At 70.5% G+C, this 114,813-nt stretch carries 91 protein-coding genes and 2 pseudogenes (2 of these 93 running past the window's edge); 52 read left to right on the forward strand and 41 right to left on the reverse strand.

The window, feature by feature from the left end:
• The 3 genes from BLU84_RS09600 to BLU84_RS09610 form a co-directional block, all read left to right on the forward strand.
• Positions 1–296 carry the 3' portion of a GFA family protein gene (locus tag BLU84_RS09600; RefSeq protein WP_074865746.1) on the forward strand. The gene continues 142 nt to the left of window position 1, outside the view, so 296 of the gene's 438 nt are visible here — the last part of the coding sequence; its start codon lies off the left edge, out of view; the stop codon is at positions 294–296.
• 208 nt (positions 297–504) lie between these two features.
• Positions 505–1,380: a class I SAM-dependent methyltransferase gene (locus tag BLU84_RS09605; RefSeq protein WP_074866565.1), complete on the forward strand. Its 876-nt coding sequence runs from the start codon at positions 505–507 to the stop codon at positions 1,378–1,380.
• Positions 1,381–1,387: 7 nt separating this feature from the next.
• Positions 1,388–1,891 carry a hypothetical protein gene (locus BLU84_RS09610; protein WP_139174872.1) on the forward strand — a complete coding sequence of 168 codons (504 nt, stop codon included), beginning with the start codon at positions 1,388–1,390 and terminating at the stop codon, positions 1,889–1,891.
• 89 nt (positions 1,892–1,980) lie between these two features.
• Here BLU84_RS09610 and BLU84_RS09615 read toward each other — a convergent pair whose 3' ends face one another.
• Positions 1,981–2,829 carry a hypothetical protein gene (locus BLU84_RS09615; RefSeq protein ID WP_074865753.1) on the reverse strand — a complete coding sequence of 283 codons (849 nt, stop codon included), beginning with the start codon at positions 2,827–2,829 and terminating at the stop codon, positions 1,981–1,983.
• A gap of 338 nt (positions 2,830–3,167) precedes the next feature.
• Positions 3,168–3,986 carry an inositol monophosphatase family protein gene (locus tag BLU84_RS09620; RefSeq protein ID WP_074865756.1) on the reverse strand — a complete coding sequence of 273 codons (819 nt, stop codon included), beginning with the start codon at positions 3,984–3,986 and terminating at the stop codon, positions 3,168–3,170.
• Between the two features lie 97 nt (positions 3,987–4,083).
• Between BLU84_RS09620 and BLU84_RS09625 the strand changes: the two genes are divergently transcribed.
• The 3 genes from BLU84_RS09625 (at position 4,084) to BLU84_RS09635 (ending at position 8,214) form a co-directional block, all read left to right on the forward strand.
• Positions 4,084–4,932 (forward strand): RNA methyltransferase, encoded by an 849-nt coding sequence (locus tag BLU84_RS09625; RefSeq protein ID WP_083382461.1) that lies wholly within the window; start codon positions 4,084–4,086, stop codon positions 4,930–4,932.
• Between the two features lie 146 nt (positions 4,933–5,078).
• On the forward strand, positions 5,079–6,062 hold the full coding sequence (locus tag BLU84_RS09630; protein WP_425479356.1) for a phosphate/phosphite/phosphonate ABC transporter substrate-binding protein: 984 nt from the start codon (positions 5,079–5,081) through the stop codon (positions 6,060–6,062).
• A 10-nt stretch (positions 6,063–6,072) separates the two neighbouring features.
• A complete protein-coding gene (locus tag BLU84_RS09635) occupies positions 6,073–8,214 on the forward strand; it encodes a putative bifunctional diguanylate cyclase/phosphodiesterase (RefSeq protein ID WP_074865759.1) in 2,142 nt (713 codons plus the stop codon).
• Positions 8,215–8,327: 113 nt separating this feature from the next.
• Here BLU84_RS09635 and BLU84_RS09640 read toward each other — a convergent pair whose 3' ends face one another.
• Positions 8,328–9,014, reverse strand: a complete 687-nt coding sequence (locus tag BLU84_RS09640; protein ID WP_074865762.1) for an exopolysaccharide biosynthesis protein — start codon at positions 9,012–9,014, stop codon at positions 8,328–8,330.
• Positions 8,995–10,329 carry a hemolysin family protein gene (locus tag BLU84_RS09645; RefSeq protein WP_074865765.1) on the reverse strand — a complete coding sequence of 445 codons (1,335 nt, stop codon included), beginning with the start codon at positions 10,327–10,329 and terminating at the stop codon, positions 8,995–8,997. Before BLU84_RS09645 ends, BLU84_RS09640 begins: the two co-directional genes overlap by 20 nt.
• Positions 10,330–10,770: 441 nt before the next feature.
• On the opposite strand from BLU84_RS09645, the gene BLU84_RS09650 reads away from it, so the two are divergent.
• The gene (locus tag BLU84_RS09650) at positions 10,771–11,397 is read left to right on the forward strand and encodes a DUF47 domain-containing protein (protein ID WP_074865768.1); all 627 of its coding nucleotides are present in this window, start codon (positions 10,771–10,773) and stop codon (positions 11,395–11,397) included.
• Between the two features lie 10 nt (positions 11,398–11,407).
• Positions 11,408–12,535 (forward strand): inorganic phosphate transporter, encoded by a 1,128-nt coding sequence (locus BLU84_RS09655; RefSeq protein WP_074865770.1) that lies wholly within the window; start codon positions 11,408–11,410, stop codon positions 12,533–12,535.
• A 205-nt stretch (positions 12,536–12,740) separates the two neighbouring features.
• Here BLU84_RS09655 and BLU84_RS09660 read toward each other — a convergent pair whose 3' ends face one another.
• Positions 12,741–13,145 (reverse strand): hypothetical protein, encoded by a 405-nt coding sequence (locus BLU84_RS09660; protein ID WP_074865773.1) that lies wholly within the window; start codon positions 13,143–13,145, stop codon positions 12,741–12,743.
• A 41-nt stretch (positions 13,146–13,186) separates the two neighbouring features.
• Here BLU84_RS09660 and BLU84_RS09665 point away from each other — a divergent pair, with 41 nt between their 5' ends.
• Positions 13,187–13,522 carry an MGMT family protein gene (locus BLU84_RS09665; RefSeq protein ID WP_074865776.1) on the forward strand — a complete coding sequence of 112 codons (336 nt, stop codon included), beginning with the start codon at positions 13,187–13,189 and terminating at the stop codon, positions 13,520–13,522.
• A 375-nt stretch (positions 13,523–13,897) separates the two neighbouring features.
• A complete protein-coding gene (locus BLU84_RS09670) occupies positions 13,898–14,626 on the forward strand; it encodes a rhomboid family intramembrane serine protease (protein ID WP_074865779.1) in 729 nt (242 codons plus the stop codon).
• A gap of 131 nt (positions 14,627–14,757) precedes the next feature.
• Here BLU84_RS09670 and BLU84_RS09675 read toward each other — a convergent pair whose 3' ends face one another.
• Genes BLU84_RS09675 through BLU84_RS09685 form a run of 3 tightly spaced genes read right to left on the reverse strand, consistent with a single transcriptional unit; the run spans position 14,758 to position 17,536 of the window.
• A complete protein-coding gene (locus tag BLU84_RS09675) occupies positions 14,758–15,690 on the reverse strand; it encodes a tetratricopeptide repeat protein (protein WP_074865781.1) in 933 nt (310 codons plus the stop codon).
• On the reverse strand, positions 15,687–16,166 hold the full coding sequence (locus BLU84_RS27140) for a hypothetical protein (protein ID WP_074865783.1): 480 nt from the start codon (positions 16,164–16,166) through the stop codon (positions 15,687–15,689). The genes BLU84_RS09675 and BLU84_RS27140 overlap by 4 nt, the downstream gene beginning before the upstream one ends.
• Positions 16,166–17,536 (reverse strand): ATP-binding protein, encoded by a 1,371-nt coding sequence (locus tag BLU84_RS09685; protein ID WP_074865786.1) that lies wholly within the window; start codon positions 17,534–17,536, stop codon positions 16,166–16,168. Before BLU84_RS09685 ends, BLU84_RS27140 begins: the two co-directional genes overlap by 1 nt.
• 297 nt (positions 17,537–17,833) lie before the next feature.
• On the opposite strand from BLU84_RS09685, the gene BLU84_RS09690 reads away from it, so the two are divergent.
• Genes BLU84_RS09690 through BLU84_RS09705 form a run of 4 tightly spaced genes read left to right on the forward strand, consistent with a single transcriptional unit; the run spans position 17,834 to position 23,984 of the window.
• Entirely contained in the window at positions 17,834–18,985 is a 1,152-nt protein-coding gene (locus BLU84_RS09690; RefSeq protein ID WP_074866570.1) for an AAA family ATPase, read from the forward strand.
• A complete protein-coding gene (locus BLU84_RS09695) occupies positions 18,982–19,401 on the forward strand; it encodes a bpX5 domain-containing protein (protein ID WP_074865790.1) in 420 nt (139 codons plus the stop codon). The genes BLU84_RS09690 and BLU84_RS09695 overlap by 4 nt, the downstream gene beginning before the upstream one ends.
• A gap of 4 nt (positions 19,402–19,405) precedes the next feature.
• Positions 19,406–21,223 carry a hypothetical protein gene (locus BLU84_RS09700; protein ID WP_074865794.1) on the forward strand — a complete coding sequence of 606 codons (1,818 nt, stop codon included), beginning with the start codon at positions 19,406–19,408 and terminating at the stop codon, positions 21,221–21,223.
• Positions 21,216–23,984 (forward strand): bpX6 domain-containing protein, encoded by a 2,769-nt coding sequence (locus tag BLU84_RS09705; RefSeq protein ID WP_074865798.1) that lies wholly within the window; start codon positions 21,216–21,218, stop codon positions 23,982–23,984. The genes BLU84_RS09700 and BLU84_RS09705 overlap by 8 nt, the downstream gene beginning before the upstream one ends.
• Positions 23,985–24,225: 241 nt before the next feature.
• Here the strand turns inward: BLU84_RS09705 and BLU84_RS09710 are convergent, their stop codons facing one another.
• From BLU84_RS09710 to BLU84_RS09750, 9 genes are all read right to left on the reverse strand, one after another.
• Positions 24,226–26,241: a M13 family metallopeptidase gene (locus BLU84_RS09710; protein ID WP_074866573.1), complete on the reverse strand. Its 2,016-nt coding sequence runs from the start codon at positions 26,239–26,241 to the stop codon at positions 24,226–24,228.
• 380 nt (positions 26,242–26,621) lie between these two features.
• Positions 26,622–28,739, reverse strand: a complete 2,118-nt coding sequence (locus tag BLU84_RS09715) for a M13 family metallopeptidase (RefSeq protein ID WP_139174921.1) — start codon at positions 28,737–28,739, stop codon at positions 26,622–26,624.
• 552 nt (positions 28,740–29,291) lie between these two features.
• Entirely contained in the window at positions 29,292–30,641 is a 1,350-nt protein-coding gene (locus tag BLU84_RS09720; RefSeq protein WP_074865803.1) for a S8 family peptidase, read from the reverse strand.
• Positions 30,642–30,649: 8 nt separating this feature from the next.
• Positions 30,650–31,288 (reverse strand): anti-sigma factor, encoded by a 639-nt coding sequence (locus BLU84_RS09725; protein ID WP_074865806.1) that lies wholly within the window; start codon positions 31,286–31,288, stop codon positions 30,650–30,652.
• Positions 31,285–31,869: an RNA polymerase sigma factor gene (locus tag BLU84_RS09730; protein WP_074865809.1), complete on the reverse strand. Its 585-nt coding sequence runs from the start codon at positions 31,867–31,869 to the stop codon at positions 31,285–31,287. The genes BLU84_RS09725 and BLU84_RS09730 overlap by 4 nt, the downstream gene beginning before the upstream one ends.
• A 64-nt stretch (positions 31,870–31,933) precedes the next feature.
• Positions 31,934–32,638, reverse strand: a complete 705-nt coding sequence (locus BLU84_RS09735) for a hypothetical protein (protein ID WP_074865812.1) — start codon at positions 32,636–32,638, stop codon at positions 31,934–31,936.
• 285 nt (positions 32,639–32,923) lie between these two features.
• Positions 32,924–33,313: a c-type cytochrome gene (locus tag BLU84_RS09740; RefSeq protein WP_074865815.1), complete on the reverse strand. Its 390-nt coding sequence runs from the start codon at positions 33,311–33,313 to the stop codon at positions 32,924–32,926.
• 20 nt (positions 33,314–33,333) lie between these two features.
• Positions 33,334–34,689, reverse strand: a complete 1,356-nt coding sequence (locus BLU84_RS09745) for a cytochrome C (RefSeq protein WP_074865818.1) — start codon at positions 34,687–34,689, stop codon at positions 33,334–33,336.
• A gap of 77 nt (positions 34,690–34,766) precedes the next feature.
• Positions 34,767–35,396 carry a cytochrome b/b6 domain-containing protein gene (locus BLU84_RS09750; RefSeq protein WP_425479344.1) on the reverse strand — a complete coding sequence of 210 codons (630 nt, stop codon included), beginning with the start codon at positions 35,394–35,396 and terminating at the stop codon, positions 34,767–34,769.
• Between the two features lie 156 nt (positions 35,397–35,552).
• Between BLU84_RS09750 and BLU84_RS09755 the strand changes: the two genes are divergently transcribed.
• The 15 genes from BLU84_RS09755 (at position 35,553) to BLU84_RS09825 (ending at position 50,528) form a co-directional block, all read left to right on the forward strand.
• Complete coding sequence (locus BLU84_RS09755) at positions 35,553–35,975, forward strand: sugar 3,4-ketoisomerase (protein WP_074865822.1); 423 nt, start codon at positions 35,553–35,555, stop codon at positions 35,973–35,975.
• Positions 35,976–35,978: 3 nt separating this feature from the next.
• Positions 35,979–36,644: an acetyltransferase gene (locus BLU84_RS09760; RefSeq protein ID WP_074865826.1), complete on the forward strand. Its 666-nt coding sequence runs from the start codon at positions 35,979–35,981 to the stop codon at positions 36,642–36,644.
• Between the two features lie 3 nt (positions 36,645–36,647).
• Positions 36,648–37,601 carry a glycoside hydrolase family protein gene (locus tag BLU84_RS09765; protein WP_074865830.1) on the forward strand — a complete coding sequence of 318 codons (954 nt, stop codon included), beginning with the start codon at positions 36,648–36,650 and terminating at the stop codon, positions 37,599–37,601.
• Positions 37,588–38,523, forward strand: coding sequence for a GNAT family N-acetyltransferase (locus tag BLU84_RS09770; protein ID WP_074865833.1), 936 nt, complete (start codon positions 37,588–37,590; stop codon positions 38,521–38,523). The genes BLU84_RS09765 and BLU84_RS09770 overlap by 14 nt, the downstream gene beginning before the upstream one ends.
• Positions 38,520–39,662 (forward strand): DegT/DnrJ/EryC1/StrS family aminotransferase, encoded by a 1,143-nt coding sequence (locus tag BLU84_RS09775; protein WP_074866581.1) that lies wholly within the window; start codon positions 38,520–38,522, stop codon positions 39,660–39,662. The genes BLU84_RS09770 and BLU84_RS09775 overlap by 4 nt, the downstream gene beginning before the upstream one ends.
• Positions 39,659–40,912, forward strand: a complete 1,254-nt coding sequence (locus tag BLU84_RS27740) for an O-antigen translocase (protein WP_074865836.1) — start codon at positions 39,659–39,661, stop codon at positions 40,910–40,912. Before BLU84_RS09775 ends, BLU84_RS27740 begins: the two co-directional genes overlap by 4 nt.
• Complete coding sequence (locus tag BLU84_RS09785; protein WP_074865839.1) at positions 40,909–41,838, forward strand: glycosyltransferase; 930 nt, start codon at positions 40,909–40,911, stop codon at positions 41,836–41,838. The genes BLU84_RS27740 and BLU84_RS09785 overlap by 4 nt, the downstream gene beginning before the upstream one ends.
• Positions 41,835–43,001 carry a hypothetical protein gene (locus BLU84_RS09790; RefSeq protein ID WP_139174878.1) on the forward strand — a complete coding sequence of 389 codons (1,167 nt, stop codon included), beginning with the start codon at positions 41,835–41,837 and terminating at the stop codon, positions 42,999–43,001. The genes BLU84_RS09785 and BLU84_RS09790 overlap by 4 nt, the downstream gene beginning before the upstream one ends.
• Positions 42,998–43,903, forward strand: a complete 906-nt coding sequence (locus tag BLU84_RS09795) for a Wzz/FepE/Etk N-terminal domain-containing protein (RefSeq protein WP_074865844.1) — start codon at positions 42,998–43,000, stop codon at positions 43,901–43,903. The genes BLU84_RS09790 and BLU84_RS09795 overlap by 4 nt, the downstream gene beginning before the upstream one ends.
• The gene (locus tag BLU84_RS09800) at positions 43,890–44,783 is read left to right on the forward strand and encodes a class I SAM-dependent methyltransferase (protein WP_083382466.1); all 894 of its coding nucleotides are present in this window, start codon (positions 43,890–43,892) and stop codon (positions 44,781–44,783) included. The genes BLU84_RS09795 and BLU84_RS09800 overlap by 14 nt, the downstream gene beginning before the upstream one ends.
• 4 nt (positions 44,784–44,787) lie before the next feature.
• Complete coding sequence (locus BLU84_RS09805; RefSeq protein ID WP_074865848.1) at positions 44,788–45,987, forward strand: amidohydrolase family protein; 1,200 nt, start codon at positions 44,788–44,790, stop codon at positions 45,985–45,987.
• Positions 45,984–46,682, forward strand: a complete 699-nt coding sequence (locus tag BLU84_RS09810) for a class I SAM-dependent methyltransferase (RefSeq protein WP_074866596.1) — start codon at positions 45,984–45,986, stop codon at positions 46,680–46,682. The genes BLU84_RS09805 and BLU84_RS09810 overlap by 4 nt, the downstream gene beginning before the upstream one ends.
• Complete coding sequence (locus BLU84_RS09815) at positions 46,679–48,217, forward strand: B12-binding domain-containing radical SAM protein (RefSeq protein WP_074865851.1); 1,539 nt, start codon at positions 46,679–46,681, stop codon at positions 48,215–48,217. Before BLU84_RS09810 ends, BLU84_RS09815 begins: the two co-directional genes overlap by 4 nt.
• A 98-nt stretch (positions 48,218–48,315) precedes the next feature.
• Positions 48,316–49,416 (forward strand): glycosyltransferase family 4 protein, encoded by a 1,101-nt coding sequence (locus BLU84_RS09820; protein WP_074865855.1) that lies wholly within the window; start codon positions 48,316–48,318, stop codon positions 49,414–49,416.
• Entirely contained in the window at positions 49,413–50,528 is a 1,116-nt protein-coding gene (locus tag BLU84_RS09825) for a glycosyltransferase family 4 protein (protein ID WP_074865858.1), read from the forward strand. The genes BLU84_RS09820 and BLU84_RS09825 overlap by 4 nt, the downstream gene beginning before the upstream one ends.
• Before the next feature lie 105 nt (positions 50,529–50,633).
• Here BLU84_RS09825 and ribA read toward each other — a convergent pair whose 3' ends face one another.
• Genes ribA through BLU84_RS09845 form a run of 4 tightly spaced genes read right to left on the reverse strand, consistent with a single transcriptional unit; the run spans position 50,634 to position 54,877 of the window.
• Positions 50,634–51,281 (reverse strand): GTP cyclohydrolase II RibA, encoded by a 648-nt coding sequence (gene ribA, locus BLU84_RS09830; protein ID WP_074865861.1) that lies wholly within the window; start codon positions 51,279–51,281, stop codon positions 50,634–50,636.
• Positions 51,278–52,168 (reverse strand): class I SAM-dependent methyltransferase, encoded by an 891-nt coding sequence (locus BLU84_RS09835; RefSeq protein ID WP_074865864.1) that lies wholly within the window; start codon positions 52,166–52,168, stop codon positions 51,278–51,280. The genes ribA and BLU84_RS09835 overlap by 4 nt, the downstream gene beginning before the upstream one ends.
• Positions 52,149–53,396, reverse strand: coding sequence for a nucleotidyltransferase family protein (locus BLU84_RS09840; protein ID WP_074865867.1), 1,248 nt, complete (start codon positions 53,394–53,396; stop codon positions 52,149–52,151). Before BLU84_RS09840 ends, BLU84_RS09835 begins: the two co-directional genes overlap by 20 nt.
• Before the next feature lie 8 nt (positions 53,397–53,404).
• Positions 53,405–54,877 carry a B12-binding domain-containing radical SAM protein gene (locus BLU84_RS09845; RefSeq protein ID WP_074865870.1) on the reverse strand — a complete coding sequence of 491 codons (1,473 nt, stop codon included), beginning with the start codon at positions 54,875–54,877 and terminating at the stop codon, positions 53,405–53,407.
• Between the two features lie 205 nt (positions 54,878–55,082).
• Here BLU84_RS09845 and BLU84_RS09850 point away from each other — a divergent pair, with 205 nt between their 5' ends.
• Positions 55,083–56,123 (forward strand): phosphoenolpyruvate carboxykinase (ATP), encoded by a 1,041-nt coding sequence (locus BLU84_RS09850; protein WP_074865873.1) that lies wholly within the window; start codon positions 55,083–55,085, stop codon positions 56,121–56,123.
• A gap of 97 nt (positions 56,124–56,220) precedes the next feature.
• The gene (locus BLU84_RS09855) at positions 56,221–57,960 is read left to right on the forward strand and encodes an ATP-binding cassette domain-containing protein (RefSeq protein WP_233431110.1); all 1,740 of its coding nucleotides are present in this window, start codon (positions 56,221–56,223) and stop codon (positions 57,958–57,960) included.
• A 66-nt stretch (positions 57,961–58,026) separates the two neighbouring features.
• On the opposite strand, the gene BLU84_RS09860 is transcribed toward BLU84_RS09855, so the two are convergent.
• Entirely contained in the window at positions 58,027–60,111 is a 2,085-nt protein-coding gene (locus BLU84_RS09860; protein WP_074865876.1) for a M13 family metallopeptidase, read from the reverse strand.
• 115 nt (positions 60,112–60,226) lie between these two features.
• Positions 60,227–60,394, reverse strand: a complete 168-nt coding sequence (locus BLU84_RS28440) for a DUF6053 domain-containing protein (protein WP_425479345.1) — start codon at positions 60,392–60,394, stop codon at positions 60,227–60,229.
• 111 nt (positions 60,395–60,505) lie between these two features.
• On the opposite strand from BLU84_RS28440, the gene BLU84_RS09865 reads away from it, so the two are divergent.
• The 4 genes from BLU84_RS09865 to BLU84_RS09880 all read left to right on the forward strand — a co-directional run bounded on the left by BLU84_RS09865 (position 60,506) and on the right by BLU84_RS09880 (position 63,775).
• Positions 60,506–61,879, forward strand: a complete 1,374-nt coding sequence (locus tag BLU84_RS09865) for an MBL fold metallo-hydrolase (RefSeq protein WP_074865880.1) — start codon at positions 60,506–60,508, stop codon at positions 61,877–61,879.
• Between the two features lies 1 nt (position 61,880).
• Positions 61,881–62,573: a M24 family metallopeptidase gene (locus BLU84_RS09870; RefSeq protein WP_233431111.1), complete on the forward strand. Its 693-nt coding sequence runs from the start codon at positions 61,881–61,883 to the stop codon at positions 62,571–62,573.
• 54 nt (positions 62,574–62,627) lie between these two features.
• Positions 62,628–63,212, forward strand: coding sequence for a type II secretion system protein GspG (locus BLU84_RS09875; protein WP_139174882.1), 585 nt, complete (start codon positions 62,628–62,630; stop codon positions 63,210–63,212).
• 143 nt (positions 63,213–63,355) lie between these two features.
• Complete coding sequence (locus BLU84_RS09880; protein ID WP_074865886.1) at positions 63,356–63,775, forward strand: hypothetical protein; 420 nt, start codon at positions 63,356–63,358, stop codon at positions 63,773–63,775.
• 4 nt (positions 63,776–63,779) lie between these two features.
• Here BLU84_RS09880 and BLU84_RS09885 read toward each other — a convergent pair whose 3' ends face one another.
• Positions 63,780–65,318 (reverse strand): BCCT family transporter, encoded by a 1,539-nt coding sequence (locus BLU84_RS09885; RefSeq protein ID WP_074865890.1) that lies wholly within the window; start codon positions 65,316–65,318, stop codon positions 63,780–63,782.
• A 213-nt stretch (positions 65,319–65,531) separates the two neighbouring features.
• Here BLU84_RS09885 and BLU84_RS26340 point away from each other — a divergent pair, with 213 nt between their 5' ends.
• Positions 65,532–66,242 (forward strand): hypothetical protein, encoded by a 711-nt coding sequence (locus tag BLU84_RS26340; protein WP_139174884.1) that lies wholly within the window; start codon positions 65,532–65,534, stop codon positions 66,240–66,242.
• A gap of 31 nt (positions 66,243–66,273) precedes the next feature.
• Here the strand turns inward: BLU84_RS26340 and BLU84_RS09895 are convergent, their stop codons facing one another.
• A complete protein-coding gene (locus BLU84_RS09895; RefSeq protein ID WP_083382467.1) occupies positions 66,274–67,659 on the reverse strand; it encodes a cytochrome-c peroxidase in 1,386 nt (461 codons plus the stop codon).
• Between the two features lie 57 nt (positions 67,660–67,716).
• Here BLU84_RS09895 and BLU84_RS09910 point away from each other — a divergent pair, with 57 nt between their 5' ends.
• From BLU84_RS09910 to BLU84_RS09925, 4 genes are all read left to right on the forward strand, one after another.
• Entirely contained in the window at positions 67,717–72,570 is a 4,854-nt protein-coding gene (locus BLU84_RS09910) for an IPT/TIG domain-containing protein (RefSeq protein ID WP_170849133.1), read from the forward strand.
• Between the two features lie 157 nt (positions 72,571–72,727).
• On the forward strand, positions 72,728–78,217 hold the full coding sequence (locus tag BLU84_RS09915; protein ID WP_170849134.1) for an RHS repeat-associated core domain-containing protein: 5,490 nt from the start codon (positions 72,728–72,730) through the stop codon (positions 78,215–78,217).
• Positions 78,218–78,224: 7 nt separating this feature from the next.
• Complete coding sequence (locus tag BLU84_RS26345) at positions 78,225–78,737, forward strand: hypothetical protein (RefSeq protein ID WP_139174886.1); 513 nt, start codon at positions 78,225–78,227, stop codon at positions 78,735–78,737.
• A gap of 166 nt (positions 78,738–78,903) precedes the next feature.
• A complete protein-coding gene (locus BLU84_RS09925) occupies positions 78,904–79,227 on the forward strand; it encodes a hypothetical protein (RefSeq protein ID WP_139174888.1) in 324 nt (107 codons plus the stop codon).
• A gap of 332 nt (positions 79,228–79,559) precedes the next feature.
• On the opposite strand, the gene BLU84_RS09930 is transcribed toward BLU84_RS09925, so the two are convergent.
• Entirely contained in the window at positions 79,560–80,753 is a 1,194-nt protein-coding gene (locus tag BLU84_RS09930; RefSeq protein ID WP_074865906.1) for a low temperature requirement protein A, read from the reverse strand.
• A 28-nt stretch (positions 80,754–80,781) separates the two neighbouring features.
• Positions 80,782–80,889, reverse strand: a pseudogene (locus BLU84_RS28445) (hypothetical protein); the annotation flags it as partial.
• On the opposite strand from BLU84_RS28445, the pseudogene BLU84_RS28450 reads away from it, so the two are divergent.
• A pseudogene (locus tag BLU84_RS28450) lies at positions 80,843–81,241 on the forward strand (DUF6053 domain-containing protein); the annotation flags it as partial. The pseudogenes BLU84_RS28445 and BLU84_RS28450 sit on opposite strands and share 47 nt — an antisense overlap.
• 455 nt (positions 81,242–81,696) lie before the next feature.
• On the opposite strand, the gene BLU84_RS09940 reads toward BLU84_RS28450, so the two are convergent.
• Both BLU84_RS09940 and BLU84_RS09945 read right to left on the reverse strand, forming a co-directional pair.
• Entirely contained in the window at positions 81,697–82,470 is a 774-nt protein-coding gene (locus tag BLU84_RS09940; protein WP_074865914.1) for an SDR family oxidoreductase, read from the reverse strand.
• 34 nt (positions 82,471–82,504) lie between these two features.
• Positions 82,505–82,834, reverse strand: a complete 330-nt coding sequence (locus tag BLU84_RS09945) for a nuclear transport factor 2 family protein (RefSeq protein WP_074865916.1) — start codon at positions 82,832–82,834, stop codon at positions 82,505–82,507.
• Between the two features lie 242 nt (positions 82,835–83,076).
• Between BLU84_RS09945 and BLU84_RS09955 the strand changes: the two genes are divergently transcribed.
• The 5 genes from BLU84_RS09955 (at position 83,077) to BLU84_RS09975 (ending at position 91,989) form a co-directional block, all read left to right on the forward strand.
• Positions 83,077–84,027, forward strand: a complete 951-nt coding sequence (locus BLU84_RS09955) for an AraC family transcriptional regulator (protein WP_074865921.1) — start codon at positions 83,077–83,079, stop codon at positions 84,025–84,027.
• 936 nt (positions 84,028–84,963) lie between these two features.
• Entirely contained in the window at positions 84,964–85,857 is an 894-nt protein-coding gene (locus tag BLU84_RS09960) for an ABC transporter ATP-binding protein (protein ID WP_074865924.1), read from the forward strand.
• Positions 85,858–85,867: 10 nt separating this feature from the next.
• Positions 85,868–89,443, forward strand: coding sequence for an ABC transporter permease/M1 family aminopeptidase (locus tag BLU84_RS09965; RefSeq protein ID WP_074865929.1), 3,576 nt, complete (start codon positions 85,868–85,870; stop codon positions 89,441–89,443).
• A gap of 538 nt (positions 89,444–89,981) precedes the next feature.
• The gene (locus tag BLU84_RS09970) at positions 89,982–91,316 is read left to right on the forward strand and encodes a DEAD/DEAH box helicase (protein ID WP_074865932.1); all 1,335 of its coding nucleotides are present in this window, start codon (positions 89,982–89,984) and stop codon (positions 91,314–91,316) included.
• A gap of 364 nt (positions 91,317–91,680) precedes the next feature.
• A complete protein-coding gene (locus tag BLU84_RS09975; RefSeq protein ID WP_074865934.1) occupies positions 91,681–91,989 on the forward strand; it encodes a hypothetical protein in 309 nt (102 codons plus the stop codon).
• Positions 91,990–92,043: 54 nt separating this feature from the next.
• Here the strand turns inward: BLU84_RS09975 and BLU84_RS09980 are convergent, their stop codons facing one another.
• From BLU84_RS09980 to BLU84_RS09990, 3 genes are all read right to left on the reverse strand, one after another.
• Positions 92,044–93,699: a CHASE2 domain-containing protein gene (locus BLU84_RS09980; protein ID WP_074865937.1), complete on the reverse strand. Its 1,656-nt coding sequence runs from the start codon at positions 93,697–93,699 to the stop codon at positions 92,044–92,046.
• Positions 93,700–93,738: 39 nt separating this feature from the next.
• A complete protein-coding gene (locus BLU84_RS09985) occupies positions 93,739–95,457 on the reverse strand; it encodes a FecR family protein (RefSeq protein WP_083382470.1) in 1,719 nt (572 codons plus the stop codon).
• A 961-nt stretch (positions 95,458–96,418) separates the two neighbouring features.
• Positions 96,419–98,257, reverse strand: coding sequence for a DUF885 domain-containing protein (locus BLU84_RS09990; RefSeq protein WP_074865940.1), 1,839 nt, complete (start codon positions 98,255–98,257; stop codon positions 96,419–96,421).
• Between the two features lie 264 nt (positions 98,258–98,521).
• Here BLU84_RS09990 and BLU84_RS09995 point away from each other — a divergent pair, with 264 nt between their 5' ends.
• A complete protein-coding gene (locus BLU84_RS09995; RefSeq protein ID WP_074866611.1) occupies positions 98,522–99,751 on the forward strand; it encodes a hypothetical protein in 1,230 nt (409 codons plus the stop codon).
• Between the two features lie 107 nt (positions 99,752–99,858).
• Here BLU84_RS09995 and BLU84_RS10000 read toward each other — a convergent pair whose 3' ends face one another.
• The 3 genes from BLU84_RS10000 to BLU84_RS10010 are packed head-to-tail and all read right to left on the reverse strand — an operon-like array spanning position 99,859 to position 102,706.
• A complete protein-coding gene (locus BLU84_RS10000) occupies positions 99,859–100,671 on the reverse strand; it encodes a queuosine precursor transporter (RefSeq protein WP_233431112.1) in 813 nt (270 codons plus the stop codon).
• Positions 100,668–101,843, reverse strand: a complete 1,176-nt coding sequence (locus BLU84_RS10005; RefSeq protein WP_074865944.1) for a PQQ-dependent sugar dehydrogenase — start codon at positions 101,841–101,843, stop codon at positions 100,668–100,670. The genes BLU84_RS10000 and BLU84_RS10005 overlap by 4 nt, the downstream gene beginning before the upstream one ends.
• Positions 101,840–102,706 (reverse strand): DUF502 domain-containing protein, encoded by an 867-nt coding sequence (locus BLU84_RS10010; RefSeq protein WP_425479346.1) that lies wholly within the window; start codon positions 102,704–102,706, stop codon positions 101,840–101,842. Before BLU84_RS10010 ends, BLU84_RS10005 begins: the two co-directional genes overlap by 4 nt.
• On the opposite strand from BLU84_RS10010, the gene BLU84_RS28455 reads away from it, so the two are divergent.
• Entirely contained in the window at positions 102,624–102,803 is a 180-nt protein-coding gene (locus BLU84_RS28455; protein WP_425479347.1) for a DUF6053 domain-containing protein, read from the forward strand. The two genes, BLU84_RS10010 and BLU84_RS28455, sit on opposite strands and share 83 nt — an antisense overlap.
• On the opposite strand, the gene BLU84_RS10015 is transcribed toward BLU84_RS28455, so the two are convergent.
• The 3 genes from BLU84_RS10015 to BLU84_RS10025 form a co-directional block, all read right to left on the reverse strand.
• Positions 102,764–104,788 (reverse strand): bifunctional serine/threonine-protein kinase/formylglycine-generating enzyme family protein, encoded by a 2,025-nt coding sequence (locus tag BLU84_RS10015; RefSeq protein ID WP_074865949.1) that lies wholly within the window; start codon positions 104,786–104,788, stop codon positions 102,764–102,766. The genes BLU84_RS28455 and BLU84_RS10015 overlap by 40 nt on opposite strands.
• Positions 104,789–104,985: 197 nt before the next feature.
• Positions 104,986–105,435, reverse strand: coding sequence for a DUF4442 domain-containing protein (locus BLU84_RS10020; RefSeq protein WP_074865952.1), 450 nt, complete (start codon positions 105,433–105,435; stop codon positions 104,986–104,988).
• Between the two features lie 384 nt (positions 105,436–105,819).
• Positions 105,820–106,689, reverse strand: a complete 870-nt coding sequence (locus BLU84_RS10025) for a tetratricopeptide repeat protein (protein WP_074866617.1) — start codon at positions 106,687–106,689, stop codon at positions 105,820–105,822.
• Positions 106,690–106,919: 230 nt separating this feature from the next.
• On the opposite strand from BLU84_RS10025, the gene BLU84_RS10030 reads away from it, so the two are divergent.
• Positions 106,920–107,459 carry a DUF998 domain-containing protein gene (locus BLU84_RS10030; RefSeq protein ID WP_139174892.1) on the forward strand — a complete coding sequence of 180 codons (540 nt, stop codon included), beginning with the start codon at positions 106,920–106,922 and terminating at the stop codon, positions 107,457–107,459.
• A gap of 10 nt (positions 107,460–107,469) precedes the next feature.
• Here BLU84_RS10030 and BLU84_RS10035 read toward each other — a convergent pair whose 3' ends face one another.
• Positions 107,470–107,706 (reverse strand): hypothetical protein, encoded by a 237-nt coding sequence (locus tag BLU84_RS10035; protein WP_074865955.1) that lies wholly within the window; start codon positions 107,704–107,706, stop codon positions 107,470–107,472.
• Between the two features lie 1,127 nt (positions 107,707–108,833).
• On the reverse strand, positions 108,834–110,168 hold the full coding sequence (locus tag BLU84_RS10040; RefSeq protein ID WP_074865960.1) for a metal-dependent hydrolase family protein: 1,335 nt from the start codon (positions 110,166–110,168) through the stop codon (positions 108,834–108,836).
• A gap of 300 nt (positions 110,169–110,468) precedes the next feature.
• Here BLU84_RS10040 and BLU84_RS10045 point away from each other — a divergent pair, with 300 nt between their 5' ends.
• Both BLU84_RS10045 and BLU84_RS27145 read left to right on the forward strand, forming a co-directional pair.
• Positions 110,469–110,732 carry a hypothetical protein gene (locus BLU84_RS10045; RefSeq protein ID WP_074865964.1) on the forward strand — a complete coding sequence of 88 codons (264 nt, stop codon included), beginning with the start codon at positions 110,469–110,471 and terminating at the stop codon, positions 110,730–110,732.
• Positions 110,733–111,047: 315 nt separating this feature from the next.
• A complete protein-coding gene (locus tag BLU84_RS27145) occupies positions 111,048–111,212 on the forward strand; it encodes a hypothetical protein (protein WP_170849135.1) in 165 nt (54 codons plus the stop codon).
• A gap of 118 nt (positions 111,213–111,330) precedes the next feature.
• Here the strand turns inward: BLU84_RS27145 and BLU84_RS10050 are convergent, their stop codons facing one another.
• The gene (locus BLU84_RS10050; protein ID WP_083382473.1) at positions 111,331–113,136 is read right to left on the reverse strand and encodes a sensor domain-containing diguanylate cyclase; all 1,806 of its coding nucleotides are present in this window, start codon (positions 113,134–113,136) and stop codon (positions 111,331–111,333) included.
• Between the two features lie 179 nt (positions 113,137–113,315).
• On the opposite strand from BLU84_RS10050, the gene leuS reads away from it, so the two are divergent.
• A protein-coding gene (leuS, locus tag BLU84_RS10055) for a leucine--tRNA ligase (RefSeq protein WP_074865967.1) crosses the window boundary here: on the forward strand, positions 113,316–114,813 show its 5' portion. It continues 1,283 nt past the right edge of the window; the window shows 1,498 of its 2,781 coding nt (coding positions 1–1,498); it begins with the start codon at positions 113,316–113,318; the stop codon falls past the right edge of the window.

Genomic DNA, 114,813 nt, shown 5'->3' on the forward strand with positions numbered 1-114,813 from the left:
GCAAGCACCACGGCGCCTTGTTCCACGCCTCGGCGATCTTCCCCGCCAATGCGGTCGCGATCGAAGGCGAAACCCGCGCCTACGCCGGGCGTTGTTTCTGCCCGAACTGCGGCTCGTCGGTGTTCGGCCGCTCCGGCGACGAAGTGGAAGTGAACCTGGGATCGCTCGACGAGCCCAACCGGCTGCGGCCGACCTACGAACTGTGGAGCGCGCGCCGCGAAGCCTGGCTGCCGCCGTTCGCGCTGGTCCACAGCTACCCGCACGACCGCGAAGGCCCCGGCCGCGCCGAAGACTGAAGCGCTGAATGCTACGGTGCCTACCTGTAGGAGCGGCGCAAGCCGCGACCGCGACAACGCGATAACGACGAAATTCGCGCCGCAGCAGCGTAGCCGCCACCCGCGCCGCCGTTGCAACGAGCGGACCCAACCTGCGACATCGCGGCGATTGACCGCCGCAGCGCAGCGCGAAAAACTGCGCAGACGGCCATCCCGCAAGGAGATCGACTTGAACGAGCAAGCCCCCGCCGCGCCGCCGAACGCCGAACAGATCGAATACTGGAACGGCCCGGTCGGCCTGCGCTGGCTGGCCTACAACGACTGGCTCGACGAACGCACCGCCGCTTACGGCCGCGCTGCGTTCGCGGCGGCCGCGCCGCAGCCCGGCGAGGCCGTGCTCGACATCGGCTGCGGCGCCGGCGCGACCTCGTTCGAGCTGGCGCGCGCGGTCGGCGCGGGCGGCTCGGTGACCGGCGTGGACATCTCCGCGCCCTTGCTCGGGCGCGCGCGCGAACGCGCTACCACGCACGGCCTGAACGTCGAGTTCCGCGAAGCCGACGCCAGCCGGCCGAGCTTCGCGCCGCACAGCTTCGACCTGCTGTTCTCGCGCTTCGGGGTGATGTTCTTCGACGACCCGGCCGCGGCCTTCGCCGAACTGCGCAAGACCCTCAAGCCCGGCGGCCGCCTCGCCTTCGCCTGCTGGCAGGAGCCGCAGCTCAACGACTGGTACGAACTGCCGCTGGCTGCCATCGCCGATCTAGTGGAGCGCACGCCGGTGGACACGCGCCAGCCGGGCCCGTTCGCCTTCAGCGATCCCGAGCACATCCGCGAAGTGCTGGCTCAGGCCGGTTTCGCCGATGTCGAACTCGCGCCGTTCGCGACGCCGTTTTACCTCGGTCGCGGCGCCACCCGCGAAGCGATGGCCGACGACGCGATGGATCAGGTGTTCCGGGTCGGGCCGATCGCGCGCTTGCTGGAATCGCAGAGCGAGCAGATCAACGCCAAGGCGCGCGAAGCGATCCGCGCGGCGTTGTCGAAGATCGCCGGCGACGACGGTTTGGAAGTCGGCGGGGCGATCTGGGTAGTCACGGCGCGAAAGGAGTGAGCGCGGCATGGGCCCCATCGTGCTCGACGGAAAAATGGAACTGATCGACGAAGAAGACTCGCAGGTCTACCTGGCCTGGTTGCGGCTTCAAACCGTCGAGATCGTGATCGATGAAGTCGTCAACGGCTGGAGTTACTTGTCGGCCTGCCACGCGCTCGGCGAACTCGTGCGCAGGTCGCCGCAGCAGGCGCTGCCGATCGTGCTCGGGCAACTGCGGCCGACCTCGATGATCCTCGACTGCGCCTTCAGATGCTACTACGCGCTCGACCGCACGGCCGCGCTCAAGTACGTCGAAGATCATGCCGAGCACGCCGATGCTTGGCTGTTCGGCAGCATGCTGAGCGAAGTGTCGGGCGACGTGGGCCTGCTGCCCGAAGCGGCCGAGATCCTTCCGGTGGCGCGCCTGCTGCTGCGGTTGCTGCGCGAACGGGGACTGCAGGCTCCGGCCGACGGCGGCATCGCCGACCTCGATGTCGAACTGTTCCTGGAAGCGTTCGGCGATCTGGAATGAGCGCGTGAACAAAAAAAAGCGCGTGGGCGCTGGGCGGCGCCCGCATCGCATCGGCGTTGCGGACGCGCGCCGGAGTTACCCGCAACGCATCAAGGACAAGCCGTCGGCCGGCCGTTGCCGGTCGGATCCGCGCCGCATATCGCCAGCGGCTGGCCGCCCACGTTTAGCTTGACCAAGTCCAGGTAGTTGGTGGAGCGCTGCGGATCCACGGACGGCTGGCGGAACTGGTCGTAGACCGTGGTCATGAATTCGGCGAGCGCCGCCGGGTCGTAGCCGTCGGCGCGGATCAGGCCCTGACACACCTGCGCATAGCTGCGGCCGCGCTGGCCGGGGTAGTCGCCGCGCCACTTGGCTTCGATGTTGTCCAGGATCTTCTCGTACAACGCATCGTCGCTCTGCCGCACGTGAATGTTGTACTGCGCGCCGACCAGCGAGGCTTGGCCGTTGCCGGTCAGCGCGCAGGCGACCACGCCGCCGTTCAAGCGGGAAATGCCGTCGCAATACGCTCCGTTGAGTTTCTTGAGCAGGCTGTCGGGGCCTTTGCCGGCGCTGCACACGGCGAAGAACACGCTCTGCGGCGTGGCCGGATGGGCCCGGCGCAAGGCGGCCGCAAACTGATCGTGGCTCATGTGCGAGATCAGGTTCGGGCCGCCGTGCGCAGCGACGTACAACTGCGGATAGGCCGGCAGCCCCTGCTGCGCGGCGCCTTCGATCGGCGCCACGGTGCCGTTGTCGCGCATCAGGAACGCGGCTGCGACGCCGTGGTTGGCACGCGCCCATTGGTAGTCGAAGACGGCGGCGGGGTCTTCGCACAGGTCGGACATCACGATCATCGCCTGGGCATCGGCGGTGCGCGGGGCGAGCGCGCCCAGGGCGAGGCCGACGCCGGCGAGCAGGGACAGCAGGGGGAGCGGACGCGGGGGCGATGCGGCGGTCATGGCGGAGGCCTCGGTGGAAGGGGAGGGCGCGGCGCCGATTCGCAGCGGCGCCGCGCTCATCCCGTTCAACGCGGCCGCGGCGCGGCGGTGAAGCGGCCGGCATCCGCAGGACGGCGCGGCGGCGGATCCGCGCGGGCCGCTGCGTTTCGAAGCCATCCGGCCGATGCATCGCGATCGCGCCGACGCGTTCGCGCATGCGCAACTGCGCCACGAATGCGCGTTCCCGGGTTCCTACCCGTGCCTACCGTAACGATCCGCCACAACGAAAAACGCCGCGACAAGCGCGGCGTTTTCGCAGGCGAGGGCGACGCTCGGATGAGCGCGCCCGGCGCGCCGGTTCAGTCGAACGCGGCCGCGTAGCCGGTGTTGACGATGCGCTGCTGCAGCGCTTCGGCCACACGCAGGTTGCCGGCGACGATCTGCCGCGGCGGCAGGCCGCGGTTGTCCATCGGGCCGGTGGCGCGGCCCTTGAAGTCGGTGACCTTGCCGCCGGCTTCGCGCACCATCAGCACGCCGGCCGCTACGTCCCACGGCTTCAGGCCGGCTTCGAAGTAGGCGTCGGCGCGGCCGCAGGCGACGTAGGCCAGGTCGAGCGCGGCCGAGCCGGTGCGGCGCACGTCTTCGGCGTCGAGCAGCAGGTTGTCCAGGCACTTGAGGTGGGCGCTGGCGCGGGCGCGTTCGCGCGGCGGGAAGCCGGTGATCAGCATCGCGCCGTGCAGGTCCTTGCGGTCGGCGATGCGCACGCGCTTTTCGTTGAGCTGCATGCCGCTGCCGCGGCTGGCGGTGAACAGGTCGTTGCGCAGCGGATCGAAGATCACGCCGTGGGTCGGCTCGCCGTTTTCGCACAGCGCGATCGACACGCAGAAATGCGGGATGCCGTGCAGGTAGTTGCTGGTGCCGTCGAGCGGGTCGATCACCCAGGTGTTGCGCGACTGGCCGAGCGGGCCGTGCTCTTCGCCGAGGATGGCGTAGTCGGGCGTGGCGCGGCGGAATTCCTTGATGATCTCGGCTTCGGCCAGGCGATCGACTTCGCTGGCGTAGTCCATGCGGTCCTTCTCCACCACGTTGAGCGCGTCCAGGCGGTGCATGTGGCGCAACAGGATGTTGCCGGCGGCGCGGGCGGCCTTGACCATGAGGGTGACGGCGGGTTTCTGCATGGCTTACGGCCTCGGACGGAATGAGGTGGGGACGGCTGACGGGGGGAAAGAACGAAACCGGCGCCTGTGGCCGGGGCGGGGAGTTTACCATTTGCGCATGAACCACGATCCCCGCGAATCCGACGAGGGCGCCCAGGCGCCCGAAAACGCCAACTCACTTGAGGCAGCGCCCGCTGCCGACCCCGCACCGGCCGACCCGGCCGCGGCGCGCATCCGCATCGTCCTGGTCGGCACCCAGCACCCCGGCAACATCGGCTCGGCCGCCCGGGCGATGAAGACCATGGGCCTGTCGCGGCTGGTCCTGGCTGCGCCGGAAAAGGCCCCGGACCGCGACAGCTACGCCCTGGCCGCCGGCGCCGACGACGTGCTCGCCGCCGCCGCCATCGTGCCCGACCTGGCCGCGGCGGTGGCCGACTGCCACTTCGTCCTGGGCTGCACCGCGCGCAGCCGGCGCATCGCCCTGGAGCAGTTCGACCCGCGTCAGGCCGCCGCGCTGTGCGACGCGCGCGCCCGCGGCGGCGCCGAGGTGGCGCTGGTGTTCGGGCGCGAGCGCACTGGGCTGGAGAACGAGGAATTGCAGCTGTGCCACGCCGCCGTGCACATCCCGGCCAATCCGGCGTACAGCTCGCTGAACCTGGCCTCGGCGGTGCAGGTGCTCAGCTACGAGCTGCGCATGGCCGCGCTGGCCGCCGGCGGCGTCGATGCCGACCCGGGCGAGCGCCGCGAGCCGCCGGCCAGCCACGCCCAGATGGAGGGCTTTTTCGGCCAGCTCGGCCAGGCCCTGGACGCGATCGACTTCCACAAGGGCCGGGTGCCCGAGGCGGCGATGCACAAGCTGCGCCGGCTGTTCCTGCGCGCCGAACTGGACGAGCGCGAAGTGCGCCTGCTGCGCGGCGTGCTGGCCGACGTGGAGCGCACCGCGATGCTGGCCGGCCAGCGGCGTTGAGCGCGCGCGCCGCGGCCGGCGCCGACGCCGGCCGGACGTGCCGGCGCGCACACGCGCTGCGCATACGCCGAGGTATCGGCGCGCGGGCGGTTTCGATTACGCTGCCGCTGCGATGGGCCGATCCGTTCGGCGGGGGTAGGCGATTGATCGCTAGGGCGCGGCGCTTGAGGTGGTGGTTCGGCCTGGCCCTGGCCGGGGCCGGGCTGGCCCTGGCCGGCGCCTGGGGCGCGGCCGCCGCTGCGCCGGCGCCGCACGAGCGGCCCGGCCACAGCCACGGCGAGGACCCCGACGTCCACGTGCTGGTGCTGGGCCGGATCAGCGACGATCCCAAGGCCCATTACGAACAGCTCAAGCCGCTGCTGGACTACGTGGTGCCGCGCATGGCCGGGGTCGGCATCCGCGAGGGCCGCATCCTGATGGCCAAGGACGTGCAGCAGATGGGCAGTTATCTGCGCCGCGGCCGGGTCGACTGGGTCAGCGAGACCGCCGGCACCGCGATGCTGCTGAATCAGCGCGCCGGCGCGAAGCCGCTGTTGCTGACCGAGCGCGACGGCGTCAGCCATTACCACAGCGTGTTCTTCGCCCGCCGCGACAGCGGCCTGCGCTCGCTCGACGATCTGAGCGGCCACAACGTCGCCTTCCAGCGGCCGTCTTCGACCAGCGCCTATTTCGTTCCCGCCGCGACCCTGCTCGAACGCGGCCTGCGCCTGGAAATCCTGCTGTCGCCGACCGACCGCATCAACCGCGGCGCGGTCGGTTATCTGTTCGCGCGCTCGGAGCTCAACATCGCCACCTGGGTGCACAAGCGCCTGGTCGACGCCGGCGTCACCAGCAACCTGGACTGGGACAACCCGCGCCGGGTGCCCGAAGCGTTCCGCCGCGACTTCGTCCAGATCGGCCGCAGCGCCGACTACCCGCGCGCGCTGGAACTGGTGCGCCACGACATGGACCCGAAGGTCGCCGCGCGCCTGCGCGAGGTGTTGCTGGACGCGGCCGAAGACCCCGACGCCGGCGAGGCGCTGCTGCGCTTCTTCAAGACCACCCGCTTCATGCCGGTGGATCCGGCCTCGCAGCGCGCGCTGGACCACATCGGCCAGGGCGTGGCGCGGGTGCGCGCGCAGGTCGAATGAAGGAGGCCCGATGAAGTCGCCGCGCGGCCTGCAGGCCAAGTTCCTGTCGATCATGGGCGTGGCCTTCGCCGTGGTCGCGGTGCTGATCTTGTTGCTGCTGCAGCGCCAGGAGCGGATCCAGAGCGCGGTGGTCGAGGTCAGCCGCGAGGCCATGCGCGACAGCTTCGTCGCCAGCCTGCGCCGCCACGGCGAGGGCGAGGTGGCCCAGCTCGCCGGTTCGCTGACCAACCCGCTGTACTACTTCGACCTCGACGCGATCGGCGAGCTCAGCCGCGCGGCGATGACCAACCCGGGCGTGCGCTACGTCGTGGTCTACGACGTCGAGGGCAATATCGTCCACGACGGCAGCGAAGAGATCCCCAGCTACGGCAAGCGCATGGACGACCCGCTGGCCGCGCGCATCGTCGCCGCGCCGGCGTTGCTGGGGCAGTGGAGCGAAAACACCTTCGACGTGTCCGCGCCGATCAAGATCGGCCAGCAGCGCCTGGGCGGGGTGCGCGTGGGCTACGACCTCAAGGCCATGCGCGCCTACCAGGACAGCGCGCTGGAGGAACTGCGCCGGCGCCTGGACGCGCTCGGCCGGCTGCAACTGCTGTGGGTGGGGCTGTTGAGCTTGGGCCTGCTGGCGCTCGGCGCGGCGATGCTGTGGCTGATCCAGCGCTGGCTGGTCAAGCCGATCCGCGAGCTGGCCGAGGCCGCGCACACCATCGAGGACGGCCGTTTCGGCCAGTTCGACGATTCCGACGCGGCCCGCCACAACGACGAGGTCGGCGACCTGATGCGCGCCTTCAGTCGCATGAGCCAGTCGCTGGCGCGCCACGACCGCGACATCCGCCGCATGGCCTACACCGATTCGCTGACCGGGCTGGCCAACCGGCTGGCGTTTCGCGAGTCGCTGGACGAGCGCTTGCAGCAGTTCGACGGCGGCCGCGGCCAGCTGGCGCTGCTGTTCGCCGACATCGACGATTTCAAGCGGGTCAACGACACCCTCGGCCACGACGCCGGCGACGAGGTGCTGCTGCAGTGCGCGCAGCGCATCGCCCGCACGGTCGAGCGGGTCGGCGGCGAACGCGCGCTGCTGGCGCGCTTCGGCGGCGACGAGTTCGTGATCCTGGTGGAAGGCAAGCCGCAGCGTCCGGGCGAGGCGCGCCAGCTCGCCACCCATCTGGCCGACGTGCTGGTGGCCGAACTCGGCCAGCCGATCGCGGTACACGAGCGGCAGGTGTTCCTCGGCACCTCGATCGGCGTGACCTTGTATCCGGAAGACGCGTCCGGGGCGACCTCGCTGATGAAGAACGGCGACATCGCCATGTACCAGGCCAAGGTCGCCGGCAAGAACTGCTATCGCTTCTACAGCCGCGCGATGGACCAGGCGGTGGAGCGGCGCGTGCACCTGGAACACGCGCTGCGCGGCGCCTGGGACCGCGGCGAGCTGAGCCTGGTGTACCAGCCGGTGTTCCGCCTCGGCGACGGCGCGATGGTCGGCGCCGAGGCGCTGCTGCGCTGGAAGCATCCCGAGCAGGGATTGATCGCGCCGTCGGTGTTCATCGACGTGGCCGAGCAGAGCGGGCAGATCGAAACGCTAGGCCCGCAGGTGCTGCGCGCGGCCTGCGAGGACGCGGTGGCGTGGCAGCGCGCGCGGCCCGGCGCCGATCCGCTGTTCGTCTCGGTCAACGTCTCGCCGCGGCAACTGCGCAACGGCGACCTGCCCAACGTGGTCGCCGCCTGCTTGCGCGAAACCGAGCTGCCGCCGTGGCTGCTGCACCTGGAGCTGACCGAGACCGCGGTGATCGGCGACGAAGTCCACGCCAGCGCGCTGCTGTCGCGGCTGCGCGCGAGCGGGGTCAAGGTGTGGCTGGACGATTTCGGCACCGGCTTCTCCGGCCTGAGCCATCTGCGCCGGGTGCCGGTGGACGGGGTCAAGATCGACCGCAGCTTCGTCGCCGACGTGCTGCGCGATCCCGACGACCTGGCCCTGACCACGGCGATCATCGCCATGGCCCATTCGCTGGGCGTGACCGTGGTGGCCGAAGGCGTGGAGAAGGAAGGCCAGTACGCGGTGCTGCGCGAGCGCGGTTGCGATCTGGCGCAAGGGTATTGGCTCGGCCATCCGGTGCCGGCGGCGGAGTTTTTGGCGCAGTTGCCGGCGTAGGCGGAATTCGCCGTCGGTGCGGATTCGCGGTCGCGGCTCGCGCCGCTCCTGCATGGGCTACCTGTAGGAGCGGCGCGAGCCGCGACCGCGACACCTCGACTACGGCGCCAGCCTCAGCCCAACTTCGACTGAGCCAACGCGATCCACTCCGCTACCGCCTGCACCAGGCTGCCGGACAGGATCCCGAACACCACCACCGCCGCCGCGCCCGCGGCCCAGGCGATCAGCATCAGCTTGCCGTCGCGTTCGAGCAGGGCGAAGGCGAACAACAGCAGCAGCGCGCCGAACAGGAAATTGGTGAACGGAATCGGCAGCGACAGCAGCACGCCGACCAGCACCACCAGCAGGCCGGTCAGCGCGCTGGCGGCGCGGCGGTCGAGCAGCGCGGTCAGGCGGGGGCTGACGAAGCGTTCCAGCCGAGTCAGCCACGGCGCCAGCAGGTTGCGGAACTTGGCCAGCGCGCTGCGGTGCGGGCCGCGCCGGGCGATGAAGCCCGGCAGCCACGGCCGGCGCAGGCCGATCAGCAGCTGCAGGCCGACCAGGATCACCAGCGGCCCGCTGATCGCACCGCCCACGCCCGGGATCGGGATGAAGGCGGGCAGGGTGGAGACGAACAGCAGCATGCCGAAGGAGCGGTTGCCCAGGCCGTTGAACACGTCGCCGAAGCGCACCGTCTGCTCCGGGTCGCCGGCGACGATGGCGTCGAGCAGGGCGCGGGTGCCGGCCTCGTGCGCGCCGCCGCCGCTGCCGTCGCTGCCGTCGCGCGGCGTGCGGCCGGGGTCAGCCGCTGGTGGCGTCATCGTCTCCGGACTCCGCGGGCTTGGCCAGCTGCGGCTGCAGCAGCAGCTTGTCGATGCGCGGGCCGTCCAGGTCGATCACCTCGATCCGCCAGCCCGGCCAGGCGAAATGCTCGCCCACGTGCGGGATCCGGCCGAAGTGGGCGATGACCATGCCCGCGGCGGTGTGGAAGTCGTGCTCGTCTTCGTTGGGCAGGCGGCCGCCGCCGATGGTTTCGCGCAGCTCTTCCAGCGGCAGCGCGCCGTCGACCAGATAGCTGCCGTCCTCGCGCTGCACCACCGGCCCGGGCTGGTCGTCGGATTCGGCGGTCTGCACGCGGCCGATCACCGCGCCCATCAGGTCGTTGACGGTGATCAGGCCGGTCACGTCGCCGTATTCGTCGACCACCAGCGCCAGCGACTGCTGCTCTTCGCGGAAGATCTCCAGCAGCTTCAGCGCGTGGGTGGACTCGGACACGAACAGCGCTTCCTTGAGCTGGCCGAACAGATCCGGCACCTGGCCCTGGACCAGTTCGGCCAGCAGCGACTTGGCCTCGAGCACGCCGAGCACGTCCTGGTCGCTGCCGCGATAGACCGGGAAGCGCGAGAACGGCGACTCGCGCATGATCGCCAGGTTGTCCTCCAGCGAGGCGGCCGCGTCGAGCCAGGCGATGCGGGTGCGCGGCGTCATCAGGCTGTCGGCGGTGCGGTCGCCCAGGCTCAGCACCCGGTTGACCATCTTGCGTTCGTCGGCGTCGATCACGCCCTGCTCGTGGCTTTCGCTGACCAGCAGGCGGATCTCCTCTTCGCTGATCTCGCTGCGCGCGTCGTCCTTGATCCCGAGCAGGCGCAGCACGAAGCGGTTGATGATGCCCAGCACCACCACCGCCGGCTTGGCCGCGCGGGCCAGGCCGTTGAGCACGATCGCCACGTTGCTGGCGATGCGTTCGGGGTTGGTCAGGGCCAGGCGCTTGGGCACCAGTTCGCCGAAGATCACCTGGGCCGAGGCGATCAGCACCACCGCGGTGCCGATGCCCAGGGTGTGGGCATAGCGGGTGGCGTCGCCGGGCAGCAGGAAATCGAACCAGCCGGCGATGATCAGGCCGATCGACTCGCCGCCGAACAGGCCTGTGAGGATGCCGATCAGGGTGATGCCGATCTGCACGGTCGACAGCAGGTTGTCGGGCTGCTCGGCCAGGGCCAGCGCGGTGCGCGCGCCCTTGCTGGTCTCGGCCATTTGCTTGAGCCGCAGCTTGCGCGAGGTCATCAGCGCCATCTCCGACATCGCGAAGAAAGCGTTGAGCACGATCAGGGCCACGACGATCAGAAGTTCCAGCATCGGCAGTGCCTCCTGTGGCCGGCGGACCGGGATACGGTCGATTCACGGAAAGGGGCAAAGCGGTGCGGGGGGGCCGGCATAGCGCGGCCGGGCGGCGGTTTTGGGTCGTCGTCCATTGTGCGGGGCGTGAAAGGAAGGGTCGCCGCGGTCGTCGCACAGGGCGGGATCGGGGCGGGGCCGATCTTAGCAGGCCCGCGCGACGCCCCTTCGTGAAAGGGCGGCCGGTGCGCGGAACCGCCAACTCGGTGCGGAACCATACCGACTTGGGGGCGGCCGGATGGCGGGTCAAGGTGGGCGGGCCGTCGTCAAACCGTCATAATCGCGCCCGCACGCCCCGCGCCGCTCCCCGGCCCGGCCGCGCGCGGCGCCGGCCCGGCCGGTCGCCGACCCCTTTCGAAACCCGCCGGAGCGCACCCCGCGACCGGCCCAGAGGCTCCCCGCATGTTCTCCCTGCAGACGATTTTCGGCCAAGGCAACCAGTTCTACACCCTGCTGGAGGAGGCGGCCGTGGCCGCCCACGACGCCACCCGGGCTCTGCACGAGATGCTCAAGGCCTCCGACCGCCAGCCGGCGCTGGACGCGTTCAAGCTGGCCCGCCAGCGCGAGCGCGAGACCTCCGACAAGATCAGCCAGGAGTTGGTCGACAGCTTCATCACCCCGATCGAGCGCGAGGACATCGAGGCGCTGTCCTCGGCGCTGTACAAGATCCCCAAGCAGGTGGAGAAGTTCGCCGACCGCTACTCGCTGGCCACCCGCCACCTGGAGCACATCGACTTCGCCCCGCGCGCGGCGATGCTGGAACAGGCCGCCAGCGTGGTGGTGAAGATGGTCCACCAGCTGCGCCATCTGAAGCTGGAGCCGATGAAGTCGCTCAACGACCAACTGCGCGCGCTGGAGAACGAGGCCGACCGCCTCATGCTGGAGCTGTACCGCGACATCTATTCCGGCCAGCTCGACAATCTGCAGATGTTCTTGCTGAAGGAGTTCTTCGAGATCCTGGAGAAGGCGATCGACCGCTGCCGCGAAGCCGGCGTGGTCGCCTACCAGATCGTGCTGAAAAACTCCTGAGGCGCGCGCGATGCTTACGCTCGTCCTGGTGGTCATCCTGGCCGCGTTGATCTTCGAATACGTCAACGGCTTCCACGACACCGCCAATTCCATCGCCACGGTGGTGGCGACCAAGGTGCTCTCGCCGATGCAGGCGGTGATGCTGGCGGCCTCCACCAACCTGATCGGCGCGCTGTGGGGCACCGCGGTGGCCAAGACCATCGCTTCGGGCCTGATCGACGCCGGCGTGGTCGAAGTCGGCTCGCAGTTGCTGCTGTGCGCGCTGCTCGGCGGCATCATCTGGAACCTCATCACCTGGTGGCTGGGCCTGCCGTCCTCGTCCTCGCACGCCTTGATCGGCGGCCTGTGCGGCGCGGCGATCGCCGCGGCCTCGAACAACTGGCACGCGGTGGTGTGGTCGCATCCGGCTGAGCCGGTGTGGAAGAGCGCCGGCGTGCTGTGGAAGGTGGTGGTGCCGATGTTCACCTCGCCGATGCTCGGCTTCGCCGCCGGCTTCCTGGTGATGGGCGTGCTGTTCGCGCTGATCTCGGCGATGGCCGCCAGCGGCGGCGTGCTGCGCAGGATCGCGCGGCCGCGCTGGGTCAACGGCTTCTTCGGCAAGGCCCAGTTGCTCAGCGCCGCCGGCATGGGCTTCGCCCACGGCATGAACGATGCGCAGAAGACCATGGGCATCATCGCCCTGGCGCTGATCAGCGCGCAGCAGGCCGGCACGCTCGACAACCTGCCGGGCTGGCTGGCGTTCCTGCATCCATCAAAGGGCGCGATCGCGCACAACGACATCGACACCTGGATCAAGCTGACTTGCGCTGTGGTGATGGCCGCCGGCACCGCCGCCGGCGGCTGGCGCATCATCAAGACGCTCGGCCACAAGCTGGTCAAGCTGCACCCGATCCACGGCTTCGCCGCCGAGACCAGCGCCGCTTCGGTGATCATGGCCGCGTCCTCGCTGGGCATCCCGGTCTCGACCACCCACAACATCTCCGCCGCGATCATGGGCGTGGGCACGGCCAAGCGCTTCAACTCGATCAAGTGGACCGTGGTCGAGAAGATGATCTGGGCGTGGATCCTGACCATTCCGGCCGCCGGCGGCATCGCCTATGGCTTGTTCGAGGCGATGCGGTTCTTCGGCTGGATCTGAAGTTCGGCGACCGATACGAAAAAGGCCCGCGGATGCGGGCCTTTTTCTTTGCGTCGGGCGGTGGCTGGCGTCGTGGTTGCGGTGCCGCGGTCGCGGCTCGCGCCGCTCCTACAGGTAGCCCATGCGGTAGCCGCAGCCCCTGTAGGAGCGGCGCGAGCCGCGACCGCGAAAACTCAACTGCGACGAAACCGCCTTCCGCGCGAGATCAGAGCAGATCGCCGTCCGCCGACAGCACCCGCTCCATGCGGTCGCCGACGCCGCCGATCTCCATCACCAGGCGCTGCAGTTCGGCCGCGTCCAGGGTTTCCAGCGGGCGGTTCTCACACAGTTGCAGGTACGGCACGCCGTCGAGGTTGCCGATGGCGAGGTAGCCGACGTGGCTTTCCCAGTTGAAGGCCAGCGCGCGGCGCGCGTCCAGGCCGGTGGTCGGGGCGATCGCGGTGCTCACGCGCAGGAAGCCGCGGCCGTCGTCGTCCTCTTGTTCGGACAGGAAGATCGACTGGTGGCGGGTGCCCTGTTCGAGCGACAGCTCGACGCAGATCACGCTGTCGTGGACGGACAGGCGGAACCCGGCCTGGCTGAGGTGCTTCTGGATGTGGGCGAACTGCATGGGGGGCGACTCCTGCGCGCAACAGCGCATATGCTACCGCGATGGACAGCGAAACTGCCGCCAAGCGCATCTTTGCCGCGATCCGCGCGATTCCCCGCGGCGAAGTCGCCGGTTACGGCGAGGTCGCGCGGCGCGCCGGCCTGCCGGGCCGCGCGCGCCTGGTCGCGCGCCTGCTCGGCGAGAACGAAGACCCCAAGCTGCCCTGGCACCGCGTGCTGCGCTCGGACGGGCGCATCGCCTTCCCGGAAGGCTCCAAGGGCTGGCGCGAACAATCCCAACGCCTGCGCGCGGAAGGCGTGAAGGTCGAGAACGGCCGGGTGCGCGGCCAGCGCGCGGCGCCGACGGTGGACGAGCAGATCTGGGGGCCGGCCGATTGAGTCGGGGCGATCGAGTCGAACCGATTGAACCCAATCGATTGAGCAGGACCCATCGAATCCCGACCGGACGCCCAGGCCGGTCGTAGCCGCTGCGCGAAACTGCAGGCCGAGCCGAGCAGCCGGGCGAGTGCATGATGCGAGGGAACGAACGTCCCGACCGGTCCGGTCGCCGGATCGATGCGACAACCGCCAGCACCGGATCGGTGTGGTCTTGGAAGCGGTCCAGCGGCCTGAACGCCCCGTCGCCGTTGCATTCCCGACACCGCCGCGACCGCCGCCTCATTCCGATCTGAACGGCCGGCGCGATCTGCACGCCGCGCTCACCTCGCCTCGCGGCGCGCGCGGCTACCATAGCGCCCGGTCCGAGGAGTCGCGATGTTTTCCAGGCTTTTTTCCAGCATCCCGTCGGTCACGCGCAAGCTGCTGATCGCCAACGTAGCCGTGTTCCTGTTGCAGTCCATCGCCGGCGCGAGCGAAGCCGCCCGCGCCTGGCCGTTGTGGTTCGAACTGTGGCCGTGGGTGCCGCCGCAGTTCGAGGTCGACGGGCCGGGGTTCATGCCGTGGCAGCTGATCACCTCCGGCTTCATGCACGGCGGCCTCGGCCACCTGGTGTTCAACATGCTCGCGCTGGTGATGTTCGGCTCGTCGATCGAGTACGAATGGGGCGCGCGGCGCTACGCGATCTATTACTTCGTCTGTCTGCTCGGCTCGGCGCTGTTGCAGCTGGCGGCGGCGACCTTCGCGATCTTTGAGGGCCAGCTGATCCTGACCCTGGGCGCGTCGGGCGCGATCTACGGCCTGTTGCTGGCCTACGGGGTGATGTTCCCGAACCGCAAGGTGACCTTGCTGCCGTTCCCGATCGTGCTCAAGGCGCGCACCCTGGTGATCGTGTACGTGGCCGCCTCGCTGTTCTACGGCGTGTTCACCACCGGCACCGGCGTGGCCCACTTCGCCCACCTCGGCGGCATGATCGTGGGCTGGCTGCTGATCCGCTGGTGGCGTTCGCGCCCGCCGCGCGGCGGCAGCGGCGGCCCGCGCCGCGACCTGCGCGCCGAAGCGCTGCGCGAACGGCGCAAGGCGTCGAAGCTGCGGGTGGTGAAGTAAGCCACGGCAGCTACCTGTAGGAGCGGCGCGAGCCGCGACCGCGACAACGCAACTACTGCGCGAGTCACGTCGTAGTTGCGTTGTCGCGGTCGCGGCTCGCGCCGCTCCTACAGGGGGATATGCGGCTTGCGCTAGAAATCCGGGCGCAGCCGCACTTGTGCCAGCTCTTTCTTGACCGAGCGCCAGAACAGGCTCGGCGCGATCCAGGTGTAGGCGCAGAACAGCAGCCAAGCGTAGGACAGCGGGCCGACCCATTGCGCCAGGCCTTGTTGCGGCAGCGCGATCAGGGCGACGCGGTAGAGCAGGAACATCGCCAGCAACAGCACCACCATGCGCGTGCGGGTGCCGCCGCTGAGGAAACTCTGGAACCGCCACCATAGGCCCAGCAGCCAGCTTTGCCGCGCCTTCACCGCGGCCAGCAGGGTCAGCGCGTCGGCGTCGCCGGGATCGATCTGCAACGCCCAGGCGGCGTGTTCGCGCGCGCGGTCGGCGCGGCCGCGGGCGAGTTCGCAATGGCCGAGCACGCACAGCGCGTCGATGTGCTCGGGATGCGCGCGCAACACCTCGCGCGCCAGTTCTTCGGCGCGCGCGCGGTCGCCGCGGCGCAGCTCCAGCCAGGCCAGCAGGGCCGGGTAATCGGGGTCGTCCGGATCGAGTTCGCAAGCGCGGCGCGCGTGTTCCAGCGCCTGCCCGTCGCGGCCCCAGGCGCGGTAGAGGCGGGCGAAGGCGTCGGCCACCGCGGCCGATTCGGGCGCGCGTTCGCGCGCCGCCTGCAGGTGCGCTTCGGCCGCGGCGAAGCGGCGCTGGGCGATGGCGGCGCTGGCGCTGGCCAAGTGCGCGAACGCCGATTCGGGCTCCAGCTCCAGCGCGCGCTGGGCTTCCAGCGCGGCCGCGTGCAGGCGCTTGCGCTTGATCAGGCACAGCGCCAGGAACGCGTGCGCGTCGGCGTGGTCGGCGTCTTCGCCGAGCAGGCGCAGCAGCGCGTCGATGGCCGCGTCGGTCTGGCCGTGCGCGTAATAGCGCTCGGCCATGCGGTACAGGGTGTCGGAGCCGTAGGCGCTCATTGCAGCACCGCGCGCAGCAGCGGCGGCAGCGCCACCATATCGAGCGCGCCGCGCCCGACCACGGCCAGCAATAGCATCAACGGCAGGCCGTTGCGCGGCTCGCCGCCGTAGTGCTCCCACACTTCGAAGGTGTGCTGCTGCATCAGGTACAGCGCATAGGCCACCGCGACCTTGAGCGCCAGCACCGACAGCAAGGCGTACGGCGCCATTGCCGGCGCCAGCGCGCCGAAGCCGACCGCGGCGGTGACCGCGAACACCAGCGCCGGCGAGCCCAGCGCGCTGAGCGCGATGCAGCCCCATTCGCGCCCGCGCGTCGGGCTGCCGAGGGCGGCGGAATTGAACGCGAACCAGGCCAGGCCGAAGCCGCCGCCGGCCAGCATCAGGGTCAGCAGCGGCCACAGCGGATCGGTGGCGTAGCGGCTCAGGCCCGAGGGCAGGGGCTCGTCGGGCAGGCGGTAATAGGCGCGCGCGGCCATCAGCCGGCTCCGTGGCGCTTGAGGAACTCCAGCACTTCGTCGTACTGGCCGCCCTGGTTGGCGTAGCGGGCGTGGTTGCGCGCGGTGGTCAGCCATTCCAGCGTGGTCGCGCGGGTGTCCTTGAGCGCGGTGCGCAGGTGGCGCATGGTCAGCGGCGCCTCGCGGCCTTGTTCGATCGATTCCTCGATGGCTTCGTCGATCGCGGTTTCCACCAGATGGCCGAGGTCGGCGCCGGAGTAGCCCGAGCTCAGCCGCGCCAGTTCGCCGACGTCGATGTCGTCGGCCTGCGGGCGCTCGCGCAGCAGCAATTGCAGGATCGCGCGCCGCGCCGGCTCGTCCGGCGGCGGCACGAACAGCACCCGGTCGAAGCGGCCGGGGCGGCGGAACGCGGCGTCGACCGCCCACGGCACGTTGGTCGCGCCGAGGATCAGCACGCCGCTGTTGTTCTGGGCGAAGCCGTCGAGTTCGGTGAGGAACTGGCTGACCAGCTTGGCCGAGGTCGCCTCGCGCGAGTACTGGCGCTTGCCGCCGATCGCCTCGACCTCGTCGAAGAACACCACCGCCGGCGCCTGCCGGCGCGCGGTTTCGAAGATCGCGTGCAGCTTGCGCTCGGACTCGCCGATGTACATGTCCAGCACGTCGGTGATGGCGACGTTGAAGAAGCGCGCGCCGCACTCGCCGGCGGTGGCGCGGGCGAGTAGGGTCTTGCCGCAGCCGGGCGGTCCGTACAGCAGGATGCCGCCGCCGGAGCGGCGCTTGAAGCGCTCGAACAGCGAAGGTTTCAGGAACGGGGTGACGATGCGGCGGCGGATCTGCTGCTTGACCTCTTCCAGCCCGCCGACTTCGGCGAAGCCGATGCGCGTTTGCGCCGGTTGCAGCAGGCGGACCACGTCTTCGGCGTCGGTGTCGTCGTTGGCGACGCTGGCCTGCGCGCCCGGGCCGGGTGAAGGTCGGCGCGCGGCGGCCAGCGAGATCACCTTGCCGCTGAGTTCCGACACCAGCGCCGCGTCTTCCAGCGCCGGGTTCAGCGCGATCGCGCGCTGGTACAGCGTGCGAGCCTCGTCGCGCGCGCCTTCGCCCAGGCGCAGGCGCGCCTGCGCGAACAGCGCCGCGGCCGAGTCCGCCGGCGCGGCGCGCAGCGTGCGTTCGTCGTCGCCGGCGCGCAGCAGCAGCACCAGCGCGGCGTCGCGCCGGGCCGGATCGGCGAGCAGGCCGGGACCGGACAGGTCCAGCGCGCGCCCCAGCGCGGCGGCGTCGGCGCCGCTCAGGCAGGCGTTGAGCACCAGCGCGCCCAGCGCCGGGTTGTCCGGGCTGGCGGCCAGCGCGGCCAACAGGTCGGTGAGCAGAGGGTTCGCGGGCGTATCGGACATGGCGGCATCCTGGCCGGATTCGGCGGATCGATCGAAAGCGGACCGCTAGGGTAACCAACCGCCGCGCGGGCGGCGACCGCGCGCACAGCGCTGCGGCGCTCACGATCCTGACGCGACCTCAGTTGCGGTTTCGCGCGGCCCGCGCCTACAGTGCGCGCGTGGCAGGCGCCCGCGCGCGGCCGCCGCGATCGCGACATCAGCGTCAAGCCGCACCCTCACCGCCACGCCACCACCACGCCTCGCCGCCGCGGCCGCCGCGCCGTCGCGCGCCGCCAAGGATCCGGGCCCGCCTCCGCCATGACTTCCAGCTCCGCCCCTTCTTCCGCGCAGACCGCGCAGCAGGCCGCAGCCCGCGTCCGCGACGCGGTGCACGCCGCCACCACCGGCCTGATCGAGCGCGAACAGCTCGCCGAACTGATCGTGCTGGCCGCGGTCGCGCAGGAGCATCTGCTGATCCTCGGCCCGCCCGGCACCGCCAAGAGCGCGGTGGTGCGCCGGGTCGCCGCGGCGCTGGGCGGGCGTTATTTCGAATACCTGCTGGGCCGCTTCACCGAGCCGTCGGAACTGTTCGGCCCGGTCGACCTGCGCCGGCTGCGCGAGGGCGTGGTCGAGACCGACGTCAGCGGCATGCTGCCCGAGGCCGAGGTCGCCTTCCTCGACGAGGTGTTCCTGGGTTCGACCGCGATCCTCAACACCTTGCTCGGCGTGCTCAACGAGCGCCGCTTCCGTCGCGGCCACACCCAGATCGCCTGCCCGCTGCGGGTCTGCGTCGGCGCCTCCAACGCGCTGCCCGACGACGAATCGCTGGCCGCCTTCGCCGACCGCTTCCTGCTGCACCTGTTCGTCGAGCCGGTGCCGGATCACCAGCTCGAAGCGCTGCTGGCCGGCGGCTGGCAGGCCGAGCGCGCGGCGCTGTCGCATCAGGCCGAACTGAGCGACATCGACGAACTGAGCCGGCGCGTGCCGATGGTGGCGATGGAGCGCGCGCGCGGCGCCCTGGCCGAGGCGATCCGCAAGCTGCGCGGCGCCGGGCTGAGCCTGTCGGACCGGCGCATCGTCAAGGCCCAGCGCCTGATCGCCGCGGCCGCGGTGCTGGCCGGGCGCGACAGCGCCGAGGAAGCCGACCTGTGGCCGCTGTTCTACGTCATGCCCACGCGCGAGGCGCAGCTGGCGGCGCAGGACGTGCTGCGCGACTCGCTCGCCGCCGCGGCCAACCCGACCTTGCGCGCGGCGGTCGAACACGCCGCCTTGCAGCCGGTGTCGCGCACCGCGCGCCTGCTCGAAGCCGCGCGCGCCTGCCTGAGCGGCGCCAGCGACGCGCCCGGCGCCGGCGTCATCGCCGAAGCGCTGCTGCGCGAGATCGACGCCAACTTCGACAGCGCCAGCCTGCCGGCCGAACTGGCCGCCGAGCGCGCGCGCCTGGCCGCGCGGGTGACGGCGGCGGCATGAGCTGGCAGTGGGGCCCGGAACCGCAACCGCCCGCGCCGCAGGGCGCGGCCGGCGTCGGCCGCGATGCGTCGCGCGCGCTGCTGGCGGCGGTGGAAGCGCTGGAGCCGGCGCGCCGCGACGCGCTGATGCTGACCGCCAACGCTGACGTGCTGGTGGTCGCCGGCCGCGCCGAACACTTGCCGTGGTGCGAAGGCGTGCTCTACATCGCCCCGCGCGACGCCGCGCCGGCGCTGTGGCTGCCGACCACGCAGCGCCCGCAACTGCCGCTGGACCTGCTGCAACGCGCGCTGGAACGCCGCCACCGGCCGTCGCCGCTGCTGATGCTGCGCGAACCGGCGCAGCTGATGCCGCTGCACCGCGCCTTGCCGGCCAGCGACGAACTGATCGCGCAGATCCGCGCGCGCTGGCAGGACTGAACCCATGCGTCTGCCCGCGACCCTGGCGCCCTGGCGGCAATGGCTGGACTGGTTCGATCCGGAGCTGGCGTCGGCGTTGGGCGAATGCCTGCTGCGCCTGCATCCGCTGCTGGGCGCGTTCCGCCTGCGCGCGGCGAGCGGGCGGCTGGAACCCGAAGGCATCGACGACCTGCGCCAGCGCGGCAGCTACGAGCGCCTGCTGCTGAGCGAATGGGCGCTGGCCGACGCCGCGCCGGAAGAATTCGACCGCCGCGCCGCCGGTGGCGAGCATCTGTTCCTGAGCCCGAAGCTGGTCGCGCGCCAGGCCGACGCGCTGACCGTGGCGGTGTTCGACACCGGCCCCGCGCAGCTCGGCGCGCCGCGGCTGCTGCACGTGGCCTTGTGGATCTTGCTGGCGCAGCGTGCGCAGGCGGCGAAGGCGCGGTTCGTGTGGGGCGTGCTCGGGGTTCCGGGCGAATTGCACGAGGCCGATTCGGCCGAACGCCTGCGCGAGTTGCTCGGCGCGCGCGCGTGGCGGTTCGAAGGCGAGGACGCGGACCGCACCGCGATGGAGCAGCGCTGGGCGCGCAGCCTGGACGCGCTGGATCCGGCGCCGGCCGAGCGCTGGTCGATCGGCGCGCGCGCGCCGGGGCACGGGCTCGGCCATCGGGTCGGGATCCTCGCCGCTCAGCCCGGCGCGCTGGCGGTGACGATCAGCGCGGCGCAAGCGCGGCGCGAGACCACGCTGGCCTTGCCGGCCGCCGATACCGGCGCGCGGCTGCTGCGCGGCGAGTTCGACCTGCGCGCGCGCAACGGCATGGCAGTGCAGGTGCGCGCGCCGCGCGCGGACGGCGCGGGGCGTTTGTCGATCACCCAGCCGCCGGTGCTGTCCGCCGACGGCGCGACCGTGGCCGTGGCGCTGGCCGGGCGCAACGCCGTGCGCGTGTATCGCCTCAACGATCCGAGCCATCCGCCTTTCGTCATGCGCTGGGATCCGCAAACCGTATTGCTGGCGGCCGGTATGGATCGGCAGAAGTTCGGCGGCATCCTCGCCCGCGGCCAGGCGCTGAGGTTCTGGTCGTTGCGCGGTTTCGGCGGCGGGCACCGGCCGCCGCAGGCGGAGCTCGCGTTGCCGCAGGGACGCTGGCTGCGTTGCGTGCACGACCACCGTTTCGATGAACCACCGGAACTGTGGTTGCTGGCCGACGGCGTGCTGTGGGCCTGGACCGAGCGCCGCAGCGGCTCCGCCGCGAGCATGGACCTGTCGCCGCGCAAAGTCGCCGAGGGTGTGCTCGCGTTGTGCGACGCCGCCGGGGGCTACGTGGCGCACCTGTGCCATCGCGACGGCCATCTCGAGATCGCCAACAGCGGATTCCGCGCTAAGGAAACCTCCTGCCGTCTGGCCTGTCCCTCGCCGCCGCTGTCCGCGTTCCTGCACGGTTGGTCGGGCGGCCTGCCCTGGGTCGGGGTGGTCGCGGCCGAATTCGGCGCGGCCGGCCACGGCGGCGAACGCGCGCGGATATGGCGGGTGTGGCGCCGCGGCAACCGCGTCGACCGCGATTTCGAGATCATCCTGCCGGCCGAGTGGAAGGTGATCGGCGCGGATCCGTGCATGGAGGACGAACCGGCGCTGGTGGCGTTCAATCCCGATCGCACCCAGGTGGTGCGGATCGGCGAGCGCGAGCGCAAGGTGGTCTACGAATCGGCAGTGCGGCTCAGCACGGGCAGCGTGTGCGAGCGCGGCTGGACCACGGCCGCGGTCGACGCCGACGGGCGCCTGATCGTGTTGCGCGGGCGCGACGGCCGGCCCACGATCTACCCCGGGGGGTACGGCGATGGTTGAGGCGTTGGGCGCGCAAGTGCGCTATCCGGTGTGGCGCGGCGTGCAGGCCGTCGCCGGCCTGTGGCTGCCGGCCGACACCTTGAGCGCGCAGCAGCGCAGCGAACGCTTGCTGCGGTGGTGGGCGCCGGGCTGCCGCGCCTGGCGCTTCGAGCGCGGCGCGGCGCGCGGCGATCTGCTGCGCTTCGAAGCCGAACGCATGCTGCATTGCGAACGCATCGACGCAACGCCGCTGCGCCGGATCGGCGCGCACGGGCTGCACGCCGGGCCGCTGACCGAGCGCGAACGCGAACAACTGGAGCCCGCCGATGTGCGGCTGGTGGTGGGCGGGCGCTCGCTCGCGCTGGGCTTCGGCGAAGGCGAGGCGCTGGACCTGTCGCTGGCGATCGATCTGGACGACTACGCCCTGCACGACAGCTTCGCTTGCGACCGCGCGCTGCCCAAGCTGCGCGAGGACAAGCTCGCCGGCAAGCGCGTGCGCGAGTTGCTCGACGGACGCATCGCGCCGCCGAGCGAGGAGCGCCAGCGCTTCCTGCGTGCGCTCGGCCTGGACGGCGACGCCGACGCAGCGGGCCGGCCCGGTGTGGGCGAGCGCGCGCTGGCATTGCGCGACCGCGCCGCGGCGTGGCTGCTGCGGCGCTTTCCCGGCTGGGGCGTGGACGAAGGCGGCCACGGCAATGCTGGCGCCAGCGGCACGCGCGCCGGCGGCATCGCCGCGCGCGCCCCGGCGCGGCCGCCGCAACGCTGGCGCGCGGCGCTGGCGCGCATGGCCGCGGCCAGCGGCGCAGCCCGGCTGATCGGCTTGCGCCAGGGTGCGTATCTGCGCCGGCTGATGGAACAGTTCGACCGCGGCGACTTGCTGGAAGCGCTGCGCCACGCGCTGCCGATCGACGGCGACGGCACCGATTCGCTCGGCCAGTCCTTCGGTGTGCCGATGCGGCGCGGCGACCTGAGCCTGAGCGCGCAACGCGGCGTCGGCGCCAGCATCGGCGCCGGCGACGATGTGCGCGAACTGTTGCGCCGCAGCTACCGCAGCGCATTCGAAAGCCTGGACCGCCAGGGCAAGGTCGACGAAGCCGTGTTCGTGCTGGCCGAACTGCTCAACGCGCGCCAGGAAGCGTTGGACTATTTGCTCAAGCACGGGCGCGTGGCGCAGGCGGCGGAGCTGGCGCTGGGCTGGGACATGCCGGCCGACGCGATCATCCGCTTGCTGCTGCTGGCCGGCGACCGCGAGCGCGCGGTGCTGGTGGCGCGGCGCGACAACGCCTTCGCCGCGGCGGTGGCGATGCTGGAAGCCGGGTCGGCCGCGGAGCACGCGCTGACCCTGCGCCGCGAATGGGGCCGCGCGCTCGCCGCGCAAGGGCGCTGGCTGGAAGCGGTGGACGCGGTCTGGCCGGATGTGGACCCGGCCTCGGATTCGCGCGAACAGGCCGGCCGCTGGCTGCAGGCGGCCGAGACCGGCGGCGCGGAGCTGTCGGCGCGCGCGCTGGTGCAGCGCGCCTGCCTGCTGCCCGATACGGTCGAACACTACGCCGCGCGGATCGAGGCGCTGGCCGATGTCGACGGCCCGGCCGGCGCGCGCGAGGCGTTGGGCCAGGCCTTGGCCGCGTGCCGCGCGAACAACCCGGCGCTGGCGCGGATCGCCGCGCGCACGCTGCCGGCGCTGGCCGCCGACCGCGCCGGCGACGCCAATGCGCTCGAGCGCGCGCAGTTGGACCAGATCCTGCGGCTCGCCGCCGACCCGTGGCTGGCCGCCGATGTGCCGAACTGGGCGGCGCCGCCGGTCGCGCCGAACGCGCCGCTGTGGGACCGGCGCGAGCCCTTGTCGATCCGCATCGACGAACCCGCCGGCTTGCAGGCGCCGCTGGATATGGCCGCGCTCGGCGAGGGCCGCTGGCTGGCCGCGTTCGGCGAAGCCGGCGTGGCGGTGTACGACGCCGGCGGCCGCTGCCTGCGCCGCTACGCGGTGCCCGCGCACCGGCTGGTGCTCGGCGACAGCGGCGAAGTCGCGCTGGCCCTGGCCAAGCGCGAATCGGTGTGGCGCATCGCCCGGCTCGACCTGACCCAGCACGGCATCGACGATCTCGGCGCGATGCCGCTGCAGTTCTTCGCCGACCGTTTCGACGGCATCGCCTGGTCGGTGGCGACGGCGCAGCGCATCGTCGCGCTCGATGCCGGCCCGGCGGATGCGGGCGCGCGGCCGCTGGACGTGCTGTGGAGCGTCGGCGATCTCGGCGGGCAGATCGTGCAGGCGCGGTTCCTGCGCCACGACGAGTTGTTCCTGGTTGCCGGCCGCGGCGCGACCGCGATCTGGCATTACCGCACCGCGCCGCAACGCGCGCTGGTGTCGCGCGAGCCGGTGCAGCTGGATGCCGGCGGAACGCTGCTGGACCCGCACGGCGCGGCGAGCGATCCGCGGGTGGAGGTCGGCGTGTCCGGCCGCGTGCGGTTTTCCTTCCACATGCAGGGCCGCGAGTGCGCGGTCGAGCTGGAGCCGGCCGAGCCCGGCGATTGCGATGCCGAAGCGATCCCGTTGGCGCGCGGTTTTCTGGTGCTGCTGCGCGGCGCCCAGCGCTTGCGCGCCTGCCTCATCCGCCGCGGCAGCGGCGCCAGCGCGCGCTGCGTGACGCAGGTCGACTGGCCGTGGGCGCGGCTGCTGCGCGTGCGCGAGCAGGACGATCGGCTGGTGTTGTTCGACGACGAGGGCAGGGCGGTGGCGATCGGGATCGAAAGTTCGCAGGTGCGCCGGGTGCGTTTGCAGTGAGGTCTTGGTGGCCCGCTGCGCGGCGGGGATGCCAACGCAGTTTCGTATCCTCCTGTAGGAGCGGCGCGAGCCGCGACCGCGACAACGCAGCTACGCCGTCGCTTTCGTCGCAGTTGCATTGTCGCGGTCGCGGCTCGCGCCGCTCCTACAGGTAGCGACCCCATCGTTCTCGCGATCTTGCGGCAAAGAAAAAGCCCGGCATTCGCCGGGCTTTTTCATCGTTCATGCACCCAGGCCAGGATCAGGGAAACACCTTGATCTGCTGGTCGGCCTTGCGCACCATCGCTGTGCCCGCCTTGCAGCCGAACGCTTCGCCGAAGGCGGACAGGTTCGACAGCGGGATGTTGGTGCGCCACTGGCCCGGCGCGTAGATGCCGGCGGCCGCGCGCTGCGCCGCCGCTTCCGGGCTCAGCTGCTGCGCCCACACGCCGGCCCAGGCCTTGAAGAAGGACTGGTTGGCGTCCTTGGCCGCGGCAGGCTGCGCGGCGCGGTAAGCGGCCCAGGCGAGTTCGACGCCGGCCTGGTCGGCGATGGCGACTTCGCGCACCTGCTGGCCGTTGACCTTGACCGAGCTCAGGCCCGGCCAGGATTCGGCGCTGTACTGCGCCGCGACGCGCGCGGTCATCGCGTCCCAGGCCGAGACTTCGGTCGGGGTCCACCAGTCGCGCACTTCCTGCTTGGCGTCGACGTAGCGGCCGCGGCTGTCGAAGCCGTGGGTCAGCTCGGCGCCGACCAGCGCGCCGAAGGCGCCGTACTGCGCGGCGTCGCCGCGGCTCATGTCGAGCACCGGCGCCTGCAGCATCGCCGCGGTCACGATCAGGCGGTTCTGGGCGATGTCGTAGGCCAGCGACGGCTCCTGCGGCAGCACGTCCCAGCGGCGGTCGGCGTTGCCGCGGCCGATGCGCTTCATCTCTTCGCGGTGGCGCCAAGTCGAGGCGATCAGCATGTTGCTGCCGAAGCTGCCGCGGCCCATCGGCTGCACGGTGTAGTCCAGGTCGCGCTTGGGCGTGCCGATCTCGATCTTGAGCTTGGCCAGCTTGGCGCGCGCTTCGTTCTTGGCGCTGTCGCTGAAGCGGGTGTCGGCGTCGATGGCCTTGGCCAGCGCGTCGCGCACCTGCTGGGCGATCTGCTCGGCGCGCTGGTCGGTGGCGGCGGGCAGGTAGCGCGCGGCGTACTCGTGGCCGACCATCGGGCCGGCGGCCAGGGTGATCGCGTCGAGCACGCTCTGCTGGCGCGCGGGCTGCTCGCGCTGGCCGCGCAGGATCTTGCCGCGGAAATCGAACTCGGCGTCGCGGAAGCTCTTGGCCAGGTACGGCGCCATCGAATCGCCGACGCGCCAGCGCAGGTAGGTCTTCCACTGCTCGGGCTTGAGCTGGTCGATCAGCTTGTCCATCTCGGCGAACAGCGCCGGGTTGGCCATCGACACGCTGTCGTCGCTGACGCCCTGGGCCTTGAGGAAATCGCCGAGCTGCAGGCGCTTGTAGGTCTTGCCCAGGGTGTTGGTGGCGACCGGCGCGTAGTTGGCGACCGGGTCGCGCAGCGCCGACAGCGGCTTGGAGGCGCGGGCCAGGCGGGTTTCCAGATCGATCACCAACTGCGACTCGGCCGCGAGCTTGTCCTTCGGCGTGCCGGTCAGGGTCAGGATCTTCTGCACGTAGACGTTGTACTGCGCCAGCAACTGGCGGGTGTCGTTGTCGGTGCGGGTGTAGTAGGCCGGATCCGGCAGGCCCAGGCCGCCCTGGCTGAAGTAGCCGATGTGGCGTTCCAGGTCCTTGAGGTCGATGTCGGCGCCGAAGTTGAACAGCACCGGGATGCCGACCTGGTGCAGCGCGGCGATCGAGGCCGGGATGTCCTTGGACTTCTTGATCGCGTTGATGCGGCCCAGCAGCGGGGCGATCGGCTGCGAGCCGTCGCGCTCGACCGCGGCCTCGTCCAGGCCGCTGGCCCAGAAGTCGCCGAGCAGCTTCTGCACGTTGCCCTGCGGTGCGGTCATCGCGGTGTTGAGCAGTTCCAGCTGCTGGCGGCGGGCGTTGCCGGCCAGGGTGTCCAGCGCCGAGACCGAGGCGGCCCCGGACAGCGGATTGGCGCGCAGCCAGTCGGCGTTGGCGTTGGCGTAGAAGTCGGTGCAGGCGTTGGCGACGGCCGGAGCCTTGGACTTGGGCGCGGCCTTCTTCTTGGCGGCGTCGGCGGCGGGCGAGGCCAGGCCGGCAAGGAGGCTGAGGGCCAGGGCGCAGGCAAGCGGGCGTAGGGTCTGCATCGCGTAATCCATCCTGAGGATGCGCGAGTTTAACAATCCGGCGTGGGATGGCGGTGAATGGGTTTCGGGACGGGATTGGGGATTGGGACTCGGGGTTGGCATTCGGGATCGGAGAACGCGCGCCCGCCCACTGCTGCGCCTGCCTGCTGCCGTCATCCCCGCGAAGGCGGGGATCCAGAGACTTCAGAGCCATGTCGCGATGAAGCCCTGGATCCCCGCCTTCGCGGGGATGACGGTAGGTGGGGGCGCGGCGAGACGCGGCGACCGGCCCAGGGCAGATCCCGAATACAGAGCCCCAGTCCCGAACAAAAACAAAGGCCCGGGAATCCCCGGGCCTTCGTCGATGCATCAAATCCGGCGCAAGCAACGCGCCGCAGCGATCACCAGATGATCACCTGCTTGTCGCCCTCGCGCACCATCGGCTGGCCGGGCTTGCACGAGAACGCCGCCGCGAAGGTCGGCAGGTTCGACGGCGCGCCGATCGCGCGGAAGTTGGCCAGCGCGTGCTCGTCGGTCTGCAGGCGCATCTTCTCCTCGTCCGGGGTGAAGTTGCGGCGCCACACCGTGGCCCAGTTGAGGAAGAAGCGCTGGTCGCGGGTCAGGCCGTCGGTCTTCGGGTCCGGGGTGTCGCCCGCGGCCTTCTTCATCGCGTCGAACGCGGTGGCCAGGCCGCCGAGGTCGGCGATGTTCTCGCCCAGGGTGTGGGTGCCGTTGACCTTCTGCCCGCCGATCGCGGTGTAGCCGTCGAACTGCTTGATCAGCTTGCCGGTCAGGGCCGAGAACGCCTTGGCGTCGGACGGCGCCCACCACACTTCCATGTTGCCGGTCGGCCCGAAGCGCGAACCCTGGTCGTCGTAGCCGTGGGTCATTTCATGACCGATCACCGCGCCGATGCCGCCGTAGTTGACCGCGTCGTCGGCCTTCGGGTCGAAGAACGGCGGCTGCAGGATCGCCGCCGGGAACACGATCTCGTTCTGCAGCGGGTTGTAGTAGGCGTTGACCGTCTGCGGGCTCATGCCCCACTCGGTCTTGTCGACCGGCTTGCCGATCTTGCTCAGGTTCCACTTGTAGTTGAACTCGTTGGCCGCCTTGACGTTGGCGTAGTAGCTGTCGCGGCCGGTCTTCAGGCCGCTCCAGTCGCGCCACTTGTCCGGGTAGCCGATCTTCGGAGTGAAGCTCGCCCACTTCTCCAGCGCCTTTTTCTTGGTGTCGGCGCTCATCCACGACAGGTTTTCGATGCGCGACTTCAGCGACTGGCGCAGGTTCTCCACCAGCGCCTGCATGCGCTGCTTGGATTCGGCGGAGAAGGCGACCTTGACGTACAACTGGCCCATCGCTTCGCCGGCCTGGCCTTCGACGGTGGCCAGCACGCGCTTCCAGCGGTCCTTGATCTCCTTCTGACCGCGCATGGTCTTGGAGTAGAAGTTGAAGTTCTCCTGCACGAACGCGTCGGACAGGAACGGCGAGGCGCCGTCGATGGTGTGGAAGCGCAGGTAGGCCTGCCACGCGCTCGCCGGGGTGTCGGCGATCATCTTGCTGACTTCTTCGTGGAAGCCCGGCACCGCCAGCGAGAACATCTTCGGCGTGGCCACGCCCTGGGTTTCGAAGAACTTGGTCCAGGAGAAGTTCGGGGTCAGCTCGTCGGCCTTGGCCGGGCTGATCGGGTTGTAGTACAGCGAGACGTCGCGCGAGAGCTGCTCGCGGGTCTTGGAGGCCTTGGCCAGGCGGGTTTCGAACGCGATCACGTCCTTGGCCTGCTTGGCGGCGTCCTCAGGCTTGGCGCCGCCGAGCTCGAGCACCTTGGCGATGTGCTGCTCGTACGCGGCCAGCTTGTCCTTGAACTTGGCGTCGGTGTAGTACGGCGCGTCCGGCAGGCCCAGGCCGCCCTGGGTGGCGTAGGCGATGTTTTCGGCCGAGTTCTTGAAGTCGGCCTGGGCGCCGAAGTCGAACATCGGGTTGTCGCCGGTGGCCGCGGTGTCGCGCAGGTAGGCGGCGATCTTCTCGGGGCTGTCGACGGCGTCGATCTTGGCCAGGTCGGCCTTCAGCGGCTCGATGCCCTGGGCGTTGACCTTGGCCTCGTCCATGCCGGTGGCCCACAGGTCGCCGACGATCTTCTCAACGCCCGTGGCCTTGGCGTCGGCCGCGGCCTGCTCGGCGAGCTGGTGCTGGACGTCGTTGGAACGCTCGTCGAGCATTTCGAACGCGCCCCACGAGGTGCGGTCGCCCGGGATCGGGTTGGCCGCCAGCCACTTGCCGTTGGCGTAGCCGGCGAAGTCGACGCAGGCGTCCTTGGCGCTGTCCAGGTCGCCGATTTCGAAGCGGTTGACCTTCTGCAGCTTGCTCTCGTCGAGCTTCAGCGCGGTGGCGGCTTCGGCCGGCTTGGCGACCTGGTCGCCGGCCGGAGCGGTCGGCGCGGGGGCTTCGGTTTTGCCGCCGCAGGCCGCGACGGCGGTGGCGATGGCGACGGACAGCAACAGGACTTGCGGTTTCTTGAGGATCACAGCGGGCTCCGGCCGTAAGGCGTAGGCGAGAAACAGTGCGGGATTGTGGCCGATTCTGGGTCGGCGCGTCGCCGGCGGGCACGACGCGTGCGGCCCGGGCACCGGGCGGACGATAGTCCCGGCCGGCGCGCGCGCAGGGTGTCGAAGGTCATGTGTGACGGTTCGGTAATGTTCGTTGGGGCCGCTTTTAGGGCCCTGGGGGCTGGGGGACGCGGTGGAATGCCCTGTTTCGGGGGGCGGCGGCAGGCGCGGGAATCTGGGATTTTCAGCCCTCGCTGCGGGGCGAGCGGCGTGCGTGCCGGCGAGCGCGGGCTCGCTACGGCAGGCTCTGCGGCGACGGCTTGGCGCGGCTGGCCTTGCGGAACCGGTGGTATGGACTCGGGCCGTTTGGCCGCCCCGCCTGGCCCGCCGGCTCGGTCGGTTTGCCCGACGGGCCCGTCCGATCGGTGGATCGCTGCGCTCCGAGTGGGGCGGGCCGGCTCGGCCGCAGCGGCTTCGGCCAGGCCGGCCCGGCGGCGCGGGCCGGACAAGCACCAAGCGATGCGCGGATCAGGGCTGCGCGGGCGCCGCGGGGCCGGCGATCGCGGCCTCGACCGCGGCCGCGGCATCGACCTCGCGCGCCGCGCCGGCAGCGCCGAACAGCAAGGCGCGCACGCGCGCGGCGTCCAGCGACGGCGCCGCCGACAGCAGCAGCGCGGCGACGCCGCTGACGTGCGCGGCGGCCATCGAGGAGCCGGAGGCGAAGTCGTAGCCGCCGCCGGGCCGGGTGGTGAGGATGTCGCTGCCCGGCGCGCCGAGGCTGCCGGGCGCAAGCGCGCGGGCGTTGTCGCCGACCACGATCACCCCCGGCGTGTCGGCCGGAAACCCGCTCATGCGGCCGTCGGCGGGCAGCGAGGCGACCACGATCCGGCCTTGTTCGAGCAACTGCTGCAGCAACCTGCGCAGCAGCGGATCGGCCGGTCCGCCCAGGCTCAGGTTGACCACGCGCGCGCGGCTGTCGGCGACCGCGGCCAGGGCCTTGGCCAGGGTGAAGGAATTGCAGCGCGCGCCGTCGCCGGGCGCGGCGGGGTACCAGCAGGCTTTGTACAGATCGAGCACGGCCAGCGGGGCGATGCCGGCGATGCCGAGGCGGTTGTTGCTGTTGGCGGCGACGATCCCGGCGACTTCGGTGCCGTGCGCGTCGCGCCTGAACGCGGCCGGATCGGCCTCGACCAGATCCAGCGCGGTGCGGATGCGTCCGTGCAGGTCCGGATGGCCGGCGTCCGCGCCGGTATCGACGATGGCGACGCCGACCCCGCGGCCGCGGCTGCGCGCGTGCGCGGCGCCGGCGTTGAGGGCGATGAAGCCGCGTTGCAGGTCCAGGTAGGGATCGTTGTAGCGCGGCGCCGACGCGCGCGGCGCTGCGCGCACGGACGATTGCGGCGTCCGCGCGGATTGCACGGAGAAATCCTGCAGCGGCTGGGCCAGCTTGACCCGCGTGTCCGCGCCCAGGCGCGCCAGCGCCTGTTCGGCCGATTCGCCCGGCGCGGGCCGCAGCACCGCGCAGTACCAGCCCAGCGACTTGATCGGCCAGCCGGCGACTTCGCGCAGGCGGTGCTCGCGCCCGATCGCCTGCAGCGCGGCGGCCGCCTGCTGGCCCAGGCCGTAGTGGCGCGCCGGCGCGTAGCCGAGCAGGTTGGAGCCGGCGCGCGCCGGCGGCGCGGCGACCGGGTTGTCCACCACGACCAGCACGTCGCGTTGCGGATCCATCTGCGTCGCCATCGCCGCGGCCGGTGCGTCCGGCATCGGCGCCGGATCGCGGCGCAGCGATTGCGCGCAGCCGGTCAGCGCCAGGCAGGCGACGAGCGCCAGACAAGTGTCGAGCACGAACGCCGGCAACGCATTCCTAGCGCGATGCATCGAGCGAGTCATCGCGCGGCGACGGATTCGGCCAGGCGGATGCCCGGCGCGCTGCGCAGCCGCTGCAGCAACTGCGTGGCCTGCGCCTGCGTCGGCGCGGCGGGCGCGAGCAGATACGCGCCTACGGCGTTGGGGCCCTCGATCACCTGCAATTCCAGCCCGCGCAGCAGCGCGTTCCATTCGCCCAGCGGCATGTTCGGATCGGGCACGACCCGGATCGCCGCGGCCGGCGCCGGCGCCGCGGCCGGCGCGTCGCTGAGGGTGCGGTAGCCGGCACGCTGGTTCGCCGCGTAGAGCTGCGAACTCAGCACGCCCAGGCCGACGGCCTGGATCAGCACCGAGGCGGCCAGCGCCTTGATCGCCCAGCCGCGCGCGCGCGCCGGCGCGGCCTGCGCGGGCGGCGCGTCGATGCGTTCGAGCAGGCGCCGCAGCCCGGCCTGCGGGTCCAGCGGCAGGTCGGTCGGCAGCGACATGGCCCGGCGCAGGCGCTGCTGCTGGGCGAACTCGGCGCTGCACGCATCGCACCGGCCCAGGTGCGAGGCCAGCCAACGGCCGCGTTCTTCGTCGGCATGGCCGAGCAGCGCCGCGGGCATCAGCTCCCAGGCGCGCGCGCAGTCGTGCCCGGGGTCCATCGGGGAGGCGGTCATGACAGATTTCCGGTGAGGGCGCGGGCGCCGCCGGCCAGCGCCGGCAGCACGTTGCGCAGCTTGACCCGCGCATGGAACAGGCGGGCCTTGATGGTGCCGAGCGGGCACTCCAGCATCTCGGCGATGTCCTCGAGCTTGTAGCCGACGCCGTAGACCAGCTCGACCACCACGCGTTGGTCCGCGCTCAGCCGTTCCAGGCCCTTGCCGAGCCAGTCGCGCAACTCGCGGTCTTCGTCGGGATCGTCGGCGGCCATGCGGTCGTCGCCGAGTTCGTCCTGGTCGACCGGGTCGGCGCCGTGCTGGCGCAGCGCCTTGAGCCCGCAGCGGTAGGCGATGCCCATGATCCAGGTCGAGACCTGGGAATCGCCGCGGAAGCCGTCGGCTTTCTGCCAGACGATCAGGAAGCAGTCGTTGATGGCTTCCTCGATGATGTCCGGACGCCGGGTCAGGCGCGACAGGAAACGGCCGAGGCGGGCGTGGTAGCTGCGGTACAGCGTGGCCAGCGCGTCGCGGTCGCCGCCGGCCATGCGCTGCAGCAGGTGGCGATCGGCGGCGTCGCTGTGGACGTCGGTGTCGGTCATGGTCGGCGATAGGCCCGGAACATGGCGGTGGGTGCTGCGCCGCCGCGGGAAGGTTGCGGCCGGCTCACAGCGCCAGCGTCAGGGTCAGCGCCCAGGGTTCGGCGCGCGCGACGTTCCAGGGCCGCGGCGCGCCGGAGTCGGCGGCGAGCCGGTACAGCTCGGCGCTGTAGCGCCCGCGCCGCCAGACCAGGCCGAGGTGGCCGTAGCCGTACGCGCCGCTGCGCGCGACGCCGTCGCGGTAGCGCGCGACCTCGGCCGCGCCGAGCCCGGCGGCGAGCGACCACTGCGGCGTCAACGCGCGGTTCCAGGTCAGGTCCAGCGCCGCGTAAGTGCGCGCGTGTCCGCGCAGGCGCACGGCCGACAGGGTCAGCGCGGCGCGGTCCTGGTACTGCCAGCCCACCTGCAGTTCGTTGCGCTCGACCCGCCAGGAACGCACGCCGGCGACGAGGTAGCGCGAATGGCTCAGGCCGGCGCGCCAGCGCCAGCGTTCGGACAAGGTCCAGGTGCGGGTCGCGGCGACGCCCGATTGCAGCGGCGAGGCCGGCGAACCGGCCTCGGCCGCGGCGGATAGGCTCAGCGTCCAGTCGTCGTCCGGCGTCCAGTGCGCCGCGGCCTGGAGGATCGGCTTGGGCGCGGTCGTGGCGACGCCGCGATCGACCAACTGCGAGCTCAGCGCGACCGCGCCGGACCACTCGCTCGCGCCGGGCCGCTGCGTCGCCGCCGCGGATGCGCCGGCGCACAGGCCGGCGACGATGAGCCCGGCGCGCAACCACGGGCGGTGGCGTGGCCGCGCATCGCGCACGGATGCCGCGGGCCCGGCCGAAGTGTCGTGAGCGCCCGCGCGTTCGGCGCAGGCACGCAAGACGCCCGCTGGCTCAGCAGCAGGCAAGCGGGGCGACGGCCGGGGGCGGGCCTGGGACTGGGTGCGCATTGGCAAACCAATCGCGCGGGCCCGGGCAAAGCGGACGCCGCCGCGCCGCGGGCGTTCGCGGCGAAGCGCCGCCGCGCGCGCACGCCGCGCAGGCGGCCGACCCGGTTCGGCTCGACCGCGCGCTCAGCGGCGCGAGCGCAGATAACCGATCAGCGCGTCCAGCTGGCGGGTGTCTTCCAGCCCCTCGTACTCCATTTTCGTGCCCGCGAGCGCGGTGTCCGACGGCTGGGCGAGATAGCGGCGCAGCGTCGCCTCGTCCCAGGTCCAGCCGGTCTGGCGCAGCGCGCCGGAGTACTTGTAGCCGGCCACCGTCGCCGCCGGCCGGCCGACCACGCCGAACAGCGAGGGGCCGCGTTTGTTCTTGCCCTTGGCCACGCTGTGGCATTCGGCGCATTCGGCCATGAACACGCCGGCGCCGGGTTCGGCGGCGCCGGCGCTCGCGGCGGCGGCCAGCAGCAGCGCGGCGGCCCATCGCGGGGCCGACGATCGGGCAGGGGTCTTGCGCAGGGACATGGGCGGTTCTCGAAAGGTGGTCAGAACATCACGCTGGCGGCGAGCTGGAACTGGTTCAGATCGTCGGCGTCGGTGGTCGGCGTGCCGAACACGCGCTTGGACGCGCCGTTGAATTTGTCGAAGCGGAACCAGGTCGCGGACAGGCGCAGATTGGCCTGCGAGGTGTAGCTGTCTTCGCGGCCGAACGGCGTCCAGTACAGCGAGATCAGGTTGCTGGTGGTGTCGGGCACGCCGTAGGGGACGTAGCGCGCCGGATCGGCCGAGCCGGTGTTGATCATGTGCGCCACGCGGATGCCGTAGCGCTGGCGAAAGGCGTAGTGCAGGCCCAGGCTCTGGTCGCGGATCCAACCGCGCCGCAGCGGCACGCGCGTGGGATCGACCGCGCCGATCAGCGGGTCGCCGTAGCGTCGGCGCTCGTAGATGTTGACGTAGCTCAGGCTCAGCACGTGCTCGCGGTCGCCGAGGAACTGGTAGGTGAGGTCGTAGCCCAGGTCGTCGATGTCGTTGCTCGGGCCGGTGCCGCGCGGGCGGCGCTGGCGCGTGCTCAGCGCGGTGAAGCCGGCCGAGAAGAAATGGCGCTTGAAGTCGCGCATGTAGGCCAGGCGCAGGTAGCCGGTGTCGCTGAGCTTGCCCGGGTCGCCGGCGACCGGGAAACCGAGACGGTCCTGCCAGGAACGGGACATGCTGTGGTAGGTGCCCAGTTCGCCGTACCAGTCGCGGTCGAAGGTGGCGTAGACGCTGGTGCCGACGGTGCGCCGCGACAGCGCCGAGGAATTGAGGATCGAGGTCGAGCCGGCGTAGGCCGAGGCCGGCCCCAGGCTCGAGGCCGCCGGCAGCACGCCGATCGGATCCTGGGCGCCGGGATTGTTGTTGACGCTCACGCCGATCCGCGCGTCCTTGCCGGCGAGCTTGAACGTGCTGCCGGCGAAGCGCACGTCGAATTCGGTCAGGCGGGTGTCGAACTTGTCCTTGCCGGTGTTGTTGGACGCGAGCTTGGCGTAGCCGCCGACGTGCTCGGAGATGCGGCCGGCCAGGTACAGGTCGAGTTCGGAAATCTGCGAGGTGCTGTCGCCGCGCGCCGGCATCGAGCGTGCGGCGACGATCTGGCCGGACACTGGAATCTTGCGGCCGTTGCCGTCGCTGTCGGTGTAGCCGGCCAGCTTGAAGCGCATGCCGTACGGGGTCAGCGCCGGGCCGTAGCTGCCGATGTGGCAGTCGGCGCAGGCCGCTCCGGTCTGGCGCGCGAACGAGGCCACCGCGTGCGCGCGCGGGCTGGCCAACAGCAGCAGGCCGGCCAACGCGCCCAGCAGCAGGAACGCCGGCGCGCGCAGGCCGCCGCGGGCGGGGGAGGAGCGGTGGAGCGGAACATGGGGCATGCGGATGTCCTCGGGTGTTGTCTTTGCGGCGGCGCGGGCGGTGGTGCGGGGACGAGGGAGCGGAGGGTGCGTGTGCATCAGCGCGGCCGGCGCGCGCGCAGCATGTTGCGCAGCACCTCGTCGCGACGGACGAAGTGGTGCCACAGCGCTGCGCCGGCATGCAGCGCGGCCAGCGCCAGCAGCGCCCAGGCCGCGTCGAGGTGCCAGGCCTGCAAGGCGTCGGCGAGATCGGGATCGGGTTCGACCAGGCTCGGCAGGGCCACGCCGAACAGATGCACCGGCTTGGCCAGCGCGTCGCTGAGCGCCCAGCCCAGCAACGGCAGCGCCAGCAGCGAGGCGTAGAGCGCGGCGTGGGTGATCGCCGCGGCGATCCGCTCCATGCGCGCCAGCGGCCCGGTGCCGGCGGCGCGACGCGTCGCGGCCAGACGCAGGCGCAGGCCGATGCGCAGGCACAGCAACGCCAGCACCAGCAGGCCGAAGTGGCGATGGCCGTCCAGCAGCCATTGCTTCACGGCGCGTCCGCTGATTTCGCCGCGCAGCAAGATGACCGCGGCCGCTGCGATCACTGCGGCCACGGTCAGCCAATGCAGCGCGACCAGCGCTGCGGGCGGTCTGGACGGCGTGCCCGGCGCAGCAGGGGCCCGGGGCGGGACGGGAAGCGGAGCGTTCATGCGTGCGGCAGGCCGGATTCGGGAACGGGCAGCCATGGGTGCGGGCGCGGCGGCGAAAGGTTGCGTCCCGGCTCTGCGGCCGTTCGCGGCCGTGCGCGGTGAGGGCGCGGCCACGGCGCAACCTTCGGCCGCGCCCTGGGCACTCATGCTCCGAACCTCGCATTCCGAGGCGCTGCGATCGGAGCGCGAACCATGTCCACGTCCATCCAAGTCATCCAACTGCAGGTCCACGGCGACGACCGCGGCCAGCTGATCGCGCTGGAGCAGTTGCGCAACGTGCCGTTCGACATCCGCCGCGTGTACTACCTGTTCGCGACCCGCTCGGACGCGCAGCGCGGCCATCATGCGCATCGCAATCTCAACCAGCTGATGGTGGCGCTGCATGGACGGGTCACGATCCTGCTCGACGACGGCAGCGGCCCGGTGGAGCGGGTGCTCGACGATCCGAGCCAGGGGCTGTTGCTCGGCAATCTGGTCTGGCGCGCGCTGTACGACTTCAGCGAGGACTGCGTGCTGATGGTGCTGGCCGACCGGCTCTACGACCCGGACGACTACATCTGGAACTACGACGAGTTCGTGCGCGAGGCCGGCGGCCTGCGCCGGCAGGAGGCCTGAGGCGTGGGCAAGCCGCTGGTGTTGATCGGCGCGGGCGAAATGGCCCAGATCGCCTTCGAGTACTTCACCTGCGACAGCGACTACGAAGTGGTGGCCTTCAGCGTCGAGCGCGAATACCTGCGCGCGCCGACGCTGTGCGGGCTGCCGGTGCTCGCCTACGAAGAGCTCGAACGCACGCATCCGCCCGAGCGGGCGGAGGTGTTCGTCGCGATTCCCGCCACCGGCCTCAACCGGCTGCGCACGCGGCTGTTCCAGGACGCCCGGCGTCGCGGCTATCGCTGCGCGCGCTACGTCAGCTCGCGCGCCTTCGTCTGGCGCAACGCCGAGATCGGCGAGAACTGCTTCGTGTTCGAGGGCAACGTGATCCAGCCGTTCGTGCGCATCGGCGACAACTGCATTCTGTGGAGCGGCAACCACATCGGCCACCGCAGCGCGGTCGGCGACAACGTGTTCGTGGCCTCGCACGCGGTGGTGTCGGGCTATTGCCGGATCGGCGCCGGCAGCTTCGTCGGGGTCAATGCGACCTTCAGCGACCGGGTCCGGGTCGCGGCCGACAACGTCATCGGCGCCGGCGCCCTGGTCGTGCGCGATACCGAGCCGGGCCGCGTCTACGTCGGTTCGCCGGCGCGCGCGGTGCCCGGACGCTCCAGCTTCGACGTGGCGTTCTGAGCGATGTTCGCCTGGCGCAAGCACGGCCTGGTGTTCGACGTCGCCCGCGACGGCGTCGGCGGCTGGATGCGCCACTCGGCGCTGACGCCGACGCCGTGGCGGCTGGATCGCCAGACCCTGCGCATCTACGCCGGCTTCCGCGACGACGACGGCGTCAGCCGCATCGGCTACGTCGACGTGAGCGCCGACGCGCCCGAGCGGGTCGTGCGGGTCGGCGCCGAGCCGGTGCTGGACGTCGGCCGCGGCGGCTGCTTCGACGACAGCGGCATGATCCTGGGCGATGTGGCGCAGGGCCCGGACGGGATCTATCTGTTCTACGTCGGTTTCCAGCGCGTGGCGCGGGCCAAATTCCTCGCCTTCACCGGGCTGGCGGTATCGCGCGACGGCGGCGAATCGTTCCAGCGCCGGCAGGACACGCCGATCCTCGACCGCGCGCCCGGCCGCAGCACGATCGCGGCGGTGCACAGCGCGCGCTACGAAGGCGGGCGCTGGCGCCTGTGGTACGCGGTCGGCGACGACTGGCAGGACATCGGCGGGCGGCCGTATCCGCGCTACCACATCCGGTGTACGCAAGCGGCGACGCTGGACGCGATCCCGCGCGAGGACAACGTCTGCCTGCGGCCGCAGGGCAGCGAGTACCGCATCGGCCGCCCGCGCGTGTACCGCGCCGACGCGAAGTATCTGATGTATTTCACCTACGGCCGCAGCGATGGCGCGTACCTGCCAGGCCTGGCCGAGAGCGAGGACGGCGTGCATTGGCGCCGTTGCGACGCGGCGCTGGGGCTGTCGCCGTCGGCGCAGGGCTGGGACGCGCGCGCGCTGTGCTATCCCGCATTGATCCGGCAGGATCGGCGCCTGCTGATGTTCTACAACGGCAACGACATGGGCGTGGACGGTTTCGGCCTGGCCAGCGCCGAACTGCCCGAATCGCTGTGGGGCGACGATGCTTTCGGTTAAGCCCTACGCGCCGGCCGACGCCGCGCGCTGGAACGCGCTGGTGGCGAGTTCGCGCAACGGCAACTGGCTGCATCTGCGCGAGTACATGGACTATCACGCCGAACGCTACCGCGACGCCTCGCTGATGGTCGAACGCGACGGCGAAGTCGTAGCGGTGCTGCCGGCGCACCTGGACGGCGACGGCGTCGCCAGCCACGCCGGCCTGAGCTATGCGGGATTGCTGTCGTCGCCGGCGCTGCGCGCCGCGGCGACCCTGGACGCGCTGGCGCAAATCGGCGAGCACTACCGCCAGCGCGGGCTGGCGCACCTGCTGTACAAGCCGGTGCCGCACCTGTTCCACGCCTATCCGGCCGAAGAGGATCTGTACGCGCTGCACCGGCTCGGCGCGCGGCTGTGCCGCCGCGACCTGTCGTCGGCGATCGTCCTGGCCGACGCGCCGCGCTTCACCAGCGAGCGCCGCCGCTCGATCGCGCGCGCGCGCAAGGCCGGCTTGCGCGTAAGCGTCGGCACCGACCTGGCCGACTTCCACGCCTTGCTGGTGCAGGTGCTGCAGCGCCACGGCGCCGTGCCGACCCATCGGCTGGACGAACTGCGCCTGCTGCACGGCCGCTTTCCCGGCCGGATCGTGCTGTACGAGGTGCGCTCGGGCGCTGCACTGTTGGCCGCCGCGCTGATCTACGACTTCGGCCGCGTCGCCCACGCGCAATACCTGGCCGCCTCGGCGGAAGGGCGCCGGCTGGATGCGCTGAGCCTGCTGCTGGCCGAGCTGATCGAACACGTGTACGCGCAGCGCCGCGGCTTCAGCCTCGGCGCCTCCACCGAGCAGGGCGGGACGGTGCTCAACGAAGGCCTGGTCGAGCAGAAGGAACGCTTCGGCGCGCGCGCCGTGGTCCACGACGTGTACGAATGGAGGTTGCGATGAAGGCCGAAAGCGCAAGCGCCAGCGCGCCGGCGCTGCCGTTCCTGGACCTGCGCCAGGCCAATGCGCGCTACGCGGACGAACTCAAGCGCGCCGCGGCGCGTGTGATCGACTCGGGCCGCTACGTGCTGGGCGAGGAGCTGGAGGCGTTCGAAGACGAGTTCGCGCGCTATTGCGGCGTCGCCCACGCGATCGGCGTAGGCAACGGGCTCGATGCGCTGGCGTTGATCCTGCGCGCCTATCGCGACCTGGGCGCGCTGGCCGAAGGCGACGAAGTGATCGTGCCGGCCAATACTTTCATCGCGACCTTCCTGGCGATCAGCCAAAACGGGCTGGTGCCGGTGCCGGTGGAGCCGGATCCGGCCGACTTCAACCTCGATCCGCGAAGGGTCGAAGCGGCGATCGGCGCACGCACCCGCGCCATCGTCGCTGTGCATCTGTACGGGCAGCTGGCGCCGATGCCGGCGCTGGCGACGCTGGCCCGCCGCCACGGCCTGTTGTTGATCGAAGACGCGGCCCAGGCCCACGGCGCGGCCTGCGACGGGCGCAAGGCCGGCGCATTCGGCGACGCGGCGGCGTTCAGTTTCTTTCCGACCAAGAACCTGGGCGCGCTCGGCGACGGCGGCGCGGCGACCACCGCCGACGCCGCGCTGGCGCAACGCATCCGCGCGCTGCGCAATTACGGTTCGCAGGTGAAATACCGGCATCTGTACCAAGGCGTCAATTCGCGCCTGGACGAACTGCAGGCGGCGCTGCTGCGGGTCAAGCTGGCCCATCTGGACGAGGAGATCGCGCTGCGCCGCGAGGTCGCCGCACGCTATCGCGCCGGCATCGTCCATCGCCGGATCGAACTGCCGGCGGCGGCGCGCGAGCAAAGCCACGTCTGGCATCTGTTCGTGCTGCGCTGCGCGCGCCGCGACGCCCTGGCCGATCATCTGGCGGCGCAGGGCATCCAGACCCAGGTGCATTATCCGGTGCCGGCGCACCGCCAGCCGGCGTATCCGCAGTTGCACGCGCTTCGTCTGCCAGTGACCGAACGGCTGCACGAGCAGATCCTGAGTCTGCCGCTGTGGCCGACGATGGACGCGGCCAGCGTGGAACGGGTGATCGCGGCCTGCCGCAGCTTCGCGGAGGCGGCGTGAGCATCGCCCGCGCCGGCGCGTACAGCGCGATCGGCACCGCCGCGCGCCTGCTCGCCGCATTGACGACGATCAAGCTGGTGGCCCATACCGCCGGCCCCGAAGGCGTCGGCAGGCTCGGCCAGTTCCTGGGCCTGATGGCCTTGCTGTCGGTGCTGGCCGGCGGCGGCATCGGCGCGGGCATCGTCAAGCACGTGGCCGAGTACCGCGACGACCCGGAACGCTTCGAACGGCTGGTGCGCACCGCGCTGGGCTATGCGCTGTGCGCCTCGCTGGCGACAGGCGCGCTGGCGCTGGCGTTCGTCCGGCCGCTGGCGCTGTGGCTGCTCGGCGATGCGCACTACGCCGGTCTGGTCTGCGTGCTGGCGCTGGCGCAGGTCGGCATCGCGGTGGGCAATTGCTTGCTGGCGATCTTCAACGGCCTCATGGACGTGCGCCGGCTGGTGCTGGTGCAGGTGCTCGGTTCGGCGCTCAGCGTGGCGCTGGCGGTGCTGTTGTCGTGGCGGTTCGGCCTGTACGGGGCGCTGCTGTCGCTGGTGCTGGGGCAACTGCTGTGGCTGCTGATCGGCCTGCCGGCGTGGTGGATGAGCCCGCACTACTGGCCCGGACTGCTGTGGCCGCGGCTGGATCGCGAGATGGCCGCGCGGCTGGCGCGGTTTTCCGCGATGACGCTGAGTTCGGCGTTGTGCGCGCCGCTGGTCGGGATCGCCGCGCGCGATCATCTGGCCGCGCAGTTGGGTTGGACCCAGGTCGGTTACTGGCAGGCGGTGGGCAAGGTCTCCGACGCTTACCTGTTGTTCCTGACCGCCGCGATCAACGTCTATTACCTGCCGCGGCTGTCGGCGATCGGCGAACGCGACGCGCTGCGGCGCGAGCTGGCGCAGGCCTCTCGCCAGTTGATTCCGGCCGCCGCGGCGCTGGCGCTGGCGATCTATCTGGCGCGCGAATGGATCACGCCGCTGCTGTTCAGCGCGCAATTCGCTCCGGCCAATGCGCTGTACGCGCCGCAATTGCTCGGCGACGTGATCAAGATCGCCTCGTTCGTGTTCTCCTACCTGATGCTGGCCAAGGCCATGACCGGCCTGTTCGTGGCCTCCGAGTTCGCCTTCGCCGGCCTGTATTTCGCGTTGTTGGTGGTATTGACGCGCTGGTACGGGCTGGCGGGCGCGGTGTACGCCTTCGCCGTCAACTATTCGCTCTACCTGGCGTTCAACCTGTGGGTGGCGCGGCGCTACCTGGGACGGATGCCGTGAACGGCGCGGACTGGCCGCGGGTGTCGGTGCTGGTGCCGGCCTACAACCACGAGCGCTTCGTCGAGCGCTGCCTGGACAGCGTGCTGCACGAGCCGTATCCGGCCAAGGAACTGGTGATCGTCGACGACGGCTCCGACGATGCTACCGCCGCGCGCATCGGCGAGTGGATCCGACGCCACGGCGACGCGCTGCCGGTGGTGTTCCGCAGCCGCCCCAACCGCGGCGTGGCGGCGACCTTGAACGAACTGGCGTCGCTGGCGAGCGGCGACTACCTGCGCCTGGGAGCGAGCGACGACTACCTCCTGCCGGGCGGCCTGCACGCGCAGGTGCGCTATCTGATGGCGCACCCGCACAAGAGCGCGGTGATCGGCGACTGCGTGGTGGTCGACCGCGACGGGCGGCGTCTGTACGACAGCGGCATGCGCGACCTGCACGGCGCCGACAAGCGCCGCTACGCCAGCGACGAGGGCATCCGCCGCCAGGTGATCGCGCGCTGGGCGATCGGCGGGCCGGTCGCGCTGCTGCGCCGCAATGCGCCGGCGCAGTTGGCCGGCTGGCGCGAGGAACTGCGCATCGACGACTGGGACTTCTTCCTGCGCCTGGTCGCGCGCGACGCGCTGGGCTTCATCGACCTGCCGGTCTGCGCCTATCGCGTGCACCAGAGCAATCTGAGCCGCTCGCGCCAGCGTTCCCAGCGCATCGCCAACCTGGCCGAGTCGCAGCAGGTCGCGCAGCGCCGGCTGGCGCTGTTCGGCGCCAGCGACCGGGCCTTGCTGCGAGCGCAGTGCCACTACATCGGCGCCAAGATCGCGTTCCTGCAGCGCCGGCCGTTGCGGGTGGGCGCGCGGCTGCTGGCGTGGCTGGCGCTGCGCGCCGTCTCGCGGCTGCACGCGCGGCCGCTGCGCCTGTCCGCGGAGAAGGCGTGAACGGGTGGCTGCGCTGGCCGTCGACGTATCTGGGCGTGCCGATGCTCGCGGCGTGCGCGGCGACCGCGCTGGCCTACGAATTGCCCGCGGGCTACGTCGGCGGTTTGCTGCTGCTGGCCGCGGCGGCGCTGGCGACGATGGCGGCCGACGCGGTGGTCGGGCCGCGGCTGCCGCAGTTCGAGCGCATCCGCGTGCGCGACTACGCCGGCACCCGCGAGGCGCTGGTGGCGCTGGCGTTCTGCGCCGTGGTCGGCGCGTTCTGCCTGCTCGACCTGCTGCTGTTCCCGATACCGTTGCTGGACGATCCCTCGGCCTACGCGCGCCTGGACGGCGCGCGCACCCATGTGCGGCACGTGTCGGCCTGGTGTTGGGTGCTGGCGCCGGTGGGGCTGTTGTGCGTGCGCAGCCGCGGCCTGCGCTATGCGATGGTGGCCGCGGCGATCGCGTTCCCGGTGCTGGTGATCGACCGCAACCGGATCTTCGCCGCGTTGTTCTCGATCGCGCTGGTGCGGCTGATGCGGCGCGACCCTGCGCGTGCCCTGCCGTGGCCGGCGGTGGCGCTGCTGGCGCTGGCCGGCGCGGCGCTGTTCTCGCTGCTGGGGATCGTGCGCTCGGGCACGCTGGACGGGCTGACCCTGCCGCTACAGCCGTGGTTCCGCGAGGCGCCGGCCGGGCTGAAGTGGCCGGTGCTCTACATCAGCGCCGGCCCGTACAACTTCGCCGCGATCCTCGACAAGGGCTACCGCAACGCCGACTTCCTGCTCAACCAACTGGTGCCGCTGCGCGGCTCCATCGCCACGGCCGGCACCGGCATTCCGCTGGATGCGGCCAACATCAACGTCGGCACCGAGTTCTTCCCGTTCCTGATGGCGCTGGGGCCGGCCGGCGCGCTGGCGGCGTTCGCGACGCTGTACGGCTTGCTGGTGTGGAGCGCGCGACGGCTGGCGGGCGCTTCGCTGTTCGCGCTGCTGATGTTCCTGCGCGTGGCCTATACCGCGGCGATGGCGCCGTTCGCTCCGCAAGCTTTCACCTTCATGACCGCCGTTTTCCTCGCGGCCTGCCTGCTGATGCAGCTGTTCGCCGCCTGGCTGCCGGACCGGCGCGCCTGCGCCGGCCGCTGCGCTGCCGGCCTCTCCAACGCCTTGGACGCCCCTAACCGATGAACGCGCAGCAAGACGAAATCTATCTGGTCGATCTTTGGCGGATCGTGCGGCGCGAATGGTGCAGCTTCGCCGCCGCGGCGCTGGCCGCATTGGCGCTGGCCCTGGCGTACGCGGCGCTAGCGCCGCAGCGCTGGCAGGTCAGCGCCTGGGTGTCGGTGGGCCAGCTCGGGCTGGTGCCGGCCGGGCAGGAGCCGCGCCCGGAGCCGTTTCAGCGTTCGGTCGAGCGCCTGCAGACGCGCGCGTTCCAGGATCGGGTGCTGGCGGCCGCGGGCGTCGCCGCGGATGCGCCCGCGGCCGAGTTGTATCGGCGCAGCCTCAAGGTGGAGCCCTCGCCGTACGCGGGACTGATCAAGCTCAGAGTGCGCGCGGCCTCGGCCCAACAGGCGCGCCATCTGGCGACGACGACCGTGGCCCAGTTGCAGGCCCTGCACCGGCAGTTGCAGGCCGCGCCGTTGGCGCGGGCGCGCGCGCAGCTCGAACAGGCCCAGGCCGACCTGCGCGCCGCGCTCGCCGAGCGCGAGCGCCTGCGCGGGCTGGCCGCAGGCGCGCAGGCGCGCAGCGGCGCGGAGCCGGCCGCCGCGCTGGCGCTGCTGGCGCTGGCGCAAAAGGACAGCGAGCTGCGGCAGTTGCGCCAGGCCGAGAGCGACCTGCGCGCGCGCTTGAGCGACAGCTACACCTACGCCACCGCCTCGGCCTGGCCGATGCATGCGCCGCAGCGGCCGTTCGCGCCGGATCGGACGCTGATCCTCGCCGTCGGCTTGCTCGCCGGCCTCGGCCTGGGCCTGTTCGCGGCGGTGGCGCGCAATGCGCGGCGAGGCAACCCGCCGGCGGCGCAGCGGCACTCACCGCACAGTGTGGAATCGGCCCGGACGGGCGGGAGCGGCGTCGATGAGCGGACATGAGGAACAGCTGGACCTCGGCGAAGGCGCCGCGGCGCTGCCGGCGGGAGCGACCAACCTGGAAGACGCGCGCCTGCTCGACACCCAGCGCGCCTTCGACAGCGTCGCCGCCGACTACGACGGCCCGCGCGGCAACAACGAGCTGATCCAGCGCATGCGCGCGACCTTGTGGCGCGCGGTGCTGGACCGGTTCGAGCCCGGCTCGCGCCTGGTCGACCTGGGCTGCGGCACCGGCATCGACGCGGTCGGCTTCGCCGAGGCCGGCATGCGCGTGCTCGCCACCGACTGGTCGCCGCGCATGGTCGAACGCACCCGCGCGCGGGCGCGCGACGCCGCGGTCGAAGGCCGGGTGCGCGCGGCGCTGGTCGGCGCGCACCAGCTCGACCGCATCGGCCATCTGCCGGGCGCGTACGAAGGGCCGTTCGACGGCATGTACTCCAACTTCGGCCCGCTCAACTGCGTGCCCGACCTCGCCGCGGTCGCCGCGCAATGCGCGCGCCTGGTGCGGCCGGGCGGGGCGCTGGTGTTCTCGGTGATCGGCCGCATCTGCCCGTGGGAAATCGCCCACTACGCGTGGCGCGGCCGCCTGCGTCGGGCCGCAGTGCGCGCGGCCCGCGGGGTCACCCCGGTGGGCATGAACAAGCACACCATCTGGACGCGCTACTACCTGCCGCGCGAGTTCTACCGGCCGTTCGCCGAAGACTTCCGCCTGGAAAGCCATCGCGCGCTGAGCCTGCTGCTGCCGCCGCCGTACCTGGTCGATCTCTATCAGCGGCACCCGCACTGGTACGAGCGGCTGGGGCGCCTGGACGACCGCGTCGGCGGCTGGCCGTTGCTGCGCGAGATGGGCGATCACTTCCTGATCGCGATGCGGCGGCGCTGAGCGCGTGGACGCGATCCTGCGCAGCGCGGGCTGGCTGAGCCCGGAGGGTTTGCGGCGCACGCCGTTGGCGATCCGCGCCGGCCGCGTGGACGGCGCCGCGCCCACGCCCGCCTACGCGCTGGACCTGCAGGGGCATGTGCTGCTGCCGGGCCTGATCAACGCGCACGAACACCTGCACGTCAACGCGGTGCCGAGGTTGCGGCAGGGCCGCGTCTTCGCCAACGCCTACCAGTGGATCGAGGCGTTCCAGGCGCATTTCGCCGATCCCGCCGTCGCCGCCGCGCTGGCCGTGCCCAAGGCGCTGCGGCTGCGCCACGGCGGGCTCAAGAATCTGCTCGCCGGCGCGACCTGCGCGGCCCATCACGACCCCTGGGATCGCGCGCTGGACGCGGCCGATTTTCCGATCGCGCTGTTGCGCGGACACGGTTGGGCCTATGCGCCGGGCTGGCCGCAGTACGGCCCGTCGCTGCGCGAGAGCTTCCTGGCCACGCCGCCGCAGCGGCCCTGGCTGATCCATCTGGGCGAGGGTACCGATGCGGTCGCGCGCGCGGAACTTGGGCAACTCGACGCGCTCGGCTGCCTCGCCGCCAACACCGTGCTGATCCACGGCGTCGGCCTGGGCGAGGACGACCAGTCGCGGGTGATCGCGCGCGGCGCGGCGGTGGTGTGGTGTCCGTCGAGCAATCTGGCCTTGCTCGGGCGCACCCTGGATCCGCGCCGCCTGCACGCGGCCGGGCGCCTGGCGCTGGGCAGCGATTCGCGCCTCAGCGGCGCGCGCGATCTGCTCGACGAACTGCGCCTGGCCGCCTCGATCGGCGGCCTGGACGCGAGCGACGCGTTCGACCTGGCGAGCGCGCGCGCCGCCGACGTGCTGCGCCTGGACCGTGGCCGGCTGCGGCCCGGCGCGGCGGCCGATCTGATCGTCGTCGCCGATCGCGGCGGCGCGCCCGCCGACAGCCTGGTCGGCCTGAGCCGCGCCGACCTGCGCGCGGTGGTGCGCGGCGGCGTGCCGAGCATCGCCGATCCGGATTTCGCGCCGTGGTTCCGCGCCGCGGGCGTGGCGGCGGTGCGGGTCGAACTGGACGGACGCCCCAAGCTGCTGGCCAAGGCGCTGGCCGATCCGCAATTGCTCGCGCTCGAACCCGGCCTGAGCCTGTGCGAACCGGTCGCGCCGGCGCGCGCCGCCGCGGGAGCGCAGGCATGAGCGCAGCGCAGATCCTGCCGGCCGCGGCCGCGTATGCGTTGTGGGCCGCGAGCTATCCGGCGCATGCGCACAACCCGCTGATGCGGGCCGAGGAGCGGGCGATGCTGGCGTCGATGCCGCAAGACCTGGACGGCGCCTGCGTGCTCGACGCCGGCTGCGGCAGCGGCCGCTACCTGCTGCACGCGCTGCGCCGCGGCGCGCAGCGCTTGATCGGCGTGGACCTGTCCGCGCCGATGCTCGCACGCGCCGACGCCGAACTGGCCGCGGCGCGCGCGCATGCGCAGGTCGCGCTGGCGCAGGGTGATCTCGCCGCGCTGCCGGTGGCCGACGGCGTGGCCGATCTGGCGGTGAGCGCGCTGGCGGTGGGCCACGTCGAACGCCTGCTGCCGGCCTTGGCCGAACTGCGTCGCGCCGTGCGCCCCGGCGGCGCGCTGCTGTGCAGCGATTTCCATCCCACCGGCCACGCCCTGGGCTGGCTGCGCGACTTCAAGTCCGACGGCGTGCGCTATGCGGTGCGCCATCACGCGCATCTGTACAGCCACTGGCATGCGGCGTGTTCGCAAGTGGGCCTGGTGATCGAGACCGTGGACGAACCCACGATCGATCCCGCCGACGTGCCCGCAGGCGCGCGCTTCGATCCGGCCGCGCTGCGCGTGCCGGTCGCCCTGGTGCTGCGTCTGCGGCGGCCGGCATGAATCCGTCCGCCTGGCCCGCACCGGCCGCCGCCGTCGCCAACACCTTGTTGGTCAACCCGACCATCGCCTCGCGCGCCAGCGCGCGCTTTCCGCTGGCGCTGCTGAACCTGGCCGCGGCGCTGGACCGCAACGGCGCCAGCCGCATCATCGACGGCAACCTCGACCGCGGCTTCATCGACACCGCGCTGGACGCGTTGGCGCAGACGCGCTTCGATGCGCTCGGCATCAGCGTCATGGGCGGGCCGCAGGTGGCGCCGGCGATCGCGCTGTCGCGCGCGGTGCGCGAACGCTTCCCGCAGCTGCCGATCGTCTGGGGCGGCTATTTCCCGACCCTGTATCCCGACACCGCGCTCAACGCCGACTACGTCGACTACGCGATCCGCGGCCAGGGCGAGCGGACCCTGCCGGAACTGATCGCCGCGCTGCGCGGCGAGGGCCCGCCGGCGGCGCAGATTCCAGGCCTGTCGTGGAAGCTCGACGGCGCGCCGGTGCACAACCCGGACCGCGATTTTTCCAGCGACGACGCGCCGCCGCTGCTGCCCTACGCCAAGCTCGGCGACCCGCGCCGTTATCTCGCGCCGACCTTCCTGGGCCGGCGCACCGCGGTGCACCAGGCCGCGTTGGGCTGCCGCTTCCGCTGCACCTTCTGCGGCGTCGCGGCGATGTTCGGCGGCGCCACCGCCTTGCCCGCCGCGCAGCGGCTGGCGCGCGAGCTGGGCTATCTCAAGCACGGCCTGGGCGCCGACTCGGTCCAGTTCTTCGACCACAATTTCTTCGACCGCGAGGCCGACATGATCCCGCTGCTGGAGGTCATGGCGCGGCTGGAACTGCCGTGGTGGTGTTATGCGCGCGCCGACGCGCTGCTGAACCTGTCGCCGGCGACCTGGGCGCTGGTGCGCAAGAGCCGGCTGCGCATGGCCTACATCGGCGCGGAGTCGCCCAACGGCGCGATGCTCAAGGACATCCGCAAGGGCACCCGGCCCGACCAGACCCTCGAAGTGGCCGAGCTGTGCCGCCGCCACGGCGTGATTCCGGAGCTGTCGTTCATGGTCGCGCCGCCGCAGGACACCGAGGCGGCGACCGAGCAGACCTTCGAGTTCATCCGCGAGATCAAGCGGATCAATCCGCAGTCGGAGATCATCGTCTACATCTACACGCCGCTGCCCGAGGCCAGTCGCCACCGCAAGGACCGCGGCAAGCGCGCGGCCGCGCCGCTGCTGGACCTGCACGGCGAGCCGGTGGTGTTTCCGGACACGCCGGAGCAGTGGACGCAGCAACGTTGGGTCGACTACGCCTGCCACGCCGACGCGCCCTGGCTCAGCGACGACCTGCGCCGGCGCATCCGCGACTTCGTCACCGTACTGCGCTGCCGCTACCCGACCGTACAGGACCTGCGCTCGCCGCGCTGGGCCAAGCGCGGGCTCAGCGCGATGGCGGCGTGGCGCTATCGCCTGCGCCGGTACGACCGGCCGTGGGAGCTCGACCTGGCCGACCGGCTGGTGCGCTTGCGCCGGCCGCAGGCGTCGGGGCTGTAGCCGGTGGGCGCGAACGCGCGCTCGCGTGCGGCCGCCGTGGGCGCGGACGTGGTTCGCGCGACGTCCGTCCGCGCGGCCTCGCAGCGGAGCCGGCACGCATGCGGGTAGCGCAGATCAATTTCGTGCCGGCGCCGGCCGGGCTCGATCCGCCGCAGTTGCTGGCGCGCTGGCCGTCGCTGGCGGACATCGCCGAGGCGGTGGCGTCCGCGGGCGCGCAGGTGCACGTGCTGCAAGCCGCGCCCGCGCCGGCCTCGCTGCGGCTGCGGGGGGTCGATTACCGCTTCGATGCGACCGATCCGGCGCGCATCGCCGACTGGCTCGACCGCATCGGCGCCGACGTGGCGCATGTGCACGGACTCGGCTACGCCGCGCAAGCGCACGCCATCGCCCGGCTGCGTCCGCGCCTGCCCATCGTCCTGCAGGACCACGCCGACCGGGTGCCGCGTTGGCGGCGCTCGCGCTGGCGGCAATGGTTCGACGCGGCTGCGGGCATCGCCTTCACCTCGCTCGAGCTGGCCCGGCCGTTCGCCGACGCCGGCCTGTTCGCGCCGTCCACGCCGTTGTTCGCGATCGCCGAATCCAGCAGCCGCTTCGCTCCGGGCGACCGCGCCGCGGCGCGCGGCGAAACCGGACTGTACGGCGACCCTTGCGTGCTCTGGCTCGGCCATCTGGACGCGAACAAGGATCCCCTGTGCATGCTCGAAGGCGTGGCCCGCGCCGCCGAGCGCCTGCCCGGCCTGCGCCTGTGGTGCGCGTTCGCCACCGCGCCGTTGCTGGCGCAGGTGCGCGCGCGGATCGACGCCGATGCGCGCCTGGCCGGGCGAGTGGAACTGCTGGGCCCGGTCGCGCACGCGCGAGTGCAGGCGCTGATGCGCGCGGCCGACCTGTTGGTCTGCGCCAGCCGTCGCGAAAGCTGCGGCTACGCGGCGCTGGAGGCGCTTGCCTGCGGCACCCCGACGGTGTTGAGCGACATCGCGGCGTTCCGCGCGCTCAGCGACGGCGGCCGCACCGGCGCGCTGTGGCCCTGCGGCGATGCCGCCGCGCTGGCTGCGGCGCTGCTGCGGGTCGCGGCGCAGCCGCCGCCGCGCGCGCAGGTGCGCGCCCACTTCGAACAACGCCTGTCCTTCGCCGCGCTCGGCCGCGACTGGGCGCGTGCGTATGCGCAGGCGGCGCAGGCCCACGCCGGCAGGCGCGGATGAAACTGGCGCTGGTGGTGCCCGGCGGCGTCGACCGCGGCGGCGAATCGCGGGTCATTCCGACCCTGCTGGCCCTGATCGCGCGCCTGGCGCGTTCGCACGAGGTGCATGTGTTCGCGCTGCGCCAGCAGGCCGCGCCGGCGCGCTGGAACCTGGCCGGCGCGCGCGTGCACAACATCGGCGCGGGCCGTACCGCCGTGCGCGCGATCCTCGCGATCCGCGCCGAACACCGGCGCGCGCCGTTCGACCTGGTGCAGTCGATCTTCGCCGCCGATTGCGGCCTGGTCGCGGTCGCCGCGGCGCGCTGGCTGCGCCGGCCGGGCCTGGTCCATGTCGCCGGCGGCGAGCTGGTGTCGCTGCCGGCGATCGGCTACGGCGGCCGCCGCAACTGGCGCGGCCGCCTGCGCGAAGGCTGGGTGCTGCGCGCCGCCGATGCGGTCAGCGCGGCCAGCGCGCCGATGATCGAGGCGTTGCGGGCGCTGGATGTGGGCGCGCTGCGGATTCCGCTCGGCGTCGATCTGCATGCGTGGCCGCCGCTGGCGCCGCGCGCGCGCCGCGCCGGCGCGCCGGCGCGGCTGCTGCACATCGCCAGCCTCAACCGGGTCAAGGACCAGCCGACCCTGCTGCGCGCGCTGGCGGCGCTGCGCTGCGCCGGGGTCGAGTTCCGCATGGACATCGTCGGCGCGGACACCCTCGGCGGGCAGATGCAGGCGCTGGCCCAGCGCCTCGGGCTGGACGGGCGGGTCGCCTTCCTCGGGTTCCGCACCCAGCGCGAGCTGCGGCCGCTGGTGGACGCCGCGGACCTGCTGGTGCTGTCGTCGCTGCACGAAGCCGGCCCGCTGGTGCTGCTGGAAGCGGCGGTGGCGGGCGTGCCGACGGTCGGCACCGCGGTAGGGCATCTGTGCGAATGGGCGCCGCAGGCGGCGTTGGCGGTGGCGCCGGGAGACAGCGCGGCCTTGGCCGAAGCGCTGCGCCAGGTCTTGGCCGACGACGCGCTGCGCCTGCGCCTGGCCTGGGAAGCGCATCGCCGCGCCTTGCGCGAGGACGCGAGCCACACCGCGCTCGCGTTCGAACGCCTGCATGCGCAGGTTTGCGCCTCGCGCGGCCGGGCCTGACGCCGCGGCCTGCGCCGGGCGCGAGCCTTGGCCGAGATCCGCCGCCGGCCGAGCGCTGTCGGCGCGGATGGAGCGAGCGCGATCGACGCGCGCCAATGCGTCGCGTCAATCCGGCGCGTCCGACCCCAGCGCGATCGCATGGCCCGCCTGCGCGGCTTTCGCGCGCAGGTAGTTCACGTTGTGGTGGCTGGCGTGGACGCCGGTGGTGCGCATGGCGGCGATCTCGATCCCGAACCGCTCCAACTGGACGCGCTTGTCCGGGTTGTTGCTGAGCAGTTCGATCCGGCCCACGCCGAGCGCGCGCAGCATCTGCGCGGCCACCGCGTAGGCGCGTTCGTCCGCGCCGCGGCCGAGCGCGCGGTTGGCGGCGAAGGTGTCGTGGCCGTGCTCCTGCAGATGGTAGGCGTCGAGCTTGCGGTACAGGCCCAGGCCGCGGCCCTCCTGGCGCAGGTACAGCAGGTAGCCGCCGGTCAGGCGCAGCCGCCGCAGCGACTCGCGCAATTGCGGGCCGCAGTCGCAGCGCAGCGAACCCAGCGCGTCGCCGGTCATGCATTCGGAGTGCACGCGCACCATCGGCGTGTCGCGCGCCGGCGCGAACGCCAGGGCCAGGTGCTCGCCGCCGTCGATCAGGCCGTGGAAGCTGTGGGCCAGCGCGACGGCTTCGCTGCCGTCGGCGAGCGACAGCGGCAGGCGCACGCTCGCGCGCACGCGGGCGGCGGGCAGGTCGGCGCCGCAACGTTCGGATTCGGTCATGTCGATGCGGCCCGGCCCAGGACGAGGGTGAAACTCTGCAGATAGTGGAAGTCGCGGCGGCGCAGCGCGTACTGCGGCTGCGCCGGGTCGCACAGCCGGCGCAGCTCGGCGTAGTCGTCGCGGTGCAGGTACGGCTGCAGCCGCGTGCCCCAGGTGTCGCGGAAGATCGTTTCGCCCAGATAGCGCTCGCTGGCCGCATCCAGGGGGCTGGTGCGTTCGATCAGCCAGCTGCGCGCGCGCACGTCCTGCAGGCCGGCCGCGCGCATCTGTCCGAGCAGCGCGCGCACCGCGGTTAGCGCGCGTTCGTCGATCCGGTAGCGCTCGCGGTAATAGCGGCGCACCGCCTCGTTGACCCGCGATTCCAGGCGCGCATCCCAGGCGAACACCATCTCCGGCAACAGTGCGCTCTGGCCCAGGGCGAAGCGTCCGCCGGGGCGCAGCGCCGCGCTGAGGCGGCCGATCGCGGCGCCCGGATCGTGCAGGTGGTTGAGGGTGTTGACCGACCAGATCGAGTCGAATGCGGCCGCCGCCAGCGGCGCGTCGGCCAGGTCGGCGCGCACGATCGCGGCGTTGCCCGGCGCGATCGCGCGCGCGGCGACGACGTGGGCGGCGGACAGGTCCAGGCCGACCACGGCGCCCTCGTCGCCGACCTGCGCGGCCAGCCAGCCCACCGCTTCGCCGCTGCCGCAGCCGGCGTCGAGCACGCGCATGCCGCGGCGCAGGTCGAGCTCGGCGATGGCGCGGCGCAACTCCGGTTCGGCGAAGGCGTTGAACCGCTGCAGCTTGCGCGCGTAATCGCGGGCGACGCCGTCGCCGAGCGGGCCGGGCCGGCGCGCGCCGTCGCCGCCGTGCGGCGCGCCTGCGCGCTCAGCCGGCGGCGCGGTCATAACCGTTCAGGGCGGCGCGCACGACATACAGCGCGTCCATCCGCGGCACCGGCCGCAACAGTCGGGTCAGCAGGCGCAGGCGCTGCGGCATCGCGGCCCAGCGCTGCTGTTGCAGCCACAGCTGGGTGCGCACCATGTCGGCGCGTTCCTGCCGGCTTTCCTCGCCGGGGTTCAGGCGATCGCGCAGGTAGCGCGCGGCCTCGCCGGGCGTGCGCGCCCATTCCAGTCCCGGCAGCGCCGACAGCCACAGGTTCGAGCACGACGCCGCGCTGAGGTCGCGCCGCTGCCAGCGCCGGCGCAGCCGCGCGGGACAATGCGCACGCAGGCGTTCCAGCACCGCGGCGGGGAACGCATCGGGGTAATAGCGGCGGGCCAACAGCATCGGCGGCAGCGCCCACCACGGCGCCGCGCCGCCGTCGCCATCGCACAGCGCCTGCCAGTCGCGTTCGCTCATGCGCGCGGCCAGCAGGGCGATGTCGTTGAGATGGATCAGGCGCAGGCTGCGCCCGCACAGGTTGCCGGCCGCGTGCAACAGCAGGTGGCTCATCAGTGCGCCCAGATCCGGGTAGGGATTGAGGCCGGGGCGGGCGTCGGCGGCGAGGATGCGCTCGCTGATGTCGGCGTAGGCCAACGGCAGGCGCTCGCGCACGCGCGGATGCAGTTCGATGTTGATCGGCGTGTCGCGGTGTTCGCCCAGGCTGTGCGGCGGCAGTTGATCTGCGGGCTTGAACACCCGGTGCTTCCAGTGCGCGAAGGCCTCGACGTAGCCGAGCCGGCCCAGCAGCGCGGCGGCTTCGGCCGCGTCGCCGTCGCCGACCAACAGGTCGATATCGGCCATCGGCCGGTCGCCCGGCAGATAGACGCCGAGCGCATGCAGGGCCGAGCCCTTGAGCGCGACCAGTGCGATGCCGGCGGCACGGGCGTCGCGGTCGATGCGTTCCAGCAAGGCGGCCACGCGCCGGTGACGGTGCTCGACGTGGGCGCGTTGCTCGTCCAGGAACGCCCGCCAGCGCGGATCGCTCCAGCGCGAACGGCGCTGCAGCAGCGGCGCAACGCCGTGGGCGGCGGCCGCGGCGGCGGCCAGGCGCCATTGCAGCGGCGACCAGCGCGGGGTGGCGTCGGCGGGGCGGGCGAGCTCGTGCGCCAGGGTTTCGGTGGCCAGGCGCAGGCCGGCGCGGATCGCGCGCAAGGGCGGTTCCGGCGGCGGCGTCGGCCTCGACGGCGGCATCGCCGGCGTCAACCTTGCAGCACCGCGGCGATGCGCCGACCGCCGCCGTCCGCCGCTTCGCTGCGGTGCTCGCCTTCGCGCGCGATCAGCGCCTGCCAGGCCGATTCCAGCTGCGCGCGGCGCCGCTGGGTTTCGCCGTCCGCCGCGCTCGCCGGCGCGCACTGCAGTTCGACCTGGGCGTGCAGCAGGTCGCGCACCTGACGATAGAACGCCGAGTCGTATGCGCCGCGGAACATCATCGCCAGTTCGCCGCTGTCGCGCCAATGGGTCTTGCCGCCGAGCTGGCTCTCGACCTCGCGAAAGAACGAGGTGCCGGGCAGCGGATAGGCCACGCTCACGCCGATGTCGTCCGGCCGCGCGCACGCGATCAGCTCGCGCGTGGCCAGCAGGTCCTGGAGCGTTTCGCCGAGGTAGCCGAGCTGGATGAAGAATCCGACCCGGACGCCGTGCCGCCCCAGCCGCTCGCGCGCGGCGATCAGGCTGGCGACGTCGGTGCCCTTGTTCATCCGGTCGAGCACCTGCTGGCTGCCGCTTTCCGCGCCGATCCAGGCTTCGGCGCAGCCGGCGCGGGCGAGCGCGGCGGCCATGCGTTCGCTGGCGAGGTCGGCGCGGGTCTGGATGGTGAACGGCACCGGGCCGTCGGCGGCGGCGAGCCGGTCGGCGAATTCCTCGACCCATTCGGCGTGGAAGCCGAAGATGTCGTCGGCCATCCAGATGTGGTCCGGGGCGTAGCTGCGCTTGAGGTGGGTCATCTCCGCGGCCAGCGCCTGCGCGTCGGCGCGCTTGTAGTGGTTGCCCCAGATCGGCTTGGCGCACCAACTGCAGCGGAACGGACAACCGCGCGAGGCGGCCATGTTGAGGCTGAAATGGCCGTGGCGCTCGCGCCACATACGGCGGTAGCGCTCGATGTCGACCAGATCCCAGGCGGGCAGGCCGGACAGCCGCGGGTCCGGCGCCTGCGCGTCGGCGCGCGCGTGCGGCGACGCGGCGGTGGCGATGCCGTCGAGGCCGCTCAGCCACTGCGCGGCGTCGCTGGCCGGGTCGCGCTGCAGCCGCGACGCCAGCTGCGTCAACGCCTGGATGCCTTCGCCGAGCAGCACCGCGTGCGCGCCGGCGGCGAGGAAGGCCTCGGGATGGTCGCTGGCGTCGGAGCCGGCGACGATCACCCGGCAGCCGTGCGCGCGCGCGGCGGCGATCATGCCGCAGGCGGCCTCGCGCATCCGGCTCAGGCACATCTTGGTCAGGAAATTGAAGTTGTCCTCGTAGAACACCACCAGGTCCGGCGCGGCCGCGCCCAGCGCGGCGGGGTAGTCCTCCACGCCGTCGGCGAGCATCGCGTCGAACAGGCTCACCTCGTGGCCGGCGCGGCGCAGCAGCGCGGCCACGTGCAGGGTCGCCAACGGCGGATAGGGTTTGCCGCGCTCCCACTGCTTGGGGTCGTAGCGCAGGAAATAGGAGTGGCCGACCTGGATCTTGAGCATCTGCAAAGCGCGCCTCGTGGGTGCCCGGCGGGCGCGGCCTCGTCGGCGCGGCCCCGGCGCGCCGCAGTCGCGCGGCGTCGTGTGGTGTGGGCGTAGGTGCCGCCCGCGCGGCATTTGGTTGTGCGGCCGTGTGCCGCCGCGCCGGCAACCTTTTCGCCGCGGCGGCGCACGCACGCGGCATAAACCGCTCAGGATCTCCCCGTCGATGCCAGGCACCGCCGCGCACCTTCCGCTCCAGGCGTCCGCCGCCGTCGACGATGGCGCGGCGTCCGACCCGTTCGGCGAACGGCGCGCGCGCCGGCACGCCCTGCGCTTCGACCTGCTTGGCGGTCGCTTCGGCTTCCACAGCGACAGCCGGCGCCTGCTGGCCCTGGCCGAGGCGGCGTATGCCGGCCTGCCGCCGCAGCGCCTGCCGCAGGCGCAGGAGTTCCGCATCGAGCTGGACCTGCTGCCGCCGAGCGAGCGGCCTTGCGCCGCGTCGCCGCCACCGCTGCGCACCCATTCTGGCGCGGGCGTGCTGTGCGGAATCCTCGACGACCGCAATTACGTGCTGATCGTCCCGGCCGAGCGCCGGGCGCTGGTGGCGGTGTCGCAGGACATGCTCGAGCACGCCTACCACGTGCGTTACGAACTCATCGAATTCGCCGTGTACGTGCTGGCCGCGCGCGGCATGGGGCTGATGCCGCTGCACGGCGCCTGCGCCGGCCGCAGCGGCCGCGGGCTGTTGCTGCTCGGCGCCAGCGGCGCAGGCAAATCGACCCTGGCCCTGCATTGCCTGCTGGGCGGGCTGGAGCTGTTGGCCGAAGACAGCGTGTTCGTCGAACCCGAGGGGCTGCTCGCCACCGGCGCCGCCAACTTCCTGCACCTGCGCGACAGCGTGCTGGCGCATCTGGATCCGCAGATCGGTTCGTGGATCGGCGGCTCGGCGCAGATCCGCCGGCGCAGCGGGGTGGAGAAATTCGAAGTGGACTTGCGCCGCGGGCCGGGGCGTCTGGCCTGCGAACCGCTGCGGCTGGCGGCGACGGTGCTGCTGTCGGCCGAAGCCGCGCCGCCCGGGCAGCCCTTGCTGGAGCGCCTGCCGCAAGCGCAGGCGACGCTGCGGTTGAGCCTGGATCAGCCGTATGCGGCCGCGCAGGCGGGTTGGCCCGACTTCGTCCGACGCCTGGCGAGCCTGGGCGTGTATCGCCTGCGCCGCGGCGCGAGCGCGGATGCGTCGCTGCAGGCGATACGCGGCTTGCTGGAATGAGCGTCGCGCGCGCTCTGGGCCTGCATGACCTTGGTCGGCACGATCCGGGCCGAGGCGATCGTAGCGGGCGCACCGTGCCACCCAGCGCTGGCGCGTCTTGAGCGCGCACGGCGAATCGCTGCTCGCCCAGGCGCGCGATCTGCTGCGCCCGGTCGCCGACGCGTCGGCGCGCGCCGAACTGAGCCGGCTGGGCGGCTATGTCGCGCTGTCGGTGGCCGCCGCGCTGGCCGGCAGCCTGGCCGCGCTCGCCCTGGTGCCGCTGGTGCAGGACGGCGCCGCGCCGCGCCTGGCCGGTCTGGACTGGGCCGTGCGCGGCGCGGCCGCGCAGATCGTGCTGTTCGTCGCCGCCGGCGCCGGTTTCGCCGCATTGCGTTGGCTGGCAGCGCGGCAATGCGCGCGCCTGGTCGCCGCGCGCTCGGTGGCGCTGCGGCGCCAGGCGCACGCCGGCCTGATCCGCGCTGCGCTGCCGGCTTCGGCCGAGGCCGGTTCGGCGGAAATCGCCAACGTGCTGACCTACAACACCGAGATCCTCGCCCAGGGCTACAACGCGCTGCTGCAACTGATGGCGGTGGCGGCGACCGCGACGCTGAGCCTGCTGCTGGCGTTCCTGGTCTCGCCGGCGCTGGCGCTGGCCGCGCCGGCGGTACTCGGCTTCGCCGCGCTGGCGCTGCGCGTCAGCGGCCGCGAGCAGGCGCGCATCGGCCGCGACTACGTCGCCGACATGACCCGCCTGTTCTGGCACAGCGAGGAATTTCCGCGCCGCCTGCGCCACATCCGTTCGTTCCAGCGCGAAGCCGTGGAGCAGGCCGGTTACGAGGAGATTTCGGCGCGGCTGGGCGACGGCTACCGGCGCCAGCACGAACTGCTCGCGCGCGGGCGCCTTGCGCTGGAAGCCACGGCGGTGGCGGCGATCGCCTGCGCGCTGGCGATCGCCGGGCAGTGGCAGGGCGCGGACCGCGCTGCGCTGATCGCGGTCGGCCTGTTGCTGGGACGCTTGCTGCCTTACCTGGTGTCGGCGCGGCAGAACCTGCAGCAACTGCGTTCGGCCGCGCCCGCGCTGGCGCTGTGGCGGCGGCATGCGCAAGCCGCGCCGGCGCCGTCGCGCCCTGCGGTCGCGGCCGTCGCGGCGCAGGCGCCCGAACCGTCCGCTGCATCCGATGCCTGCAGCGCGTTGCGTATCGAGCGGATCGGGTTGGCGCCGCCGTGGCCGGACGTGGAGGCGCGCGAACTGATCCTGGCGCCGGGCCGGATCAGCTTGCTGCTGGGCGCCTCGGGCGCCGGCAAGAGCAGCCTGCTGGACGCGCTGGCGGGGCTGGCCGAACCGCGCGCGTTCCACGCGCAGTGCGGCGGGCGGGCGCTGGACTACGCCGGCTACTGCGCGCGCATGCGCCCGTGCGCCTACATCGCGCAAGGGGTGCGGCCGTGGCAGCACAGCGTGCGCGAATGTCTGGCCTGGGCCGACCCGCAGGCCTGTGAGGCGCGCATGTGGCAGGCGCTGGAACACGTCGGGCTGGATGCGCGCGTGCGCGCGTCCGGACGCGGCCTGGACGCCGCACTGGATCGCGCCTCCAACCGTTTTTCCGGCGGCGAACTGCAGCGCCTGCTGCTGGCCCAGACGATCCTGCGCCGGCCGCGGCTGGCGCTGCTGGACGAAACCACCGCGGCCCTGGACGAAGCAGCGGAGCAGGCCGTGCTGCGGGCATTGACGTCGTGCCTGCCGCACACGGCCCTGGTCGTGGTCTCGCACCGTCGGCAACTGGCCGCGCTGGCCGCGCATTGCCTGACCTTGACGCCGGCCGACGCGTTTGCGCCGGCCGATACCGCTTCGACCCGCTGAGCGGGCTCGCCGCTCAGGCCCGCTGCACGGGTCCGCGCCGCTGCGGCGCGGCGCGGGCGCGCTGGGTTACCAGATCACCACTTGCTTGTCGCCCGCGCGCACCATCGGCTGGCCCGGCTTGCACGAGAACGCCGCGGCGAAGGCCGGCAGGTTCGACGGCGCGCCGATCGCGCGCAGGTCGCTGGGCGCGTGCGGGTTGGAGGCGACCAGCACCTTCAGCAGGTCCGAGGTGTAGCGGTCGCGCCAGCTCACCGCGAAGTTGAGGAAGAAGCGCTGGTCGCGGCTGAGGCCATCGGTCTTGGGATCGGGCTTGTCGCCCACGGCCAGGCGCATCGCGTCGTAAGCCGTGGCCAGGCCGCCGAGATCGGCGATGTTCTCGCCCAAGGTCAGCTTGCCGTTGACCTTGAGCCCGGGCGCGGCTTCGTAGCCGTCGAACTGCTCGATCAGTTTCTGGCTGCGCGCGGCGAAGCCCTTGGCGTCGGCCGGCGTCCACCAGTTGGCCATGTTGCCGGTCGGGTCGAAGCGCGAGCCCTGGTCGTCGTAGCCGTGGATCATCTCGTGGCCGATCACCGCGCCGATGCCGCCGTAGTTGGCCGCTTCGTCGGCCTTCGGGTCGAAGAACGGCGGCTGCAGGATCGCCGCCGGGAACACGATCTCGTTCTGCAAGGGGTTGTAGTAGGCGTTGACCGTCTGCGGGCTCATGCCCCATTCGGTCTTGTCGACCGGCTGGCCGATCTTGCCCAGGCTCCACTTGTAGTTGAACTCGTTGGCGGCCTTGACGTTGGCGTAGTAGCTGTCGCGGCCGGTCTTCAGGCCGCTCCAGTCGCGCCACTTGTCCGGGTAGCCGATCTTCGGAGTGAAGCTGGCCCACTTCTCCAACGCTTTCTTCTTCGTCTCAGCGCTCATCCACGACAGGTTCTCGATGCGCGCCTTCAACGCGGTGCGCAACTGCTGCACCAGCGCCTGGGTCTGCGCCTTGGCTTCGGCGGGGAAGGCGACCTTGACGTAGAGCTGGCCCATCGCTTCGCCGGCCTGGTCGTCGATGCCGCCGAGCACGCGCTTCCAGCGCGCCTTGGGTTCCTTCTGCCCGCGCATGGCCTTGGCGTGGAATTCGAAGCTCTCCTGCACGAAGGCTTCGGACAGATACGGCGAAGCGGCGTCGACCGCGTGGTAGCGCAGGAACGCGCGCCAGGCCTCGATCGGCGTGTCGGCGATCATCTTGCTGACTTCCTTGTGGAAGCCGGGCATGGCCAGAGAGAACAGCTTCGGCGTGGCCACGCCTTGCGACTGGAAGAACTGGGTCCAGGAGAAATTCGGGGTCAGCTCGTCGGCCTGGGCCGGGCTGATCGGGTTGTAGTACAGGGCGATGTCGCGCGAGAGCTGCTCGCTCGACAGCGAAGCCTGGGCCAGCCGGGTTTCGAATTCGATCACCGCCTTGGCCTGCTTTTCCGCGTCCGCGGCGCTGGCGCCGGCCAGCTCCAGCACCTTGGCCACATGCTTGCGGTAGGCCTCGAGCTTGTCGCGCTTGTCGGCGTCGAAGTAATAGCCGCGGTCGGGCAGGCCCAGGCCGCCCTGAGTGGCGTAGGCCAGGTTCACCGAGGAATTCTTGAAGTCGGCTTCGGGCGCGAAATCGAACAGCGGGTTGCGGCCGTGCGCGGCGCTCTCGCGCAGGTAGGCGGTCAACTGCTCGGGCGACGCCACCGCGTCGATCGCGGCCAGTTCGTCCTTCATCGGCGCGATGCCCTGGGCGTTGATCTTGGCCTCGTCCATGCCGGTGGCCCACAGGTCGCCGACGAGCTTTTCCACGCCGCCGGCCTTGGCGTCGGCGGCGGCCTGATCGGCGAGCTGGCGCTGGATCGCCAGCGAGCGCTCGGCCAGCACGTCCGACACGCCCCACGACGAGCGGTCGCCGGGGATCGGGTTGGTCGCGAACCATTTGTCGTTGGCGTACTGGCCGAGGTTGTCGCAGGCGCTCTTGGCCGGGTCGAGGTCGCTGGCGGCGAAGCGCACCGGCTGCGGCAGCTTGGATTCGTCCAGCGCCAGCGCGGCGGGTGGGGCCGGCGCCGACGCGGCCTGCGGCGCGGCCGGGGCGGCGGGCTCGGGCTTGGCGCAGGCGGCCACGGCGGCGGCGACGGCCAGGGGCAGCAGCAAGTGACGGGGGCGGACGGTCATGGTGGAACTCCCTGGCGGCTTGGGGCGGGGCGCGGCGGACGCGCGCAATCCGGCGATGATGGACCCCGGCGCGGCTGCGGGAGGGTGTCTTCAGTCACGTGGGGTGGCGGCAGACTTTGCCCTTGTGGTGGTTTTGCGCGGGCCGGGCCCCGGCTTTTGTGGGAGGGGCTTCAGCCCCGATGCTGTTTTTTCGGATGGCCGCGACCTGAGACAAAAGCATCGGGGCTGAAGCCCCTCCCACAAAAGCCCAAGGCCCTCCCACAAAAGCTGAAGCCTTGCCCGCGAGCGCCCGAACCCGGCAAGAGCCTGAGAAACCGCCGTGTTAATTTCAGCCCACGCTGCGGCCCCTCGCCGCGCACAGGAGTCGTATCCGATGCGAGTGCATTTCCACGGCGCGGCCGGCGAGGTCACCGGCTCGCTGCACGAAGTCGAAGCCGCCGGCCATCGCCTGCTGCTGGATTGCGGAATGATCCAGGGCAGCCCCGAGGCCGAACGCCGCAACCTCGACCCGTTCGGCTTCGACGCCGCCGCGCTCGACGCGCTGGTGATCAGCCACGCCCACATCGACCACATCGGCCGCGTGCCGCTGCTGCTCAAGCGCGGTTTCCGCGGCGAGATCCACGCCCAGGAAGCCACCGCCGACCTGATGCGGATCATGCTGCTGGATTCGGCCTCCATCGCCGAAAGCGAAGCCGAGCGCGGCAACCGCAAGCGCCGCCCCGGCGAACCGGAGCTGCAGCCGCTGTACACCCGCGACGACGTCGAAGCGACGATGCAACGCGTGCGCCCGCTGCGCTACGGCACCCCGCGCGAGATCCTGCCGGGCGTGCAGGTGACCTTCCGCGAAGCCGGCCACATCCTGGGATCGTCGGTGGTGGAAGTGCGCGCGCAAGGCCGCACCCTGGTGTTCTCCGGCGACCTCGGCCCGAAGGGCACGCCGATCCTGCGCGATCCCGAACCCATCGCCGCCGCCGATCTGGTGCTGATGGAATCGACCTACGGCGACCGCCTGCACAAGGACCGCGCCGAAACCATTCTGGAACTCGGCCGCATCCTCGAAGCGGCCTGGAACGACGGCGGCAACGTGCTGATTCCCGCGTTCGCGGTCGGCCGCAGCCAAGAGCTGCTGTATTGGTTCGCCAAGTATTGGGACGAGTGGAAGCTCTCGCGCTGGAAGATCTTCCTCGACAGCCCGATGGCGGCGAAAGTGGTCGCCGTCTACGACCGCCACACCGAACTGTTCGACGAAGACGCGGTGGCGGTGTGGAAGGAAAAGCCCAACCCATTCAACCTGCCCAACCTGCGCCTGACCGAATCGGCGCAGGATTCGATGGCGATCAACGCCGTCGAGCGCGGCGCGATCGTCATCGCCGGTTCCGGCATGGCCAACGCCGGCCGCATCCTGCACCACTTCCGCCAGAACCTGGACAAGCCGCAGACCCATGTGGTGTTCGTCGGCTACCAGGCCGAGGGCACGATCGGCCGGCGCCTGGTCGAGGGCGCGCAGTGGGTGCGCATCCACGGCCGCGACATCCGCGCCCGCGCCCAACGCCACACCATCGGCGGGCTGTCGGCGCATACCGACCAGCACGGGCTGATCGAGTGGTACGGCCAGATCGCCGGCCATCCGCCGCTGGCGCTGGTGCACGGCGAAGACAAGGCGCGCGAAGCGCTGGCCGGGGAGATCGGCGAGCGTTTCGGAACCCGCGTGGCGCTGGCGCGCCCCGGCCTGACGTTGGAGGTTTGAGGTGAGCGCAATCCAGAACGACGCGGCCGACCCGAAACAGCCCGACCCGAAAGAGCGCGTCGGCGCCGCCTTCGACGCCGAGGCGATGCTACGCGCGCGCGAGCTGACCTGGCAGGCGGTCGAGCGCATCCGCGCGCAGATCGTGCCGGGCATGCGCGAGTCGCAGGCGCGCGAGCTCGGCCAACGCACCCTGGTCGAACTCGGCATGGGCCGGATCTGGCACCCGCTGTTGATCCGCTTCGGCGCCAACACCCTCAAGACCTTCCGCGAACGTCCCGACGGCGATCCGGAACTGGGCGCCAACGACATCTACTTCATCGACATGGGCGTGGTCTGGGACGGCCACGAAGGCGATTCGGGCGACACCTTCGTGGTTGGCGACGACGCCGAGATGCACGCCTGCGCCGCCGCCGCGCGCAGCTTGTTCGACGAGGTGCGCGCGCGCTGGCTCAGCGACGGCGCCAGCGGACCCGATCTGTATCGCTACGCCCAGGAACGCGCCGAGGCGATGGGCTGGCGGCTCAACCTCGACATCCAGGGCCACCGGGTCAGCGACTTCCCGCATGCGGTGTATCGCGCCGGCGACCTGGGCGAGTTCGAGGGCACGCCGGCAGCGGGGCTGTGGATTCTGGAGATCCAGATCGCCCATCCGCAGCGGCCGTTCGGGGCGTTCTACGAGGATTTGCTGGTCTGAGGCGACGCGGTCGGCGCCCGACGACCGGGCGAATTCGCATTGCAGGAAGCGGCGATGAGCGAACGGATCTGGAAAGTCGCGGCGGCCGCGGTTCTGATCGCCGCGGCGGGGCTGGCGATGTTCGTGGCATCGCGCATCATCGGCGGTTCCAGGTGCACGATTCACGGCTACGTGCAAGCACAGGTGCGGACGCTGGGCGACAAGATCTACGCCTATCGTTGCGATACCGGCCATCTTCCGCAGACGCTGCAAGCGCTGACCGAGAGCTCGCCGCTGGGGCCTTACGCGAAGGACAACGAACTGCGCGACGGCTGGGGGCGTTCGATGTACTACGAATCGAACGCGCAGCAGCAGCGCTTCGCTTTGTTTTCGCTCGGCAAGGACGGCCTGCCCGGCGGCGAAGGAGCCGATGCCGACATCGTTTTCGAGGGCAGCCAGGCGCCGCTGGATCGCGAGGAATGGTATCGCCGCGGCCAGCCGGTCGAATCCTTCGATTGCCGGCCCTATCGGTTGTCGGCGTCCGAATTGCGGGCGCTGAGCGATCTCAAGGCCGCGCAGGAGCGCGATAGCCTTTCGCGCGGCCGCGGCGACTCCAGCGCAGGCGAATGCGCTTGCGACCAATCGCCGGCAAAACAGTGAACTGAACCGCACGCAGACGGCCGCACCGAATCGATCGCGCAAACTGCGATTGCGAAAAATTTACGTACGCCGGCCCTGCCCGCAATAGCGGGTTTACGCGACCGCGGCGCACGCTGCGCCCATCGTCGTCCATGGGTTCGCTTGTGAGCATCCTGATCCTGCAAGGCCGCCATCCCGCCTCCACGCCGCTGCCGTCGCCGTTCCTGCTGGAACTGCGACGCCTCGCCCAAGCGGTCGGCCGCAACCTCGAACTGCGTCCCTGCGCCAGCGTGCGCGAACTGGTCGGCAGCTTGCGCGCCGCGCGCCGCCGCCGCAGCGAGTTCGTGCTGCTGGATCCGGGCGAACTGGCGCCGCAAGCGCTGGCCGAACCCGAACCGCTGCGACAGGCGCTGGACGAACTGCCCAGCGCCTACATCGAAGTGCACGAACACAGCGCCACCACCCTCGACGACCGCCTGCGCGCGCACGCCGCGCCGCTGGCGACCATCGTCATCAACGGCGATCTGGCGGCGAGCTATCGCATCGGCCTGGGGATCGCGCTGCGGAGGTTGGGGCGGGGTTAGGCGCTCACGGCGCCGCCCCTTCCTCCCGCGCCAGCCACCGCTGCATCGCATGGCGGAAGCGCGCGTTCTGCCGCTGCTGGTGCACGTATTCCTGATCGAGCGCGCGATACAGCGACCACATCACCAGCGCCAGCAGCACTGCGAACGGCAGCGCGGCGACGGTGATCGCGCTCTGCAGCGCGTCCAGGCCGCCGGCCAGCAGCAAGGTCACCGCGATCAGCGCCTGGATCGCGCCCCATACCGCGCGCCGCCACAGCGGCGGGTCGTCGCGGTCGGGGCTGGACATGCTGGCCAGCACCAGGGTGGCCGAGTCGGCCGAGGTGACGAAGAAGATCATCAGCAGCGCGATCGCGACGATCGCCAGCATGCGCGCCCACGGCAAGCTGTCGAGCAGCGAGAACAGCACCTGTTCGTAACCTTGCGCCAGCGCGCCGGTGAGGTCGGTGTCGGCGAACATCTGCGCCCACAGCGCGGTGCCGCCGAACGCGGCGAACCAGACGAAGCTCATCAGCGACGGCACCAGCACCACGCCGAACACGAATTCGCGGATGCGCCGGCCGCGCGAGATGCGGGCGATGAAGCTGCCCACGAACGGCGCCCAGGCGATCCACCACGCCCAGTAGAAGATCGTCCATTCGCCGACCCACGGGTCGCGCGAGAACGGCGCCATGCGCAGGCTCATGTTCGGCAACTGGTTGATGTAGCCGCCCAGCGTGGTGGTGAGGGTCTCGAACACGAACGCGGTGGGGCCGGCGACCAGCACGAACGCGAGCAACAGCGCCGCCAAGGCCAGATTGAGATTGCTCAGCCATTTGATGCCGCGGTGCAGGCCGGTGAGGGTCGAGGCCATGTACAGCACGAACGCCACCGCGACCACGCACAGTTGCAACGTTGGGGTGACTTGCAGGCCGAACACGCGCGACAGACCGGCGCTGATCTGGATGGTGCCGAAGCCGAGCGTGGTCGCCACGCCGATCGCGGTGGCGACCACCGCGGCCACGTCGATCAGCTGGCCGGGCCAGCGCCGGTGCCAGCTGCCGATCAGCGGCTGCAGCAGGTCGCTGATCTGGCCGCGGCCGTTGCGGTTGAACTGGAACCACGCCATCGCCAGGCCGACCAGGGCATAGATCGCCCACGGGTGCAGGCCCCAATGGAAGAACACATAGCGCATCGACGCGCGCGCGGCCTGCATGCTCTGCGGCGCCAGGCCTTCGGGCGGATGCTGATAGTGCGAGATCGGCTCGGCCGCGCCCCAGAACACCAGGCCGATGCCCATGCCGGCGGCGAACAGCATCGACAGCCAACTGGTGCGCGAGAACTCCGGCTCGGCGTCGTCGCCGCCGATGCGCAGGTCGGCGAAGCGCCCGAGCGAGAGATAGACCAGGAACAACAGCGCGGCGAACACCACGATCAAATACAGCCAGCCGGCCTTGGCCACGGTGAGGGTCAGCGCGTGCTGGGCGGCGGCGTTGAATTCCTGCGGGATCAGCGCGCCGGCGGCGACCAGGGCGGCGAGCAGGACGATGGACAATCGGAAAACCAAAGGCTCTCTCCATGCGGGCGCGCGAGGCTTGCCGTAACGAAGGCATCGCGCGCAGGGCGCCGCCGCGCGGAGCGCGCAAGAGCGGACGGATACGATCCGGAGCCCGCGAACGCGGGCGTAGCCGACTGAGGCGGCGATGAGGGACCGACGGAGGCGTTCCGCGACGCGAGCCATGGCCGCGGCAGTGGCGGCGCAAGCGGACGCGCAGGTCCGGTGCGAGGCGGGGAACCGGGCGATTGTAGCAAAGGCGCGATTTTCGGCCTTCACATTACGCGCACCCGGTGTCTTCGAAATCGGAAAGCGCTGCGTATTCGTGCGATTTTCGGCTGGTTTTCGGCCAATCGGTCCGTTGCGCGATACCGCCGCGAGCGGCCGATAGACCTGCGTTCCGCAACGTTTCGGATTGCACAATCGCCGCGCTGCGGCTACGTTCTTGTCGCGATCACGGATCGGACCCCGCATTCCACAGGACGGACGAAGGCGATGAAGACAGCGATTCGAGTATTGGCCTTGGCCATGGGCTGCGCGTTGGCGAGCGCCTGCCAGCAGGGCGCGGATAGCGCCACTGCGCCGAAGCAGGCGGCCGCGGCGCCTTTGCAGATCGCCGCGATCCACGTCGGCCCCGGCGCCAAGGATGCACCGCCGGCGCCGCAGACCGCGCAGCAGCCGGTGCGGGTGCAGATCGACACGCGCGGCAGTTCCGCCGGTGCGCAGCTCCAGGTCAAGCTGATCGAACTCAAGAGCGGCCGGCAGGTCGGCCTGGTGGAGCGGCGCATCGTCGCCGCCGGTCCGCTCGTCACGCAGCTCAAACTGGATCCGCCTTCGACGCGCTGGAACCCCGGCCGCTATCTGATCGAAATTTCGCTCGACGGCAAGCTCGCCGAGCAACGCGATTTCGATATCTTCGAGGCGGCGGCGAAGTAAGTCCCGCGGGTCGCCTGTTGCGGCCTGCGGTTCACCGCGCGGCCGGCGTCGTCGTCGACAGCGCGTCGAGGAAGGCCAGCAACTGCCGCTGCTCCTCCACGGTCAGCGAGATCGGCCGTCCGCGCGCCAGACTGCGGTAGTAGATTTCGCGCTCGACCGCTTCGGCCAGGCTGACGATACTGCCGTCGTGCATGTACGGCGCGGTCGAGGCGACATCGCGCAGGCTCGGCGTGCGGAACGCGCCCAAGTCGGCCGAGCGGCGGGTCGCGGCGAAACGTCCCAACTGCGCGATCTGCGGCGAAGCCAGCACGGCTTCGCCGATCGGCTTGCGTTGGCGCTGCAGTTCGTCGAGCTGTTGCAGCATCGCGGCGACGTTGCCGGCGACCTGTTCGAAGCCCACGCCGGTGTGATGGAAGCGGTTGTCGGTCAGCGCCGCGGGCGCGCCCTCCAGACGATGGCAGTCCGCGCAGCCGGCCTTGCCGGCGAACAGCGCCAGGCCTGCGGCTTCGTCGGCGCTCAGCGCGGCGCCGGGTTCGGAAGCGCGGTGAAGGTCGTAGCGCGTCGGCGTCAACGGCAGCGAGCGCAGGTAAGCGGACAGGGCTGCGACGAGGCGTCCGGCTTCGACGCGGTCGTCGCCATACGCCGAGGCGAGCAAACGCCGGTACTCGCGGTCTTGCGACACGCGCGCGATCAGCGCGGCGCGGTCGTTCAGGCCCATTTCCACCGGATTGGTGAACGGTTGCAGCACCACGTCTTCCAGCCGGATTTCGCGGCCGTCCCAGAAGAAGCTGGTCATCAGGCCCACGTCGTTCACGCTCGGCGCGTTGCGGGTGCCTTGCGCGCCGCCCACGCCGATGGACACCGGGCGGCCGTCGGTGAATCGCAGCGCGCTGGCGTGGCAACCGGCGCAGCTCAGGCGGCCGTCGGCGCTGAGTTGCGGATCTTCGAACAAGCGCTGCCCCAGCGCGATCCGTGCATCCGCGCCGGCGTTGTCGTCGGCGGTGGGCGCGCACGCGGTGAGCGCCGTCAGCAACCACGCGAGCGCCATCCATCTGGCGAATGCGCGTGCGAACGGGCAGCGCGACCGGCCTGGATATCCTTTCAAGGCGTGCTCTCCAAATGTTTCAAATTGTTCCGGCGGCGCCCGCTGCGGCTGCACTGCCAGGGGATTCTTCCTTGTTTTCAAGGCGTTTGGTAGCGCGTGCGCAGCGGCGGGGTCGCAGCGCGCTGCCTTGACAGTGTCACGCAGCGGTGCCTCTAATCCGGCAGCGGCGGCACTGTCTGTGGCAGGGCAGTGCCCGACAAGGACGACGGCAGCGATGCCGGACACGTAGGAATTGACATGGAACGTCATCGGCGGGAGAACGTCCCGGCGCTCGGCCGGCGCGTGGGCGCAGGTATGCGCGCAGGCGAGCATGCACGCCCGACAGGGCTTGTCGCCAAGCCTTCGCGCTGGCGCAGCATCCGCATCGCATTGGCGACCGCGCTGCTGTTATGGGCCTGGGTCGCGGCCGCGACCAGTTACGTCTACGACCCCAACGGCCGCCTGGTCGTGGTCAAGAACGACGCCGGCGAGAGCGCCCGCTACGTCTACGACCCGATGGGCAATCTGCTCAGGATCGACCGCATCGCGGCCAACGCGCTGGCGGTCTTCGGCTTCGCGCCCGGGCGCGGCAGCCCCGGCGCCAGCGTCAGGATTTCCGGGCAGGGCTTCAGTCCTACGGCCGCGCAGAACAGCGTGAAGTTCAACGGCGTTGCGGCGACGGTCAGCGCGGCGAGCGCGTCCGAACTCACCGCGACGGTGCCGGCCGGCGCCACCACCGGGCCGATCTCGGTCGCCGTCGGCGCCGCGAGCGCCAGCAGCGTCAGCGATTTCGTCGTCGACGTCGATGCGCAGCCGCCGGTCATCACCGCCGTGAGCCCGCTGGTGGCGGAGATCGGCACCGCCGTCACCGTGGACGGGCAACACCTGCTGCCGGTCGCGGAGCAGACCAGCGTGCGTCTGGGCGGCCGCTCGACTCAACCGAGCGAGCGCACCGATACGCGCATAGCGTTCCCGGTGCCGGCGACCGCCGGCAGCGGCAAGGTGTCGGTGACGACGCCCTACGGCACCGCCACCAGCGCCGAGGATGTCCTGGTGTTGCCGCCCGGCTACAGCGCGGCCGACATCGAACTGCGCAAGCGCCTGAGCGTGGACGCGCCGGCGCAAGGCTTTTCGATTGCCGGCGCGGGCAAGTCCGCGGCGGTGTTGTTCGACAGTGCGGGCGGCGAATTCCTCAGCGCGCAGTTTTCCGCGATCAGCGTCGGCAGCCTCAGCTACACCTTGTACGGCGTCGACAACAAGCGCTTGGCAGGCGGCACGGTGTCGCCTGCCAGCCCGAGTTTCCACCTGCCGAAACTAGCTGCGGCCGGTACTTATCTGCTGCTGTTGCGACCAGCGTCGGCGCCGGCCAACTGGAATCTGGCGATCGAGCGCGCGGCGGCGCTGCCGCTCGACGGCGCGCCGCTGGCACTGGATACCACCACTGCCGCGCAGAGCAAGCGGGTGATATTCAGCGCCTCTTCCAGCGCCGATCTCGGCTTCGGCCTGAGCGACCACGCCACGCCGAGCGCGTGGTCGTCCGCGAGCGTCTACGCCTACGGCCCCGACGGCGCCCAGGTCGGTTACCAGTCTTGCGAGCAGAGCAAGAACGGCTGCTCGCTGAACTTTTCCGGCGCGCTCGCCGGCGTCTACAGCCTGGTGATCCAGCCGGCGCAGAGCGGCGCGCAGACGCTCGGGTTCGATGTCAGCTTGTCCAGCGACGCGACCGCGACGCTGACCCGCGATGTCGCCACCACGCTCAATCTCGCGAGGCGCGGCCAGAACGGGCGTCTGAGTTTCGCCGGCACCGCCGGCGATGTGGTCGGGCTATTGATCGCCGGCCAGCAAACCGTACCGGCCGGGCGCACCGCGTATTACCGCGTGCACAAGCCCGACGGAACCTTGTGGAAGTCCACCGCCATCGCCACTGGCGCGACCATGAATCTGGCCTTGCCGACCACCGGCCGCTACCAGGTCTTCGTCGATCCCGAATACGGCGAAACCCTAACGGCGCAGGTGCTGCTGTCGTCGGGCACGCTGGCCCGGCCGGCGCTGGACGGCGCCAGCAGCAGCTTCGCCACGACCCAGCCGGGCCAGGGCGTTTACCTGGCGATCGACGCCAGCGCGGGGCAGAACCTGGGGCTGGGCTTGAGCGAGCTGACGTTGAGCAGCGGCACCGGCGTCACCGTCAACGCTTACCGGCCCGACGGCAGCCTGCAGGCAAATGCGGTCTGCTATGCGGTCAACGACGGCTGCGATCTCAACCTGTCCAACCTCGTCGCTGGCCGCTATGCGGTCGAGATCGTGCCCGGCGCCGACCAGACGATGGCGTTCAAGGCGACGCTGTCCTCGGACGCGACCGGCGCGCTGGTGCGCGATGTCGCCAGCGTGCAGACCATCGCCCGCCGCGGCCAGAACGCGCGGCTCAGCTTCCCCGGCGTGGTCGGCGACACCGTCGCGCTGCGCATCGCCGCGCAGACCACGACGCCGGCCGCCAGCGGTGCGTACTACCGCATCTACAAGCCCGACGGCAGCAGCCTGGGCGCCACGTACGCCAGCGGCGACAAGACGCTCAACGTCGAGCTTCCGCTCAGCGGCGACTACCAGATCATGGTCGATCCGGAGTACGGCGCTACCGTATCGGCCGAGTTGAAGATCATCGCTGGCACCATCGGGGTGATGGAGCTCGACGGCAGCAGCGGCAAACACGAAACCCAGGCCGGGCAGGAGGTGGTGCTGACCTTCGGCGCGCAGGAAGGCAAACATCTGGGGCTGGGCATCAGCGACCTGACGGTGAACAGCGGCAGCTATGTGCGCGTCTACGCCTATCGTCCCAACGGCACCACCTTGCTCGACGATCACTGGTGCCGGATCGAAAACAGCGGCTGCGGCATCAATTTCTTCAACCCGGTGTCGGGCACGTACACGGTCAAGGTCAAGCCCGTCAACGCCACCCAGACGATGAAGTTCCGCAGCACGCTGTCGTCCGCGGCGACCGCGACGCTGACCCGCGACATGCCGCTCGCGCTGAACCTGGATCGCCGCGGCCAGGACGGATTCTTTACTTTCGCCGGCACCAGCGGCGAGATGCTGGCGCTGCAGGTCGCCGGCCAGTCCACCGCACCGGCCGGCAAAAAGGTGGTCTATCGGGTCTATGAGCCGAACGACCGCAGCATCCCGAAGTGGTCGGTGGAACCGAGCGCGGGCGGCTTCATCAGCATGCGGTTGCCGGCCACGGGAACCTATTGGGTCTACGCCGATCCGGAGACAGGTGCGGCGGCGACGGCGCAGCTCACCCTGTCGACCGGCACGGCCAGGAGCCTGGTGGCGGACGGCGCCAGCGACAGCGTGGCGACTGCGTTGCCCGGACAGACCCTCCACTATCGGATCGACACATCCGCGGGCCAGAACCTCGGCTTCGGCATGAGCGAGCTGGGCGTGAGCACCGGGTCGTATGTGCGCGTGTATGCGTTCAAGCCCGACGGCAACAAACTCGTCGACGACCGTTGGTGCCGGGTCGAGGAGGGCGGTTGCGACGTCAACCTCTTCAACGCGGCCGCCGGCGTCTACAGCATCCTGATCCTGCCGTCGCGCGACGACCAGGCGATGCAGTTCAAGGCCACCCTGTCCTCGGCGCAGACCGGCACCTTGGGACGCGATACGCCGCTGAGCTTGAACCTCGGCCGGCGCGGGCAGGACGGCCTGATGACGTTCTCGGGCACGGCCGGCGAGACCTTGGCCTTGCAGATCGCCGGACAGGCGGCGCTGCCGGCCGGCAAGGTCGCCTATCGCGTGTACGAGCCCAACAATCGCAGCCTGCCCGATTGGTCGCTGGACTCCTCGACCGGCGGCTTCATCAACATGCGCCTGCCGCGCACCGGAACCTACTGGGTGTACGCGGACCCGCTGGTCGGCTCGACCGCGACCGCGCAGGTCACCCTGTCGACCGGCACCACCAGCGAGATGGTCCGCGACGGCGCCAGCGCCGCCATCGAAACCGGCCAGCCCGGGCAGACCGCGCACTTCCGCTTCGAAGCCGCGGCCGGAGAAAACCTCGGCTTCGGCCTCAGCGACCTGGTGCTGAGCAGCGGCAGCTACGTGCGTATCTACGCATTCCGTCCGGACGGCAGCAAACTCGTCGACGACCGCTGGTGCCGCGTCTCCGAAAGCGGCTGCGATATCAGCGTGTACAACGCCATGGCGGGCAGCTACAGCATCCTGGTGCTGCCCAGCGGCGACGACCAGGCGATGCAGTTCAAGGCGACCTTGTCGTCGGCGCGGACCGCCGCGCTGAATCGCGACGCGCCGATGACGTTGGACTTGAACCGGCGCGGCCGCGACGGGTTCCTGACCTTCTCGGGTACGGCCGGCGAAGTCCTGACCCTGCAGATCGCAGCGCAAACCACCCTGCCGGCGGGCAACAAGGTCGCCTATCGGGTCTACGAACCGAACGACCGATCGCTGCCGGACTGGTCGCTGGAGCCCACCGCCGGCGGCTTCATCAACATGCGCCTGCCGCGCACGGGAACCTACTGGGTTTACGTGGACCCGCTGGTCGGCGCGACCGCGGCCACGCAAATCACCTTGTCCACCGGCACGACCAGTGGACTGGTCCTGGACGGCCCAAGCCTCAACGCGGCCACCACGTTGCCCGGGCAGAGCGTGCATTACCGCTACGATGCGAGCGCGGGCCAGAACATCGGCTTCGGCCTCAGCGACCTGGTGGCGAACACCGGTTCCTATGTCCGCGTGTTCGCGTTCCGTCCCGACGGCAGCAAGCTGGTGGACGACCGCTGGTGTTACATCTCCGAAGGCGGCTGCGACGTCAGCATCTACAACGCGATGGCCGGCACCTACAGCATCCTGGTGCTGCCGCGCAGCGACGAGCAGACGATGCAGTTCAAGGCGACGCTGAGCTCGGCCTATGCCGCGGTGCTGGCGCGGGACACCCCGACCACGCTCAACCTCAATCGGCGCGGTCAGGACGCGTTGCTGACGTTCGCCGGTACGGTCGGCGAAACGCTGGCCTTGCGGGTCGCAGGGCAGTCCACCGCACCGACTGGTTATCGGGTCGTGTATCGGGTCTACGAGCCGAACGACCGGGTATTCCAGGACTGGACGCTGCAACCGACGGTCGCCGAGTCGGCCAACATGACCTTGCCCAGGACCGGGACGTACTGGATCTACGTCGATCCCGCGCTCGGCGCCACTGCCGAAGCGCAGATCACCTTGGACAGCACACCATGAGCGCGCGGCGCGCAGGCGCGGCGGTCGCCGGACGGTATCCGGCATCGCCCACGGTCTCGCCCGCGGCGGGGCGGCGAATCGCGAACGCGCGATGGCGGCGAGTCTTCGCCGTTGCATCGAAACCGCCCAGGCGCAGCGTCGCAGTCGGAGCACAGCCATGAGCACGAACTTGAACGGAATCAAGGGACGAACCATGAAAGGACTCATGCACAGCTGGCGCGCGAGCGTGGCCGGCGGCCTGCTGGGGCTGCTCGCCGCCGGCAGCGCCTCCAGCCATGTCGCCAGCGTCGAGCGCGCGTTGCAGGCGAAGGCGTTCCGCGACACCCCCAGCGCGATGCGCGGCAGCGAGCGGCGCGTGCGCCTGCGCGACGGCTCGCAGCTCTCGCTCAACCCCGAAGGCACCGCGTTGACCCGCAGTGGCGACGGCAAACCGCCGCGCGCATATGCGCTGGCGCAGGCCCGGCTCAACGCCAGTTTGACCTTGCTGCCGAGCGGACGGGTGCTGGTCTGGGGCGGCACCGACGCCGCTGGTCAGCTGCAGCGCGGCGGCCTGTGGTTCCATCCCGACAGCGCTCGTCTGGACCCGACCGACGAGCCGACGCCATCGGCGCGTTCGGGCCACACCGCGACCGTGCTGGCCGACGGCCGCGTGTTGTTCGCCGGTGGCCTGGAGCAGCGTCCGGCCGAGCTGTGGGACGAACGCAGCAACCGCGCGGTCGCGCTGGCAGCCGGACAGGTGGTGCCGCGGCTCGGCCATCGCGCCGAACTCGACAGCGACGGCGGCGTTCGCATCTTCGGCGGTCACGCGCTCGGCGACGGCTCGGTCGCCACCGACCTGAGCTTCGACCCGCAGGGCGGCACCTTCGCCAGCGGCGCGCGGCGTTCGCCGTCGGCGCGTGCGGACATCGCGCGCTCGTGGCCGGCCCAGGGCGCCAGCGAAGTCGCGCCGGACACGCGCCTGGCGGTGCTGTTCGCCGACGAACTGCGCATGGCCGACCTCAACGAAGCCAACGTCAGCCTGGTCGGCCCCGGCGGCGCCACGCGCGTGCGCGTCGCTCCGGTCGAAGACGGCCGGCTGCTGTTCGTCGAGCCGGCGCAGGCGCTGTTCCCGGCTTCGCGATACACCTTGATGGTCGAGAAGACGCACGCGCTCGGCGGCCGCGCCTTGCCGCTGATCGCGATCGACTTCACCACTGCCGCGCTGGACGCGCAGGGCCGGCCGCTACCGATTCCAGCCGACCCCGTCGGTGCCGACAACGACCGCCGCGTCACCGGCGCGGGCGAGCGCTGCCACCAGGGCGACGCGCTGTTGCCATGCCGCGCGCACGGCACTGTCGAAGACGCAGTGTGGTCGCCGGGCCGTGACAACACCGGCAACCGCTGGCGCCTATACGGCAAGTCCATCGAAGCCGACGCCAACAAGCGCATCGCCCACCTCGCACGCCTGTACGGCCTGACCATGGTGCGCGGCCGCATCGTGCGCATCGACCAGACGCCGGTGGAAGGCGTCGAAGTCAGCATCGGCCGCACGCGCGCCCGCACCGACACCGATGGCCGCTTCAACCTGTTCGACGTTGCGGCCGGAGCGCAGGAGCTCTACGTCGACGGCAGCACCGCCAGTCGCGGCAGCGAGGAGTACGGCCAATTCGTGGTCGGCGTGCAGGTCAAGGCGGGGCAGTCGAACGAACTGCCGTACCTGATGCACCTGCCGAAGATCGCAGCGCGCGACAAGATCCGCATCGCCTCGCCGCTGCAAAAAGATTTGGTGGTCGGCCACCCCGACATCCCGGGCCTGGAACTGCACATTCCCAAGGGCACGGTGATCCACGACCGCAAGGGCCGGCTGGTGACCGAACTGGCGATCGTGCCGACCCCGGTCAACCGCGCGCCGTTCCCGGTCATGGAAAACCATCCCATGGCCTTCACCGTCGAACCCGGCGCCGCGCAGATCCGCGGCCTCGACGCCAAGACCAACAACGGCATCCGCGTCTACTACCCCAACTACGACGGCTACGGCACCGGCACCGAAGCCAACTTCTGGATCTACGACCCGACCGAAGGCTGGCGCGTCTACGGCAAGGGCACCGTCTCGGCCGACGGCCGGCACGTGGTGCCGGAAGCGGGCGTGGCGCTGCATCAGACGATGGGGGGGATGTATAGCGTTCCGGGGAGCAATGGGGCGACGGAAAGTTATGCGGCGGATCAGAACGGCGATTGCGGCTGCGGTTCGGAGGCGGGCGATGGTGGAGCGGCCAGCGCGGGCGATCCGATCGACCTGAAAACCGGTGAATTTCTTTATGCCGAGACGGATATCCGCATCAGCGATATCGTACCTTTGACGATCGAACGGAATTACCGCCCGAACGATCTGCAGAAGCGCGAGTTTGGCATCGGCACCTCCTGGAATTGGGGCTACACGCTCAATCGCCCCGGCACGAGTTACGACGTACTCGAGCTGATCCAGCCCAACGGGACCGCTGTGCGGTTCGATCGCATCTCAGGAACCGGCAATCAGGGAGAGTGGCGTCAAGCCGGTTCCACGACCCAGTTCGCCGGCGCGACCCTGCGCACGGTCTACGACTCAGACCCCACCCAGCCTTGGGGACGAGCGTTCAGGCTTCGTCTCCATGATGGCTCACAACTGCAGTTTTCCAGTTGGAACGACATCCGTCTACGCTGGATCGAAGACCGCTTCGGCAACCGGACGTCGTTGGTCTACAGCGCCGGGTTGGTGACCACGATTGTTTCGCCCAGCGGCAGGCGGGTTTCCATCGACTACGATGGAAACAATCGGATCGAGAAAATTTCCGACCACACCGGACGCGCTTGGCAATACGGTTACAACGCCAAAGGCTTGCTCGCGGACGTCATCTATCCGGACACAAAGGCCAAGCATTACGCCTATCGGGTCGCCGGAACCAGTTCGGTCACCCAGCACCGCGTCGAGTCGATAACCGACCGCCGCGGTTTGCGCCTGCTTTTCAATGAGTTCGAGCAGGTAGGGGGCGGCTCCGCGGGTCGCGTCATCCGTCAAACCCAGGCCGACGGCGGCATCATCCAGATCGACTACGCGCATGTCGTCGACGGCGTAGCCGGCACGCTGATCACCGACCCCGACGGCGTCAAGCGGCGGGTGGTTTTCGATGCCAACAGTCCATACCCGAAGTCGGAAACGCTGGGCTACGGAACCCCGCAAGCGCAGATTCATACTTACGAGCGAAACTCGCACGGGCAGTTGGCGGCCTCGGTCGATCCGCTGGGCCGTCGTACCGAATTCGAATACGACGGCAACGGCCAACTCAGCAAGGCGACGAGCCTGGTCGGCAGCGCCAACGCGGCCAGCGCCTTCATGGCCTATCACCCAGACGGAAGCTTGGCCTCGGTGACCGATCCGCTGGCGCGGACCACGAAGTTCGACTACACGGCCGGTTGCCTCACGCGGATCACCTCGGCGCTCAACAAGTCGGTGAGCTACGTATGTAACGGCGCGGGTCAGCCGGTGAGCGTGACCGATTCGGCGGGTCGGACTTCGATCTTGGAGTACGACGGATACGACCTGGTCAAGGTGACCGACGCCGCAGGACGCACGGTCGAGTTGCGCTACGACGCGCTCGGCCGGAAGGTGGCCATGCGCGACGATGCCGGAAACGTTGTACGCACCAAGTACAACGTGTTCGACGAGATTGTCGAAGTTGCCGACGCGGTGGGCAACGCGATCCAGAACGAATACGACGACAACGGAAACCTGCTGGCGGTGCTGTTGCCGAACGGCAATGGCGTCACGTACACCTACGATGCGCGCAACCGGGTCGAAACCCGCACCGATTCACTCAGCCAGGTTGAGTCCTGGACGTACTACAAGAGCGATCGGGTAAAAACCTATACGGACCGAAAGGGGCAGGTCACCCAGTACCGCTACGACGGCGTGGGCCGCGAGGATCTTGCGACCTATCACGACGGAAGCACTGTCGGGGCGACCTACGACGCGGCCGACCGCTTGCGCGCCCTGGCCGACAGCTCATCCGGGAGCCTTACATTCGACTTCGACGATCTCGATCAGTTGAGTCAAACGACGAGCGCCCAAGGCACGGTGACGTACGCATACGATACGGCGGGCCGGCGGTCGGAGATGACGGCCGCCAGTCAGGCGAAGGTCGAGTACCACTACGACACCGGCGACCGTTTGCGCCGAATCGTCCAGGGGGCTGAGCAGGTCGAGTTCGACTACGACGCCCTCGGCCGCCAGAAAGAGACTGTCCTTCCCAACGGCGTCAAGGCGGCTTACTCCTACAACGACGTCGATCAACTCACCCAGATCGCCTGGCAGAAGCCCGGCGTTCCGGCGCTGGGCGATCTGACCTACGACTACGACGCGACCGGCCGCCTGATCTCGCAGGCCGGCAGTTTCGCAAGTCAATCGTTGCCCGGCGCGACAGCAACGCCGAACGTCTTCGACGATAACAATCGTCTGAGCGTTCGTGGCGTGCAATCCGAGACATATGACGCCAACGGGAATCTGATCGGTGCCGGCGCGCGGACGTATGTCTGGAATGCGCGCGACCAGTTGGTGCGGATCCTGCAGGGCGGCAGCGCGATAGCGGAGTTCTCCTACGATGCATTGGGGCGCCGCACCGGCAGGACGGAAGCGTCCACCACGACGACGTATCTGTACGACGGCAGCGACGCCGTGCAGGAGGTCGAGGGCGGTACGGTCAATCCCATCCTGACCGGGTTGGAAGTCGATCAACGATTCGCGCGCAACGACGCGGGCGGACGCACCTACTTCCTGGCCGATCACCTGGGCAGCACCCGGGCCTTGACCAATGCTGCCGGCGCGGTGGTGCAGCGCTACGACTACACGCCCTACGGCGAGGAGTCGCACACCGCCGCCGGTTTCAGCAATCCATACACATACACCGGGCGGGAACAGGACCGCAGCGGCCTGCTGTACTACCGTGCGCGTTACTATCAGCCCGAAACTGCACGCTTCATCAGCGAGGATACCTTGGGTTTCGCGTCGGGCGAGAACAATTTCTACGCCTATGCCAAGGGGGCGCCCTTGAGCTACACCGATCCCAGCGGGCATTTCGCCCAGCTGATTGTAGCTGCACTGGTCGGGGCGGGAATCGATCTGGCTTTGCAACTGGCGACAAACGGGGGGCGGCTGAGCTGCGTAAACTGGGGACAGGTCGGAATAGGTGCTGCGCTTGGCGCCGTGACGCTGGTCGGTGGGCGGTTGCTGATAGCGGGTCTGCGCGGCCTGAAAACGGCCAAGGCCGTTAGAAACGTTACGAGGGTTCGTCACTACACGGACAGGGCGGGGCTAAGAGGGATTCAGAGGTCGCAATCCATCAGAGCCTCGCGAGTCAAGATCGTCGGTGAAGGTAAGAGGGTCGAGGGCGTGCATGTGGAAGTCGGCAAGGGACGGGGGTTCGGGTCCGCGCGTACCGGAGCGAAGGAGACGGGGGCCGGCGTCGATGCCAAAAGGCCGGGTGGCTATGTAGAGTTCGATGCCCCTAAAGGCCTCGATATGTACAGCACTCCCGGGATCGGACCGCGAGCTACGGCGGTGATCGATTCGATGGGGAAGGACCTCTCGCTTGTCGGCACCAATCCCGTATTCGTAAGAGTGTGGTCGCTATGGTGAGGAATATATGACTGATCGGGTGGTCGATCGCGAAGTCTTGATAGGTATTGGCGCGTACATGCGTCAGGTGGATCTTTCCCTTCATCGAGCCTTCGGGCATCCACGACAGGTCCTGAGCGATTATCTTCGCGAGCACAGCGCGCTTCCGCGCGAGGTCTGCGGCCACTTCTGGAGCGGACTGCGTCTTGGTCCAAACGATAGGCCCAGCGGTGCTCCCGGGATTGTGCGATTGCGGTTTGTGAATCTATTCCGTCGCGATCCTGTCGTCAGCGGCTCTTTCTTTCCGCTGGCGAACGATGCGCTGCTTAAGATCGCCGACTATCTGGATGATCCGGCAGCGAAGGTGGGGTCCGAGTCACCCGGTCTGAGAATGCCGTTGGCTGATCTCAACTATGAGTTGTCGCGGACTTTGCGTGGCTCCGTGGTGGGGGCCTATGGAAAGGTGGAGTACTTTGAGCATGACGATTATCGTCAGTTTGAGACGATCGACAAAATCGTAGGAAAGAAGTGGCTCTCGTGATTGTTCGCGCGCGTGTATCGGCGTGAGAGCAACCGACACCACCCCGGAACGCGCACATCGTTTGCTTGAGGCAGCTCGCCCGGGAGTTAGGGGCGGCATTGCCCCCCCCCTCCTACAACTTGGTCGGGCCGAGCGTGTCGCTACCCAGACGGTGAACGATAATTCGATGAAGAAAGATGATGGCGCACAACGGGAAGTGCTATTGGAGTTGTTGCGGATATCTCTTATCAGAATCCGCAACATCGCGACCATCGATCGACCCGGTCGGGATCAGAAGAAGATGTTGCTGGAGTGGGCCGAGCTTGCGCATTCACTTCCCTTGCTGCTTATCAGCGGTTACGAACGCAATGCGATCGAATATTTCTTGGGCACGGGCGCGGCAATGTTCAGACGCAAGTATCCGGTTGCATCCGATTCGGACTTCCAGATCGCGTGCGGACTCCTGGATGAGCTATCGGCTTTGGTGGGGCGATCCGCTGATCAGCTCTGAGTCGTTTTTGGCCTCGAATTTCAGCAGGGTTGCTCAGTGGACGCTCGGATCGTGCAGGTGTATTGCGAACGATGCTTCGCGCAGCAGCGCGATCGGTGCGGCCCGGAAGGTCGAAGGCGAATAGGTCGAAGACGGGAAAATGGCGTGTTCGGAACCGCCAAGACCGGAACCGGCGAAATGGACGCCAATATTGGCAACGGTCGGCGAGCCTATGGAGAGTTCGGCAGGTCGGTCCTGATACCTATTGAGCGATGGTCGGGCCGCGCAGTGATGTTATGATCGAGCTACTCAACGTCGCATGCGGAAGGCTTCTCCATCCGCTGCGTCGCCGCTCAATGCAGCGGTGGGCGCGTTTTTTCCCGCCGCAACGCCGCCGTCTCCCACCCCGCCACGATCACGAACACCGCCGTAGTTCCGGCCCCCAGCGCCAGCGCCGACAAATGCAGCGGCCCGGCCGCGAACCACAGCGCGATCAGCAGCGCCAACCCGCCCATGTGCGACAGCGGCGGGAACTTGCGCGTGTTGGTCACCCACTTGAACAAGCCGCAGCCCAGCAGGTACAGCGCCGGGCCGCCGACGATGGCGGCGATGCCGCCGGCGTCGGCGTGGGCCGGGTGCACCAGCACCAGTTCGTCGGCGACGGCGCAGACGATGATGCCGCCGACGATGGGCAGGTGCAGGTAGGTGTAGGCCAGTCGCGCCTGTCGCGCGGCGTCGCCGCCGTGGACGATGCGGTGCTCGCCGCGCGCCGCGCCGCTGTCGAAGTAGATCCACCACATCGCCACGCTGCCGAGGAAGGCGACCACGAACGCAGCCAGCGTGGTCGGGTTCCAGTCGAGCTTGGCGTAGGTGGCGCCGGTGATCAGGATCGATTCGCCCAGGGCGATGATGACGAACAGGCCGCAGCGCTCGGACAGGTGGCCGCCTTCGATGTCCCAGTCGGTGAGCGAGGAGCGGCCCAGGCCGGGCACGCGGAAGAACGCGATCGGGCCGAGGTATTCGATCGCGACTGCGGCCAGCCACCACCATAGCCGCGCCTCGGGTTCGGCCAGGCCGCCGAGCAGCCAGAACACCGCCGACACGCTCAGCCAGATGGCGATGCGCACGAAATTGCGGAAATTGCCGGGGCTGCGGCCGCCGCGCAGCGCCCACAGCATGAACAAGGTGCGGCCGACCTGCATCGCGGCGAAGGTCGCGCCGTAGGCCAGGCCGCGTTCGGCGAAGGCGTGCGGCAGCGAGGACGACAGCAGCAGGCCGCCGAGCATCAGCGCGAAGATCATCAGCCGCACCGGCACCTTCTCCGGGTCGAGCCAGTTGGTGACCCAGGAGGTGTAGATCCACAGCCACCACACGCCCAGCAACAGCAGGCCGGTGCGCAGCGCGCCGGCGAGGTCGAGGTGTTCGAGCAGGGTGTGCGAGAGCTGGGTGACGGCGAAGACGAACACCAGGTCGAAGAACAGTTCGGCGAAGCCGACCTTGGCGTGGCCTTCGCGGGTGCGCAGCAGGCTGGGGCGGGTGGGGGTCATGGCGGCAAGGGAAGTGGCGGGCGCCCGATCAGACTAGCGCGGTCGTTCGCGTAGGCGGTGTGGAGACGCCGGCGGTTGTGGGAGGGCTTTCAGGCCCGACGCCGGCGGCGATCGGTGCCAACAGTGTCGGGCCTGAAGGCCCTCCCACAACCGCGGTGGCGCCGTCAGGCTTTGGCCAGCCGCCACCACAACAGCCCGGCCACGGCGGCCGGCACGGCGTAGATGACCAGGAAGATCGGCAACTCCTCGCCGACCGAGTAACCCGCCCGGGCGACGCCGATGTACATGTTGATCGCGGCGCCGACGAACCACAGCGGCAGGAAGGCCTTGATCGCCAGGATCAGCGGCGCGGCGCCGGGGCCGCCGAAGCCGCGCCCGGCGAGCAGGCACAGCGCCAGCAGGACGAAGCCGCCGAGGATGACGAGGACGGTGTGCATGCGGGTTCCTCAAGTTGCGGTGGTGGTGCTTGTTGGGGGCGGCCGCAGTAGCTGTGGCGGCGACAAGAGCGCGACGCGGATCGAAGCGCTACTCGTAGTCCCGTTGCCGTACTCGTAGTCCCGTTGCCGTCATTCCGGCGAAAGCCGGAATCCATGTTGCTGTTGCCTTTGTCCGTGCGAACAGCGGAGCAAGATCAAGATGGATTCCGGCCTTCGCCGGAATGACGGCAAAGAGGGTTGCGGGGAACAGCGCAGTCGAGAAGCGCTGTGCACGATGCGGGCGCGACCGACGACGCGCGCCGCATCACGCCACCCGAATAGACGCATCCCATCGACTTCCCACCCCCGACTCCAGCACTCGCCCCCAAACCTCGCCCCCATCTTTCGTCCGCCCGCGTACAAGCCATGTGCAGACCCGCATCCCCGGGCCAGCGACGCACGAGCGCCGAACGCGCAGGCCGCAGCGGCGAAGCGCGAACGCTCCGCCGCCGGCCCACGCCCGACCTTCAGCGGGTCGTGTAACCGCCGTTGGCGAAGATCGTCTGCCCGGTGATCCACCAACCGTCGGTCACCAGGAATTTCACCAGCGGCGCGATGTCCTGGATCTCGGTCAGGCCGCTCTTGGTGCGGTTGCTCAGCGCCGCGGCGGTGGCGTGATAGGCCGCCGATTCCGTGGACTCGGCCGGGTAGAAGAACGGCGTGTCCATCGGCCCCGGGCCGACCGCGTTGACCGAGATGCCGCGCTCGCCGAATTCCTTGGACGCGGCGCGGGTGAAGTGCTCGATCGGCGCCTTGCTGCCCGGATACACCGCATAGAACGGCGTATATGCGGCCAGCAGCGAGCTGACGATGGTGCAGATGTTGCCGTCGTCGGCGAGCTTCTTGCCCGCTTCCTGGATGAAGAAGAACGCGGCCTTGGAGTTCACCGCGAACATGGTGTCGTACTCGGCTTCGCTGACCTCCACCAGCGGCTTCTTGATGACCATGCCGGTGGTGTTGATGGCGATGTCGATCTTGCCGAACTTCGCCTTGGCTGCGTCGAACAGTTTGGCCACTTCCGCCGGCCGGGTCAGGTCGCCCTGGTGGGCGAAGGCGTCGGCGCCTGCGGCCTGGACCGCGGCGACGGTTTCCTCGGCCGCGGCGCGGGTGGCGTCGGAGTTGTAGTGCACGGCGATGCCGGCGGCGCCGCCGCGGGCGAGTTCGCGCGAGATCAGGCCGCCGAGGTTCTTGGCGCCGCCGCCGATGACGACGTGCTTGCCGGTGAGGGAACGGTCGGGCATGGGGAAACTCCTTGTGGGGTGAGGGACGAGGGAATCAGTGGCCGACGATGCGCATCTCGCGGATGCGCTGGCCGTCCACGGTGAACACGAAGCGGCTGTCGCCGCTGTAGAAACTGCTGGTCCAGCCGGCGTCGACGACGATGCGCTCGCCGTCGCGGCCGACCCGGGTCGGGGTCAGCCGGCCTTTGGCGCCGACGAATTCGCGCGCGCTCCATTGCGCGATCGCGGCCGCGCCGACATAGCGCGTGCCCCAGTCGTCGACCACGCCGTCGCGGCCGAAGAAGGCCAGCGCGGTTTCGGCGTCGCCGCGATTGACCGCGGCGACGAAGGCGTCGATGGGCGAGGGCAGGGCGGGGGCGGTCATGGCGGCGGGTTCCTGGGCGTGGACGGAAGCCGAAGCGAGGGCGGCGATCAGCGCCAGCCGCGGCGCCAGGGCGCGGCCGCTGCGGCGAGGCGGCAGCAGCGGCGGACAGGCGGCTGAACGCGCCGGCGGCCGGGTGCAGGCGGGGCAGGGAGGGCAGGGGTGGTGCATGGAGAACACGTGGCCTTGACGCATTTGTGCGCGAGGTCATGTTTACATCGGCGCAGGCCCCGTCCGCTTTCAACATGTCCAAGGCACTGTCAATTTCTCCAGGCGACGGCGAGGCCGAACGCGCCGCGCTGAACGGCGCGGCGGCGCTGGGCGACGCGGCCGGGCGCGGCTGGTCCGGCGTACGCCGGATCGAACACCGGCAGCAGATCGAACTCGGCCCCGGCCTGCAGTTCGCGTTCGCCACCGAGAACATCGCCCTGCCCACGCAGTGGGCGCTGGAGCACGCGCAACACACCCTGATCGTCCACCTCGACGGCCCGATGCGCCGGCTGGAAACCCGCATCGACGGCCTCGGCCGCCTGCGCGCCGCGCCTGCGGCCGGCGACTGGTGGCTGATTCCGGCCGGGCGCCGCTACCTCGGTCGCGCGCTCGGCGGCGAGATCGCCTATGCCGAGCTCACGGTCGACCCGGCCGGTTTCGCCGCCGCCGCGCCCGGCGCGGGCGACGGCGCCGGGCTGGCGGCGCGGATGAAGCACCGCGATCCGTTCGTGCACGGCCTGGCCGCGCGCCTGGCGCATCTGAGCGGGGCCGGCGACGACCTGGCGGCGATGCTGCGCGAATCGCTGGGCCAGGCGCTGTACCTGCACCTGCTGCGCGAACACGGCGTCGGCGCGGCCGCGCGCGCGATGTCGGCGCAGGCGCGCCTGAACGAGGCGGCGCGGCGGCGGGTCGAGGACTACATCCACACCCACCTGGACCGGCGCATCACCCTGGACGAACTGGCGCGGCTGAGCGCGCTGAGCACGCATCAACTGCTGATCGCGTTCCGTCATGCGTTCGGCATGACCCCGATCCAGTACGTGCTGGCGCAGCGCCTGCTGCGGGTCTGCCGGCGCCTGCGCGACAGCGCCGACGACATCGCCACCATCGCGGTGGAGAACGGGTTCTCCAGCCACAGCCATCTGTCGGCGGTGTTCAAGAAGCGCTATGGGCTGACGCCGAGGGCGTTTCGCTTGCAGGGGTGACCGGTTTCGCGTCATTTCTTTCGAGTTCGCCGTGCCTCTCTCACCCCGTCATCCCCGCGAAGGCGGGGATCCAGAGACTTCAGAGCCATGCTGCGATGAAGCCCTGGATGCCCGCCTTCGCGGGCATGACGGTAGGTGGATTGCGCGGCGTCTCTTCCAAGTTTGCGGCGCCTCTCTTACCCCGTCATCCCCGCGAAAGCGGGGATCCAGAGACTTCAGAGCCATGTCGCGATGAAGCCCTGGATGCCCGCCTGCGCGGGCATGACGGTAGGTAGGTTGCGCGGCGTTTCTTCCAAGTTCGCGGCACCTCTCTCACCCCGTCATCCCTGCGAAAGCGGAGATCCAGAGACTTCAGAGCCATGCCGCGATGAAGCCCTCGATGCCGCCTTCGCGGGCATGACGGTAGGTGGGTTGCGCGGCGTCTCTTCCAAGTTCGCGGCACCTCTCTCACCCCGTCATCCCTGCGAAAGCGGAGATCCAGAGACTTCAGAGCCATGCCGCGATGAAGCCCTCGATGCCGCCTTCGCGGGCATGACGGTAGGTGGGTTGCGCGGCGTCTCTTCCAAGTTCGCGGCACCTCTCTCACCCGTCATCCCCGCGAAGGCGGGGATCCAGAGACTTCAGAGCCATGCCGCGATAAAGCCCTGGATGCCCGCCTTCGCGGGCATGACGACAGGAGGGGTGCGCGGCGTCTCTTCCAAGTTCGCGGCGCCTCTCTCACCCCGTCATCCCCGCGAAGGCAGAGATCCAATCCCGCCGCGATCTCCTTCCCCGCGCCGACCCGGACAGCTCGGCGCCACGCCCTGCCATCGGTCATCCCCCCCAATCGGCCATGGTCCGTCCCTCCGCCATCGATAGCATCATCGCGAGCCTGCCGCAGGTATGCGCCTGCGCCGGGCCGGATTCCGTTCGCCGCCCTGACCGAGACCACAGCCGATGCTGACCATCCGCGACCTCACCAAGACCTACGCCAACGGGGTGCGCGCCCTGGACGGCATCTCCCTGGACATTCCGCGCGGCATGTTCGGTCTGCTCGGCCCCAACGGTGCCGGCAAGTCCTCGCTGATGCGCACGCTGGCGACCTTGCAGGAAGCCGACACCGGCAGCGTCACCCTGGAAACCGACGGCCGCGTCATCGACGTGCTGCGCGAGAAGGACGCGGTGCGCCGCCTGCTGGGCTATCTGCCGCAGGATTTCGGCGTCTATCCCAAGGTCAGCGCGTTGGATCTGCTCGATCATTTCGCCGTGCTCAAGGGCCTGAGCGAGCGCAAGCAGCGGCGCGAAACGGTCGAGGGCCTGCTGCACCAGGTCAACCTGTGGGACGTGCGCAAGCAGAAGCTCGGCGGCTTCTCCGGCGGCATGCGCCAGCGCTTCGGCATCGCCCAGGCGCTGCTCGGCGATCCGCGCCTGGTGATCGTCGACGAACCCACCGCCGGGCTCGACCCGGAGGAGCGCAACCGCTTCCTCAACCTGCTGGCCGAGATCGGCGAGAACGTCGCGGTGATCCTGTCCACCCACATCGTTGAGGACGTCACCGACCTGTGCCCGAGCATGGCCATCGTCAACAAGGGCCGGGTGCTGCTGAGCGGCGAGCCGAACGCGGCGATCGCCGCGCTGGCCGGACAGGTGTGGCGCAAGCAGGTGACCAAGCCCGAGCTCGACAGCTACGAGACCCGCTTCACCGTGCTGTCCACGCGCCTGGTCGGCGGCCAGCCGGTGATCCATGTGTTCAGTCCGCAGGCGCCGGAGGACGGCTTCGAGCGGGTCGAGCCGGGCCTGGAAGACGTGTACTTCCAGCGCCTGCGCCAGCAGGCGCGGGTCGCGGCGTGAGGGGCGGGCGATGATCTACGAATTCTTCCGCTTCGAACTGCGCCAACAGCTGCGCTCGCCGCTGCTGTGGGTGCTGGCGGTGCTGTTCGGCCTGATCGCGTTCGCCGCCGCCAGCAGCGACGCGGTGCAGGTCGGCGGCGGCATCGGCAACATCAACCGCAACGCGCCGACCACGATCGCGAGCTTTTTCGGCATCATGAGCCTGCTCAGCCTGCTGGCGATCGCCGCGTTCGTGTCCAACGCGTTGCTGCGCGATTTCGAGATGGGCACGGCCGACCTGTTCTTCTCCAGCCCGATGCGCAAGCGCGATTTCCTGATCGGGCGCTTCGCCGGAGCGATGCTGGCCTGCCTGTTGGTCTACGCGATGGTCGCGCTGGGCCTGCTGCTCGCGCCGGCGATGCCGTGGATCGATCCCGAACGCCTGGGGCCGTTCTCGCTGTATCCGTACCTGTGGAGCTTCGCGGTCCTGGTGCTGCCGAACCTGGTGTTCATCGGCGCGCTGCTGGCCTTGCTCGCGGTAACCGGGCGCAGCCTGCTGGTGGTGTACCTGGGCGTGATGGGCTTCTATCTGTTGCAGGCGCTGGCCGGCACGCTGGTGAGCGATCTGGAGAACGAAGCGCTGGCGTCGCTGCTCGATCCGTTCGGCATGACCGCGTTCGCGCGCGCCACCCGCTACTGGACCGCGCCCGAACTCAACAGCCGCCTGCCCGAGCTGACCGGCTATCTGCTGGTCAACCGCGCGCTGTGGGTCGGCATCGGCCTGGCCATGACCGCCGCCGCGTTCGCCTTGTTCAAGCCGCAGCGCACCGGCACCGGCCGCGGTTGGCTGCGGCGCAAGGCCAAGCCCGCCGCGGCGCCGGTCGCACGTCCTGCGGTGGCGCGGGTCGCGGCGGTCAAGCCCGCGTTCGGCGGCGCGACGGCGCGCGCGCAGTTCTGGCGCAGCGTGCGGCTGGATGCGGCCGGCGTGTTCAAGAGCGTGCCGTTCCTGATCCTGCTGGCCTTCGCTACGCTCAATTTCGTCGCCGGCTCCAGCAGCGTGCAACAGCTGTACGGCACCCAGGTGTATCCGACCACCTCGCTGATGCTGGTCGGCTTGCAGGGCACCTACAGCTATGTGCTGGTGCTGATCGCGATGTTCTACGCCGGCGATCTGGTGTTCAAGGAACGCAGCGCCAAGCTCAACGAAGTCGTCGACGCGATGCCGGTGCCGAACTGGGTGCCGCTGCTGAGCAAGTTCGTCGCCCTGATTGCGGTGGTGCTGGCGTTCCAGGCCATCGGCGGGGTGGCTTCGATGGCGCTGCAGCTGTTCAAGGGCTACACCCAGCTCGAGCCGCTGCTGTACCTCAAGGGGCTGCTGCTGGCCTCGATTCCCTACGTGCTGATGGGCGGGCTGGCGCTGGCCTTGCAGGTGTTCTGCAACAACCGCTTCATCGGCTACGGCCTGACCATCGCGGTGGTGGTGACGCTGGCCGTGCTGAACATGCTGCACTTCGAGCACAACCTGTACCGCTACGGCAACGCGCCCAAGGCGCCGTATTCGGACATGAACGGCTACGGCCACTTCCTGGCCGCGCGGCTGTGGTTGCAGGCCTATTGGAGCCTGTTCCTCGGCGCGCTGCTGATGCTGGCGGGAGCGTTGTGGGTGCGCGGCGCGCCCGGCGGCTGGCGCGAGCGCCTGCGCTTCGCCCGCGAGCGTCTGCGCGGCGGGCCGCGGCTGGCGCTGGCGGCCGTGGCGGCCGCGTGGCTCGCGACCGGCGCGTGGATCTTCTGGAACACCAACGTGCTCAACCGCTACACGCCCGCGGACGTGGCGATGGACGAGCAGGCGCGCTACGAGCGCTTGTTCCGTCGCTACAAGGATTTGCCGCAGCCCAAGATCGTCGCCGTGGAAAATCATGTCGACCTGCGCCCGGAAGACCTGAGCATGAGCGCGAGCGGGCGCTACACGCTGCTCAACCCGCATGCCGCGCCGATCCGCGAGTTCCATGTGTCGGTCGATCCCGATGCCGATATCCGCGCCCTGGAATTCGGCGGCGCCAAGCTGGTCAGCAACGAGGCGCGCCTGGGCTACCGCATCTACCGTTTGAGCGAGCCGATGCAGCCGGGCGAACGGCGCGAGCTGCGGTTCCAGCAGTCCTTCGCCCAGCGCGGCTTCAGCAACGAGCCCGGCCAGCACGCGGTGGTCGGCAACGGCAGCTTCTTCAACTCCAGCGTGTTCCCGCACTTCGGCTACGACGCCGGCCGCGAGTTGCTCGACCGCAACGAACGCCGCAAGCGCGGCCTGGGCGAGGTGCCGCGCATGGCCAAGCTCGAGGACGCGTCGGCGCGCCAGCGCAACTACATCGTCGGCGACGCCGACTGGATCGACTTCAAGACCTCGATCTGCACCGCGCCGGACCAGATCGCGCTGTCGCCGGGCTATCTGGTGCGCGAGTACGAAAAGGACGGGCGCAAGTGCTTCGACTACGCGATGGACCGGCCGATGCTGCCGTTCTACTCGTATCTGTCGGCGCACTGGAAGGTCAAGCGCGACACCTATCCGGGCGGGATCGCGATCGAGGTCTACTACGATCCCAAGCACGAGTTCAATGTCGATCGGATGATCGCGGCGACCAAGAAATCGCTGGATTACTTCCAGGCCAATTTCACCCCGTACCAGCACCGCCAGGTGCGCATCATCGAGTTCCCGGCCTACGCGCGCTTCGCCCAGAGCTTCGCCAACACCATCCCGTTCTCCGAATCCATCGGCTTCGTCGCCGACCTGCGCGATCCGGCCGCGGTCGACTACGTGTTCTACGTGACCGCGCACGAAGTGGCGCACCAGTGGTGGGCGCACCAGGTCATCGGCGCCGACGCGCAGGGGTCGACGATGCTGTCGGAATCGCTGTCGCAGTACTCGGCGCTGATGGTGATGGAGAAAGAGTACGGCCGCGCCAAGATGCGCCGCTTCCTCAAGTACGAGCTGGACCGCTACCTGTCCGAGCGCGCCGGCGAGCGGGTCGAGGAACTGCCGCTGTATCGGGTCGAGAACCAGCAATACGTCCATTACCGCAAGGGTTCGCTGGCGTTCTACCGCCTGCGCGAGGAACTCGGCGAGGACGCGGTCAACCGCGCGCTCAAGCAGTTCGCGCTCGACAAGGGCTACCAACAGCCGCCGTACACCACCTCGGCCGAGCTGCTGACGTATCTGCGCCGCGAAGCCAAGCCGGACCAGCAGGCGCTGATCACCGACCTGTTCGAGAAGATCGCCTTCTACGACAACCGGGTGCTGTCGGCTTCGTCGAAGAAGCGCGCCGACGGCAAGTACGAGGTGACCATGCAAGTGCAGGCGGCCAAGCGCTACGCCGACGGCAAGGGCCGCGAGACGCCGGGGCGGATGGACGACTGGGTCGAGGTCGGGGTGTTCGCGCGCGGCGCCTCGGGCAAGGAGGAGGACGAGAAGGTGCTGTACCTGGAGCGGCGGCACGTCGCGCAGGGCGAGTTCACGGTGACGGCGGTGGTCGATGAGGCGCCGTACGAGGTTGGGTTCGACCCCTACAACAAGCTGATCGACCGGGTGCCGGACGACAACCGCAAGAAGCTGTGACGGCGCCTGTTCAGCCGGCCCGCCCTTAACCGGGGCGGGCGGGGAGGGCGCCGGCCAGCCGTCGCAATCGGGGAGCTGGACGCGCCCAGGCGGGGCCTTGCGGGCGGGGGCCCCCGCGCCGGAATCCCGCGGCCGCAACCGGTCCCCAAGCCCCGTCCAGCCAAGCGCGCGCCCCGTCGCAGCGCACTTGTCCGCGCTTGGCCGCAATGAGCCGGGGCTGACCGGCCCCGCCCGCAACTGGCGTAAGCGACTGTTTTCGCGTAGAGTGCGCCCCGTTCAGCGCACGGCTGCCTCCCCGCAAGGGTACGTTTCCCAGGTTGCCCGTCGCCCCGCATTGGCCCCCGCAGGCCGCGGCGCGACTTCTTATCCCGCACGTCTTTCGTCGCGCAGACACGGCCCGGAGCTTCCGGCGCCGTCCAAAAATCGATACTCGCAGCGCGGTTCAAGGGAACGCTGGAGTGATCACGCGACCGATTACGGTCCGGCGCGCCCATGGCGCGGCCGGCACTTCGGCGCGAACATCTGGAGTTCCAAAGCTATGACGTTCGAATCGCTGGGACTGGCGCCCGCGCTGCTGCGCGCGCTGTCCGAACAGAACTACGCCACCCCGACCCCGATCCAGGCCGAAGCGATCCCGCTGGCGATGGCCGGCCACGACCTGCTCGGCGGCGCCCAGACCGGCACCGGCAAGACCGCCGCGTTCGGCCTGCCGCTGCTGCACCGCCTGGCCACCGCCGCGCCGCAGGGCGGCCCGCGCAAGCCGCGCGCGCTGATCCTGGCGCCGACCCGCGAGCTGGCGCTGCAGGTCAGCGACAGCCTGCGCGGTTACGCCAAGTACCTGCGCCTCAACGTGCACGCCATCTACGGCGGCGCCGGCATGGGCCCGCAGCTCGACGCGCTGCGCCGCGGCGTCGACGTGCTGGTGGCCACTCCCGGACGTTTGATCGATCACCTCGAGCGTGGCAGCGCCAAGCTGGACGCCGTTGAGCTGTTGGTCATGGACGAAGCCGACCGCATGCTCGACATGGGCTTCCTGCCGGCGATCAAGCGCATCCTCGGCCGCCTGCCGGCCTCGCGCCAGACCCTGCTGTTCTCGGCCACCTTCGAGGCCCAGATCAAGCAGCTCGCGCTGGAGTTCATGCGCGCGCCGCAGCAGGTGCAGATCGCCGCCAACAACATCGTGGCCGATGCGATCAGCCACCGCGTGCATCCGGTCGACGGCGGCCGCAAGCGCGATCTGCTGATCCAGATTCTGGCCTCGCGCCCGAACGATCAGGTGATCGTGTTCGGCCGCACCAAGCACGGCTGCAACCGTCTGGCCGAGCAGCTCGAGGACGCCGGCCTGAAGTCGGTCGCGATCCACGGCAACAAGAGCCAGGCCCAGCGTCAGAAGGCGCTGCGCGATTTCAAGGCGAACAAGGCCCGCGTGCTGGTCGCCACCGACGTCGCCGCGCGCGGCCTGGACATCCCGAGCCTGCCGCTGGTGATCAACTTCGATCTGCCGATGGTGGCCGAGGACTACGTCCACCGCATCGGCCGCACCGGCCGCAACGGCGCCACGGGCGAAGCGCTGTCGCTGGTGTCGCCGGACGAGGCGGGCCTGCTGCGGCAGATCCAGCGCATCCTCAAGGACGACATCGAGATGGTCAGCGTCGCCGGCTTCGAACCCACGCGCCCGCTGCGCATGGGCTCCGACGCGCCGGGCGCGCGTCGTCCGGGCCCGGGCGGCAACCGCGGCAACAACGCGCCGCGCAAGCCCGCGCACCGTCCGCACGGCAAGCCCGCGCCGCGTCATGCGCATGCCGGTCCGAAGCAGCATCGCGGCGGCGGCAACGGTCCTTCGGGTCCGCGCCGGGATCGCAGCGCGGGTTGATCGATCCGCGGTTGTGATCGTATGAAACAGAAAAGGCCGGCATTGCCGGCCTTTTCTTTTGCGCGCCGGTTTCGATCGGCGGCTTTTGCGCGATCGCTTCGTGCGCTGCGTTGCGTCGCGGTATGAGCGTGGCTCGCGCGCAACGTCATCCCCGCGAAGGCGGGGATCCAGAGACTTCAGAGTCATGCTGCGGTGAAGCCCTGGATCCCCGCCTTCGCGGGGATGACGGCTTGAGGTCGCGCTGCCCCCGCGGCCTGTCGTCGCGTACGAAGCTTCGCCGCCGTCGTTCGGTTCCGCGCGCGCGGGCGCTGTGCGATTCATGATCTACTGCGAAGGCATCGCCACACACCGGGATCGCTGCCGCATGGATCTGCAAGGCACAACGCTGGAAATCATCGAGTACTGGGACTTCTACGACATCCCTCGCCAGATCCTGGGCTTCGACGGCGCGGCCTATTGGCTGCTCGATGGCGGCTTCGACGACGAGCTCGACGACTACAGCCCGCAGTTCCGGGTTTACCCGCTGGGCGAAAGCCGCGAGCGAGCGGTAGAACGCTTTCGCGACCGACAGTGGCGGTCCGACGCGATCGCTGTCGGCGCGATCCGTGTCGAGGACGCCGAATTCGACGAAACCCTACGCAAGCGAGTGCGCATCCGCAGCGCGACGGCCTGAATCTTCAGGCGCGCGAGCGACGGTGGGTTCGACGCACTGCTGCGAATGCGGCCGTCAAACCTCGCCCAACCGCGTCGCCTCGCGCCGATCGCGCCCGTTTTCCTTGGCCCGGTACAAGGCCGCATCGGCGCCGTCGAATACGGTGCGCACGTGGGTGTGCGGGCTCGGTACGCAGGTGTACAAGCCCACGCTCAGGCTCACCCGCTGGTCTTCGCGAGCGCCGTAGCGCGCGTCGAGCTTGCGCATGTCGGCGAGGATGGCGTCGGCGACGCGGGCGGCGCCTTCGACGTGGGTGTCGGGCAGGATCACCGCGAATTCGTCGCCGCCGAAACGCGCGGGCAGGTCGCGCGGGCGGCGCGCGTGGGCGGCGATCACCGCGGCGATCTTCTGCAGCAGCTTGTCGCCGGCGCGGTGGCCGTGGGCGTCGTTGTAGGCCTTGAAGTGGTCGACGTCGATCAGCGCCAGCGACAGCGGCGCGCGGGTGCGGCGGGCGCTGGCCAGCTCGCGTTGCAGCACGTGGTCGAAGCGGCGGCGGTTGCCGAGCTGGGTGAGCGTGTCGACGTTGGCTTCGTGGCGCCAATGGCGCAGGTGGCCGATCAGCCAGGCCAGATAGGCCACAGCGATGGTGGCGATGGTGCCGGCCGGCGGGAACCACAGGTCGGTCAGGCGCAGCAGCACGACGCTGCCGGCGGCGGTCAGCAACGCGGCGGCGCCGGCGATCAGCGCCGGCCGCTGCACGCGCGGGTGGATCATCGCCAGCACCGCGGCCAGCAGCATCGCCGCGGCCAGCAGGCCTTGCCACAGCGGCGCCAGCGGCACGATCGCGCGCCGGTGCAGCAGCATCTCCAGCACGTTGGCCTGATATTCGGCGCCGTGCATCAGCACGTCCTCGGACATCGGGGTGAGGTAGCGCGGCACCAGCCCGGTCGCGGTCACCCCGATCACCACCCAGCGGTCGCGCAGCAACTCGGCCGGCACCTGGCCGCTGAGCACATCGGCGTAGGAGACCTGGCTGAAGGTGTCGGGCGGGCCGGCGTAACGAATGCGCACGTAATTGTCGCGCGTCCATTGATAGGGCGAGCCGCGCTCGGATCCGGGCCGGCGCAGGCCGGGCAGCGGGTCGGGCGCCACGCCCGCGTCCTGAGCGATCAACGCCAGCGCCAGCGCCGGCCAGCGCGCATCGCCGAGGCCGGCCTTGAGGAACAGGCCGCGCGCGGTGCCGTCGGTGTCGAGCTCGATGTCGGTATGGCCCAGGGTCGCCGCGGCGGCGGCGAACGTCGGCGTGGGCAGCACTTCCACCGGCGGCGCGTTCTGGCGCAGCGGCGCGGTGGTCACCGGCAGGGCGACGCGGCCGAGCCGGCGCATCGCCGCGGCCAGGGCGCGGTCGCGCTCGTCGCCGCTGCGGTCGGGTTCGGACAGGACCAGGTCCAGGGCCACGCCGCGCACGCCGGCGTAGCCGAGCCGGTCGAGCATCTGCGCGTGCAGGTCGCGCGGCCACGGCCACTGGCCCAGTTCGTTGAGGCTGCGGTCGTCGATCGCCACCACCACCACGTCGCCGTCGGGCGGGTAGCCCCAGTGCGAGAGGTGCAGGTCGTAGAGGAAATCGTCCAGGCGCCAGGCCGCGCCGCTGACCGTCAGCAGCGCCGCCAGCGCCGCCGCGCCCAGCGCTGCGCCGGCGCGCAACAGCCGGGACAGGGCGGCGGGGCTCATGCGTTCGCGCTCATCGGCGCCCTGGTCGGCACGGGCGGCTTACAGCGCCAGCAGCAACAGCAAGGCGCCGGCGCCGCCGGCGGCGTAGCACAGGCGGCAGGGCAGGCGGATCTCCTGGGCCGGGCCGTAGGGCGCGACGTAGCCGTCGTCCTCGATGGTCTGCACGCGCACGTGCCAGGCGCCGCTGCCGGGCCGGTCGATTTCGATCTGCGGTTCATCCGCCTCCCGCTCCAGCAGCAACTTGGAGAAGTCCGCCTTGCGCGAAATCTGCACGCGGTAGCGCTGGCCGGGTTCGCCGCGCTGCCAGCGCAGGGTCAGCTTGCCCTGCGCGGACTGCGGCGGTTCCAGGCCGGGATCGACCGGCGCATCGCTGATCTGGAACGGCAAGGCGTTGCCGAAGCGGCCGAGCCGGCCGTCGCCGTCGCGCGAGGCCACGCGCCAGAAGTACGAACCGGGCTCCAGGTCGCGCCCCGGGCGCAGGCGCTGGCCGCGCACGGCTTCGTCGATCAGCGGCGCGGCGAAGTCGGCGTCGCGGGCGATCTGCACCCGGCTGGTCGCAGCGCCTTCGACCTTGGCCCACTCGAAGCGCGGCCGCGGCAGGCGCAGGCTCTGGCCGTCGAGCGGGGCCAGGGTCAGCGGCGGCGCCGGGCCGGCGTCGACGGTGAAGGCCTGCAGCAGGTCCTGGCCGCCCAGGCCGTTGGCCGCGACCGCGCGCACCAGCAGGCGCTGGCGGCCGGGCGGCAGATCGTCGATGCGCACCTGGGCGGCGGTGGTGGACTGTTCGAACAACAGCACCTCCGGCGCGTCGTCGCGCACCACTTCGACCCGGTAGCCGCTGGCGCCGGGCACCGCGTTCCAGCCGGCGCGCGCGGGCAGTTGGTCGAGCACGGTGGCGGCGGGGTCGAGCTGCGGCGCCGGCAGCAACGCGATCGGCGCGGACGGCGCATCGCCGCCGCCGGCGAGCGTGCCGTAGCCCGGCGTCACCAGCACCTGGCCGCGCTGCGCGCCGACCTGGACCTTGCCTTCCAGCACCTCGGTCGCGTCGCGCGCGCCGGCATCGCCGGCGCTGATGCGGAAGCGCGTGCCGCGCACGCTGGAGGTCGCCGACGGGGTTTCGATGATGTAGCGCGAGGCCGGCCCCAGCGCCGGCGTGACCCGGTTGGTCGCGCGCCCGCGCTGCAGGCGCATGCGCGTGTCGACCATGCCGGTGGCGCCGTAGCTGCTGAGCTCGTCGAACACCACCGCGCTGTTGTCCTGCACGGTCATGCGCGAGCCGTCGGCGAATTCGAGCGTGGCGCTGGCGCCGGGCCCGGTTTCCAGGCGGCTGCCGATGCCCAGGCGCAAGCCCTCGCCGACCAGTTGCGCCGGCGACTTGTCCGAGGCCAGCCAGTTGACCGCGCCGCGCACCGCGATCACCCGCGCCTTGGCCGGTTCGATCCGCAGCCAGCCGATCGGGAAGCGCATGCGCGTGCCCGGCGGCAGGTGGTAGGGGTCGACGATGCCGTTGTGCTGCTGCAGGCGGCGCCAGTCGATGCCGGTCTTCAGATGCTTGGCGCCCAGATCCCACAGGGTGTCGCCGGGGCGGACGCGATAGCTCCAGTCCTGCGCCGACGCCGGCGCGCACAGCGCCGCCAGCGCGAGCAGCGCGACGAAGGCGAGCAGACGCGAGACGCGCCAGAGCGGGCGAGACGGCCGGCGCGCCGCCGAGACGGCGGCGGAGGACGCGGGCGCTGCTACGGGTGTTGCGATGGGGAACATCCGTAATCCGTGGCTGAGAAAGTCGGCGGAGACCGGCCGCGCGGCCGGCGGGCAAGGGACATAGCAACCCGTAATTATGCGCCTTCAGTCACATTTTTTCTGCTTTGGGTTCTGAGCAACGGTAGATCGGGTGGGATCGGCGGTGGCCGGTTGCGGTGCGGGGTGTTGGATGGGCGGGTGGATGCGGTGTGGTTCGCGTTGGTTTGTGGATGCGGGGGCGGCGTGGTTCGTGTGCCAGAAGCCGATCCTAGCGCCTGTGGGCGGCGCGGTGCAGTTGCCGGGTTGTGGTTCTTGGTGGGCTGCCGTGATTCCTGGAAGGAGATGCCCGCGGTGTTCCTACAAGATCGTCATCCCCGCGAAGGCGGGGATCCAGAGACTTCAGAGTCTTGCCTCGATGGAGCCCTGGATGCTCGGCTTCGCCGAGGTAAAGCGGAGCCCGCGTTCGCGGGAATGACGGTAGGTGGGTTTCGCGGTGTCTCTTCCCGTGGGAACAACGGTAGGTGGGGCTCGCGGTAAGCGGGTTTAACGGCAGGCGGATTCCACCGCGCCACTCCAAGCCGTCATCCCCGCGAACGCGGGGATCCAGAGACTTCAGAGCCATGCTTCGGTGAAGCCCTGGATTCCCGCCTTCGCGGGAATGACGGTAGGTGGGGTTCGCGGCAGGCGGGTTTAACGGCAGGCGGATTTCACCGCGCCACTCCAAGCCGTCATCCCCGCGAAGGCGGGGATCCAGAGACTTCAGAGCCATGCTTCGGTGAAGCCCTGGATTCCCGCCTTCGCGGGAATGACGGTAGGTGGGGTTCGCGGCAGGTGGATTTCACGGCAGGCGGGTTTCACTGCGCCACTCCAGGCCGTCATCCCCGCGCAGGCGGGGATCCAGAGACTTCAGAGACATGCCTCGATGAAGCCCTGGATGCTCGGCTTCGCCGAGGTAAACGCGACGAAGCCCCGCCGGCAACCCTCAAGCCTTCTTGCCCTCGATCCACCGATCGATCTTGCGCTCCAGAATCTCCAGCGGCACCGCGCCGTCCTTGAGCATTTCCGCATGGAACTCGCGCACGTCGAAGCGCGGCCCCAGCGCGGTCTGCGCGCGCTTGCGCAGTTCCATGATCTTGAGCTCGCCGATCTTGTACGCCAGCGCCTGGCCCGGAATGGCCATGTAGCGCTCGGCTTCGGCGGTGGACTGGGTTTCGCTCTCGGCCGAGTTGGCCAGCATGTATTCGATCACCTGCTCGCGGGTCCAGCCCTTGCTGTGCAGGCCGGTGTCCACCACCAAGCGGATCGCGCGCCACAGTTCGTTCTGCAGATAGCCGAAGTAGTCGTACGGGCTTTCGTACACGCCCAGGTCCTTGCCCAGCGATTCGGCGTACAGGCCCCAGCCTTCGGTGAAGGCGGTTTCGCCGCCGAAGCGGCGGAACTTGGGCAGGCCGGTGAGTTCCTGCTGCAGCGCCAACTGGAAGTGATGGCCGGGAATCGCCTCGTGCAGGTACAGGTCTTCCGCGTCCCAGGTCTTGCGCGTGGGCAAGTCATAGGTGTTGACGTAGAAGATGCCCGGCCGCGTGCCGTCTTCGCTCGGACGCATGTACGAGCCGCCGGCCGCCGATTGCGCGCGGAAGGCTTCGACCGGACGGATCTCGAACGGCGCCTTCGGCGTCAGCGAGAACTGTTCGGCAATGCGCTTGTTGATCTTCGCTTCCAGGCCGCGGTAATGCGCCAGCAATGCCGGCTCGTCCTTGAACACGAAACGCGGATCGGTCTGCAGGAACTTGAAGAACGCCGCGCGGCCGCCCTGGAACTTGAGCGCGGCGATAGTCTTGTCCATCTCGCCGTGGATGCGCGCGACTTCGTCCAGGCCTATCTGGTGGATCTGCGCCGGCGTCATCGCGGTGCTGGTGGAGCGGCGCGCGTTGAAGGCGTACCACTCGCCGCCGCCCGGCAGCGCGCCCAGGCCGGCGCTGTCGCGCGCCTTGGGCAGGTAGTCGTCGCGCACGTAGTCGCGCAGGCGCGTGTAGGCCGGCATCAGCTCGGTCGCGATCGCCTGGCGGTAAGCCTGGGTGAGGCGCTGCTTGTCGGCGTCGGAGAAACCGGCGGGGAACTTGCTCACCGGCGTCCAGAACAAGGTGTCCTCGGGCTTGTCCTTGATCAGCGCATCGAGCTGCGACACCACCTTGACCATCAGCGCCTTGGGCTGGACCACGCCGCGCTTGACGCCTTCGCGGCTGTTGGCGGCGAACTGGTCGAAGATCGCCGGCACCTTGGCCACGCGCTTGAGCCAGTTGTCGTAGTCGGCGACGGTCTTGAACGGCTGCGCGCCGGCGCCGGAGCCGAACTGGGCGACGCTGGCGGCGAAGTTGTGGAACTGGTTGATCGGCTGCTGCCAGGCCGGGAAGCGATCGGATTCCAGCTCCAGTTTGGCGTTGCGCACGAAGATCTCGTAGCTCAGCAGATCCTGCGCCGACAGGCCTTGCGCGCCGACCGATTCGACCGCCTTGAGCCAGCGCTGGAAGAACTCGCGGCGCTGTTGGCGATAGGCCGCACCGGCGATGTTGGGCAACTGGTCGTTGTAGCGCGGATCGCCTTGCTGGGTGGCCATCAGCGGGTTGAGCTTGAGGTTCTCTTCCCAGTACTGCTCGTACAGGCGGGTGAGCTTGGCGGCCTTGGTTTCCACGGTGACGCCGGGCGCGGGCGCGGCGGCGTCGGCGGGCGCGGCGACGGCGGCGACGGGCAGGGCGAGGGCCAGCGCGGCGGCGAGCAAGGTCGCGGCCGGGCGCGCGAACGCGCGGGACGAGGAAGCGGTCATGGGGTCGATCCGGACGGTTGGACCCGCAGGCTCGCGCGCGCGGGCAGGCGGGGCATGGGCCGAAGGTCATGGCGGGCGCGGCGCTGTCGCCGGCGGCGGTCGCGCGTTGCGGATCGAAGTTGGCCGCGCGTCGGGCTCGCGGCACCACGCATTGTGTGATGACAACCGCGATGGATTGACGAAGAATCCAGGCGCGAACCGCTGTCAGGCGCGGCCTTGCCGCCGCCGCCCGCCGCGGTCGCGAACACGGAAAAGGAGAACCGCGTGCCCGCATCCCCCGACGCACCTTTGGATGTATCCGCCCAGCCCGCAGGTTCGGTCAGCGCCTGGGGCCGCTACGTGCTGAACCTGACCGCGCCGCGCAGCCATGTCCTGCGCACCGAACCCGGGCGCGGCAATCTGATCGTCGGCCCGGCGCGCATGGGCAAGAAAGCCGATCTGCACGTCGCGGCCGACGAGGCGATCGATTGGCGCGCGTTCGAGCCCTTCGCCACGCCCGCCGGCTCGCCGTGGCCGCGCCACATCGATTACTACGGCAACGACAGCGGGTTTTTCGCCTGGTCGCAGCAGCGCAGCATCGAGCAATTCAGCTGGGCGCCGGCGTTCGCCGATGCGCGCGAAATCGACGCCGGCGCGGCCGACATCTACTCGCTGCATCTCAAGCTCGGCGAGTTGAGCGGCCATCTGCGGCTGAACCTGCCCGCGGTCAGCAGCCTGAGCCTGTCCGGCGATCTCTCGCGCTTCGCCGCCGCCGGCGCCGCGCCGCGCTCGCTGTCGCTGCTGCCGACGCTGTCGCGCCGCCGCAGCGACGCGCCGTATGTCTTGCCCGAACTCGGCCTGTTGCAAGCGACGACCTCGTTGTCGCTGCATGCCGGCCCGCTCGGCCAGCCGATCTCGCTCAAAGGGATCGAACGCTTCGCCGCGCTCGACAGCCTGTCGCTGTGGGGCGGCTTCTGCGACTGGGAGGAGCTGGCGAAACTCGACGGCCTGGACAATCTGGAAATCCGCTTCGCGCCGGAGCTGAGCGGGCTGCCGCCGCTCGCGAGTTGGCCCAAGCTCGACCGCTTCATCGCCTACAACGTCGACGAAGCGGCCGGAAAGATGTTGAAGGCGCAGCTCAAGGCGCGGGCGAAGATCCGCGAATGGAGCGACTACGCTGCCGTCAGCCAGTTGCGCAAGCCCGAGTGGTGGCAGCGCGAATACGCGCGGCCGTTCGTGGCCTGGAGCGGCCGCAGCGCCAAGGCGGCGAACGCCGCTTACGACGTGGCCTTGCAGGCGCTGGAGCAGGCGGCGCAAGCGCAGGACATCGAGGCGGCCAAGGCTGCCATCCTTGCGTTCGCCGCCGGCTTCAACCAGGCCAAAGGCATCGAGACCAGCGAGCGCGAGGATATCGGCGAGGCGGTGTGGCAGTTCAGCCAGCTCGACCACGTCGCCGCGCTCGGCGTCAGCGAGGAACTGGCGCAGCAGTGGTTCGACGAGGTGCGCGACTACTGAGATTTGCGCTGCGCGACGCGAAGCCGGCTTCACGTCGCGCAGCGGCGCGGTGGCGGCGCGCGACCCGCACGCAACGCCTCGCGCCTGGGCCCCGAAGGCCGCACGCCTCAGTCGGCCGCGGCCTCGTCGCGCAACTGCTTGGCGCGCTCGTGGCCCAGGTAGCCGTGGATCCAGATCCGCAGCAGATAGATCAGCGGAATCATCGCGAACGCGGCCAGCATCTTGTAGCCGTAGTTGACCGTGCTGATCGCCAGGAACTGCGGGATCGGCCAATGCTGCGGCCCCAGCACGAAGGCGATGTACAGCACCACGAAGCTGTCGACCAACTGCGACACCGCGGTCGAGCCGGTCGCGCGCAGCCAGATGTGCTTGTCGCCGGTGACGCTGCGGATGCGGTGGAACACCGCCACGTCGATCAACTGGCCGAGCATGAACGCCACCAGCGAACCGCCGATGCTCCACATGCCCTGGCCGAAGATCGCCGCGAACGCGGCCTGGTAGTCGGGCACGCCCTGCGCCTGCGCGGCCTTGACCCACCAGCCCGCCGGCGCCAGCGCGATCGCGGCGAAGGCGAACAAGAAGCCGTAGGCGATCAGCATCGCCGCCAGCCACGAGATCAGGCGCACGCCGCGGCGGCCGAAGAACTCGTTGATGACGTCGGTCATCAGGAACACGATCGGCCACAGCAAGGTGCCCGCGGTGAAGTTCAGCGAGCCGGTCTGGCCGAACAGGTTCCACTGCAGCGGCGCGATGCCCAGGGTGTCTTCGAGGGCGAAGATCTTGACCCCGATGAACTCGGCCAGCGCCGCGTTCACGCAGAAGAACGAGGACAGCACGATGAACAAGCGCAGCGAGCGGTCCTGCAGCGTCGGCGTGCCCTGGCCGGAGACGAACGGAATGCTGGTTTCGCTGGCGCTCACCGCTTCGGCCTCACCTTGTAGATCACGCCCGACTTGTCGTCGGTGAACAGGAAGCTGTCGCGGCCCAGCGCGAGCACGTCGCAGGGCCGGCCGACCGCCTTGCCGCCCTGGACGAAGCCGGCGACGAGATCGCCGCGCGCGCGGCCGTCGGCGCCGACCCGGACGATGCGGTAGCCGTGGCCGAGCTTGAGCTTGCTGGAGCCGTGCAGCGCCACCGCGAATTCGTCGCGCAGCTCGCCCTTGTCGCTGGCGGGAAACCAGGTCAGGCCGAGTGCCGAGGCATGCGAAGGGAAGTAGGCGAACGGCTTCGGCACGCTCGCGCAGCCTTCCTTGCGCGGGAACTTCGGGTCGGCGAACACTTTGCCGCGGCTGAAGTGGCAGTAAGGCCAGCCGTAATCGGCGCCGTCCTTGACCACGAACATCGTCTCGTCCGGCTTGTCGTCGCCGAGGTGGTCGGAGCCTTGATTGGTCGCGAACAGCTTGCCGTCGCGGTACAGCAGCCCGACCGCGTTGCGCAGGCCGCGCGCGTAGATGCGTTGGCCGCTGCCGTCGGGATTCATCTGCAAGATCGCCGCGCGCACGTCTTCTTTCTCGACGCAGGCGTTGCAGCTGCTGCCGACCGCGACATACAGCTTGCCGCCGCCGAAGGCGAGGCTGCGGGTCAGGTGCCAGCCGCCGTATTTGTAGCTCAGGCCGTAGTCGGGGAAGGTCGCCAGCGTCTCGGCTTCGGACGAGGGCTTCACATCGCCATTGCGGTAGCGATAGCGCAGCAGCTTGTCGGTGTTGGCCACGTACAGCCATTGCTGGCCGCCGGCGTCGGTGTGGAAGGCGACGCTGTTGGGATTGCGCTGCTTGTCCAGGTACACCGAGACCTTGGTGTAGCGCTCGCTCTTTTCGTCCCAGCCGTCGAGCGCGTACACGCGGCCGAGCTTGTTGTCGCTCAGGTCGTGCATGTCGGTGACGAACAAACGGCCGTCGGGGCTGCGGGCGAAGAAGCGCACGCGCTTGAGGCCTTGCACCACCGGCACGATCTCGAGTTCCGCCGGCAGGTCGAGACTGAAGCTGCGGCCGTCGTCGAGCGCGACCGGATGCGGGGTCAGCGCCGCGGCGGCGGCGAAGGGCAGGGCCAGCGCGGCGGCGAGGCAGAACGAAAACGCGGAGCGTGGTTTCATCGCGGGACATCCTGGTCGGCCGCGGCCGCGGCGGCGGTCGCGGAAGGCACGGAAAACGGAATCGTCGCCGGCGACACTGCGCCGCCGGAGATGATGAAGCTCATCGCCTGATCCACGCTCCAGTCGGTCGGGGTGATCTTCTCCACCGGCACGATTTCCAGATAGCCCGAGGTCGGGTTGGGCGTGGTCGGCACGTACACCGCGGCCAGTTCGCGGCCGGTGCCTTCCTCGCGCATGACCTTGGTGACGAAGCCGATCGACTTCATCTCGGTATGCGGGAAGTCCACCAGCACCACGCGCTGGGTGCCATCGGGCTTGGTCTGCAGGATGTCGAGCAACTGCCGCGCGCTGCCGTAGATGGTGCTGGCCAGCGGAATCCGGCGGATCAGCGATTCGAACCAGCGCAGCAGGGTCTGGCCGACCACGCGCCGGGCCAGCGCGCCGGTCAGCAGGATCACCGCGACCGTGGCGATCAGCGCCAAGGCGGTCTGCACCCACGCGGCGCCGAGCCAGCCCAGCGCCTGCGGATGGGCGAAGGCCAGGTCCTGCAGCAGCGGCTCCACCAGCGGTTTGCTGATGTCCGACAGCAGCACGAACACGAACTTGACCACGACCCAGGTCAGCCAGATCGGCAGCAGGGTCAACAGGCCGGAGAGGAACAGGCGTTGCAGATTGGGCGGGCGCATGGGCCGGATTGTAGGGGAGCCGACCTGTCCGGAGTTGCCGTGGATGGGTGTTCCAGATCGATGCCCTGCGCTCGAATCGCCGCGTCGCGCTGTGGTGGGAGGGCCTTCAGGCCCGACGCTTTCCGATCCGGTCGCGAAGATCCGACCGAAAAGCGTCGGGCCTGAAGGCCCTCCCACAAAAGCAAAAGCCCTCCGCGCGGGAGGGCTTCGTAGTCACCGCCGCACCGCCGCGCCTCAGCGCTCGCGCACCAGGCGGAAGCCGACATCGTCGTAGCCGCGTCCCGCGCTCAGCGGCCGCTGCGCCTGCGCGCTGCGCCAGGAGTTGCCGCCGACCTGACGCTGCTGGCAGTTGCGCCCGCAATCGGCCGACCACATCGACAGCGAGCGGCCGCCGTTGAGCGGCATGCGCTGCGCTTCCTCGGCGGTGGGCAGGCGGTAGCGGCGGCCGGTCTGCTGGCTGTACCACTGCGCGTAGGCCTCGGCGTCGGCGATCGACACGCACACCACCGGCTCGGATTCGGTCTGGCCGAAGCCCGGTTCCTTCCAGTCCTTGGGCGAGAGCACGCGCAGCAGCGACACGCGTTCGCGGCACAGCGCCGGCGCGCGCGTGCTGGCGCTGGCGAAGCGGGCGTACTCGCCGCGGCTGACCGGACGCGGGTTGAAGCTGACCGCCACGCTCGCCGCCGGGGCGGCGGCGCTGGCCGCAACGGTGCCGCGCGCGACCGTGCCGTCGCCGGCGATGCCGCGCGCCTGCGCGACCAGCTTGGTCGAGACCGTGCGCGGCAGCGCGAACTCGTCGGCCAGCGCGATCACCTTGCCGGCGTCGCCGCCGTCGCCGCGGCGCGCGGCCTGGTCCAGCCGCGCCTGCAGCGCCTGCGCGGCCTTTTCGCGCAGCGCGCGCTGCGCCGGCGAGTCGGCGGTGCCGGTCTGCTGGCCCAGCGCGGTGGCGTTGACCAGATGCTGGCGCGCCTGGGCGTCGCGGCCTTCGCGCAGGTCGCGCGCGAGCGCGTCGCCGAAGGCCTGGGTGAGCTCCTCGACCACCACCGCCACTTCCGGGTTGGTGCTGTCCAGGTGCCAGGCGGTGAGCAGGCTGTTGTAGGCGTTGGCGTCCGCCGGCGCGGCCAGGCGGCCTTCGCCGATGTAGCTGCGCGCGGCCTGCAGCGAATCCTGCAGCGGCGCCTGCGGCAGCGGCGCCATCATCGCCTGGGTCGGATCCGGCGCGGCCGGCGCCGCGGCGGCGCTGACGGCGGGCTTGGATTCGACCCGGAAGAAGCCGTCCTTCTCGACCCGGTTGAGGCCGAAGCCGACCGCGACCACGCCGACCGCGGCCACCGCCAGCCCGGCCCAGGCCGGGGTGGCCCAGCGCTTGAGCGGGCGCAGCGCGCTCATGGCGCGGCCGAAGCCGCTCATCTGCCCGCGGTGCTTGATCTCGTCGACCGCCTGGGCCATCTCGGCGGCGTTTTCGAAGCGCTGGTCGGGGTGCTTGGCCAGGGCGCGGTTCATGAAGCGCTGCCAGTGCTTGAGCGGCGGCGGCAGCTTCGGGATCGGGTTCTGCGCGTGCATCACCGCCATCGACAGCGCGTCGGGCGCCTCGAACGGCAGCCGGCCGGTCAGCATTTCCCAGATCAGCACGCCCAGGCTGTACAGATCGGCGCGGCCGTCGACCTCTTCGCCGCGCGCCTGCTCCGGCGCCATGTAGGCGGTGCTGCCCACGGCCAGGCCGGTCGCGGTCATGCGCGCGCCGAAGCCGCGGCGCAGGGCGATGCCGAAGTCGGCCAGCAGCGGCCGTTCGGAATTGTCGAACAGGACGTTCTCGGCCTTGACGTCGCGGTGCACGACGCCGCGGGCGTGGGCGTATTCCAGCGCCGCCAGCAACGGCTCGACGATGCCGACCACCTCGGCCTCGCCGCGGGCGAAGCCCTGCTCGATGCGCTTGCCGAGGTGGCCGCGCGGCAGGTAGGGCATGGCGTAGTAGGGCAGGCCGTCGCGGGTGCGGCCGACCTCGTGGATGCTGACCACGTGCGGGTGTTCGAGCCGCGCGATGGTGCGCACTTCGTTCTCGAAGCGGCGCCGGCTGACCTCGTCGGCCAGGGCGTGCGGCAACATGATCTTGATGGCGACTTCGCGCCCCAACGCACTTTGCTCGCCCAGGTAAACCGTGGACGAGCCGCCGTGGTTGATGATCTCGCGCAGTCGATAGCCGGTGATTTCCGGCATCGGCACGCGCTGCGCATCGGTTTGGATTGTGCTGTTGGACATTCGCGGCCCCGTGTCGCGACTGCGCAGCATAACGCCGCAGCAGTGCCCGCGTGACGACTAGTGTGGCTTTTAAGTGCCCGCGTTTACAAGCCTGAGCGGGGCCCAGGCGCGCATTCTGACAGTCGCTTCCATACCGCAGCGGCGCGGACGGAATGGCGACGCGGGTCGCAAAGCCGCGCCGGCGCGGCCGCGCCCGCTCAACGGTCGCGCTTGCGCCGCACGTAAAGCTGCTTGCGCACCTTGGCCACGACCTCGCCCTGGGCGTCGAGGATCTCGTTCTCGAACCAGCGCAGGTACTTGTCGCCGCTGGCGGTGGCCGCGCGCAGTTCTTCGAGGATGTCGTCGCCCAGATCGAAGCGGGCGCGCACCGTGCCGCGGCCGGGCTTGACGAATTCGATCTCGCCGGCGCGGTCCCAGACGATGTAGTCGCGGCCCAGCGCCTGCATCGCCAGCAGCATCCAGAACGGGTCGGTCATCGCGAACAGGCTGCCGCCGAAGTGGGTGCCGACGTAGTTGCGGTTCCACGGCCGCATCCGCAGCTCGACCGCGGCGTGGCGGTAGTCGGGCGAGATCGCGGCGACGTGGATGCCGGTGAACAGGAACGGCGGCCACAGGTTCAGGCCGTGGCGAAGGGTGCTGGCTTTCATGGGCGCCTGGGTGGGGAGGGGCGCGGGCAGTCTGCCATACGGATGCGTATTGTTGAAGCGAGGGGCTGTCGCTGCGGCCGTTTGTTGTGCGCAGTCGCGGCGATCGGCCTGCTTGCCGTCACTCCGGCGAACGCCGGAATCCACTTCGCTTCGCCTCTTTTGAGTGGGCGAAAGCAGAGAAGCCAAATCAAAATGGGTTCCGGCGTTCGCCGGAATGACGGGCGGTGGGCACCGGGACGGTGAGAGCCACGGGCCGAAGGGCAGCGCCGGGACGAGGCCAGTGCGCCCGACGCCGAAGCGCCGGGCTTGAGGTCCTCCGGGCTCGCCAGCGCCGAAAACGCCGCTTCGGCTAAGCCCGAGTCCCGCGCTCTAACCCAAGGCGCCTCAGAACAACAACGCCGACATCTTGCGCCGGTACACCCCGACCAGATCCTCGTCCGCCACCACCCGGAACGCGTCGATCAGGGCCTTGCGCGGCAGGCCGTCCTGGAAGGCGCGGTCGCGGCGCAGCAGGTCGATCAGTTGCTCCAGGCCGGCCTGGTCCTGGCCGGCGGCGATCAGGCGCGCGCCGAGCAGGTAGCGCGCCTGGGCGTCGTCCGGCGCGGCGGCCAGGGTCGCTTCCAGGGTCGCGGCCGGCGGCGCGTCGCGCACCACTTTGAGGAAACCGAGCTTGGCGCGGGCGCGCACGCTGCGGTCGTCGGTGGCCAGGTTCGCCGGCAGCGCGTCGAGCAACTGCTCCGACTCGGTTTCCGCGCCCGTGGCCAGCAGGGCCAGGGCGAGGTCGAGCTTGAGTTCGGGCTTGTCGGGCTGCTCGGCGCTTTCGCGGCGCAGGCGCACGACTTCGGCGTGCGGGTCGACCGGCGCGGCTTCGGCCGGGGCTTCCTCGACGGCCGGCGCGGCCGGCTCGATGCCGTGCTGCTTGAGGAACTCGCGTACCACGCTTTCCGGCAGCGCCTCGGCGAAGCCGTCGACGAGTTGGCCGTCCTTCATCAGGTACACGGTCGGGATCGAGCGGATCTGGAACGCCGCGCCGAGCTGCTGCTCGGCCTCGACATCGACCTTGGCCAGCACGAACGCGCCGTGGTACTCGCCGGCCAGCTTTTCCAGGATCGGGCCGAGGGTCTTGCACGGCTGGCACCACTCGGCCCAGAAGTCGATCAGGACCGGCACCTTCAGCGATTTTTCCAGCACGTCCTGCTGGAATCGTTCGGTGGTGGCGTCGAATACGTGGGGATTGGCGGCAGTGGCGGTCATCGGCGGGCTCATGGAGTCGAAAACGGATGCGTTCCGAAATGGGGACGCGGGCGGCGCGAGGCAAGCGCGCCGCGAGCCGCGCACGCTAGCATGTCGCGATGAAGGCCTCATCCCGATCCCGCGCTGCGACCTCTGCGCGCGCCGCTGCGGCGGCGGCATCGACGGCGACTGCGCCGCCGCCGGCGCGTTCGCGCGCCCTCTTCGTCGCCGCGACCGCGGCGCTGTGCTGCGTGGCCGCGTTGCTCGGCTTCGGCGCGGCGCTGGACGGCTATTCGCATTGGCGCCATCCGCCCGGGTTGCTCGGCGCGCAGGGCATTCCGTACGCGCTGGCGTTCAATCTGCTGGGCTACATCGGGCCGGGACTGGCCTTGGCGTGGGTGGCCTGGGGCCTGGCCGGGGCCGCGCGCGGGCTGCGCGCGCCGGCGCGGATCGGTGCGTGGCTGTGGCTGTGGTCGGCGCTGGCGTGGGCCGCGCAGGGCGTGGCCTCGCTCGATCCGCAGGACCTCGATGCGCACGCCAGCCGCCTGCATGCGCTGGCGTGGATGCTGTGGTGGCTGGCGTTCGCGCCCGGCGCGGCCTTGCTCGCCTATGCCTCGCTGGCGGCGCCGGCGTGGCGGCGTTTCGGCGTTATCGCGCTGGCCGCGGCGGCGGTGCTGGTGCTGGCGGTGCTGGCGGCCGATGCGCGCCTGGTGCCGGGCGCGCCGGCGCAGCGGGTGGCCTTGCTGGCGTGGCTGGCGGCTTATATCGCCGCCGCGCGCGCGCCGCGCTGAGGCGCCGCGCTCAGGGGTTGGGCGGCGCCGGGCAGAAGCGGTCCATGCAGCGGTTGAACTCCAGCCGGCAGAACTTCTTGTCCAGATCGGTGACCGCTTCGGCCAGGCATTGCGTGCGCTCGGCGTAGCAGCGGCAGACCGGCGCGGCCGTGGAGACCGCGGCGAAGCCGGATACGAACGCGAAGGCGGCGGCCGCGGCGAGCGCGGCGGTGCGGCGATTGCGCGGGCGGCGCGGCATGGCGGTCATCGGCGGGTTCCCGGCAAATGCGCCGGTGGTCCGGCGCGGGCGGAAGATGGCGCCGGCGCCGCAGCAAGGTCGGTCGGAATCGGCGCCTGCCGCGGGCGCACCCGCGGCTGACCTTGCTGCGGCAACGGCATGGAAAAACGCTCAACGCGGGCGATGGTGCGTGCGCGCGGCGGTGCAGGGCGACGACGGCATCGGCGCTGCCGGGCCTGCGTTGCGGATCGAATCGCGCCGCGCCGATAGTGGGCATAAGCGCGACCGTCGGGGTTATGGCACGCCCCCGCGGCGATCGCCGTGACCGGGCGCACGCGGCGCGCGCCGATGGCGCCGCAGGCGTTGCGGAATTGCCGGAACTGGGATCGTCGATGTGAAACCGGCGTGCATGCGGGCGGTTTCGGGGCGAAGCGGGGAGCGCGAGGAAACTGCGTTTGCTGCGCTTTGGCGAGACAGCGGCGGCGTTCGCTTGGCGATGTGCGCGGTCTGGAGCGCGGTTTCATCGCGGCATCGCGCTGAAGGCTCTGGATCCCCGCTTTCGCGGGGATGACGGCTTGGGAAGGTTGCAGCGAAATCCGGCTTTGAACGAAGCGCGGCGAATCCTTCCTATCGTCATTCCCGCGAACGCGGGAATCCAGGGCTTCATCGAGGCAGGACGCTGAAGTCTCTGGATCCCCGCTTTCGCGGGGATGACGGCTTGGGAAGGTTGCAGCGAAATCCGGCTTTGAACGAAGCGCGGCGAATCCTTCCTATCGTCATTCCCGCGAACGCGGGAATCCAGGGCTTCATCGAGGCAGGACGCTGAAGTCTCTGGATCCCCGCCTTCGCGGGGATGACGGTCTGGAAGGGACGTGGCGAAACTTACCTGCCGTCATTCCCGCGAACGCGGGCTCCGCTTTACCTCGGCGAAGCCGAGCATCCAGGGCTTCATCGAGGCATGGCGCTGAAGTCTCTGGATCCCCGCCTTCGCGGGGATGACGGTTTGGGAGTGGTGCGGGGAGTCCGGGCTTTCGAAGCTGCAGTGCAGCCAACGCAAGAGCGTGGCGGCCAGGGCGCAGCGATCACAAAACAACGACCAAAGAAAAACCCCGGCCGCATCGCGGCCGGGGTTCGTCGTGTGCGAGCGCGCCGAGAACTTACAACGCCTGCTTGTAAACCGCGCCGTCCTTCATCACGAACGCCACGTCCAGCACCGCGTTGATGTCGGCGACCGGGTCGCCCTTGACCGCGACGATGTCGGCGCGCTTGCCGGTTTCGATCACGCCCTGGTCGTCCACGCCCAGCACTTCGGCGGCGCGGATGGTCGCTGCCTGCAGCGCCACTGCGGCCGGAATGCCGGCTTCGACCATGTAGACGAACTCGCGCGCGTTGTCGCCGTGCGGGCCCACGCCCATGTCGGTGCCGAAGGCGATCTTGACCCCGTTCTTGTAGGCGTTGGCCGCGGTCTGCTGGATCATCGCGCCGATCCGCGCCGCCTTGGGCCGCACAACGTCGGGGAAGTAGCCGTCGATCTTGGCCTTGTCGGCGACGAAGCGGCCGGCGTAGATGGTCGGCACGTACCAGGTGCCGCGCTGCTTCATCAGCGACATGACCTCCGGGCTCATATATGTGCCGTGCTCGATGCTGGTGACGCCGCCGAGCACCGCGCGCTTCATGCCTTCCTCGCCGTGCGCGTGCGCGGCCACGCGGTACCCATAATCTCGCGCCGTATCCACGATGGCCTTTACTTCCTCCACAGTGAATTGCGGCGCGTCGCCGGACTTGGCGTACGACAGCACGCCGCCGGTGGCGGTGATCTTGATGACGTCGCTGCCTTCCTTGTAGCGCTGGCGCACGGCCTGGCGGGCGTCGTCGATGGAGTTGATCACGCCCTCGGTCGGGCCGGGCGGGCCGATCAGGTGCGAGAGCGCGTCGTTCATGCCGTTGGTGGGATCGGCGTGGCCGCCGGTGGTGGCGATGGACTTGCCCGCGGCCCAGATGCGCGGGCCGGCGACCAGGCCCTGGTTGATCGCGTCGCGCAGGTGCGGGGTCACTTCGCCGCCGAGGTCGCGCACGCTGGTGAAGCCGGCCTGCAGGGTCTTGTTGGCGTAGCCGACCGCGCGGAAGGCGAAGTCGACCGGGTCGAGGCGGAAGCCTTCGGAATAGCTCTGCGCGCTGGACTGGCCGCCCAGGTGCACGTGCAGGTCGGTCCAGCCCGGGGTGCAGGTGTGTTGCGACAGATCGACCGCGCGCGCGCCGGCGACGTCGTTGAGGCCGGCGCGGACTTCGGCGATCTTGCCGTCGCGCACCGTCACCGTGTGCGGGCCCAGCAGCTTGCCGCTGCGCGCGTCGAACAGCTTGCCGCAGCGCAGCGCGGTGGGTTCGGCCGGCGACGCCGGCGCGGCCTGGGCGGCGCCGGCGAGGGCGCAAGCGAGGACGGCGAGGGCCAGCGGTGCGGCGGCGGTCGGTCGGGTCGTGAGCGTTCGGGGCATGGTCGGTTCCGGCGTTGGCGGGCGTGCGCCCGGAGCGGCGAGGCGCCGTCCGTGCCGCATCGCGCGTGGGTGTGTCGTGCGGGTCGTGCGGGTCGCAACGGTGTGCGAGGGCGGCGCCGCAGCGGTCTCCCCCGGTCGCGGCCGCCGGCCGGGGCCAGCATGCAAGCCGCGCACGGCGCGGGTCAACGTGACCAATGCACTAGACGCGCCGCCCGTCCGCCGGCGCTTGCCGCGATCCGCAGGCGCGCGCAGGCTGACCGCTTCGCCGCCGCAGCGCGGTTTTCGAGGGAGCGAACGACCATGCGCAAACAGACGCTGCGCCACGCGACGATCCGGATCGGCGCACTGCTGGCCGTGTTGGCCAGCGGCACCGCGATGGCGGGCGGCGAAGGCGGCGAGGGCAACAGCGGCACCGACCGCGGCAAGCGCGTCCAGTACTTGCCGCTCATTTGCCGTACCAACGAAGCCGCGGTCGCCGTGCGTCAGGCCGATGGTTCGATCGCGTGGAAGTGCAGCGTGGTCGAGGCGGCGGCGCCGGCGAGGGTCTCGAAACTTCACGGATAAGCCGCCGAGGAGGTGGCGCGGATGCGTGTGTTGCGGCTGGCGCACGCCGGCGTAGGGTCAATGCGCAGGCACAGGCGCACACCTGAGTGCATACGCAGGCGCATGCGCGCACTGCGGCGCGCGAAACGCCGCGACGGTGTAGCGCGCTTGCGATTTCGTAACCCAGTTGGCCAAAACGGCGACGGCGGCGGCGCGAGCGCACTTGCCAGCCCGGCAGCGCTTGCGCAAGGTGGGCCCCGGCCGGAATCCATACGGACCGGGGTTTCCGCTGCCTTCGCCACGTCATTCCGGTTCGCCCAGCGAGTCGAACCTCCCATGAGCAAATCGCGCGTCTTCGCGGCCCTTGTCGCCGCCGGCCTGTTGACCTTCGCCACCCACGCCCTGGCCGACATCTTCGTTCCGATCAAGCAGTGCCCGCCGGGCAAGGTCGAGAAGCTGATTCCCGGCAAGAACGGCCTGCCGATCCGGGTGTGCGTGTGATCTGAGCCGATCCGGCGGCCCGGGGCGGCGTCGCCGCCCCGGGCCGTTCGGCGGTTGCGGCCGCGGTGCATGGCGCGGCCGCGGGATCGGTTTCGATGGCCGGGCCGCCCGCCGCCGCTCAGGCGCGCGCGTCGCTCGCCACCGCCGCGCTGCGGTTGCCGTCGACGACCCGGTCGCGGCCTTCGGCCTTGGCCCGGTACAGCGCCGCGTCGGCGCTTTGCAGCAGTTGCTGCGGCGTGTCGCGCTCGCCCTGCGAGGTGGCCAGGCCGATCGAACAGGTCGCCGGGCCGAAGGTCTGGCGCAGGTGGACGATGGTGGTCGCCGCGATCGCCGCGCGGATGCGTTCGGCGCGCTGCGCCGCCGCCTCGGCGTCGGCTTCCGGCAGCACGATGGTGAATTCCTCGCCGCCGTAGCGGCAGGCGATGTCCTCGTTGCGCACCAGTTCCTGCAGCAATTGCCCGATCCGCGCCAGCAGCGCGTCGCCGGCGGCGTGGCCGTGGGTGTCGTTGAAGCGCTTGAAGTGGTCGACATCGAGCATCAGCACCGACAGCGGCAGGTGCCGGCGCTGGCAGCGCAGCAGTTCGCGCTGCAGGTTCTCTTCCAGGTAGCGGCGGTTGAACAGGCCGGTCAGCGGGTCGCGCAGCGACTGCACGCGCAGGGTTTCGCGCAGTTGCAGGTTGACGATGGCCAGGCTGAGCTGTTCGGCGATGGACTGGACCAGGGCCAGGTCGGCCTCGCGCGGCGGCCGCGCGCCGCTCAGGCACAGCAGGCCGAGCGAGGTGTTCTGCGCCATCAGCGGCACGCACAGGCTCCAGCGCGGGTCGTCGTCGCCGGCGTGGGCGCGCTGCGGGTCGGCGCGCTCCAGGTGGGCGCAGCGCACGCCGCCGTCGTGGGCCTGGCTGCGGTGGACCTGGCCGCGGCGCAGCGCCCAGCAGTCGTTGGGGTGCAGCAGGTCGGCGCTGGCGATGGCTTCGCGGCCGAAGCGCGCCGCGGTTTCGGCCAGGTTCTGCGAGGCGCGCAGGACGTAGCAGCGCCCGCCCAGTTCCGGGATCAGGTCGGCGATGACGTGCGCGGTCATGTCCAGCGCCTCTTCGAGCGTCTGGCAGCTCTGCAGCAGGCCGGCGTAGTGGCTGAGGCTGCGGTGGCGCTCGGTCAGGCGCTGGCGCTCGGCCGCCGAGGCCTCCAGTTCGGCCAGCGCCTGCCGGCTTTCGCGCTCCAGCGCGCGGCTGCGGCGGTTTTCCTGCCACAGGCTCAGCATCAGCAGGGCCAGCAGGCTCAGCGCCAGCAGCAGGCCGCCGATCACCAGCGCGGTCAGCAGGGCGGCGTTGCGCTCGGTGCGCGCGTCGCGCGAGGCCAACAGGCCGCGTTCGTGCTCGCGCATGTTGTCGGCCACCGCGGTCAGCGCGCGCATCTGCTCGGCGCCGTTGCTGGTCAGGCTGCTGAGCCGGGCCTGCTGCGGGTCGCGCAGGTGCAGTTCCAGCAGGCGGTCGATTTCGGCCAGGCGCTGACGCACCCGCCGCTCGATGTCGCGGGCCAGGCGGTGCTGCAGCGGGTTGTCGCGGGTCAGCGCGATCAGCTGGGCCGAATGGCTCAGCGCCGCCGGAATGCTGGACAGGTACTCGGCGTGCAGGTCGGGGCGGTCGGTGAGGCGGTAGCCGCGGGCGCTGGATTCGACCGTGCGGGTCGCCGCCAGGGTCGATTCGAGCTCGGCGATGACCTGATAGGAGTGTTCGACCCACTGCGCGCTCTCGGCGAAGCTGCGCAGCCCGACCACGGTGGCCAGGCCGACCACGGCCAGCAGCGCCGCCGCCAGCAGGAACGCCGGCAGCCGGTAGACGCGGTAGCGCGAGGCCAGGCGCGCGAACCGCGGCGCGGCGGCGGGCTGGGACGGCGAGGGCGGCGAGGGCGGCGGGGGCTGGGCCAAGACGAGCTCGGGAGACGGTCCGACCGGGGCAGTGTCCCATACCGGCGCTATGGCGCCGTGCACGCCGCCGTCCGCCGGCTGGCGCGAAGCCGCCGCCCGGCGGCGCGGCCGCGCGCGTGGCAGGCTTTTGTGCGCTGCGGTAGGCTTGCCGGTCCTGCCCCATCGCCATCGCCACGCCTGTGTCCGACGCCGCCGCCCCCGCTCCGAACGATTCCCCGACCGATACCAAGGCCTTCGAGCCCGGCGCCCTCGAGGCCGCCGCCCAGCGCTACTGGGACGACACCCGCGCGTTCGAGGTCGACGAGCGCTCAGCCAAGCCCAAGTACTACTGCCTGTCGATGCTGCCGTATCCCTCCGGCGCGCTGCACATGGGCCACGTGCGCAACTACACCATCGGCGACGTGATCTCGCGCTACAAGCGCATGACCGGCTTCAACGTGCTGCAGCCGATGGGCTGGGACGCGTTCGGCCTGCCGGCCGAGAACGCCGCGATCAAGAACAAGACCGCGCCGGCCAAGTGGACCTACGCCAACATCGCCCACATGAAGGCGCAGCTCAAGACCATGGGCTACGCCATCGACTGGTCGCGCGAGTTCGCCACCTGCACGCCGGATTACTACGTGCACGAGCAGCGCATGTTCGTGCGGCTGATGAAGAAGGGCCTGGCCTACCGCAAGAACTCGGTGGTGAACTGGGATCCGGTCGACCAGACCGTGCTGGCCAACGAGCAGGTCGTCGACGGCCGCGGCTGGCGCACCGGCGCGCTGGTGGAAAAGCGCGAAATCCCGCAGTGGTTCCTCAAGATCACCGACTACGCCCAGCAGCTGCTCGACGGCCTGGACGCGCTGCCGGGCTGGCCGGACGCGGTCAAGACCATGCAGCGCAACTGGATCGGCCGCAGCGAAGGCCTGGAGATCCGCTTCGACGTGGTCGAAGGCGACGGCCGCCCGGTCGATGCCGCGCTGAACAACCTGGTGGTGTTCACCACCCGTCCTGACACGCTGATGGGCGTGACCTACGTGTCGGTCGCCGCCGAGCATCCGCTGGCCGCGCACGCCGCGCAGACCGATCCCGACCTGGCCGCGTTCATCGCCGAACTGCGCCAGGGCGGCGTGTCCGAGGCCGAACTGGAAACCCAGGAAAAGCGCGGCCGCGACACCGGCCTGCGCGCGGTGCATCCGGTCACCGGCGAGCAGGTGCCGGTGTACGTGGCCAACTTCGTGCTGATGAACTACGGCACCGGCGCGGTCATGGCCGTGCCCGGCCACGACCAGCGCGACTGGGAATTCGCCAAGCGCTATCACTTGCCGATCAAGACCGTGATCGTCTCCGACGCGGTGCGCGACGCGCTGGCCGAGATCGGCCGCGACGTGTCCGCGCACGCCGACCCGATGCGCAGCGCCCTGGGCGGCGCGCCGGCGCTGGATGTCTACGACACCAGCGCCGCGGTGCAGGTGGTGGAGCAGTTCCAGGCCGCCATCGACGAGCAGGGCCCGTGGGGCGAGCGCGGCTGGCTGGTCAATTCCGGCGAATACGACGGCATGGACTTCCAGCAGGCGCTGGACGCCTTGGCCGCGCGTTTCGAGGCCGAGGGCCGCGGCAACCGCCGGGTCAACTTCCGCCTGCGCGACTGGGGCGTTAGCCGCCAGCGCTATTGGGGGTGTCCGATCCCGGTGA

Source organism: Lysobacter enzymogenes, assembly GCF_900106525.1.
GTDB classification, from domain to species: domain Bacteria; phylum Pseudomonadota; class Gammaproteobacteria; order Xanthomonadales; family Xanthomonadaceae; genus Lysobacter; species Lysobacter enzymogenes.

What these genes read in the sequence shown, in the direction of transcription:
- BLU84_RS09645 (WP_074865765.1), bottom strand. Translation starts at nt 10,329, where the DNA reads ATGCTGGAACTTCTGATCGTCGTGGCCCTGATCGTGCTCAACGCTTTC.
- BLU84_RS09895 (WP_083382467.1), bottom strand. Translation starts at nt 67,659, where the DNA reads ATGCTCGCCTGCGCGCATACCTGCGCCCACGCGCCGGCCGAGCGCCGG.
- BLU84_RS09745 (WP_074865818.1), bottom strand. Translation starts at nt 34,689, where the DNA reads ATGCCCCATGTTCCGCTCCACCGCTCCTCCCCCGCCCGCGGCGGCCTG.
- BLU84_RS09705 (WP_074865798.1), top strand. Translation starts at nt 21,216, where the DNA reads ATGGTTGAGGCGTTGGGCGCGCAAGTGCGCTATCCGGTGTGGCGCGGC.
- BLU84_RS09810 (WP_074866596.1), top strand. Translation starts at nt 45,984, where the DNA reads ATGAGCGCAGCGCAGATCCTGCCGGCCGCGGCCGCGTATGCGTTGTGG.
- BLU84_RS10020 (WP_074865952.1), bottom strand. Translation starts at nt 105,435, where the DNA reads ATGAAAGCCAGCACCCTTCGCCACGGCCTGAACCTGTGGCCGCCGTTC.
- BLU84_RS27145 (WP_170849135.1), top strand. Translation starts at nt 111,048, where the DNA reads ATGAGCAAATCGCGCGTCTTCGCGGCCCTTGTCGCCGCCGGCCTGTTG.
- BLU84_RS09955 (WP_074865921.1), top strand. Translation starts at nt 83,077, where the DNA reads ATGTCCAAGGCACTGTCAATTTCTCCAGGCGACGGCGAGGCCGAACGC.
- BLU84_RS09990 (WP_074865940.1), bottom strand. Translation starts at nt 98,257, where the DNA reads ATGACCGCTTCCTCGTCCCGCGCGTTCGCGCGCCCGGCCGCGACCTTG.
- BLU84_RS09985 (WP_083382470.1), bottom strand. Translation starts at nt 95,457, where the DNA reads ATGTTCCCCATCGCAACACCCGTAGCAGCGCCCGCGTCCTCCGCCGCC.
- BLU84_RS09835 (WP_074865864.1), bottom strand. Translation starts at nt 52,168, where the DNA reads ATGACCGCGCCGCCGGCTGAGCGCGCAGGCGCGCCGCACGGCGGCGAC.
- BLU84_RS09875 (WP_139174882.1), top strand. Translation starts at nt 62,628, where the DNA reads ATGAGCGAACGGATCTGGAAAGTCGCGGCGGCCGCGGTTCTGATCGCC.
- BLU84_RS09765 (WP_074865830.1), top strand. Translation starts at nt 36,648, where the DNA reads ATGTTCGCCTGGCGCAAGCACGGCCTGGTGTTCGACGTCGCCCGCGAC.
- BLU84_RS09845 (WP_074865870.1), bottom strand. Translation starts at nt 54,877, where the DNA reads ATGCTCAAGATCCAGGTCGGCCACTCCTATTTCCTGCGCTACGACCCC.
- BLU84_RS09725 (WP_074865806.1), bottom strand. Translation starts at nt 31,288, where the DNA reads ATGACCGCCTCCCCGATGGACCCCGGGCACGACTGCGCGCGCGCCTGG.
- BLU84_RS10035 (WP_074865955.1), bottom strand. Translation starts at nt 107,706, where the DNA reads ATGACCGCCATGCCGCGCCGCCCGCGCAATCGCCGCACCGCCGCGCTC.
- BLU84_RS09685 (WP_074865786.1), bottom strand. Translation starts at nt 17,536, where the DNA reads ATGTCCGATACGCCCGCGAACCCTCTGCTCACCGACCTGTTGGCCGCG.
- BLU84_RS09960 (WP_074865924.1), top strand. Translation starts at nt 84,964, where the DNA reads ATGCTGACCATCCGCGACCTCACCAAGACCTACGCCAACGGGGTGCGC.
- BLU84_RS09965 (WP_074865929.1), top strand. Translation starts at nt 85,868, where the DNA reads ATGATCTACGAATTCTTCCGCTTCGAACTGCGCCAACAGCTGCGCTCG.
- BLU84_RS09635 (WP_074865759.1), top strand. Translation starts at nt 6,073, where the DNA reads ATGAAGTCGCCGCGCGGCCTGCAGGCCAAGTTCCTGTCGATCATGGGC.
- BLU84_RS09720 (WP_074865803.1), bottom strand. Translation starts at nt 30,641, where the DNA reads ATGCATCGCGCTAGGAATGCGTTGCCGGCGTTCGTGCTCGACACTTGT.
- BLU84_RS09625 (WP_083382461.1), top strand. Translation starts at nt 4,084, where the DNA reads ATGAACCACGATCCCCGCGAATCCGACGAGGGCGCCCAGGCGCCCGAA.
- BLU84_RS09975 (WP_074865934.1), top strand. Translation starts at nt 91,681, where the DNA reads ATGGATCTGCAAGGCACAACGCTGGAAATCATCGAGTACTGGGACTTC.
- BLU84_RS09940 (WP_074865914.1), bottom strand. Translation starts at nt 82,470, where the DNA reads ATGCCCGACCGTTCCCTCACCGGCAAGCACGTCGTCATCGGCGGCGGC.
- BLU84_RS09740 (WP_074865815.1), bottom strand. Translation starts at nt 33,313, where the DNA reads ATGTCCCTGCGCAAGACCCCTGCCCGATCGTCGGCCCCGCGATGGGCC.
- BLU84_RS09850 (WP_074865873.1), top strand. Translation starts at nt 55,083, where the DNA reads ATGCCAGGCACCGCCGCGCACCTTCCGCTCCAGGCGTCCGCCGCCGTC.
- BLU84_RS09700 (WP_074865794.1), top strand. Translation starts at nt 19,406, where the DNA reads ATGCGTCTGCCCGCGACCCTGGCGCCCTGGCGGCAATGGCTGGACTGG.
- BLU84_RS09970 (WP_074865932.1), top strand. Translation starts at nt 89,982, where the DNA reads ATGACGTTCGAATCGCTGGGACTGGCGCCCGCGCTGCTGCGCGCGCTG.
- BLU84_RS09775 (WP_074866581.1), top strand. Translation starts at nt 38,520, where the DNA reads ATGAAGGCCGAAAGCGCAAGCGCCAGCGCGCCGGCGCTGCCGTTCCTG.
- BLU84_RS09820 (WP_074865855.1), top strand. Translation starts at nt 48,316, where the DNA reads ATGCGGGTAGCGCAGATCAATTTCGTGCCGGCGCCGGCCGGGCTCGAT.
- BLU84_RS10015 (WP_074865949.1), bottom strand. Translation starts at nt 104,788, where the DNA reads ATGTCCAACAGCACAATCCAAACCGATGCGCAGCGCGTGCCGATGCCG.
- BLU84_RS09865 (WP_074865880.1), top strand. Translation starts at nt 60,506, where the DNA reads ATGCGAGTGCATTTCCACGGCGCGGCCGGCGAGGTCACCGGCTCGCTG.
- BLU84_RS09795 (WP_074865844.1), top strand. Translation starts at nt 42,998, where the DNA reads ATGAACGCGCAGCAAGACGAAATCTATCTGGTCGATCTTTGGCGGATC.
- BLU84_RS09800 (WP_083382466.1), top strand. Translation starts at nt 43,890, where the DNA reads ATGAGCGGACATGAGGAACAGCTGGACCTCGGCGAAGGCGCCGCGGCG.
- BLU84_RS10040 (WP_074865960.1), bottom strand. Translation starts at nt 110,168, where the DNA reads ATGCCCCGAACGCTCACGACCCGACCGACCGCCGCCGCACCGCTGGCC.
- BLU84_RS10025 (WP_074866617.1), bottom strand. Translation starts at nt 106,689, where the DNA reads ATGACCGCCACTGCCGCCAATCCCCACGTATTCGACGCCACCACCGAA.
- BLU84_RS09615 (WP_074865753.1), bottom strand. Translation starts at nt 2,829, where the DNA reads ATGACCGCCGCATCGCCCCCGCGTCCGCTCCCCCTGCTGTCCCTGCTC.
- BLU84_RS09650 (WP_074865768.1), top strand. Translation starts at nt 10,771, where the DNA reads ATGTTCTCCCTGCAGACGATTTTCGGCCAAGGCAACCAGTTCTACACC.
- BLU84_RS09925 (WP_139174888.1), top strand. Translation starts at nt 78,904, where the DNA reads ATGAAGAAAGATGATGGCGCACAACGGGAAGTGCTATTGGAGTTGTTG.
- BLU84_RS09930 (WP_074865906.1), bottom strand. Translation starts at nt 80,753, where the DNA reads ATGACCCCCACCCGCCCCAGCCTGCTGCGCACCCGCGAAGGCCACGCC.
- BLU84_RS09825 (WP_074865858.1), top strand. Translation starts at nt 49,413, where the DNA reads ATGAAACTGGCGCTGGTGGTGCCCGGCGGCGTCGACCGCGGCGGCGAA.
- BLU84_RS09980 (WP_074865937.1), bottom strand. Translation starts at nt 93,699, where the DNA reads ATGAGCCCCGCCGCCCTGTCCCGGCTGTTGCGCGCCGGCGCAGCGCTG.
- BLU84_RS09770 (WP_074865833.1), top strand. Translation starts at nt 37,588, where the DNA reads ATGCTTTCGGTTAAGCCCTACGCGCCGGCCGACGCCGCGCGCTGGAAC.
- BLU84_RS09665 (WP_074865776.1), top strand. Translation starts at nt 13,187, where the DNA reads ATGGACAGCGAAACTGCCGCCAAGCGCATCTTTGCCGCGATCCGCGCG.
- BLU84_RS09695 (WP_074865790.1), top strand. Translation starts at nt 18,982, where the DNA reads ATGAGCTGGCAGTGGGGCCCGGAACCGCAACCGCCCGCGCCGCAGGGC.
- BLU84_RS09620 (WP_074865756.1), bottom strand. Translation starts at nt 3,986, where the DNA reads ATGCAGAAACCCGCCGTCACCCTCATGGTCAAGGCCGCCCGCGCCGCC.
- BLU84_RS09670 (WP_074865779.1), top strand. Translation starts at nt 13,898, where the DNA reads ATGTTTTCCAGGCTTTTTTCCAGCATCCCGTCGGTCACGCGCAAGCTG.
- BLU84_RS09690 (WP_074866570.1), top strand. Translation starts at nt 17,834, where the DNA reads ATGACTTCCAGCTCCGCCCCTTCTTCCGCGCAGACCGCGCAGCAGGCC.
- BLU84_RS09660 (WP_074865773.1), bottom strand. Translation starts at nt 13,145, where the DNA reads ATGCAGTTCGCCCACATCCAGAAGCACCTCAGCCAGGCCGGGTTCCGC.
- BLU84_RS09730 (WP_074865809.1), bottom strand. Translation starts at nt 31,869, where the DNA reads ATGACCGACACCGACGTCCACAGCGACGCCGCCGATCGCCACCTGCTG.
- BLU84_RS27140 (WP_074865783.1), bottom strand. Translation starts at nt 16,166, where the DNA reads ATGGCCGCGCGCGCCTATTACCGCCTGCCCGACGAGCCCCTGCCCTCG.
- BLU84_RS09655 (WP_074865770.1), top strand. Translation starts at nt 11,408, where the DNA reads ATGCTTACGCTCGTCCTGGTGGTCATCCTGGCCGCGTTGATCTTCGAA.
- BLU84_RS10005 (WP_074865944.1), bottom strand. Translation starts at nt 101,843, where the DNA reads ATGAAACCACGCTCCGCGTTTTCGTTCTGCCTCGCCGCCGCGCTGGCC.
- BLU84_RS09640 (WP_074865762.1), bottom strand. Translation starts at nt 9,014, where the DNA reads ATGACGCCACCAGCGGCTGACCCCGGCCGCACGCCGCGCGACGGCAGC.
- ribA (WP_074865861.1), bottom strand. Translation starts at nt 51,281, where the DNA reads ATGACCGAATCCGAACGTTGCGGCGCCGACCTGCCCGCCGCCCGCGTG.
- BLU84_RS10045 (WP_074865964.1), top strand. Translation starts at nt 110,469, where the DNA reads ATGCGCAAACAGACGCTGCGCCACGCGACGATCCGGATCGGCGCACTG.
- BLU84_RS09750 (WP_425479344.1), bottom strand. Translation starts at nt 35,396, where the DNA reads ATGGCTGCCCGTTCCCGAATCCGGCCTGCCGCACGCATGAACGCTCCG.
- BLU84_RS09915 (WP_170849134.1), top strand. Translation starts at nt 72,728, where the DNA reads ATGAGCACGAACTTGAACGGAATCAAGGGACGAACCATGAAAGGACTC.
- BLU84_RS09840 (WP_074865867.1), bottom strand. Translation starts at nt 53,396, where the DNA reads ATGCCGCCGTCGAGGCCGACGCCGCCGCCGGAACCGCCCTTGCGCGCG.
- BLU84_RS09945 (WP_074865916.1), bottom strand. Translation starts at nt 82,834, where the DNA reads ATGACCGCCCCCGCCCTGCCCTCGCCCATCGACGCCTTCGTCGCCGCG.
- BLU84_RS09675 (WP_074865781.1), bottom strand. Translation starts at nt 15,690, where the DNA reads ATGAGCGCCTACGGCTCCGACACCCTGTACCGCATGGCCGAGCGCTAT.
- BLU84_RS09610 (WP_139174872.1), top strand. Translation starts at nt 1,388, where the DNA reads ATGGGCCCCATCGTGCTCGACGGAAAAATGGAACTGATCGACGAAGAA.
- BLU84_RS09710 (WP_074866573.1), bottom strand. Translation starts at nt 26,241, where the DNA reads ATGCAGACCCTACGCCCGCTTGCCTGCGCCCTGGCCCTCAGCCTCCTT.
- BLU84_RS09815 (WP_074865851.1), top strand. Translation starts at nt 46,679, where the DNA reads ATGAATCCGTCCGCCTGGCCCGCACCGGCCGCCGCCGTCGCCAACACC.
- BLU84_RS09755 (WP_074865822.1), top strand. Translation starts at nt 35,553, where the DNA reads ATGTCCACGTCCATCCAAGTCATCCAACTGCAGGTCCACGGCGACGAC.
- BLU84_RS26345 (WP_139174886.1), top strand. Translation starts at nt 78,225, where the DNA reads ATGACTGATCGGGTGGTCGATCGCGAAGTCTTGATAGGTATTGGCGCG.